122 protein-coding genes, 2 tRNA genes, 1 other RNA gene and 1 pseudogene (1 of these 126 running past the window's edge) are annotated in these 111,500 nt (G+C 61.8%); 69 read left to right on the forward strand and 57 right to left on the reverse strand.

Annotated features, from left to right (window positions below):
- Both lysS and pyrH read right to left on the reverse strand, forming a co-directional pair.
- Window positions 1-1,200: lysine--tRNA ligase (gene lysS / locus C453_RS17945; protein ID WP_008326796.1), on the reverse strand; the 1,200-nt coding region annotated here is incomplete at its 3' end.
- A 1-nt stretch (window position 1,201) separates the two neighbouring features.
- Complete coding sequence (pyrH, locus tag C453_RS17950) at window positions 1,202-1,915, reverse strand: UMP kinase (RefSeq protein WP_008326797.1); 714 nt, start codon at window positions 1,913-1,915, stop codon at window positions 1,202-1,204.
- 93 nt (window positions 1,916-2,008) lie between these two features.
- Between pyrH and C453_RS17955 the strand changes: the two genes are divergently transcribed.
- The 4 genes from C453_RS17955 (at window position 2,009) to C453_RS17970 (ending at window position 5,173) form a co-directional block, all read left to right on the forward strand.
- Window positions 2,009-2,359 carry a hypothetical protein gene (locus tag C453_RS17955; protein WP_008326798.1) on the forward strand — a complete coding sequence of 117 codons (351 nt, stop codon included), beginning with the start codon at window positions 2,009-2,011 and terminating at the stop codon, window positions 2,357-2,359.
- A 25-nt stretch (window positions 2,360-2,384) separates the two neighbouring features.
- Window positions 2,385-3,170: a molybdopterin synthase gene (locus tag C453_RS17960; protein ID WP_008326799.1), complete on the forward strand. Its 786-nt coding sequence runs from the start codon at window positions 2,385-2,387 to the stop codon at window positions 3,168-3,170.
- Between the two features lie 306 nt (window positions 3,171-3,476).
- Complete coding sequence (locus C453_RS17965) at window positions 3,477-3,722, forward strand: DUF7123 family protein (protein WP_007541556.1); 246 nt, start codon at window positions 3,477-3,479, stop codon at window positions 3,720-3,722.
- A 311-nt stretch (window positions 3,723-4,033) separates the two neighbouring features.
- On the forward strand, window positions 4,034-5,173 hold the full coding sequence (locus C453_RS17970) for a site-2 protease family protein (RefSeq protein ID WP_008326800.1): 1,140 nt from the start codon (window positions 4,034-4,036) through the stop codon (window positions 5,171-5,173).
- A 49-nt stretch (window positions 5,174-5,222) separates the two neighbouring features.
- Here C453_RS17970 and thiL read toward each other — a convergent pair whose 3' ends face one another.
- Window positions 5,223-6,104, reverse strand: coding sequence for a thiamine-phosphate kinase (thiL, locus tag C453_RS17975; RefSeq protein ID WP_008326801.1), 882 nt, complete (start codon window positions 6,102-6,104; stop codon window positions 5,223-5,225).
- Window positions 6,105-6,239: 135 nt separating this feature from the next.
- On the opposite strand from thiL, the gene C453_RS17980 reads away from it, so the two are divergent.
- From C453_RS17980 to C453_RS18030, 11 genes are all read left to right on the forward strand, one after another.
- Window positions 6,240-7,268, forward strand: a complete 1,029-nt coding sequence (locus C453_RS17980) for a lysylphosphatidylglycerol synthase transmembrane domain-containing protein (RefSeq protein ID WP_008326802.1) — start codon at window positions 6,240-6,242, stop codon at window positions 7,266-7,268.
- A 139-nt stretch (window positions 7,269-7,407) separates the two neighbouring features.
- On the forward strand, window positions 7,408-7,863 hold the full coding sequence (locus C453_RS17985; RefSeq protein WP_008326803.1) for a 30S ribosomal protein S19e: 456 nt from the start codon (window positions 7,408-7,410) through the stop codon (window positions 7,861-7,863).
- A gap of 109 nt (window positions 7,864-7,972) precedes the next feature.
- Entirely contained in the window at window positions 7,973-8,332 is a 360-nt protein-coding gene (locus C453_RS17990) for a DNA-binding protein (RefSeq protein WP_007541546.1), read from the forward strand.
- Between the two features lie 4 nt (window positions 8,333-8,336).
- On the forward strand, window positions 8,337-8,927 hold the full coding sequence (locus C453_RS17995) for a DUF7411 family protein (RefSeq protein ID WP_008326804.1): 591 nt from the start codon (window positions 8,337-8,339) through the stop codon (window positions 8,925-8,927).
- 87 nt (window positions 8,928-9,014) lie between these two features.
- Window positions 9,015-9,920, forward strand: a complete 906-nt coding sequence (locus C453_RS18000; protein ID WP_008326805.1) for an EamA family transporter — start codon at window positions 9,015-9,017, stop codon at window positions 9,918-9,920.
- Window positions 9,921-9,992: 72 nt separating this feature from the next.
- Entirely contained in the window at window positions 9,993-11,288 is a 1,296-nt protein-coding gene (gene hisS, locus C453_RS18005) for a histidine--tRNA ligase (protein WP_008326806.1), read from the forward strand.
- Between the two features lie 91 nt (window positions 11,289-11,379).
- Window positions 11,380-11,826 (forward strand): universal stress protein, encoded by a 447-nt coding sequence (locus C453_RS18010; protein ID WP_049907886.1) that lies wholly within the window; start codon window positions 11,380-11,382, stop codon window positions 11,824-11,826.
- 66 nt (window positions 11,827-11,892) lie between these two features.
- Window positions 11,893-12,705, forward strand: a complete 813-nt coding sequence (gene truA, locus C453_RS18015; RefSeq protein ID WP_008326808.1) for a tRNA pseudouridine(38-40) synthase TruA — start codon at window positions 11,893-11,895, stop codon at window positions 12,703-12,705.
- 87 nt (window positions 12,706-12,792) lie between these two features.
- The gene (locus C453_RS18020) at window positions 12,793-13,440 is read left to right on the forward strand and encodes an HAD family hydrolase (RefSeq protein WP_008326809.1); all 648 of its coding nucleotides are present in this window, start codon (window positions 12,793-12,795) and stop codon (window positions 13,438-13,440) included.
- Window positions 13,441-13,533: 93 nt separating this feature from the next.
- Window positions 13,534-13,830 carry an amphi-Trp domain-containing protein gene (locus C453_RS18025; RefSeq protein WP_008326810.1) on the forward strand — a complete coding sequence of 99 codons (297 nt, stop codon included), beginning with the start codon at window positions 13,534-13,536 and terminating at the stop codon, window positions 13,828-13,830.
- Between the two features lie 60 nt (window positions 13,831-13,890).
- Entirely contained in the window at window positions 13,891-14,208 is a 318-nt protein-coding gene (locus tag C453_RS18030; RefSeq protein ID WP_008326811.1) for a hypothetical protein, read from the forward strand.
- On the opposite strand, the gene C453_RS18035 is transcribed toward C453_RS18030, so the two are convergent.
- The gene (locus C453_RS18035; RefSeq protein WP_008326813.1) at window positions 14,205-15,542 is read right to left on the reverse strand and encodes a M28 family metallopeptidase; all 1,338 of its coding nucleotides are present in this window, start codon (window positions 15,540-15,542) and stop codon (window positions 14,205-14,207) included. The genes C453_RS18030 and C453_RS18035 overlap by 4 nt on opposite strands.
- 110 nt (window positions 15,543-15,652) lie before the next feature.
- On the opposite strand from C453_RS18035, the gene C453_RS21150 reads away from it, so the two are divergent.
- On the forward strand, window positions 15,653-15,808 hold the full coding sequence (locus C453_RS21150; RefSeq protein ID WP_425499537.1) for a DUF7563 family protein: 156 nt from the start codon (window positions 15,653-15,655) through the stop codon (window positions 15,806-15,808).
- A gap of 78 nt (window positions 15,809-15,886) precedes the next feature.
- Window positions 15,887-17,686 (forward strand): oligoendopeptidase F, encoded by a 1,800-nt coding sequence (gene pepF, locus C453_RS18040; RefSeq protein WP_008326824.1) that lies wholly within the window; start codon window positions 15,887-15,889, stop codon window positions 17,684-17,686.
- 6 nt (window positions 17,687-17,692) lie between these two features.
- Here the strand turns inward: pepF and C453_RS18045 are convergent, their stop codons facing one another.
- Entirely contained in the window at window positions 17,693-18,304 is a 612-nt protein-coding gene (locus C453_RS18045) for a universal stress protein (RefSeq protein WP_008326833.1), read from the reverse strand.
- A 386-nt stretch (window positions 18,305-18,690) separates the two neighbouring features.
- On the opposite strand from C453_RS18045, the gene C453_RS20265 reads away from it, so the two are divergent.
- The gene (locus C453_RS20265) at window positions 18,691-18,843 is read left to right on the forward strand and encodes a hypothetical protein (protein ID WP_160163415.1); all 153 of its coding nucleotides are present in this window, start codon (window positions 18,691-18,693) and stop codon (window positions 18,841-18,843) included.
- Between the two features lie 16 nt (window positions 18,844-18,859).
- On the opposite strand, the gene C453_RS18050 is transcribed toward C453_RS20265, so the two are convergent.
- Window positions 18,860-19,345 carry a protein-tyrosine phosphatase family protein gene (locus C453_RS18050; RefSeq protein WP_008326834.1) on the reverse strand — a complete coding sequence of 162 codons (486 nt, stop codon included), beginning with the start codon at window positions 19,343-19,345 and terminating at the stop codon, window positions 18,860-18,862.
- A gap of 173 nt (window positions 19,346-19,518) precedes the next feature.
- Window positions 19,519-19,592, reverse strand: a tRNA-Lys gene (locus tag C453_RS18055).
- Between the two features lie 83 nt (window positions 19,593-19,675).
- Between C453_RS18055 and C453_RS18060 the strand changes: the two genes are divergently transcribed.
- Entirely contained in the window at window positions 19,676-20,920 is a 1,245-nt protein-coding gene (locus C453_RS18060; protein WP_008326835.1) for a M20/M25/M40 family metallo-hydrolase, read from the forward strand.
- Here C453_RS18060 and C453_RS18065 read toward each other — a convergent pair.
- Together C453_RS18065 and C453_RS20505 are read right to left on the reverse strand one after the other, a co-directional pair.
- Window positions 20,908-21,579, reverse strand: a complete 672-nt coding sequence (locus C453_RS18065; RefSeq protein WP_008326836.1) for a DUF7119 family protein — start codon at window positions 21,577-21,579, stop codon at window positions 20,908-20,910. The genes C453_RS18060 and C453_RS18065 overlap by 13 nt on opposite strands.
- 67 nt (window positions 21,580-21,646) lie before the next feature.
- Window positions 21,647-21,814 carry a hypothetical protein gene (locus C453_RS20505; protein WP_008326837.1) on the reverse strand — a complete coding sequence of 56 codons (168 nt, stop codon included), beginning with the start codon at window positions 21,812-21,814 and terminating at the stop codon, window positions 21,647-21,649.
- A gap of 301 nt (window positions 21,815-22,115) precedes the next feature.
- Here C453_RS20505 and C453_RS18070 point away from each other — a divergent pair, with 301 nt between their 5' ends.
- The 4 genes from C453_RS18070 (at window position 22,116) to C453_RS18085 (ending at window position 25,952) form a co-directional block, all read left to right on the forward strand.
- Complete coding sequence (locus tag C453_RS18070; RefSeq protein ID WP_008326845.1) at window positions 22,116-22,436, forward strand: hypothetical protein; 321 nt, start codon at window positions 22,116-22,118, stop codon at window positions 22,434-22,436.
- Between the two features lie 91 nt (window positions 22,437-22,527).
- Window positions 22,528-24,300, forward strand: coding sequence for a nitrite/sulfite reductase (locus C453_RS18075; RefSeq protein WP_008326846.1), 1,773 nt, complete (start codon window positions 22,528-22,530; stop codon window positions 24,298-24,300).
- Between the two features lie 75 nt (window positions 24,301-24,375).
- A complete protein-coding gene (locus C453_RS18080) occupies window positions 24,376-24,660 on the forward strand; it encodes a DUF6360 family protein (RefSeq protein WP_008326847.1) in 285 nt (94 codons plus the stop codon).
- Window positions 24,661-25,025: 365 nt separating this feature from the next.
- Window positions 25,026-25,952: a DMT family transporter gene (locus tag C453_RS18085; protein WP_008326848.1), complete on the forward strand. Its 927-nt coding sequence runs from the start codon at window positions 25,026-25,028 to the stop codon at window positions 25,950-25,952.
- A 4-nt stretch (window positions 25,953-25,956) separates the two neighbouring features.
- Here the strand turns inward: C453_RS18085 and C453_RS18090 are convergent, their stop codons facing one another.
- Genes C453_RS18090 through C453_RS18100 form a run of 3 tightly spaced genes read right to left on the reverse strand, consistent with a single transcriptional unit; the run spans window position 25,957 to window position 28,944 of the window.
- Window positions 25,957-26,139 carry a hypothetical protein gene (locus tag C453_RS18090; RefSeq protein ID WP_008326849.1) on the reverse strand — a complete coding sequence of 61 codons (183 nt, stop codon included), beginning with the start codon at window positions 26,137-26,139 and terminating at the stop codon, window positions 25,957-25,959.
- Window positions 26,132-27,958, reverse strand: a complete 1,827-nt coding sequence (locus C453_RS18095; RefSeq protein ID WP_008326850.1) for a sugar-transfer associated ATP-grasp domain-containing protein — start codon at window positions 27,956-27,958, stop codon at window positions 26,132-26,134. Before C453_RS18095 ends, C453_RS18090 begins: the two co-directional genes overlap by 8 nt.
- 47 nt (window positions 27,959-28,005) lie before the next feature.
- Window positions 28,006-28,944 (reverse strand): DMT family transporter, encoded by a 939-nt coding sequence (locus C453_RS18100; protein ID WP_049907914.1) that lies wholly within the window; start codon window positions 28,942-28,944, stop codon window positions 28,006-28,008.
- A 203-nt stretch (window positions 28,945-29,147) separates the two neighbouring features.
- On the opposite strand from C453_RS18100, the gene C453_RS18105 reads away from it, so the two are divergent.
- The gene (locus C453_RS18105) at window positions 29,148-29,636 is read left to right on the forward strand and encodes an Lrp/AsnC family transcriptional regulator (protein WP_007541496.1); all 489 of its coding nucleotides are present in this window, start codon (window positions 29,148-29,150) and stop codon (window positions 29,634-29,636) included.
- Window positions 29,637-29,711: 75 nt separating this feature from the next.
- On the opposite strand, the gene C453_RS18110 is transcribed toward C453_RS18105, so the two are convergent.
- Complete coding sequence (locus C453_RS18110) at window positions 29,712-31,814, reverse strand: PAS domain S-box protein (RefSeq protein WP_008326853.1); 2,103 nt, start codon at window positions 31,812-31,814, stop codon at window positions 29,712-29,714.
- A gap of 248 nt (window positions 31,815-32,062) precedes the next feature.
- Here C453_RS18110 and C453_RS18115 point away from each other — a divergent pair, with 248 nt between their 5' ends.
- Window positions 32,063-32,458: an SHOCT domain-containing protein gene (locus tag C453_RS18115; protein ID WP_008326865.1), complete on the forward strand. Its 396-nt coding sequence runs from the start codon at window positions 32,063-32,065 to the stop codon at window positions 32,456-32,458.
- 40 nt (window positions 32,459-32,498) lie between these two features.
- Here the strand turns inward: C453_RS18115 and C453_RS18120 are convergent, their stop codons facing one another.
- On the reverse strand, window positions 32,499-33,815 hold the full coding sequence (locus C453_RS18120; protein WP_008326866.1) for a hypothetical protein: 1,317 nt from the start codon (window positions 33,813-33,815) through the stop codon (window positions 32,499-32,501).
- Window positions 33,816-34,176: 361 nt separating this feature from the next.
- Here C453_RS18120 and C453_RS20875 point away from each other — a divergent pair, with 361 nt between their 5' ends.
- Complete coding sequence (locus tag C453_RS20875; RefSeq protein WP_008326867.1) at window positions 34,177-34,308, forward strand: hypothetical protein; 132 nt, start codon at window positions 34,177-34,179, stop codon at window positions 34,306-34,308.
- An 81-nt stretch (window positions 34,309-34,389) separates the two neighbouring features.
- On the opposite strand, the gene C453_RS18125 is transcribed toward C453_RS20875, so the two are convergent.
- Window positions 34,390-35,622 carry an MBL fold metallo-hydrolase gene (locus tag C453_RS18125; RefSeq protein WP_008326868.1) on the reverse strand — a complete coding sequence of 411 codons (1,233 nt, stop codon included), beginning with the start codon at window positions 35,620-35,622 and terminating at the stop codon, window positions 34,390-34,392.
- A 93-nt stretch (window positions 35,623-35,715) separates the two neighbouring features.
- Between C453_RS18125 and C453_RS18130 the strand changes: the two genes are divergently transcribed.
- Window positions 35,716-36,012 carry a hypothetical protein gene (locus tag C453_RS18130; RefSeq protein ID WP_008326869.1) on the forward strand — a complete coding sequence of 99 codons (297 nt, stop codon included), beginning with the start codon at window positions 35,716-35,718 and terminating at the stop codon, window positions 36,010-36,012.
- Window positions 36,013-36,043: 31 nt separating this feature from the next.
- On the opposite strand, the gene C453_RS18135 is transcribed toward C453_RS18130, so the two are convergent.
- The 5 genes from C453_RS18135 to rnpB form a co-directional block, all read right to left on the reverse strand.
- Window positions 36,044-37,276, reverse strand: a complete 1,233-nt coding sequence (locus C453_RS18135; protein WP_008326870.1) for a digeranylgeranylglycerophospholipid reductase — start codon at window positions 37,274-37,276, stop codon at window positions 36,044-36,046.
- 324 nt (window positions 37,277-37,600) lie between these two features.
- Window positions 37,601-37,912: a hypothetical protein gene (locus C453_RS18140; protein ID WP_008326871.1), complete on the reverse strand. Its 312-nt coding sequence runs from the start codon at window positions 37,910-37,912 to the stop codon at window positions 37,601-37,603.
- A gap of 68 nt (window positions 37,913-37,980) precedes the next feature.
- Window positions 37,981-38,853 carry a hypothetical protein gene (locus C453_RS18145; protein WP_152418099.1) on the reverse strand — a complete coding sequence of 291 codons (873 nt, stop codon included), beginning with the start codon at window positions 38,851-38,853 and terminating at the stop codon, window positions 37,981-37,983.
- Window positions 38,854-38,974: 121 nt separating this feature from the next.
- Window positions 38,975-40,051, reverse strand: coding sequence for a matrixin family metalloprotease (locus C453_RS18150; protein ID WP_008326873.1), 1,077 nt, complete (start codon window positions 40,049-40,051; stop codon window positions 38,975-38,977).
- Between the two features lie 76 nt (window positions 40,052-40,127).
- Window positions 40,128-40,490: RNase P RNA component (gene rnpB, locus C453_RS18955), an RNA gene on the reverse strand.
- Between the two features lie 150 nt (window positions 40,491-40,640).
- On the opposite strand from rnpB, the gene C453_RS18155 reads away from it, so the two are divergent.
- Window positions 40,641-41,243, forward strand: a complete 603-nt coding sequence (locus C453_RS18155) for a TIGR00296 family protein (protein WP_007541475.1) — start codon at window positions 40,641-40,643, stop codon at window positions 41,241-41,243.
- A 176-nt stretch (window positions 41,244-41,419) separates the two neighbouring features.
- On the opposite strand, the gene C453_RS18160 is transcribed toward C453_RS18155, so the two are convergent.
- From C453_RS18160 to C453_RS18180, 5 genes are all read right to left on the reverse strand, one after another.
- Window positions 41,420-42,571: a nicotinate phosphoribosyltransferase gene (locus C453_RS18160; protein WP_008326875.1), complete on the reverse strand. Its 1,152-nt coding sequence runs from the start codon at window positions 42,569-42,571 to the stop codon at window positions 41,420-41,422.
- 93 nt (window positions 42,572-42,664) lie between these two features.
- On the reverse strand, window positions 42,665-42,982 hold the full coding sequence (locus C453_RS18165; protein WP_008326877.1) for a hypothetical protein: 318 nt from the start codon (window positions 42,980-42,982) through the stop codon (window positions 42,665-42,667).
- A 37-nt stretch (window positions 42,983-43,019) separates the two neighbouring features.
- Window positions 43,020-44,450: an Hvo_1808 family surface protein gene (locus C453_RS18170; RefSeq protein WP_008326878.1), complete on the reverse strand. Its 1,431-nt coding sequence runs from the start codon at window positions 44,448-44,450 to the stop codon at window positions 43,020-43,022.
- 42 nt (window positions 44,451-44,492) lie between these two features.
- Complete coding sequence (locus tag C453_RS18175; RefSeq protein WP_008326880.1) at window positions 44,493-44,879, reverse strand: hypothetical protein; 387 nt, start codon at window positions 44,877-44,879, stop codon at window positions 44,493-44,495.
- 60 nt (window positions 44,880-44,939) lie between these two features.
- Window positions 44,940-46,406, reverse strand: a complete 1,467-nt coding sequence (locus C453_RS18180; protein WP_008326881.1) for an Hvo_1808 family surface protein — start codon at window positions 46,404-46,406, stop codon at window positions 44,940-44,942.
- A 144-nt stretch (window positions 46,407-46,550) separates the two neighbouring features.
- Here C453_RS18180 and C453_RS18185 point away from each other — a divergent pair, with 144 nt between their 5' ends.
- On the forward strand, window positions 46,551-47,123 hold the full coding sequence (locus C453_RS18185; protein ID WP_008326882.1) for a cysteine hydrolase family protein: 573 nt from the start codon (window positions 46,551-46,553) through the stop codon (window positions 47,121-47,123).
- Between the two features lie 23 nt (window positions 47,124-47,146).
- Here C453_RS18185 and C453_RS18190 read toward each other — a convergent pair whose 3' ends face one another.
- Complete coding sequence (locus tag C453_RS18190; protein WP_008326887.1) at window positions 47,147-47,629, reverse strand: PaaI family thioesterase; 483 nt, start codon at window positions 47,627-47,629, stop codon at window positions 47,147-47,149.
- Window positions 47,630-47,770: 141 nt separating this feature from the next.
- Between C453_RS18190 and C453_RS18195 the strand changes: the two genes are divergently transcribed.
- A complete protein-coding gene (locus tag C453_RS18195) occupies window positions 47,771-50,362 on the forward strand; it encodes a sensor histidine kinase (protein ID WP_008326888.1) in 2,592 nt (863 codons plus the stop codon).
- Window positions 50,363-50,442: 80 nt separating this feature from the next.
- Window positions 50,443-51,570 carry a hypothetical protein gene (locus C453_RS18200; protein WP_008326889.1) on the forward strand — a complete coding sequence of 376 codons (1,128 nt, stop codon included), beginning with the start codon at window positions 50,443-50,445 and terminating at the stop codon, window positions 51,568-51,570.
- 205 nt (window positions 51,571-51,775) lie between these two features.
- On the opposite strand, the gene C453_RS18205 is transcribed toward C453_RS18200, so the two are convergent.
- Together C453_RS18205 and C453_RS18210 are read right to left on the reverse strand one after the other, a co-directional pair.
- Window positions 51,776-52,465 carry a helix-turn-helix domain-containing protein gene (locus C453_RS18205; protein WP_008326890.1) on the reverse strand — a complete coding sequence of 230 codons (690 nt, stop codon included), beginning with the start codon at window positions 52,463-52,465 and terminating at the stop codon, window positions 51,776-51,778.
- 164 nt (window positions 52,466-52,629) lie between these two features.
- A complete protein-coding gene (locus tag C453_RS18210; protein ID WP_008326891.1) occupies window positions 52,630-53,538 on the reverse strand; it encodes a hypothetical protein in 909 nt (302 codons plus the stop codon).
- A 54-nt stretch (window positions 53,539-53,592) separates the two neighbouring features.
- On the opposite strand from C453_RS18210, the gene C453_RS18215 reads away from it, so the two are divergent.
- Together C453_RS18215 and C453_RS18220 are read left to right on the forward strand one after the other, a co-directional pair.
- A complete protein-coding gene (locus tag C453_RS18215) occupies window positions 53,593-54,303 on the forward strand; it encodes a lipoate--protein ligase family protein (protein WP_008326893.1) in 711 nt (236 codons plus the stop codon).
- Between the two features lie 69 nt (window positions 54,304-54,372).
- A complete protein-coding gene (locus C453_RS18220) occupies window positions 54,373-55,662 on the forward strand; it encodes a dihydroorotase (RefSeq protein WP_008326895.1) in 1,290 nt (429 codons plus the stop codon).
- An 18-nt stretch (window positions 55,663-55,680) separates the two neighbouring features.
- Here the strand turns inward: C453_RS18220 and C453_RS18225 are convergent, their stop codons facing one another.
- Window positions 55,681-56,139: a hypothetical protein gene (locus C453_RS18225; RefSeq protein ID WP_008326897.1), complete on the reverse strand. Its 459-nt coding sequence runs from the start codon at window positions 56,137-56,139 to the stop codon at window positions 55,681-55,683.
- Between the two features lie 99 nt (window positions 56,140-56,238).
- Between C453_RS18225 and C453_RS18230 the strand changes: the two genes are divergently transcribed.
- The gene (locus C453_RS18230) at window positions 56,239-56,760 is read left to right on the forward strand and encodes a DUF7529 family protein (RefSeq protein WP_008326898.1); all 522 of its coding nucleotides are present in this window, start codon (window positions 56,239-56,241) and stop codon (window positions 56,758-56,760) included.
- A 16-nt stretch (window positions 56,761-56,776) separates the two neighbouring features.
- Here C453_RS18230 and C453_RS18235 read toward each other — a convergent pair whose 3' ends face one another.
- Window positions 56,777-57,580, reverse strand: coding sequence for a DUF5806 family protein (locus C453_RS18235; protein ID WP_008326901.1), 804 nt, complete (start codon window positions 57,578-57,580; stop codon window positions 56,777-56,779).
- Between the two features lie 117 nt (window positions 57,581-57,697).
- Here C453_RS18235 and C453_RS18240 point away from each other — a divergent pair, with 117 nt between their 5' ends.
- Complete coding sequence (locus tag C453_RS18240) at window positions 57,698-58,066, forward strand: universal stress protein (protein ID WP_008326903.1); 369 nt, start codon at window positions 57,698-57,700, stop codon at window positions 58,064-58,066.
- Entirely contained in the window at window positions 58,063-58,605 is a 543-nt protein-coding gene (locus C453_RS18245) for a GNAT family N-acetyltransferase (protein ID WP_008326904.1), read from the forward strand. Before C453_RS18240 ends, C453_RS18245 begins: the two co-directional genes overlap by 4 nt.
- A gap of 11 nt (window positions 58,606-58,616) precedes the next feature.
- Here C453_RS18245 and C453_RS18250 read toward each other — a convergent pair whose 3' ends face one another.
- Complete coding sequence (locus tag C453_RS18250) at window positions 58,617-59,072, reverse strand: universal stress protein (protein WP_008326907.1); 456 nt, start codon at window positions 59,070-59,072, stop codon at window positions 58,617-58,619.
- Window positions 59,073-59,192: 120 nt separating this feature from the next.
- On the opposite strand from C453_RS18250, the gene C453_RS18255 reads away from it, so the two are divergent.
- Both C453_RS18255 and C453_RS18260 read left to right on the forward strand, forming a co-directional pair.
- Window positions 59,193-59,705, forward strand: a complete 513-nt coding sequence (locus C453_RS18255; RefSeq protein ID WP_008326909.1) for a universal stress protein — start codon at window positions 59,193-59,195, stop codon at window positions 59,703-59,705.
- A 54-nt stretch (window positions 59,706-59,759) separates the two neighbouring features.
- Window positions 59,760-61,043 (forward strand): DHH family phosphoesterase, encoded by a 1,284-nt coding sequence (locus C453_RS18260; RefSeq protein WP_008326911.1) that lies wholly within the window; start codon window positions 59,760-59,762, stop codon window positions 61,041-61,043.
- 23 nt (window positions 61,044-61,066) lie between these two features.
- On the opposite strand, the gene C453_RS18265 is transcribed toward C453_RS18260, so the two are convergent.
- The 7 genes from C453_RS18265 to C453_RS18295 form a co-directional block, all read right to left on the reverse strand.
- Complete coding sequence (locus C453_RS18265; protein ID WP_007540894.1) at window positions 61,067-61,495, reverse strand: DUF5807 family protein; 429 nt, start codon at window positions 61,493-61,495, stop codon at window positions 61,067-61,069.
- Between the two features lie 83 nt (window positions 61,496-61,578).
- Complete coding sequence (gene phnE, locus C453_RS18270) at window positions 61,579-62,397, reverse strand: phosphonate ABC transporter, permease protein PhnE (RefSeq protein WP_008326913.1); 819 nt, start codon at window positions 62,395-62,397, stop codon at window positions 61,579-61,581.
- Window positions 62,398-63,210 (reverse strand): phosphonate ABC transporter, permease protein PhnE, encoded by an 813-nt coding sequence (phnE, locus tag C453_RS18275; RefSeq protein ID WP_008326916.1) that lies wholly within the window; start codon window positions 63,208-63,210, stop codon window positions 62,398-62,400.
- Window positions 63,211-63,213: 3 nt separating this feature from the next.
- Window positions 63,214-64,008: a phosphonate ABC transporter ATP-binding protein gene (gene phnC, locus C453_RS18280; RefSeq protein ID WP_008326918.1), complete on the reverse strand. Its 795-nt coding sequence runs from the start codon at window positions 64,006-64,008 to the stop codon at window positions 63,214-63,216.
- Window positions 64,009-64,026: 18 nt separating this feature from the next.
- Window positions 64,027-65,115, reverse strand: coding sequence for a phosphate/phosphite/phosphonate ABC transporter substrate-binding protein (phnD, locus tag C453_RS18285; RefSeq protein ID WP_008326920.1), 1,089 nt, complete (start codon window positions 65,113-65,115; stop codon window positions 64,027-64,029).
- Between the two features lie 249 nt (window positions 65,116-65,364).
- Window positions 65,365-65,802: a DUF7112 family protein gene (locus C453_RS18290; protein WP_008326921.1), complete on the reverse strand. Its 438-nt coding sequence runs from the start codon at window positions 65,800-65,802 to the stop codon at window positions 65,365-65,367.
- A 24-nt stretch (window positions 65,803-65,826) separates the two neighbouring features.
- Window positions 65,827-66,228 (reverse strand): 30S ribosomal protein S6e, encoded by a 402-nt coding sequence (locus tag C453_RS18295; RefSeq protein ID WP_008326923.1) that lies wholly within the window; start codon window positions 66,226-66,228, stop codon window positions 65,827-65,829.
- 156 nt (window positions 66,229-66,384) lie between these two features.
- On the opposite strand from C453_RS18295, the gene C453_RS18300 reads away from it, so the two are divergent.
- Entirely contained in the window at window positions 66,385-66,708 is a 324-nt protein-coding gene (locus C453_RS18300) for a rubrerythrin-like domain-containing protein (RefSeq protein ID WP_008326925.1), read from the forward strand.
- Here C453_RS18300 and C453_RS18305 read toward each other — a convergent pair whose 3' ends face one another.
- Both C453_RS18305 and C453_RS18310 read right to left on the reverse strand, forming a co-directional pair.
- Window positions 66,709-67,245: a high-potential iron-sulfur protein gene (locus C453_RS18305; RefSeq protein ID WP_008326927.1), complete on the reverse strand. Its 537-nt coding sequence runs from the start codon at window positions 67,243-67,245 to the stop codon at window positions 66,709-66,711.
- A 130-nt stretch (window positions 67,246-67,375) separates the two neighbouring features.
- Window positions 67,376-68,476, reverse strand: coding sequence for an aminopeptidase (locus C453_RS18310; protein WP_008326928.1), 1,101 nt, complete (start codon window positions 68,474-68,476; stop codon window positions 67,376-67,378).
- A gap of 87 nt (window positions 68,477-68,563) precedes the next feature.
- Here C453_RS18310 and C453_RS18315 point away from each other — a divergent pair, with 87 nt between their 5' ends.
- The 9 genes from C453_RS18315 (at window position 68,564) to C453_RS18355 (ending at window position 75,622) form a co-directional block, all read left to right on the forward strand.
- Window positions 68,564-69,433, forward strand: coding sequence for an ATP-grasp domain-containing protein (locus tag C453_RS18315; RefSeq protein ID WP_008326929.1), 870 nt, complete (start codon window positions 68,564-68,566; stop codon window positions 69,431-69,433).
- Window positions 69,434-69,496: 63 nt separating this feature from the next.
- Window positions 69,497-70,396 (forward strand): phosphogluconate dehydrogenase (NAD(+)-dependent, decarboxylating), encoded by a 900-nt coding sequence (gnd, locus tag C453_RS18320; protein WP_008326930.1) that lies wholly within the window; start codon window positions 69,497-69,499, stop codon window positions 70,394-70,396.
- 145 nt (window positions 70,397-70,541) lie between these two features.
- Window positions 70,542-71,126: a 2Fe-2S iron-sulfur cluster-binding protein gene (locus C453_RS18325; RefSeq protein WP_008326931.1), complete on the forward strand. Its 585-nt coding sequence runs from the start codon at window positions 70,542-70,544 to the stop codon at window positions 71,124-71,126.
- Between the two features lie 173 nt (window positions 71,127-71,299).
- The gene (locus C453_RS18330) at window positions 71,300-72,766 is read left to right on the forward strand and encodes an MATE family efflux transporter (RefSeq protein ID WP_338035955.1); all 1,467 of its coding nucleotides are present in this window, start codon (window positions 71,300-71,302) and stop codon (window positions 72,764-72,766) included.
- 62 nt (window positions 72,767-72,828) lie between these two features.
- A tRNA-Arg gene (locus C453_RS18335) sits at window positions 72,829-72,901 on the forward strand.
- A gap of 143 nt (window positions 72,902-73,044) precedes the next feature.
- Window positions 73,045-73,734, forward strand: a complete 690-nt coding sequence (locus C453_RS18340; protein ID WP_008326933.1) for a nucleotidyltransferase domain-containing protein — start codon at window positions 73,045-73,047, stop codon at window positions 73,732-73,734.
- On the forward strand, window positions 73,727-74,212 hold the full coding sequence (locus tag C453_RS18345; RefSeq protein WP_049907915.1) for a hypothetical protein: 486 nt from the start codon (window positions 73,727-73,729) through the stop codon (window positions 74,210-74,212). Before C453_RS18340 ends, C453_RS18345 begins: the two co-directional genes overlap by 8 nt.
- A gap of 284 nt (window positions 74,213-74,496) precedes the next feature.
- Window positions 74,497-75,111: a DUF7437 domain-containing protein gene (locus C453_RS18350; protein WP_008326935.1), complete on the forward strand. Its 615-nt coding sequence runs from the start codon at window positions 74,497-74,499 to the stop codon at window positions 75,109-75,111.
- The gene (locus C453_RS18355; protein ID WP_008326937.1) at window positions 75,101-75,622 is read left to right on the forward strand and encodes a hypothetical protein; all 522 of its coding nucleotides are present in this window, start codon (window positions 75,101-75,103) and stop codon (window positions 75,620-75,622) included. The genes C453_RS18350 and C453_RS18355 overlap by 11 nt, the downstream gene beginning before the upstream one ends.
- A gap of 176 nt (window positions 75,623-75,798) precedes the next feature.
- Here the strand turns inward: C453_RS18355 and C453_RS18360 are convergent, their stop codons facing one another.
- Window positions 75,799-76,944 carry a Fic family protein gene (locus tag C453_RS18360; RefSeq protein ID WP_008326939.1) on the reverse strand — a complete coding sequence of 382 codons (1,146 nt, stop codon included), beginning with the start codon at window positions 76,942-76,944 and terminating at the stop codon, window positions 75,799-75,801.
- Window positions 76,945-77,541: 597 nt separating this feature from the next.
- Window positions 77,542-77,691: pseudogene (locus C453_RS21155) on the reverse strand (DUF7342 family protein); the annotation flags it as partial.
- Here C453_RS21155 and C453_RS20540 point away from each other — a divergent pair.
- The gene (locus C453_RS20540; RefSeq protein ID WP_193788087.1) at window positions 77,623-77,772 is read left to right on the forward strand and encodes a hypothetical protein; all 150 of its coding nucleotides are present in this window, start codon (window positions 77,623-77,625) and stop codon (window positions 77,770-77,772) included. The pseudogene C453_RS21155 and the gene C453_RS20540 sit on opposite strands and share 69 nt — an antisense overlap.
- A gap of 322 nt (window positions 77,773-78,094) precedes the next feature.
- On the forward strand, window positions 78,095-78,253 hold the full coding sequence (locus C453_RS20510; RefSeq protein ID WP_169316556.1) for a hypothetical protein: 159 nt from the start codon (window positions 78,095-78,097) through the stop codon (window positions 78,251-78,253).
- A gap of 74 nt (window positions 78,254-78,327) precedes the next feature.
- Here the strand turns inward: C453_RS20510 and C453_RS18370 are convergent, their stop codons facing one another.
- Window positions 78,328-79,128, reverse strand: coding sequence for a TrmB family transcriptional regulator (locus C453_RS18370; protein ID WP_008326943.1), 801 nt, complete (start codon window positions 79,126-79,128; stop codon window positions 78,328-78,330).
- Window positions 79,129-79,520: 392 nt separating this feature from the next.
- Here C453_RS18370 and C453_RS18375 point away from each other — a divergent pair, with 392 nt between their 5' ends.
- From C453_RS18375 to C453_RS18390, 4 genes are all read left to right on the forward strand, one after another.
- Window positions 79,521-80,321, forward strand: a complete 801-nt coding sequence (locus C453_RS18375) for a TrmB family transcriptional regulator (protein ID WP_008326944.1) — start codon at window positions 79,521-79,523, stop codon at window positions 80,319-80,321.
- Between the two features lie 7 nt (window positions 80,322-80,328).
- Window positions 80,329-80,637: a HalOD1 output domain-containing protein gene (locus tag C453_RS21035; protein ID WP_008326945.1), complete on the forward strand. Its 309-nt coding sequence runs from the start codon at window positions 80,329-80,331 to the stop codon at window positions 80,635-80,637.
- A gap of 490 nt (window positions 80,638-81,127) precedes the next feature.
- A complete protein-coding gene (locus C453_RS18385; RefSeq protein ID WP_008326946.1) occupies window positions 81,128-81,922 on the forward strand; it encodes a xylanase/chitin deacetylase in 795 nt (264 codons plus the stop codon).
- A gap of 106 nt (window positions 81,923-82,028) precedes the next feature.
- A complete protein-coding gene (locus tag C453_RS18390) occupies window positions 82,029-82,691 on the forward strand; it encodes a TVP38/TMEM64 family protein (RefSeq protein WP_241430793.1) in 663 nt (220 codons plus the stop codon).
- A gap of 48 nt (window positions 82,692-82,739) precedes the next feature.
- Here the strand turns inward: C453_RS18390 and C453_RS18395 are convergent, their stop codons facing one another.
- Entirely contained in the window at window positions 82,740-84,548 is a 1,809-nt protein-coding gene (locus tag C453_RS18395) for an SLC13 family permease (RefSeq protein ID WP_008326948.1), read from the reverse strand.
- A 344-nt stretch (window positions 84,549-84,892) separates the two neighbouring features.
- On the opposite strand from C453_RS18395, the gene C453_RS18400 reads away from it, so the two are divergent.
- Window positions 84,893-85,087 carry a cold-shock protein gene (locus C453_RS18400; RefSeq protein WP_007540843.1) on the forward strand — a complete coding sequence of 65 codons (195 nt, stop codon included), beginning with the start codon at window positions 84,893-84,895 and terminating at the stop codon, window positions 85,085-85,087.
- Window positions 85,088-85,269: 182 nt separating this feature from the next.
- Here C453_RS18400 and C453_RS18405 read toward each other — a convergent pair whose 3' ends face one another.
- The 3 genes from C453_RS18405 to C453_RS18415 all read right to left on the reverse strand — a co-directional run bounded on the left by C453_RS18405 (window position 85,270) and on the right by C453_RS18415 (window position 89,655).
- A complete protein-coding gene (locus C453_RS18405) occupies window positions 85,270-85,524 on the reverse strand; it encodes a hypothetical protein (RefSeq protein WP_008326949.1) in 255 nt (84 codons plus the stop codon).
- 196 nt (window positions 85,525-85,720) lie between these two features.
- Entirely contained in the window at window positions 85,721-87,865 is a 2,145-nt protein-coding gene (gene katG / locus C453_RS18410; RefSeq protein WP_008326950.1) for a catalase/peroxidase HPI, read from the reverse strand.
- A 1,019-nt stretch (window positions 87,866-88,884) separates the two neighbouring features.
- Window positions 88,885-89,655, reverse strand: coding sequence for an IclR family transcriptional regulator (locus tag C453_RS18415; protein ID WP_049907888.1), 771 nt, complete (start codon window positions 89,653-89,655; stop codon window positions 88,885-88,887).
- Window positions 89,656-89,891: 236 nt separating this feature from the next.
- Here C453_RS18415 and C453_RS18420 point away from each other — a divergent pair, with 236 nt between their 5' ends.
- Complete coding sequence (locus tag C453_RS18420) at window positions 89,892-90,647, forward strand: ABC transporter ATP-binding protein (RefSeq protein ID WP_008326954.1); 756 nt, start codon at window positions 89,892-89,894, stop codon at window positions 90,645-90,647.
- 146 nt (window positions 90,648-90,793) lie between these two features.
- Here the strand turns inward: C453_RS18420 and C453_RS18425 are convergent, their stop codons facing one another.
- Window positions 90,794-91,375 carry a VOC family protein gene (locus C453_RS18425; RefSeq protein ID WP_008326956.1) on the reverse strand — a complete coding sequence of 194 codons (582 nt, stop codon included), beginning with the start codon at window positions 91,373-91,375 and terminating at the stop codon, window positions 90,794-90,796.
- 360 nt (window positions 91,376-91,735) lie between these two features.
- On the opposite strand from C453_RS18425, the gene C453_RS18430 reads away from it, so the two are divergent.
- Entirely contained in the window at window positions 91,736-92,704 is a 969-nt protein-coding gene (locus C453_RS18430) for a M29 family metallopeptidase (RefSeq protein ID WP_206536616.1), read from the forward strand.
- A gap of 443 nt (window positions 92,705-93,147) precedes the next feature.
- Here C453_RS18430 and C453_RS18435 read toward each other — a convergent pair whose 3' ends face one another.
- Complete coding sequence (locus tag C453_RS18435) at window positions 93,148-93,975, reverse strand: ABC transporter permease (protein WP_008326959.1); 828 nt, start codon at window positions 93,973-93,975, stop codon at window positions 93,148-93,150.
- Window positions 93,972-94,784 carry an ABC transporter permease gene (locus C453_RS18440; protein WP_008326961.1) on the reverse strand — a complete coding sequence of 271 codons (813 nt, stop codon included), beginning with the start codon at window positions 94,782-94,784 and terminating at the stop codon, window positions 93,972-93,974. Before C453_RS18440 ends, C453_RS18435 begins: the two co-directional genes overlap by 4 nt.
- Window positions 94,785-94,972: 188 nt before the next feature.
- Between C453_RS18440 and C453_RS18445 the strand changes: the two genes are divergently transcribed.
- Window positions 94,973-96,634, forward strand: a complete 1,662-nt coding sequence (locus C453_RS18445) for a thiamine pyrophosphate-binding protein (RefSeq protein WP_083881634.1) — start codon at window positions 94,973-94,975, stop codon at window positions 96,632-96,634.
- Window positions 96,635-96,703: 69 nt separating this feature from the next.
- Entirely contained in the window at window positions 96,704-97,573 is an 870-nt protein-coding gene (locus C453_RS18450; protein WP_008326971.1) for an alpha/beta hydrolase family protein, read from the forward strand.
- A gap of 45 nt (window positions 97,574-97,618) precedes the next feature.
- Here the strand turns inward: C453_RS18450 and C453_RS19690 are convergent, their stop codons facing one another.
- From C453_RS19690 to C453_RS18465, 3 genes are read right to left on the reverse strand one after another with little or no spacing between them, the layout of a single operon-like run.
- Window positions 97,619-98,077: a hypothetical protein gene (locus tag C453_RS19690; protein ID WP_008326973.1), complete on the reverse strand. Its 459-nt coding sequence runs from the start codon at window positions 98,075-98,077 to the stop codon at window positions 97,619-97,621.
- Window positions 98,074-98,586 (reverse strand): aromatic-ring-hydroxylating dioxygenase subunit beta, encoded by a 513-nt coding sequence (locus C453_RS18460; RefSeq protein WP_008326978.1) that lies wholly within the window; start codon window positions 98,584-98,586, stop codon window positions 98,074-98,076. The genes C453_RS19690 and C453_RS18460 overlap by 4 nt, the downstream gene beginning before the upstream one ends.
- Window positions 98,587-99,963 carry an aromatic ring-hydroxylating oxygenase subunit alpha gene (locus tag C453_RS18465; protein WP_008326983.1) on the reverse strand — a complete coding sequence of 459 codons (1,377 nt, stop codon included), beginning with the start codon at window positions 99,961-99,963 and terminating at the stop codon, window positions 98,587-98,589.
- Window positions 99,964-100,100: 137 nt separating this feature from the next.
- Here C453_RS18465 and C453_RS18470 point away from each other — a divergent pair, with 137 nt between their 5' ends.
- From C453_RS18470 to C453_RS18505, 9 genes are all read left to right on the forward strand, one after another.
- The gene (locus C453_RS18470; RefSeq protein ID WP_049907893.1) at window positions 100,101-100,529 is read left to right on the forward strand and encodes a VOC family protein; all 429 of its coding nucleotides are present in this window, start codon (window positions 100,101-100,103) and stop codon (window positions 100,527-100,529) included.
- A 134-nt stretch (window positions 100,530-100,663) separates the two neighbouring features.
- Entirely contained in the window at window positions 100,664-101,674 is a 1,011-nt protein-coding gene (locus C453_RS18475; protein WP_083881635.1) for an ABC transporter substrate-binding protein, read from the forward strand.
- Between the two features lie 144 nt (window positions 101,675-101,818).
- Window positions 101,819-102,637, forward strand: a complete 819-nt coding sequence (hcaB, locus tag C453_RS18480) for a 3-(cis-5,6-dihydroxycyclohexa-1,3-dien-1-yl)propanoate dehydrogenase (protein WP_008326988.1) — start codon at window positions 101,819-101,821, stop codon at window positions 102,635-102,637.
- 131 nt (window positions 102,638-102,768) lie between these two features.
- Window positions 102,769-103,596, forward strand: a complete 828-nt coding sequence (locus C453_RS18485; protein ID WP_049907894.1) for an aspartate dehydrogenase — start codon at window positions 102,769-102,771, stop codon at window positions 103,594-103,596.
- 6 nt (window positions 103,597-103,602) lie between these two features.
- Entirely contained in the window at window positions 103,603-104,475 is an 873-nt protein-coding gene (locus C453_RS18490; RefSeq protein WP_008326990.1) for an EamA family transporter, read from the forward strand.
- 90 nt (window positions 104,476-104,565) lie between these two features.
- Entirely contained in the window at window positions 104,566-104,991 is a 426-nt protein-coding gene (locus tag C453_RS18495) for a universal stress protein (RefSeq protein ID WP_008326991.1), read from the forward strand.
- A gap of 113 nt (window positions 104,992-105,104) precedes the next feature.
- A complete protein-coding gene (locus C453_RS20065; protein ID WP_152418101.1) occupies window positions 105,105-105,311 on the forward strand; it encodes a hypothetical protein in 207 nt (68 codons plus the stop codon).
- 103 nt (window positions 105,312-105,414) lie between these two features.
- On the forward strand, window positions 105,415-105,699 hold the full coding sequence (locus tag C453_RS18500) for a helix-turn-helix domain-containing protein (RefSeq protein ID WP_049907919.1): 285 nt from the start codon (window positions 105,415-105,417) through the stop codon (window positions 105,697-105,699).
- A 1,184-nt stretch (window positions 105,700-106,883) separates the two neighbouring features.
- Window positions 106,884-108,245, forward strand: a complete 1,362-nt coding sequence (locus C453_RS18505; RefSeq protein ID WP_008326993.1) for an NAD-dependent succinate-semialdehyde dehydrogenase — start codon at window positions 106,884-106,886, stop codon at window positions 108,243-108,245.
- Window positions 108,246-108,278: 33 nt separating this feature from the next.
- Here the strand turns inward: C453_RS18505 and C453_RS18510 are convergent, their stop codons facing one another.
- The 4 genes from C453_RS18510 to C453_RS18525 all read right to left on the reverse strand — a co-directional run bounded on the left by C453_RS18510 (window position 108,279) and on the right by C453_RS18525 (window position 110,898).
- Window positions 108,279-109,289, reverse strand: coding sequence for a hypothetical protein (locus C453_RS18510; protein WP_008326995.1), 1,011 nt, complete (start codon window positions 109,287-109,289; stop codon window positions 108,279-108,281).
- Window positions 109,290-109,397: 108 nt separating this feature from the next.
- Window positions 109,398-109,805: a (2Fe-2S) ferredoxin domain-containing protein gene (locus C453_RS18515; RefSeq protein ID WP_008327002.1), complete on the reverse strand. Its 408-nt coding sequence runs from the start codon at window positions 109,803-109,805 to the stop codon at window positions 109,398-109,400.
- On the reverse strand, window positions 109,805-110,707 hold the full coding sequence (locus tag C453_RS18520) for a CbtA family protein (RefSeq protein ID WP_008327003.1): 903 nt from the start codon (window positions 110,705-110,707) through the stop codon (window positions 109,805-109,807). Before C453_RS18520 ends, C453_RS18515 begins: the two co-directional genes overlap by 1 nt.
- A gap of 2 nt (window positions 110,708-110,709) precedes the next feature.
- Entirely contained in the window at window positions 110,710-110,898 is a 189-nt protein-coding gene (locus C453_RS18525) for a CbtB domain-containing protein (protein ID WP_008327005.1), read from the reverse strand.
- 173 nt (window positions 110,899-111,071) lie between these two features.
- Between C453_RS18525 and cbiT the strand changes: the two genes are divergently transcribed.
- On the forward strand, window positions 111,072-111,500 hold the 5' portion of the coding sequence (gene cbiT / locus C453_RS18530; RefSeq protein ID WP_008327007.1) for a precorrin-6Y C5,15-methyltransferase (decarboxylating) subunit CbiT. Its footprint extends 129 nt past the window's final position; only the first 429 of its 558 coding nucleotides appear in the window; its start codon is at window positions 111,072-111,074; its stop codon lies beyond the right edge, outside the window.

Below are 111,500 nucleotides of genomic sequence, written 5' to 3' on the forward strand. Positions count from 1 at the left end.
GTAGGGAAGACGAATCCGGTCTTCGCGCACGTCGTCGACGACGAACGGGTACGCGCGCTTGGCGAAGCGCGTCAGGTTCTCGTCGTCGACCTCGCCGTGGTATGCGCGCTCGAAGCGGTCGAAGTCGTCTACGAGCTGGTCGAGACGCGTGAGGTCGAGGTCGCGGGCCTTCCGCGGGTTGAGCGCGAAGAAGTACCGAAGCACCTCGGGTTCGAGCAGTTCGAGCATCTCCGGGACGGTGACGATGTTCCCGGCCGACGAGGACAGCGCCTCGCCGTTGAGGGTGAACCACTCGTAGACCATCGGTACCGGCGGTTCGATTTCGAGGACGTTCTCGGCGATGTCCTTGCCGGAGGGCCACGACCCTTCGGCGTGGTCCTTACCGAACGGTTCGTGGTCGACGCCGAGGACCTGCCACTGCCCAGGCCACTCGAAGCGCCACGGCAACTTGCCCTCGCGGAACGTCGCCGTGCCTTCGTGGCCACAGCCGTCGATGGTGTTGTCGCCGACGGTCATGTCGGTACAGGCGTACTCGACGGTGCCCGCGTCGAGGTCGATGTCGGTGACCGTCTCGGTAATCTTCCCGCACTCGGCACAGACCGGGTTGAACGGGACGTAGTCGTCGTCGACCTTCGACTGGTACTCCGAGAGGACGTCGCGCGCCGTCTCGATGTTTTCGAGGACGTGCTCGACGACGGGGTCGAAGTCACCGTTTTCGTACATCTCGGTGTTCGACAGCATCTCGACGGGGACGCCGAGGCGGTCGGCGTCGGCCTTCAGCAGCGCCGCGAAGTGGGCGGCGTAGGAGTCGGTCTCACCGAACGGGTCCGGGATAGCGGTGTATGGCTTGCCGAGGTTGCGTCCGAGCGCGCCCGCATCGACTTCGCCGAGACCGACGATGTTCCCGTCTTCGTCGGCGAGCTTGCGCGGCAGCTTTCGGAGCGGGTCCTTGTCGTCACTGGTGAAGACCTGCCGAACCTCGTGGCCGCGTTCGCGGAGCACTTCGGCGACGAAGTACCCGCGCATGATTTCGTTGAAGTTGCCGAGGTGGGCGACACCGGACGGTGAGACGCCGCCTTTGATGACGATAGGCTCGTCGGGGCCGCGGGCCTCGATTTCGTCGGCGACGTCGTCGGCCCAGAAGTCGTGGAAGCCGTCGTCCTGTGCGTCCGTCTCGTCAGAAGGGTCCTCTGCGCTCATCTCACTGTGCCCAGTAGGTCGGTTCGTCGCCGCCCTCGGGGATGATATCGGTCCCGGTGTGCTCGCCACGGAGGACGGCCGGTTCGATTCGCTCGGGGTCCGTCCCGTCGAGGACGATGGTACGCATCTTCGCGCGCTCGATGAGTTTCGCTGCGAGGAGGTCCACAGGTGCCGACGAACCGGCGTTCATCTCGATGTCACCGATGACGTCGACGAGTTCGCTTGCCGTCATCTCCTCGAACTTCGTCGCGTCGTCGTCTTCGTTCGGGTCGGCGCTGAACACGCCGTCGACGCTGGTCGCGTAGACGAGCAGGTCGGCGTCGACGTACTCGGCGAGCGCGGCCGCGACGGCGTCGGTGGTCTGGCCGGGCATGACGCCGCCCATCACCGAGATGTCGCCACGACGGATGGCGTCGCCCGCGTCCTCGTAATCGTGGGGGACCTTGGGGTCGACCTGCGACCCGAGCGCCGCGATGAGGAGACGCGCGTTGATTCGCGTTACGTCGATTCCGATTTGGTCGAGTTGGACCTCGTTCGCGCCGAGGTCACGGGCGGCACCGATGTAGTCGCGGGCGACACCGCCGCCGCCGACGACCGCACCGATTTCGCACCCCTCTCGTGCTAGTGTTTCGACGACGGAGGCGTGCCCCTCGACGCGCCGGGCATCCAGGTTCGGCGCGAGTACGCTACCGCCGATGGAGATGACGACTCTCATTGCACACGGGTATCCGGGAGCGCATCTTAAGGGTTATCAAGTGCGAGACACCCGTGTCGAGGACTTTAAACCCTTCTCGCGGCCACTACCGGTATGCGACTCGTCACCGTGGAGACGATTACCCTCCTCGTCGTCGGGTGGATACTCGCGCTCGGGGCCCTCTTCGTCCGCCATCGACGCGGGGAGTTCGACCGCCGGAGCGGACTCAACTGGGCGCTCGTGGCGTGTTTCTCCGTCGGGTGGGCGCTCTGGCAGTACGACACACTCCCGGCGACGGCCGACACCACCCTCGGAGCAGTTGCGCCGTGGGTTGCGACTGCGTGTGGATTCGCTGGGTTCGGCATCGCCGTGTACCTCTACCGGACGCGACCGACCGGTCGCGACGAAACACCAGAAAGCGACGCGACGTCCGACACCGAGCCCGCACCCTCGGAGCACTCTTAAACCAGTTCGGACCGTCTCACCGGGTATGCAGGTACTCGGTGTCGTCGGGACAGGGGCAACGACGCTCTGTGAGCGACTCGCTTCGCGGCTCGACGGGCGCGTAGCAACCATTGAATCACTCCCAAGCGGTGAGGCCGACGAGAATCCCCCAGACGCGGTCGACGGGGCGTACGGGCTCACACCAGGTGGAAACTGGGTCGGTACCGGGTCGAAACGAACCCTCGACGAACTGCTCGACGAGGTGGCTTCGGAATACGACTACGCCCTCGTCTCTGGATTCCCGGAGACGACACTTCCGACGGTCGCACTCGGCGGCGTGGACGCCGAAAGCGTCGTGGCTGAAGCAGAGACGTTCAGCGACCTCGACCTCGACGAACTGGCCCACGAAATCGACGGGTTCGAACAGCGAATCACGCTCGACTCACTCGTCGAGCAGGTGAAACGAGACCCACGGGCCGATTACGCGGGCGCAATCGCCACCTTCACCGGCCGGGTTCGAGCAAAAGACAGCGAGGACGACCCACGGACGACCAGCCTCGAATTCGAGAAGTACGACGGCGTCGCCGAGTCGAAGATGGCGACGATTTCGGAGGAACTCGAAGGCAGAGACGGCGTCGAACGGGTTCTCATGCACCACCGAGTAGGTGTCATCGAAGACGGCGAAGACATCGTGTTCGTCGTCGTCCTCGCAGGGCACCGCGAAGAGGCGTTTCAGACCGTCGAAGACGGCATCAACCGGCTGAAAGACGAGGTTCCGATTTTCAAGAAAGAGACGACCGTCGAAGACCAGTTCTGGCGTCACGAACGCTGACCCTCTGTCTTCCCGACTGGTTGTCGGCCGGCGACGCGTCCGTCAGACATCGACCAACTACCAGATATTGTTGCCGCAAAACGCCCCCGAAATCGGGAGATTCAGGGGCATTTCACCCAGTATAGTATCGAGACGACTTTAGTCGAATAAATCACCAATAGGAGTTTCTAAAGAGTCTAAACGTCTCTAAAAGATTCGTAAAATGTACCGTTTTCGTCTATTCAGGCTGAAAGCGACCGAACTAATTCCAACGGTCCTTCCTTTATAACACCCCCAACAGGTATAGAGGTGAGTGAGGTGTATCAGATGAGCGCGACAGCAACTCCCTCCACAGACGGTAGCTCCAAAGAAGACCGACTCAAGCAGTATCTGGCCGACCGCGCGAAGGACGGCGAGATGTACTTCAAGAGCAAGTTCATCGCGGACGACGTCGGTCTCTCCCCCAAGGAAATCGGCGCGCTGATGGTCAAGCTTCGGGACTCCGCCACCGACCTGACCATCGAGAAGTGGTCGTACACGAGTGCGACGACATGGCGCGTCGAGACGGCCTAAGTGAGCTCGAAGCCCCCCCACAGGCTCGAACGCCCCCAGAGACACCACGTGTCCCCGCACAGACACTGTGTCCCCGCATAGCAACCGCGTGACCCCACTCACGCCCTGACTCCCAACATCACCATCTCACGCTCCGGCCCCGAATCCCCCACGGGGCCAGACTTCCCCAACCCCGTCGAGATGCCCCGTGATGCCCTCGACAGTTCGTTTTTCCAGCTGACCGAATACTGAGACCCGAGTGCCAGCAGTGCAGACCGCTCACGACAGTGTCGTCACGGGATTTATGCACGCTCCACCCGTAGCTCGCTTCAATGGAACAGTTCGAGTCGGCGGATAGCCCGCCGGTCGAAGTCCTCCAAACAGTCTTCGACGTTCACGAAACACGGACCGACGGCGACCGAATCATCTACTACGGTCAGTCGCTCGTCCCCGAGCAGATGCTCGTTCGCGAAGTCTGGGCCGACTTCCGCCATGCAGGCTACGAAGTGCAGGTCCAGACGTCTTCGATGGGCCGCGGTGACGTGGTTGTCGTCGAGCCAATCTCACCGGGTATTGACGGCGTCCCGTGGAAGAACGTGGTCCTCTTCTTCGCGACGATTCTCTCGACGCTGTTCGTCGGTGCGTACGCGTGGTACTACGTTCCGATGTCGGACCTCACCGCCAATCCGCTTCTCGCACTGCAGGCGTGGCCCTTTACCGCGGCCATTCTCGGCGTGCTCTCGGTTCACGAACTCGGCCACTACCTCGTGGGCAGGTACCACGGTGTCGACGTGTCGTTGCCGTACCTCATCCCCTTCATCTTCCCGTTCGGCACGTTAGGGGCGATTATCAGAATGCGCGGCCAGATGCCCGACCGAAAGGCGCTCTTCGACATCGGCGTCGCCGGGCCGCTCGCCGGACTCGCAGCCACAATCGTCGTCACTGCCATCGGACTCTCTCTCGAACCGATGACCGTCCCGCAGTGGGCGCTGTCAGGGTCTAGTGACGTCATCATATTCAACAACCCGCCGCTTTTGGACGCAATCGCGGCCGCACTCAACCAACCGACCGAGTACCCGGACCCGGGGACCACCGTCCACCCCGTCGTTATCGGCGGATGGGTTGGGATGTTCTTCACCGTCCTCAACTTGCTCCCGGTCGGCCAACTCGACGGCGGACACATGCTGCGGGCGATGCTCGGCGAACGACAGGAGTCGGTCGCAGCCGCGGTTCCGCTTTTCCTGTTCGGTATCGCCGGATACCTCCACTACGTGCGCAACATGGGTATCAACGATTCCGTCGGGCTCTGGTTCTTCTGGGGCCTCCTCTCGACGTTCATCGCGTACAACGGCCCGGCGAATCCAGTCGACGAGACGCCGCTCGGGCCGAAGCGCATCGCGGTCGGGGTCTTTACGTTCGCCCTCGGGGCGGCGTGTTTCCTCTTGGTCCCGATTCAGTTCATCCCCGCGTAGAACAGTTCTTGCTGCGGATTCTGGCTCAGGACCAGGTCCCGTGTTCCCGTCAGTCGCCGCCGTGAGTGTAGCCTCGGTCTGGAACCGAATCGCCATCGGCGACGACATCTGAACCGTCAGTGGCGCGTCCGACCACGGTGAGCGGCAGGTCGACCGCGTCACGGGCGGCGTCGAGTTCGGCTTCGGGAACCGTGAACACGAGTTCGAAGTCCTCGCCGAAGTACGTCGAGAGTTCTCTGCGGTCGGCGTCGTCGGTCGCGACCCCTCGGACAGCGTCGTGGACGGGGAGCGCGTCCCAGTCGAGGTCGAAACCACAGTTGCTCGCTTCTGCGAGTTGGTGGACCGAACGGGCGAGGCCGTCGCTCGAATCCATCATCGACGTGGCGAACTCGCGGAGTTCGACACCAGCGTGGACACGTGGAGTAAACTGGAAGAGGTCGTTCGCCCGTTCGGTGTCGCCCGATTCGAACAGTCTGACGGCGGCCGCCGACCGGCCGAGTTCGCCCGTCACACAGAGCAGGTCGCCCGGTCGCGCACCGGACCGAAGGACCGGGTCGTCGGTGCGGCCGATGGCGGTCGTCGCAGTCGTGAACTCCTGGTGGGTGTCCAAGTCGCCGCCGACGTATTCGGCGGAGACCGCGTCGCACACGTCCTGTGCCCCGTCGAGGAAGTCGGCGAGGTCGGTCTCGTCGAGTTCCGGGGCAGCGTAGACGGCGACGGCGCAGGTCGCCGTCGCGCCCATCGCCGCAACGTCCGAGAGTGAGGCACCGACCGCTCGCCAGCCCGCAGTGTAGCGGGTCGTCCCAGTCGGGAAGTCGGTCACTTCGTGGAGCATGTCGGTCGTGACCACTAACCCGTCGACGACGGCGGCGTCGTCGCCCGCGTCGGGGAGGTCCGCGGCGAGCATTCGCAAGGCGGTGCGCTCGTCCATACTCCCGAGGTGTAGCCGGGTGCGGAAATGTCCATCTATCCGGGGCGGTCGCTGCGACCGAAACCCGCCTCCGGGAGTCGAAACGCCGCCCCTAATCCGGTGGCTTAATGCCCGTCGTAGACGCACACCCGGCAGATGGCCCGCGAAAATATCCGCGCAACCCTCCTCGGCTTCGTCGGCGCATTCGTCGTCTTCGCCGTGTTGTTCTACTTCGCGGGCGTGGACGAACTCGTCGACCGGTTGACGATGGCCGAACCCGTCTTTCTCGCTGGTATCCTCGCGATTACGCTCGTGTGGCTGGCCTCGTGGGGAACGTCGCTGAAGACGGTACTCGGCGTGCTCGGTATCAGCATCTCCGTGCCCCGGTCGTTCCTCGTCTTCGCGGGCGCGATGTTCTCCAACAACATCACGCCGTTCGGGCAGGCTGGCGGCGAACCAGTCACTGCACTCCTCATCTCTCGGAGTACCGACACCGAGTACGAGACGGGACTGGCGGCAATCGCGAGTGTCGACACGCTCAACTTCGTGCCGTCTATCACTATCGCGCTCATCGGTGCCGGATACTACGCGACCGAAGTCACACTCGGACGCAACCTCGAAATCGCGCTCGTCGCGGTCATCGCGCTCGCTATCGGCGTGCCGGCGGCCGTGTACACAGCGTGGCAACGCCGGTACGAACTCGAACACCGCGTCATTCGAGCGCTCACGCCGGTTATCCGCACGATTGCCCGGTATATCCCCCGACTCACAGTGCCGACCGCAGACGGTATCGAACGCCGCATCAACGGGTTCTTCCGGTCTATCGAGCGCGTGGGCCGAAACCCCCGTGGGCTGGCAATCGCCCTCGGCCTCTCCGGGTTCGGCTGGTTCTGCCAGATGCTCGCCCTCTGGCTCGCGTTTCACGCCATCGGCGCGCCAATCGCGTTCTCTATCGCCCTGTTCGTCGTCCCGATTGGGGCGATTGCAGGCGTGACGCCGCTCCCGGGTGGCGCAGGTGGCATCGAGTGGACGCTGGCAATCCTCGTCGCGGCCGCGAGTTCGGCCGTCTCCTTCGACGTTGCGACTGCGGGCGTCGTCCTCTTCCGTGGCTTCATCTACTGGGTACCGACCCTCCTCGGCGGACTGGTGATGGGCGTCGAAAGTGCCCGCGGTCGACGGACCTGAAGCCGAGGCGTCGCCGAACCCGAACGCGCGAAATCGGGGGTGAGTCAGCCACACACGCCCGTCGGGCCGCACGAGCCTCCAACCGCCCGTATCGGGCGAATACGATGCCTTTAAACGCCGCGATTATGAACGAATAGCCATGGTAACCATCTATGACGTCCCGGCGGACGCCCTCATCGAAGAGGTCGCCGGACGACTCGAGGACCGTATCGAGCAACCCGACTGGATGGCCTTCGCAAAGACCGGCCAGACCCGAGAACTGCCCCCACAGCAGGACAACTTCTGGTTCATCCGCGGCGCGAGTCTGCTCCGCAAGGTCGCCATGAACGGCCCAGTCGGCGTCGACCGTCTCTCGACCGAGTACGGCGGCCGCAAGCGCGGTTCCAACCGCTACCGCGTCTCCGGCACGCACAGCGACTCCTCCGGGAAGAAGATCATCCGCACGCTCCTCCAGCAGCTCGAAGAGGAAGGCCTCATCGAGACCGCCAAGGGCGAGGGTCGCCGTATCACGGCCGAGGGGACGAGCTTCCTCGACAACGCCGCTTCTGACGTTCTCACGGACCTCGACCGTCCGGAACTCGAGCGCTACGCGTAGACGACGCCGATTCCTTCACCGAGTGTTCTTCTTCGCTGCGTATCACCGCCGAGAGCCGTCTGTGCACGGGTCCGTAATGGTTTTCAGATGTCAGACCGTGGCCTAGAGTATGAGTGGCAGCCCAGACGATGAGCGACTGGAGGAGCTTCGAAAAAAGAAGATGCAGGAGCTCCAAGAGCAGGCAGGTCAGCAGGGCTCGGCCGAACAACAGCAGGCCGAAGAAGCGGCCCAACAGCGCGCCGAGCAGCAGAAACAGGCGCTCCTGAAGCAGTATCTCACCGACGAAGCCCGCCAGCGACTCAACGCGGTCCAGATGTCCAAGCCGGACTTCGCCGAGAAGGTCGAACGGCAAATCGTCGCGCTCGCCCAGAGCGGTCGAATTCAGGGCCGCATCGACGACGACAAGATGAAGGCCCTGCTGAAGGAGCTCAAGCCCGAGTCCAAGAGCTTCAACATCCGACGCCGATAACGACGTGGACCTCGCGCTCCTCTACAGCGGCGGGAAAGACTCTTCTCTCGCCGCGCTGCTCCTCGATTCGTTCTACGACGTCACGCTCGTGACGGCGCACTTCGGCGTCACCGACGACTGGAAACACGCTAAAGATGCGGCCCTCGAACTCGGCTACGAGTTCGAGACGCTGGAACTCGACTCGGATGTCGCCGACGCGGCAGCCGAGCAGATGGTCGCCGACGGCTACCCCCGAAACGGGATTCAAGAAGTCCACGAACACGCGCTGGAATCGGTGTGCGGCCTCGACTTCGACGCCGTCGCCGACGGGACGCGCCGTGACGACAGAGTCCCGTCTATCTCGCGGGCGCAGGCACAGAGTCTCGAAGACCGACACGGCGTCGACTATCTCTCACCGCTTTCGGGGTTCGGCCGCAACGCGGTCGACCGCCTCGTCGAGACGCACCTCGACGTCGAAACCGGCCCCTCAGAGCAGATTCCGAAAGCCGACTACGAGGGCGAACTGCGTCGGCTCATCGCCGCCGAACACGGCCAAGAAGCCGTCGAAGAAGTGTTCCCGGACCACGTCCAGAGCTACGTTCACGGCCGACGGTAGACGGTCAAATCGACTCCGTCCGCTGCCGGAAGTCGCGTCGAGGCCCGTATCGCGTCGCTTTTCACCGCGTCTCTCTGGAGGTGAACCATGGACCCGGGAATCTTCTACTCCATTCTCGCGGCGTTCGTCTGGGGCGTCTACATCTTCGTGCTGAAGCGCTACTTCCCAGGGTACCCGGGTGCGGTCATTACCGTCGTCGTCAACGTCTTCGCCGTCGCGTGGTACCTGCCCGTGTCAGCGGTGACACTCGACCCCGCAACTGTGCCGTCGCTCGCAACAATCGGCGCGTCGGGCATCGCCATCGTGGCCGGAACCGCGGCACTCGTTGGAGTCGCGTTCATTCTGTTCGTCGACGCACTCGAATCTGGGGACGTGTCCTACGTCGCGCCGATAAACAAGCTCGTTCCGGTGTTCGTCCTTCCGATCGAGATTCTCTTCTTGAATCAGTTCCTCACGGGCCTGCAGGTCGCGGGCGTCGCGGTCGCGACCGCGGCCGTCTACGTGGCGAACTACGAAGGCGGGGCGCTCCTCGACCCCCTCCGACGAGCAGTTCGCTCCCGGCCTGCACAACTCGCACTGGCGAGTGCGGCCTGTTACGCCGCCAGCGACGTGGGAAAACGCGTTGCCCTGCAGGAACTCGCCATCCCGACGAGCGTGTTCGTCCCGGTGCTCTTCGCCGGAGCCGGTCTCGCAGTGCTTCCCGTCGCGCTCCGCAACTGGACCAGCGTTCGGGGCGACCTGCCGAAGTTCGCTGCAGCGGGCGCACTCGTCGCCCTCGGCGAGCACGTCACTTCGACGGCCTTCGGACTGGTGCCCGCGAGCATCGCGTCGCCCATCGTCAACACGCAAGCGGTCATTGCCGTCATCCTCGGCGGCGTCCTCCTCCGCGAAGCGCAGTTCGGCACGCGCCTCGCCGCCGCGTTCCTCGCCGTCGCGGGCGTCTCGCTCATCGCGATTGGTGACGTGAGCGGGTTGCTCGCGCTCTTCGGCTGACGTTCTGGCCGTCGCCGGTCACGACTGCCCGGAACAACAGGTTTCAAGCGGAGCCTTCGCCAACGAATGGGCATGTACGACCGACTCAAGGGCTTTCGTGATTTCTACCCCGAAGAGATGTCGGCTCGACGCGAGGTCACAGACACCGTCGAGACGACGGCCGCCCGCTATGGCTTCCGCGAGATTGGGACACCACACCTCGAACGGACCCAGATGTACGTCGATAAGTCCGGCGAGGAAATCGTCGAGGAGCTATACGCCTTCGAGGACAAAGGCGGCCGCGACATCTCGCTGACGCCCGAGCTAACGCCGACCGTCGCCCGAATGGTCGTCGCCAAGCAGCAGGCACTGTCGAAGCCCATCAAGTGGGTTTCGACCCGTCCGTTCTGGCGCTACGAGCAGGTCCAACAGGGACGCTTCCGCGAGTTCTACCAGACGAACGCCGACATCTTCGGCTCGACCGAACCCGAAGCCGACGCCGAGATTCTGGCCTTCGCGGCGGAGGCGCTGACCGACCTCGGACTCACCGCCGACGACTTCGAGTTCCGCGTCTCTCACCGCGACATTCTCGGTGGACTGCTGCGCTCGTTCGACGCCGACGTGGACGTGCGAGACGCCATCCGCGCCGTCGACAAATCCGAGAAGGTCGAACGCGAGGAGTACCTTGGGCTTCTGTCCGATGCGGGCCTCTCGTACGACCAGGCAGCCGAGTTCGCCGACCTGCTGGACCGCGGCGACCTCGACGAAATCGCCGACTTTGGCGGCGACGACGTCGCTTCGGCGGTCGAGAACCTCCAAAATGTCCTCGCGGCGGCCGAGGACTTCGGTGCTGGCGACTACTGCGAAGTGTCGCTGACGACCGCCCGCGGCCTCGATTACTACACGGGCGTCGTCTTCGAGTGCTTCGACTCGACAGGAGAGGTCTCGCGTGCCACCTTCGGTGGCGGACGCTACGACGACCTCATCGAGTCCTTCGGCGGGCAACCGACGCCTGCGGTCGGTGTCGCACTCGGCGACGCGACCCTCCAGCTTCTCTGCCAGCGCGCCGGTGTCTGGCCCGAGGAAGCGCTCTCGACGGATTACTACGTCCTGACCGTCGGCGACACCCGCGACGTTGCATCGCGTATCGCCCGCGACCTCCGCGCGTCGGGGAACGTCGTCGAGACGGACGTCGCCGGACGGAGTTTCGGTGCACAGATGTCCTACGCCGACTCCATCAACGCCGAGTCCGTCGTTATCGTCGGCGAGCGAGACCTCGAAAACGGCGAAGTGACTATCAAGGACATGGAGAGTGGCGACCAGACGACCGCGCCCGTCGACGACTTCCCCGGCGAGAGCGACGCGCCGACCTACGAAGACTACGAGTAGGCCCCGTCGCTGCGGCTCGAACGCCCCAAATTCTCGCCCACCGGGAGCCGCGAAGGGTCTTTTGTGCCACCCTCCCGTAGACACGCTCGAGATGTACGACACGATATTGGTCCCCATGGACGGGAGCGCCCCGAGCGACGTGGCACTGGAACGAGCCATCGACCTCGCAGACCGGATGGACGCGACGGTCCACGCGCTTTACGTCGTCGACGAGCGCGTCCTTCACGCGACGCAGTTGGACGCCGGTGGACTCATCCGAGCCTACGAGGACGAAGGCGAGCGAATCGTCTCCAAAGCAGTGGAGAAAGCGGAGGCAGCAGGCGTCGACGTCGTGACTGAGGTCCAACACGGAACGCCACACCGAACGATTCTCTCGTACGCCGAGGAATCCGGCGTCGACCTCATCGTGATGGGAACCCACGGTCGCCGCGGGCTGGAGCGCTATCTCATCGGGAGCGTCACAGAGCGCGTGCTCCGCCTGTCCGACGCGCCGGTGTTCACCGTCCGCGCCGAGGACTCGCCGGTCGAATCGGAGTAATCGTCGGTCGAAGTAGTGTCGCCGCCGGTCGAAGCAGAGTAATAGTCCGGCGAAGAACCCAGCCATATGCGTGCCTTCCGCGTCGCATACGATGGCCGCCCGTATCACGGGTTCCAGCGACAGCCTGACGTTCCAACCGTGGAAGACACTCTTCTCGACGCCTGCCGCACCCTCGGAATCTGCGATGCCGACGAGGTTCCAGTCGGCTACGCCGCCTCGGGCCGGACCGACGCGGGCGTCTCGGCGCTGGCTCAGACGGTCGCCTTCGAGTGCCCCGAGTGGTGTACGCCGCGGGCGCTGAACGCCGAACTCCCCGGAACGATTCGGGCGTGGGCGTCGGCCGATGTTCCCGACGACTTCCACGCCAGACACCATCCCTCCCGCCGGGAGTACGTCTACGACCTGCACGCCCCGAGCGAAGCCGTCGACGACGACCTCGCAGCAACCGTGTTCGACGAACTCTGCGGCGAGCACGACTTTCACAACCTCACGCCCGACGAGGTTGGAACCGTGCGGACACTCGACGGCGAGGTGTGGCGCGACGGCGACTTCCTCCTGTTCCGTATCGAAGCCGGTGGGTTCGCCCGCGAACTCGTCCGGCGCGTCGTCTCGCTCGTTCGAGCCATCGCGACGGGTGCCGCACCGAGAGAAAAGCTCGACCGCGTGTTCAGTTCCGAGCACCTACAGGGACCAGACGGCGTCCCGCCAGCACCGCCGACACCCCTCGTCCTCACGGCCGTCGACTACCCCGGCGTCGAGTTCGCGGTCGACACCGACGCGGCCGAGAGCGCAGTACAGGCGTTCGGCGAACGGGCGCTTGCCGACCGCATCGGGTGGCGCGTCGGAACGCGAATTCGTGACGGAATTTCGGAGCAATAGGCAGTTTGTAGCCCGGTCAATAGCACTCCCGAGTGGTTCGTGGACCTCATAGCAAGGCTATCTTCACTCCGGGGCGAGTGTCTCCACATGTGCTACGACGCTGTCATCTTTGACAACGACGGCGTACTGACCCGCCCGACCTTGCTGGAGGTCGAGCGCGAAGCGGTCCGACGGGCGTTCTCGGAGTTCGACGTCGACCCGACGACCGAAGCCGTCGATGGCGTCATCCACGGCGGACTCACGCGCTTGCGCCGCATCTGTCGCATCCACGACGTTCCCACCGACGAGTTTTGGACCAGCCACGAAGCCCACGCCGCGGCGGTGCAGCGCGACTGTCTGGAGAACGGCACGAAACCACTGTACAGTGACGTGCAGGCGCTCGACGACCTCGACCATCCACTCGCGGTCGTGAGCAACAACCAACACGAGACTATCGAACACATCCTCGACGTGTTCGACCTCACAGACCGATTCGAGGTGGCCTTCGGCCGTGAACCGACCGTCGAAGGAGCACGCGTGAAGAAGCCAGACCCCCACTACATCCAGCGCGCAATGGCCGAGTTAGGCGTCGAAAGCGCGCTCTACGTCGGCGACAGCAACGTGGACGTTGTCGCCGCCACCCGCGCCGGTATCGACTCGGCGTTCATCCGCCGCCCGCACCGTGACGGCTACAAACTCGCCGCCGACCCGACCTACGAACTCGACTCGCTGGACGAGTTGCCAGCGGTCTGTTGACCCGAATCGCCCCGCGGTTCCAACCGAACGCCGAGTAGTGTAAACGTAGCACTCGAGTGTCATTTTATGGGTGTTCCCGTCGTATCGTCGCGCATGGGAGAACTGGAGACTGAGGAGTTGATGAGTCGCGCAGAGATTGCAAACTACCTTCGGGAGTTCGCCGACCAACTCGACGGTGACGGGGACGTGTCGCTCGAACTCGACGGCCGAGGCGTGACGATGTCACCAGCCGAGCCGATTACGTTCAAGCTCGAAGGCGAATCGGACTGGTCGCAGGGCGACACCGAGGCCAAACAGAGCATCGAGTTCGAACTCGTGTGGTGGCGGGCGGCGACGACCGCCGAAGAAGGAGCGCTGAACGTCAAGAACGAGAGCGAGAGCGAAGAGTAGACCGGAAGTCACACGGTGTGATTCCGGAAGAGACAAGCCCAAATGGAATGACATTTTTTCATGGACGAGTCGACAGCGTGGAACGCAACTCTCCACATCGTGTTCGGGATTTTTCTGCTCAGTTTCGGAGGAGTCATCGGGTACGTTCTCAGCATTGGGGAAGGACTCTATGGCGTCGTGTTCGCCCTTTTCGTATTGGTGCCAGCGCTCGTCTTCGGTATTCACCGAATCGTCGTCGGTGTCGGGATTGTCATCGCAGCGTCGACGGCAAATGCGCTCGAACACGCAACCCCGACAGGCGTTGCCGGGTCGGAGCAAGATACCGGCAGTGGCGGGCCCAGCGCCGCCGACGATTGGTCACGCCCCACTGAGGATTAGTCCCAGCCAGTCGGCCAGATACCCGCCGCTTTCATCCCGACCTCGAAGTCTGCTTGCCGGAAGGCTGCGGCGAGGTCGTCGTCGTCGAGACGCGAGACAGCGCCAGCGGCGGCGTCGGACGCGAGTTCTCGGACGACCAGCGCGGTGAGCATCGCGTGCTCGCGGATGTTTCTCTCATCGACCTTGTCGCGGGTGTCGGCGTGGGTGTGGCCCCATCCCCGCCCGCGTTCGCCGCTGTCGCTGTGGAGTTGAACCGATGGGACGCCAGCCCGGACGAAGGGCCACTGGTCGCTGAACGGGTGTGGTTCCTCCTCGACGCGAATCGGGTGATTCGACTCGTCGGCGACGCGGGACACCACGGTTGCTGTCGATTCGGAGGCGTGAGTCATCGCCACAAGGTCACGGAATCGGCCCGCGCCGTCGACGTTGACGACCGCAGCGACGCTATCGAGGTCGAGGCGGTCGACGAGGTGTTCTGCGCCGGTCAATCCGAGTTCCTCCGCGCCGACGCCGACGACGCGAACGCCGAGCGGGAGGTCCATCGCCGCGAGGATTCTGGCGGCGGTGACGACAGTTGCGATGCCACAGCCATTGTCGAGCGCGCCCTCGGCGATATCGTGGGCGTCGTAATGGGCGCAGACGACGAGTTCGCGGTCGGTGTCGGGGCCGACGCGACCCTCGACGTTTCGGCTCTCGCCGGGCGTCGTCTCCGCGTCGATTGTGAGGCGGGCTTCACCGCCGCGTTCAGCGTAGTCGCGCAGCCAGTCACCGGTTTCCTTGCTCACCCCCGCAGCAGGGGCTGGTGCTTCCTCGTCGTACCGGAGCGCGCCGGTCGGCGGGAGTTGTCCGGGAACGTGGTTGACGAAGAGAAAGCCGACGGCACCGGCGTCGAGCGCGTAGCCGAACTTCTCCATCCGGTGGACGAATCGGCCGCCTGCGGGCGTCGTCGTGCTCGCCACGGCGAGTGCGCCATCGACGTCTTTCTCGTCAATTTCGTCCGGCGTCCCGTAGCCAACGTTCACGAGTGGTCCCGACACGTCTGCGGATGGCGCGTACGGGAGAGCAACAGCCTCGAACGAGCGGGAATCGGGGGCGGCCACAGTGAGTGTCGTCTTCCCGCGCGTCCAACACGCCATCTCGAAGGGGTCGTACTCCACGTCGCGGACACCGGCGTCTTCGAACGCCTCGGCGACGAGTTCGCCAGCGCGTCTGTCGCCGTCGGTCCCGGCCATTCGGTCGCCGAGCGCAGTCAGTCGCGAGAGAAACTCCCACGGTCGGTCGTCGGTCCACGTGCGAGCGAACACGTCGCGGGCCGCAGGGGAGATATCGTCCATGGACCATCCACTCGGCGTCGTCTCAAGTGACTTGCGCCGGTGCGTCTGAAACTCCAATAAAAGTGTTGCCCACAACCAATAACTAATTTGACGTGGTATCGGCGATTGCCATGCCAAAGTGTCAAAACTGCGAATCTTTTGTGACAGAAGGCTATGTCCGGGTGTTCGCACCCGCCGGCATGGAGAATCCACGAGTCTGCCCGCACTGCGAGGATATGGTACGCGACGGGGCACAGGTACGACAGGCGCGCGCGACGCGTCACTGAGGTCGATACCGCTCCCGGTTTCTCTCCGCCGCCGGCCGATTGACAAGGCTTACCAGCCGAGGGTGCGACCGACCCGATATGAGTTCGGTTCCCGAGCGGAGCGACATCGACGAGGAGTACAAGTGGGACCTCGACAGCATCTACACCACCGACGAGGAGTGGGAAGCAGCCTACGAGGAGGTCGCCGAGCGCATTCCCGAATTGGCGGCGTACGAAGGACAGGTTACCGACGACCCCGAGACGCTACTCGACCTCCTCGAGACGATGGAGTCGGTGCTCCGCGAGGTGTCGATGGTCGTCTCCTACGCGAACCTCCGCAGCAGTGAGGACACCCGAAATCAGGAGTATCAGGCGCAGTCAGCCCGCGCGCAGGCACTCGCGTCGAAGGCGCGAAGCGCCGTCAGCTACCTCGACCCCGAACTGCAGGAACTCGACTGGGACGACATCGAGGCGTTCATGGCCGAGGAACCGGCGCTGGAAGCCTACGAGCACTACTTCCACGACGTGCTGCGGGCGAAAGAACACACTCGCTCCGCCGAGGTCGAGGAAGTGCTCGCCGACCTCTCGGAAGTCACCGGCTCGCCGAGCGACATCTACTCGATGCTCGCCAACGCCGACATGGAGTTCCCGACGGTCGAAAAGCCGGACGGCGAATCTGTCGAAATCACGCAGGGCAACTTCACGAAACTCCAAAAGCACCCGAACCGCGAGTTCCGCAAAACCGTCCACGAGGATTTCTACGACCGCTGGGCGGACGTTCGAAATTCGGTCGGGGCGTCGCTCAAAAACAGCGTCAAGAAGGACGTGAAGACGGCGCGTATCCGCAACTACGAGACCGCTCGTGAGGCCGCACTCGACGGCCCCAACGTCCCGGTCGAAGTGTACGACAACCTCCTCGAAACCGTCCGCGACAACCTCGACCACCTGCAGCGCCACGCCGACCTAAAGCGGCAGGCCATCGGTGCCGACCAGTTGCAGATGTGGGACCTCTACGTCTCGTTGACCGGCGACCACGGCCCCGAGATTCCGTACGAGCAGGCGAAAGAGTACATCATCGAGGCTGTCGAACCGCTCGGCGAGGAGTATCAGTCGCGGATGGCCGAAGGCCTCGAAGACCGCTGGGTCGACGTGTACGAAAACCGCGGTAAGCGCGCCGGGGCGTTCTCCGCCGGCACCTACGACACCCAGCCGTTCATCATGATGAACTACCAGGACGACGCGGCGTCGATGTTCACGCTCGCGCACGAACTGGGTCACTCGATGCACTCGGAACTCGCACAGGAGGCCCAGCCGTGGCACGACGCCGACTACGAAATCTTCGTCGCAGAAGTCGCCTCCACGGTCAACGAGACGCTGCTGACCGAGTATCTCTTGGAGAACGTCGACGACGACGAACTTCGGATGCACGTCCTCGACGAATACCTCGAACGCTTCCGTTCGACGCTGTTCCGCCAGACGATGTTCGCGGACTTCGAACTTCAGATTCACGAGATTGCTGAAGAAGACGGCGCGCTCACGCCCGACCGATTCGACGAACTCTACGGCGAGGTCAAATCGACGTACTACGCCAACGCCGAGACGGACGACCACATCGCCCGCGAGTGGATGCGGATTCCGCACTTCTACTACAACTACTACGTCTACCAGTACGCGACTGGTATCTCTGCGGCCGCCGCAATCGTCGAACGAATCCGCGAAGAAGGAGAGTCCGCCGCGGCCGACTACCGCGACGCGCTCGCACTCGGCGGCAGCGAGTACCCCATCGACGTGCTGCAGACCGCCGGCGTCGATATGACCTCGCCCGAACCCATCGAAGACGCGATGGGCGTCTACGAGTCGTTCCTCGACGAAGCGGCGACGCTTCTGGACTTCGAGTAACGCCTCTCAGCCGAGGTGGACGACGTTCGCACGACCAGATGCGCTGTCGATGTGGACGTTGTACTCGCCGTCGTCGTCGCTCGCGGGGACGACCCACGTCGTCGACTGCTGAGACGGTGCGTCGACAACTGCGCCGTCGTGGCCGGTGAGTTCGAGTTTTTCCCGCGCGATTCGCTGTGCTTCGAGCGGTGAGTTCACCGACTGTTCGCCGTGCCCGAGTCGGAGCGTCATCACCGGGACAGACACCTTCCGACCGACGCGCTCTGCGACGCTTCCGTTGAGAAGCCGGTTGACACCTTCACGACCGTGTGTGCCCATCACGACGAGGTCAGCGCGCAGCGTGTCGGTGTACTCAGCGATAGTCTCGGCTGGGTCACCTTCCGCGACGGTCGTCTCGACCGGGATTCCGTGTTCGTCGGCGCGTTCGCGCGCCTCGTCGAGTGCGTGTCGCCCTCGGTCAGTGCCGACATCCTCTTCGTCGCCCGCTTTCTCAGCGGTGTTTTCGACGTAGAGTGCGTGAATCTCTGCGTCGGCTAACTTGGCGAGGCTGAGTGCGTGACTCACCGCACGGGCCGCTACTGAACTGCCATCGACTGGGACGAGAATGCGAGTGTACATTGTTGTCCTCCAGTCGAGATGTACGTCGAGTGGTCCGTAATAGCCGACTTCCGTTCCTATCTTTCGAGAATGGGAGTGCTGCCTAGCCACCGTGTGAACTGACGGCGACGAGAACGACAGAGACCATCACTACCAGAACTGTCGGAGTTCGGGAGGTGTCGAAGTTGCTACCCAGACGACACCGTCGAGTGGACTATCAGAAAGTGGGGAGTGGTGTCATATTCAAACAAAGACACCCACGACAGAATGAGCCAATTGGCAGACATTTTTGATTCACAACGCATCTATCCCAAATATTGAGGGCAGCAATATTGTGCTAAATACACACATCTAGCCAGAATGCTTGTGTATCAGAACGTTCTATCAGTAGACAGTTGGGGGAGACCATGAGCACCGAAATCAAGCCGAACGACCTTCAGTTGCTATTGGATGAAGACACAGACGTAGATGAGGTGGTCCTCGGGTTCAAGAAGAATGGGACGTTCCACGAACTCGTCACCATCGAACCGCCCCTCGACGTGTGCATCCGCCAGCACTGACGACGTCAATTCGCCATCACGGATTCGCCGCGAGGTACGTCACCGCGAGTTCGTGTAGCGCCGGGTGAGGAATCGCGTGCGGACGTGCTTGTTGCACGCGTGCGAGTGCATCGCTGAACCGAGTGTCTGATTCTGCCGCGAGTGCCGTCGCGAGGAGCGTACTGCTCCGCGAGATACCCGCCGTACAGTGAACTAACACACTCCCCGATTCGCGTCGGAGTCGACGAACAGTCTCGACGGCGCTCTCGAAGTCCTGCCAGTCGTTACCCGGCCCATCGACGAGCGGTCGGTGGTGCGTCGTCGCCGAATACGAGTTCTCCGTGGCCGACACCACGAAGTCGAAAGCGTGGTCGTGTGCCTCGGGGTCTGCGGCGTGTTTGTTGCCGAGAAAGAGGGCTTCGTCGCCGATGCGGCGGACGACGGGGTGTGGTTCGACGTAGCCGAACGGGCGGACGTGGAGGTCGCTTTCGGAGCTACCACCACTCGGGGGATTGGTCGGCATCGTGGACACTACCAGATTGGTGGCATCGGTATTACGTTTTAGATGTGGCTCGGTGTCAGTCGTGGGTGGAAACCCGGGCTGGGAGGGACTTGAACCTCACTCGCTCGCTTCGCTCGCTCCCTGGTTCAAGTCCCTCAGAGCCGTTTCACTCCTCACGTTGTTCGTCGTAGAAGCGGGCTGGGAGGGACTTGAACCCCCGACCGTCTGGTTAAAAGCCAGACGCTCTGCCTAACTGAGCTACCAGCCCTCGAACGCTCCTTAAGTGGGGATGCTGATAAGCGTTTATTTTCGTACCCAATCTGCTTTGTACCCCGTTGCCGTGTATCGACCATGGACCTTCGGGACTTTGTCGACACGCTCCTTCGGTTCGAAAGCGTCGAACGAGCCGAGGAGCCTGCACAGACGTGGGTCAAAAACCGTCTCGGCGAATTCGGGTTCGACACCTACGAGTGGACTGCCGACCCGCAGCAACTCGCCGAGCACCCGTCGTTTCCCGACGACCCGGTCGATATCGCCACGCGCGGTCGCCCGAGCGTCGCCGGTGTGTTCGAATTCGGCGACCCCGAGGCCGGACCGACACTCGTCCTGAACGGCCACGTCGACGTCGTCCCGGCGGACGCCGAGTTGTGGACGCACGACCCCTTCTTACCCCGGTGGGACGACGACGCCGGGACAGTCACCGCCCGTGGGGCGGCCGACATGAAGTCCGGTCTCGCCACGTGTGTCTTCGCGGCGCTCGACGTTCGCGACGCAGTCGAATCTGGCGACCTCGACCTCGACGGTCGACTCGTCGTCGAAAGCGTCGTCGGCGAAGAAGAAGGTGGTATCGGCGCGGCGGCGGCCGCGCTGGACAATCCCTATCCGTTCGAGCGGGATGCGGCGCTCGTCGCGGAGCCGACGCGACTGCAACCCATTCTCGCCACCGAGGGGTCGGTGATGAAGCGCCTGCGACTCACCGGCCGGAGCGCCCACGCGGCGTCGCGATGGCGCGGTGTGGACGTGCTGCCGAAGTTCGAGGCGATTCGACAGACGTTCTTCGAACTCGAATCGGAGCGATGTGAGACGGTGACGCATCCGCTGTACGACCATCCGATTCCGTGGCCCGTCTGCGTCGGGCGCGTCGAAGCCGGGTCGTGGGCATCGACCGTCGCCGGGACGCTGACCGCCGAGTGGCGGCTGGGGGTTGCACCCGGCGAGAGCGTCGCCGAAGTCGAACAACTGTTCGAAGAACGATTGGCCGAGGTCGTCGCGGACGACGAGTGGCTGTCCGAACACCCGCCGACGTTCGAGCGGTTTTCTATCCAGTTCGAAGCCGCCGAAGTGAGTCCGGACGAACCCGTCGTCGAAGCGGTCCAAAGCGCGCTTCGGGCGGTCGACCTCGACGACGACCCGGCTGGCGCGACCTATGGCGCGGACTCACGGCACTACGTCCACGCAGGAATTCCGACGGTGCTGTTCGGGCCGGGCGATATCGACCAGGCCCACTTCCCGGACGAGACGATTGCGTGGGACGAAGTCGAGACTGCTCGTGGCGTGATTGGAGACGCTGCGCGGCGCTTCCTTCAGTCGAAGTAGTCGTCGAGCGCGTCGGTGACGATAGTTCCGGGGTCAACGTCGTCCAGTGAGGCTTGGCGGCGAAGTTCGAGGTACACCGCCGGCGGGAGCGATACCTCGAGCGTCCCGAGGTCGACACCGTGGGCCTCCAGCACCTCCGTCGCCGACTGGCCGTTGTTGATTTCACTGGCGAGTCGTCGGACCTCTCGGACGGTCAATCCCGCGTCGAGCGTCGCCCACGCGAGGTGGAGTCGCGCGTCGCCCGAGACGCGGGCGATGTGCTTCGCGGCGGTCGGTGCAATCCGGCCGCGCGCGACGTGGCGACGGACCGACTGCGGCAGGTCGTGGACGCGCGCCCACTTTCGGATGAACGAGACCGAAACGTCACCACCGGCGCGTTCTGCGGCGCGTTTGTACGAGCCGACACCGCGAACGAGGGCGGCACAGGCGGCCGCCCCGCGAAGCATCAACACGTGGTCGTCGCCCGCCGAAGACTCGGCAAACGACCGAACCGTTCGAGCGGCCTCTGCGACGCTCTCGGGGTCGTCAGGGTCGAAGCCAACCGCCTCGGAGGCCCGTTCGCCCGTCACGGCGGGGTCGCCACGGACGACGGGGGCACCGACCGGTTCGGCACGGTCAGCCCGGACTCGGTGCGTCCCGCGGCGTTCGTCGTTCGTCATCTACAAACAGGTTTTGCGCTCTCGGATAAAAACATCACCCCGACTGGCGAGATTCGCGCGAGAGCGGCTATTCGTCTCTGGATTCCGAAAGATGCGACCAGATTTCCGTACATCCAGCGCCGTCTTCGAGGTCTTTGAGGTGGGCGGCCGGGTCGATGTCTTCGTCTTCGTCGTGAAGTTCCTGTTCCGCGTCGACGTCTGAGTCTGTTTCTGGTTCTAATTCGGCGTTTGTCATTCGTCGTCCTCCGTTGGTTCGAACAGTTCGGGGGCCGCGTCGGCGGAGGCGTGTTGTCGGGCAGCGCTGGGGCGGTCACTCATCATCCCTCCGTAACGAGGGCACACCCATAAGCCAATCCGCACCTGTAACGTGTACCCGTACTCCCGGGTACCGGAACCGCTTGCCACTATCTCATACGGCCGAAATCAGGCAAAACCACCCGACACCGACGGAGAACCGACAGCTATCGTCGTCGTGTTCCGAAGCGTGGATTGCGGCCGTCGTCTGGCATAGGTACCTGCGTTCCCAAAGCTGGTGTATGAGTGTTTCTCTGCGCGTGCTCGACGATGGCGCGTGGGTCTCGGTAAACGACAGTCGGCAAGTGAGTGTGAGCGAACTCTGGCGTCTCGACGCCCCGGAGTTCTGCTCGTGTACGGTTCCCGACTTCGTCGTCGAGAACTTCCAGTCAGTCGGCGTCGACGGCCGAACCATCACGGCCAACGTCTACGGCCAGTGCATCCAGTGCGGCGAGACCGGCGTCCCCGGCTGGATTCCAGTTGGCCGACTCAAGAACGGCGAATACGTCGATTTAGACCGCGAGAACGTCGTTCTCCCGGCTCACGACGGCCACGAGAACTAGGCTGCAATTGTTGCCGCTTTTAGGCAGCACCGGGAAGGGTTGACGGTACGCTCGGGGCCTTACGTGGGGGAACACATGGGTACTCGTACGAATGCCCACGGACGTCGAGCGCTGGAAATCAGAGGTTTACGGTAACGAGATACGAGAGCATCTGTTCGAGTTCGCAGAAGAAGGCTGGGACTCCATCCCGGAAGACGAACGGGATGCGTGGTTCGAGCGCTTCAAATGGTGGGGACTGTACCACCAGCGGAGCGGTCAGGAGTCGTACTTCATGCTCCGCATCGGGACGCCGAACGGCCGTCTCGACCCCGGCCAACTCCGCGTCGTCGGCGAAGTCGCAAAGGAGTACGCGACCGGCCCGGGGACGAACCCCATCTTCGGTGACGCCTACGCCGACATCACGACCCGACAGGCCATCCAGCTGCACTGGATAAAACTCGAAGACGTCCCGGACCTCTTCGAGAAACTCGAAGCGAACGGGCTGACCGCCCAGCAGGCGTGTGGTGACTCCTGGCGGAACATCGTCGGCAACCCGATGGCTGGCAACGACGCCGAAGAGATAATCGACGCGTGGCCCGTCATCAAGGAACTCAACGAGACGTTCAAAGGAGACGACGACCACTCGAACCTCCCGCGGAAGTGGAAGGTCTCTGTGGCGGGGTCGGCCGACGGCTCCGGTCAGGGAGACATCAACGACCTCGCTCTCGAACCGGCGTACAAGGAAATCGATGGCGAGCGCACGGTCGGCTTCAACGTCCGCGTCGGCGGCGGCCTCGCCCGCAACGAGCCGCGACACGCCCGCGACATCGACGTGTGGGTCGCACCCGAAGACGCCGCGGCGGTCTCTGGCGGTCTGTCGGCGCTCTTCCGCGACCACGGCGACCGCGAGAATCGGTACAACGCCCGCATCAAGTTCCTCGTCGACGAGTGGGGAACCGAGAAGGTCCGCGAAGTCCTCCAAGAGGACTACGTGGACTTCGAACTGGAGACCGCGGGCGAAGACGTGCGCGACCAGTACACCTACAACGCCGGTGGCGACGGTCGCAACGACCTCGTCGGCATCCACAAGCAGAAAGACGGGAAGAACTTCGTCGGCCTGAACGTCCTCGTCGGCCGCATGGGCGCAGACGACGTGCTCGAACTCGCCGACCTTGCCGAGAAGTACGGCTCCGGCGCGGCCCGTCTAACCCAGCGTCAGAACATCATCATCCCGGACGTGCCGGACGAGGAGCTCGACGAGTTCCTCTCCGAGGACCTGCTGGACCACTACTCGCCGGACCCCTCGCCGTTCATGCGCGGCTCTGTCGCCTGTACGGGCACCGAGTTCTGTTCGCTCTCCATCGTGGAGACGAAGAACCGCCAGGTTCGCTTCGCGCGCTGGCTGAAGGAGAACGTCGAACTCCCGGAGGGTATCGACCAGTTCCACATCCACCTCTCGGGCTGCACGGCCTCGTGCGCCCAGCCCCAGATTGCGGATGTCAGTCTCCGCGGTATGAAGACCCGCAAAAACGGGGACCCGGTCGAAGCGCTCGACATCGGTCTCGGCGGCGGCCTCGGCGAAGAACCGCAGTTCGCCCGCTGGGTCACCCAGCGCGTCCCCGTGGACGAGGTTCCCGGCGCAATCAAGAACCTCCTCGCGTCCTTCGAGGAACTCCGCGAGGGCGACGAGACGTTCCGTGACTTCATCCAGCGTCACGACGACGACGAACTCGCGGACCTCGTCGAACCCGAAGAGACCAGCTACGAGGACCCGATGATGCACAACACGAAGCGCACGTGGTACCCGTACGCCGAAGAAGACAGCCTCGACGCCGGCCCTGCGCCGACCCACGCCGACGGCACGCCAATCACGAGCGACGACTGACGACGGCTCCGGGGCGTTCGTTTCGCTCGTTTCTGTACCCTGCCAGCTATCTACGACCACACCGAACTTCCATCCATGCCAGACCGAATCTTGAAGGTCAACGCCTACACGACCCTCGACCTCGTCGACGGGACGGCGAAGGGCCACGACTTCGAAGAGTCGGCGTTCGCGGTCCTCAACGTCACCTCACCGCGGAAGAACCCCGACGAAATCACGCTCGAACTCGAACTCGACGGAACACAACTGGAGTCGCTTCCCACGCACGCCGACCGCGTCACGCTCTCTCCCGAAGACGCCCGGAAAGTCGCTGCCGACCTCGAAAAACACGCCGACCGCGTCGAAGCGACGCAAGACGACTGACCGCGGCGGCCGGGTTTCGGCCGTAGGCTTCTCTAGGCGAGCCACGAGCCGAGAGCGTCTGCCACGCGAGCGCGAACCCCAACGAGGTGGCGGCGAGGGAAGAAGGTGAGATAACTCGGCCCACGGTAAACAAAACCATGGTACTCAGTAGACTGATTTCGCGCCATATTACACCAATCTGCCCACGAAGTAGTTGTTCGTACATCCACAGACGTAATCGGTAGACATATGGGTAACAGGCGAACAGTAATGAACGTGTTAGCGATGACGCCTCAACGCCGTCCACGCATCGCGCGTCGACCGCACACGACCTCCCGCGCTCACCCGGCAAATCGAACGCCGGTCACAGCGCGGGGGGTGGTGGCGTGAGCAGTCGTCGAACCTTCGTCCTCTTCGTCGCCGCGGCGGTGCTGTTCGGCACCTCGTTCGTCGGTATCAAGGCTGCACTCGGCCCGGTGCCGCCGGTGCTCTTCGCGGCCTTCCGCGTCGATGTCGCCGCCGTATCTCTCCTCGCGCTCGTCGCCGCCCGTGGCGGCTACTGGATACCACGGAACCGCGCCGACGTGCTCGGTATCGTCGCCAGCGCCGCGTTCGTCCTCGGCGCGAACAACGTGCTTCTCTTCCTCGGCCAGCAGCACGCGACGACCGGCGCGGCCGCGGTTATGTACAGTTTCGTCCCAGTCGCCTCCCCGGTGTTCGCCGTCTTACTCCTCGACGACGAGCGCGTAACTGCGTTCGACAGCGCCGGTATCGTGCTCGGACTGCTCGGTGTCGTCGTCATCGTCGGCCCCGGAAGCGTCCTCAGTGGCGGGGCGGGAAGCATCGGACAGGCGCTCGTCTTCGGCGCGGCGGTCTCGGTCGCGCTCGGGACGGTCCTCATGAAACGTGTCGGCCCGACTATCGGGACGATTCCGCTGACTGCGTGGGCGATGGCGCTCGCCGCAGTCGGCATCCACGCGGTGAGCCTCGGACTGGGCGAGTCGCCCGCGCAGGTTCCGTGGTCACCGACCATCGTCGCGGCCATCCTCTACGTCGGGATGCCCGCGACCGCCGCGGCCTATCCAGTGTATTTCGCGCTGCTTTCAGAAGCCGGTCCGGTCCGCGGCAACCTCGTCGCCTATGCGGTCCCGGTCGTCGCGACCCTCGCGGGATGGGCGTTCCTCGGTGAAACCATCTCGGCAGCGACGATACTCGGCTTCGGCGTGATTCTCACCGGCTTCCTCGTCGTCCAGCGCGAGTCGGTGTTGCGACTCGTCGGCTGGGAGACGGGGTCCGTCGTGGACGCCGAGTAGGGACTCACCCCTGTCCCGCGTAGTATCGCACGATTTGGTAGCCGAGGAAACAACAGAAGACGACGGGTATCCCGACGAACAACACCAGTGGTCCCGAGAACCCGCCGACGTTCGGAAGCGACAGGAAGAACAACACGCCGGGAACGAACACGAGCAGGAGAGCAAACGCAGTCGTAACCCTACGCATCCACGTTCACCTCCGCTTCACGGGCGACGCCCGCAACCTCGTCGACCGTCACGACAGATTCGAGGTCGGCGGGCCACCCCGCCCGGTCCCACGTTCGTGCGAGCGCGACGGCCCGCCGCACGTCGAGGAAGTCGTAAGACGACGGAAGCTGTTCGAGGGCGCGAAGGCGGCCCTTCAACCCCGACTGGGTCGCGTTTTGGATGCCAAGCCCGGGGCGGACGTTCACCTCGAAGACGACGGGCTCACCCGACTCGTCGAGCGTGATATCGACGCCGCAGTAGCCGAGGTTCGACACTGTCGCGGCCTCGGCGGCGGTGACGAGAACGGCGTTCCAGTTCGGAATCGTCACGTCCGAGATGTCAGCACCCGTATCGGGATGTGCATCGAGCGCGCGGTTTCGACTCTGCTGGAAGGCGTGGATGCTCCGCCCGTCAGCTATCGAGAGGCCGACACCGACAGCGCCTTTGTGTAGGTTGGCAGCACCGTCGGACTCACGAGTCGGCAATCGGGTCATCGACATGACCGGGATGCCGCGGAAGACGATTACCCGAACGTCGGGAACGCCGCCGCCGCAGAGCGTCTCGAAGAACGGTGCAGGAACGATTCGCTCTTCGAGAATCGCACTGTCACGAAGCTCTAACCCGGTGTACTGCCCCTGCACGATGCGGTGGGCGTGAGCGCTGAGGTCAGACTGTGACAGAGCCCCCATCGAGGTATCGAACGTGCCGTCGTCGTTCCGCCCCGAGACGACGACGATTCCTTCCCCACCCGATGCATCGCCCGGTTTGAGTACGAACTCGTCGCGTGCGTCCATTTCCTCGGAGAGTGCTTGGAGGTCACTCACGCGCGCTGCGACGGCGTAGGTCTCGGGTGCAGGGATTCCGAGACGGTGGAGTCGTTGCTTTATCGTCGCCTTTTCGACCTGCCCAGCGACGGCGGGCGGGTTGTACCGCGCGATGTATCGGTTTCGCTCGTTCATCGAGAGAACCTCGTCGACGCCGTGATACTCGACAGGGCGCTCATCTCCAAGTACCCGGTCTTTGAGGGTCGTTCCCCGAGCAATCAGCCCCGCGAGTGCGCCGCCGAAGTGGTCGCCGAACCGGACGTACTCCGTGAGTCGAAACCGGGAGTAGTACCCGACGAGGATGTTGACCCCGACGAGGACGCTCCACGCGGTTGGCGTCGTCATCAGATACGAGACGAGAGCCTCCGAGGACATCACCAGATACGCGAGGAAAATTGCACCGAGCGTCCAGGCGAGGCGCAGTGACGGGATAGGCCATCCCCGTTCGTCGACGTCGCGAGCGAAGCGGTCTGCGAACCAGACGGTAATTATCGTGGGGAAGAACACCGACGTCGCCGAAAAGTAGGGGTTCAACTCTGGAAGAGCACTGAGGACGCGAAAGAGCGCGAGCGAAAAGCCGATGACGACGAGTTGGGTCGCGAGTCGGGGTGCCGAGCCAAGGCGGAGTGGAGAGACGACGAACGCCGTGGCCAGAGAGATGATAAAGACGTTCAGAAAGACGAGCACGCCCCAGGACGGCCCCGCGAGAACTAAGACGAACGCGATACTCGCAGGGGCGAACAACCCGTACGACCGCGCACCGATAGTGTTTCGAAAGAAGGCGACAGCGAGACCGGCGATAGCTATCTGAAAGAAGAGGCGGTACGGCTCGAACGCCGCCGCGAGGTTAGGGACCTGTCGCTGCACGAGCGCGCCGGCAAGAAAGAGTGCGAGAATCAAACCAACGATAGGATAGACGACGAGAAATCGCTCGAGTACGTCGTCAAGCGCGGCAGCGAGTCGCGAATCGGTCACAATGTAAGATAGTAGCGAAACGCGTAATGTTTTTTCCCTAACTAGTTTCAGGCCACGACACGTCGCCGGACCGTCGCCACGACACCGAGGAGTACCTGCTTTTTCAGCAGTGCGAAGCCGGCGAAGATAGAGACGAAGCCGACGAGTGCGGTCGCGTCGATAGCGTGGCCGAGGAGCACCCAACTCATGACCGCGGCGACGACGGGTTCGAGGTAGCCGATGAGGTTGAGTTCCGTCGGGCCGACGCGGTCGAGGAGTTCGAAGTAGATGAGGAACGCGACCGCGCCGGAGACCAGTGTCAGATAGAGGAACGAGGCGATTCCGACAGGTGCCCACTCGATTGCCGCGAGCGACTCGCCGCGGACGAGACCGGCGACGTGGAGGATAACGCCGCCGACGAACATCGTCCACGCCTGCATCGACTGAACCGGGAGGTCGGTACGGAGTGGCCGAGTCAACACTGCCCCGAGAGAGAAGGCGACTGCACCGAGGAAGACGAGGAGAATACCGTAGCTCTGTGCGGAGTCGAAGCCACCTGCACCGGGGTCGGCGACGAGGACGACACCGACGAATCCGGCGACGAGACCGAGCATTCCGGTCTTTCCGAGTGACTCAGTCGAGAGGATACTGCTCGCGAAGACCGCAGTCAGAATCGGCGAGAGACTGATGATAATCGCGGCGATTGCGCCCGGGATGTAGTGTTCACCGAGGTAGAGCAGGCCGTGATACGCGGCGATGATGAACACCGCGCCGATGGCGGTCGCGAGGAGTTCGTCCCGCGTCTTCGGCCGCCAGCGGTCGGTCGAGTAGACGGCGTACGCCAGCATCACGAGTCCGGCCAGTTCGTAGCGGATGGCCGCGAAGGTCAGCGTCGGGAAGTAATCGAGGCCAACCTCGATAGCGACGAACGACGTCCCCCACATCACCGCGAGCGCGGCGAACAGCACGGGCGTCGATGGTATGTTTCTCCAAGTAGTTCGCGTCATAGTCGAATCTGCCTCAATGATTTTCCCCACTCTTGTTAAACTCTTCTACAAAGAAAACGTTATAGATTGTATTTTTCATTCAGAATATCTTCTGAGTTCGTTGTAGATATGAGAATGTAGCCCATGGTCGAATTGTATCAGAGTTCAGGCGAATCGAGAGGACAGCGTAAGGACTTACATCGCCGCACGACACGCTTTTACGCATGGACGAACGCGACGTGCGCCTGCTCAAGGCCATCGCGGACCTCGGAACGGGAAGCCCGGAACGACTCCACGAGGAGACGGGCATCCCGGTGTCGACCATCCACTATCGACTGAACAACCTGAAAGACGACGGCGTCATCGAGAACGACCTCTACGACATCAATCTCGAAGCGTTCGGCCTCGGCGTCACCGTCGTCATCGAAGTGTTGGCCGACTACACGGGCCCGTACGAAGAAGTGGGGAATCAACTACTGGACATCGAAGGCGTCACACAACTGTACTTCACGATGGGCGAGACGGACTTCATCGTCGTCGCCCACCTCGCGAACTCCGACCGAGTGGAACGCCTCATCAGCGACTTCGAGGCCATTCCAGAGGTCGAACAGACGAACTCGACGTTCGTCATCGCGACGATGCGCGACAGTCACCGAGCGCTCCAGAGCTACTCGCTCGACACGCTGCTCGACGAGTTGGGCATCGAAGACTGAAGTCCAGTTCAGCGACGACCACCGTCTCGATTGCCGGCCCGTGGCGAAACCGAGGTGCGGGGACCCGTGGGAGACTCACTCGGGAGTCGCAACCGGGAGTTCGATGATGACGACGGTTCCAGTCGGGTCGTTGTCCTCGATGTGAATCTCCCCGCCGTACGAGTCGACCAGTTTGTAGACGAGATAGAGTCCCAGTCCGGTTCCCGAACTGTCCAGTCCCTTCTCGCCCTTTCCGAAGACGATATCCTTTCTGTTATCCGGGATTCCCGGCCCGTTATCGGCGATTTCGATGGTTGCCACGTCGTCGTCGGCCGTCGCTGAGACCGTGACAATCGTTTCTTCGCCCGTGTGCTGGACGGCGTTGTTGAGGACGTTTCCGAACGCCGATGCGAGAAGCGGGTTCGCCCGAGCGGCGACCTCGGGAATCTCTCCGTCAACTTCGAAGGTCGCCTGCGGGAACGCGTGGCGAATCGACGCGAGTTCGCGGTCGAGCGTCTCGGCCAGTCTCACGGGGTGTGTCTCCACGACGCCACCGCTCATCGTCTCGATGAGGTCGCGTGCAACCTCGGTGATTTCTATCGTGTGCCGACCGGTCGAGAGAATACGCTGGAGAATGTCGTTTCCAGATTCGTCGACGTGGTCGGAGAGCAACTCAGCCCACCCCACGATGACGGTCATGTCGTTTCGGATGTCGTGGCGGACGATTCGGTTCAACGCCTCCAACTCCGCGTTCGTCTGCTCTAACTCCTGTTCTCGATTCCGTCGAGTCGTGACGTCCTGAATCGTCCCACGGAGGGCGGCGACGCGACCATTACGGATTACCGGTTCGCCACGCGTTCGGACCCATATCTCGGACCCCTTGGCCGTGACCATCTGGAACTCCTCTTCCCACGGGACGCCGTCGTCACGGCACTGTTCGACGGCGGTTCGGACGCGCTCTCTGTCGTCGGGGGTGTAGAATTCGAGTGCGGATTCCAGCGACGGGTCGTAGTCGAGCGGCACCTCGTGGATGCGTTTCGTCTGCTCGGTCCACGCCAACGTGTTCGTTTCGAGGTCGAGTTCCCACCCACCGACTTTCGAGATTCGCTGTGTTCGTTCGAGGAAGTCCCGACTGCGTTCGAGTTCTCGCTCCCGTTTTTTCTGTTCGGTCAGGTCTTGGAAGACGACGACGTAGCGTTCGTCCGGGAGGGCTGTGATGGACAGCCGAACTGGAATCGTATCGCCCGGAAGCTGTTTGAGTTGCACCTCACCTTGCCACTTCCCCGTCTCGTCGAGTTCTGGCTGGACCAACTCACGAATGCGAGTCACCTCCCAATCGTCGTACAGTTCTGTCCACGAAAGGCCGACGAGCGTCTCGGCATCTGGGTAGCCAAAGATACGCGCAGCGGCCTCGTTGGCGTATTTGTGGACGCTGTCTTCGGTAATCGTGACACCGGCATCGACCGAATCGACCGCGTGCTTGAGCGATTCGAGTTCGCGCTCGCGCCGTTGTTCTTCGGTCACGTCTTCGACCGTCGAGATGAGACGGCGACGCCCCGAAAGCTCCGCCACAGTGAGACTCACCCGAATCCAGGTGACTTCCCCGCCAGCACTCTCGATAGGCCACAGGAAGACGTTATTCCCCGTCTGGATGGCTCGGTTGACCTCGTCTCGCGCTCGCTCGGCCGTGTAGTCGGGGATGTCGGCGGTGATGTCTATCGGGAACGTGTTGAGAAGCGATTCGGGGTCGGCCCCGAGGAGGTCGGCGTACTGTTGGTTGATATCGACTAATTCGAGGGTTTCGAGGTCACGAACCGCAAGCCCAACGTTGACGGCCTCGAACAGCGCCCGATGGTTCAGTGAGCCGACGCTGTTTCGGGCGGCGTCGTAGACGACCCGACCGAGGTTTTCGATGTCGTTATCGGACGGGTCCCGCCGCTCGTACGAGACGACAGGAACGCCCTCGACTTGGACCGCCGACGAGAGTGAGTCACCGTTCCCGTTCGTCATCCGAGTCGAGACGACGACACAGTCGACGCGCGACGTTTCGAGGGCATCCCACACCGACTCGGTGTCGCCAGCTTCGGAGGTGTTGACTGCAACGTCCTCGTCCCCCACCACCCTGGGTAGTGCCTCCGCGAGACGCTCGCGAAGTGACTCGTCCTCATCCGCAACGAGAACGTTCAGTCGTTCAGTCATACATGAATATCGACGTGTAGGCTAAAGTATGAACCGGCGTCTGTCACTCCGTGAAACCGGCGAGAGCAGACACAGCGGGCGATAGCTAGCCACCGAATACTTCGGCATCGAAACTGTCCGTTGGCCCCAGCCTTGGATTCAAAATACAACCCCGGTATCGACCCGCACACACTGAACGAAAATCGACGTAAGGTGAGAGAGCGTATTAGGCAGTAGACGTCGGCGCGAAACCGGCGCAGGAGCTACACATGACAACAACACGAACGAGCACAACACGACTCGTCGGTATCGTCCCCCTCGCACTCGCTGCGCTGTTTGTCCTCCCCGCGCTTCTCGGCCTAACCGGTCTGTTCGGCCGAGGGCCGATGGGTTGGGGCGGCGCGTGGATGCACGATACGTGGATGCACGGTAGTGGTAGCATGGCGACTCCGTGGTGGATGTGGGGCATGGGCCTCGTCGGCCAGGTACTCGTCCTCGCGCTCCTCGTCGGCGGGGGCGTACTCGTCTATCGTGCCATCCAGAGCGACGATGACGGCGACGACGCCCTCAACGAACTCCGTCGAGCCTACGCCCGCGGCGACATCGACGACGAGGAGTTCGACCGCCGCCGGGAGCGACTCGAAGCGAGTGACCGTCGGTCCTAAGTGGACGCAAACGCCTACCGTCTGGGCAGACCCGGCGGAATCACGCGAGCGTCAGCGAGCGTGACGACGTCGAGGAGTGAGCGAAGCGGACGGACCCGACGGGAGCGCGCACACGTGAGGACACAGGCGACTCGACTTCGCCCGAATGCGACTCGAAACCGCTGGTGTCTATCCATCGCGTAAACCGGTTTCTGATGTCCTCCCAGTCGTCGTTCGACTTCGGCGATTCGTCGCCTGTCGCCATCCGTACCGTGTGGTTGGAATTGAGATACGTGTACGACATGATACTCGGGTACTCCTCGATAGACGTCTCGTAGGTGTCTACGCCCGGGCCGTCGTGGCCGTGGACGCCCAGCAAGTGTCCAATCTCGTGGACGTAGAGGCGGTCGGACTGTTCTCGTCCGTCCATGGCGATGCGACCGTAGTTGGCAGAGGCGCGGACGCGACGTTCACCGATGGAGACCGATTCTGTGAGGAAGATGTACAGATAGCCGCGATTCTGGCGGTCGAAGTCGGCGATGACGGTCTCGTGGTTGTGGACGTTCGCCGCCGAAAGCGTCGTGAGGTTCGTCTCGTCGACGACGAAGTGGACCTCGAACCCGGTCGTTCCATCAGGGTTCTCGACCGGAGCGCTCGCGAAGAACTCGGCAGTCCGAGTAAGCGCTGTTCGATTGACGGTGACGGTGTGGTAGGCATCGACCTCGAAGTAGAGGTCCTTCCGAAGTGGGTCTGCCCCGGGGAGGATTCGGGGCGAGGCGTACACCTCGACGCCGTCGCTGAAGCTATCGCCGTCGGTATCTTTGACCAGCGGGTCGGTCCCGATTCGGCGTTCGAGTTCGTCGGCCAGACCGTCGCCGTCAGAATCAGCGCTGAACGAACGCCCGTCTTCGTCAGGTGAAGCGAGGGGGTCGGGGTCGGTCGGATCGAGTCCAAGTCGGCGTTCCGTTCCGTCGGCGATGCGGTCGCCGTCTGTATCCGCGATTGCCGGGTCGGTCTCGTATCGAACGACCTCGTCCCAGTCGTCGAGGCCATCGCCGTCGGTGTCAGGGTCGGTCGCGTTCGTCCCGAGCGACAACTCCAAGCGGTCGTCGAGTCCGTCGCTGTCAGTATCGGACCACGAGGGGTTTGCAGGTGCTCCGGCAGTATCGGTGTCTTCGTCGGCAGAGCGAGGCGATTCAGGAAGGCCCTCTCTCGGCGACGATTCGAGGACAGACGCCGAACCGAAGACCGACAAGAGGCGGTCGACGTCGGGACCGAGTGGGTCGGCGACCGTCGCCGACGAGACCGAATACCCAGCACTGGCCGTCACTGGAAGACCGAGGAGCGAGATGACGACGATGAGGCGAATGGGTATCATCTGTGGATGGGCGTGTCGAGTGTGGCTGGCGCAGGCTAGACTGGGAGGGGCACAGCGAGAGGGAGAGCCGAGAGCGTTCAGACGAGGAAATCAAGAAGTTCGAGGGATGGCCCCGAAGAACGGAGGGAGGCACGCCACCGTGGCTTCGAGGTCCATGTCACTAGACAGCACGTTCGACATTAGTTATTACACGCATGACACGATTAGCAGTCTCCTAGACGAGGTGTTAGTAGTGACAGTTCGGCACGACGACCGGTCAGAAATCGGCTCAAAAGTGGTCGAACCCAGTGTTCGAGCGTCACGTCACTCCAACACAGGACCCGACCGAAACGCCTATCATTCTTTAGGCCAACCTAAAAACATGGCATCGGACTCGTCCAACGAGAGTCGCTTTTCGGTACTCAAACGGCTCCGTCCGAAACGAACCCGACTTCGCGTCTCGGCGTGTGTCGCTGCAAGCCGGTCGATAGAAATCTCAGACGACGACGCGTAAGCGAGGCTTAACCCGACAGCAAGAAGCAACGGCTGACCCCGAAACTACCCTCACGACCGATTTTCTGCTGCGTCCCGCGGGTCAGACATCGACGACTGCACCGACCGCAGGAGCCGATGCGTCGTACCCATCGGCGCGGAGTTCGTCCGCGAACGCCGCACAGCGGTCGCCGTGGTTGACGAAGACCGGCGCATCCTCGTAGTCGGTGAGGAACGCGCGGAGTCCATGTTTGTCCGCGTGGGCCGAAAAGTCGTACATCTCTGCGCGGGCGGCGACCGGGACGACCCCACCGTTGAGTTCGCAGCGGCCGCGTTCGACGAGTTCGCGTCCGGGCGTCCCCTCGACCTGATAGCCGGTGAGACAGATTTTGTTCGTCGGGTCCTGCCGAATCTCGGGGATGTACGTCATCGCTGGGCCGCCGGAGAGCATCCCGCTCGTCGTAACGATAACCGAGTTCTGCCGAGCGATGCGGCGGCGTTGGCCGTCGCGACCCGAGACGATTCGCGCGTTGGACTTCGCCCGCTTGAGCGCCGCTGCGTCCCGAACGTAGTCGGGGTAGTTACGGAGCATCTTCAGGACGCGCGTGCCCATGCCGTCGACGTAGCAGTCGATATCGTGGGCGTCGAGCACCATGAGAATCTCCTGGGTGCGCCCGATGGCGAACGCCGGGACGACGACGGTGCCGCCTTCCCAGATGGTCGTCCGCACCGACTCGACGAATCGCTCTTCGACCGTCGCCCGGTCGTCGTGTTCCACGTCGGAGTACGTCGATTCGCAGATGACTACGTCGGCGTCGGGGCGGTCGGTCGTCCCGGCGACCAACCGCTGGTCGTCGGTGTGGAAGTCGGCCGTGTAGAGCAGTCGCGTCTCGCCGTCGTCGACGAGAACGTGGGCGCTCCCGGGGATGTGACCGGCGTTGTAGAACGTGACTTCGTGGTCCGCGGCCTCGAACGTCTCGCCGTAGGCGTGCGGTTCCGACTGCTGGGTCATCCGGCGGATGTGCGTCTCGGTGAACGGGCAGTCGTACGTGCCGCCGTGTAATTTCAGCGTGTCGCGTGCGAGTGTGAGGGCGAGTTCGTAGGTCGGCGGCGTCCAGTGGACTGCCGGCCAGTCGTCGCCGGAGAGGAGCGCGGGGACCGTCCCGACGTGGTCGAGGTGGCCGTGAGAGACGACGACCGCATCGGGGTCGACAGAGCCGACGGGAAACTGCGGGGGGTTCCCGGTCAGCATCCCGTAGTCGAGAAGCAGCGAGTCGTTGACGAGAATCGCGCTCCGGCCGACTTCCTCGGCCCCGCCGAGGAACTGGAGTTGCATTGGAGAGACGTATCGACTGGAGGGGCTTTTGTTCGTCGGTCCACCACCCGCCGCGTCGCTGCCGTTTTTTCCGTCGGACGCGACCCTTGTGGCATGACCGATGCAACTCTCGACCGTCTCGTCTCTGACCTCCACGACCACCTCGCAGCGACAGCAACCCGTCCAGTTCGCGAAGACGCGAGCAGATGGTTGGGCGAAGCAGAGGCCGTCGCTGGCGACCTCGCAGGCGGTCCTCTCCCGGACGACGAAGTCGTTCGAGCTCGTCTCGGCCACGTCGAACACCTCCTCTCGAACGTCGAAACGACCGAAGATGACGAGGCAGACGACCACGTTGCAGCCGCGCGCGACGCCCTCGACGAGGCGCTCGCGGTGCTCGACGACGAAGCGTAGGAGAGAAGAACGGAGACAGATAGTGAAGCAGTTAGTTAGCGAACCAGTGTTTCGCCGTCGAAAGCAGCGTAGAGATGTCTTCGAATTTCAGCAGTCCGAGCATGGCGAGCGGATTACCCTTGTTCGCGGCGTTCAGGCGCTTCTCGGGGATGCTGTGGAGGTCCTCCATGAAGGCGTCGTAGCGCTCGTTGGACGCACGGTAGAGCATCTCCGTCATGAACAGCCGGTTTTTCGCCTTCGGTGCGACACGGTCGTGCCACAGCTTGTCATAGATGGCGAGTTCTGACGCGGACGTGTCACGCTCGGAATGGGTCAGCACTCGGTCGGCGGTCGCCGCTGCCATCCGGCCCGAGCGCATGCACTTGTCGATGCCTTCGCCCCAGAGCGGGTCGACGGTCGGGACCGTGTCGCCGATGGCCATGAAGTTGTCCGTGCTCATGCGGCTTGGGAGCTGGATGTGGGCAGAGCCACGGTGCTGGATGCCTTCGATTCGTTTCGCGTTCTCGAATCGCGGGTCGGTGTCGGTCCAGTACTGGAGGTAGTCGTCGATGGTGAATCCGGTCTGGGCGTTCTTGCGGTGGCCTTCGTTCTGGAGGTAACAGACGCCGACCTTGGCGGTGTCTTCGCCCGTGTGGAAAATCCACGAGTAGCCGCCGGGAGCGATGTCGTGGTCGAGGCGAAGCATCATCGTGTCTCTGAGGTCGGCGTAGCCGTCGGGATTCATGTCCATCCCTTCGAACTCGAACTCGATGCCGATGGCCTGCTTCTCACGCTTGAGTTCGCAGACGCCGAGTTCCTTCGCGAGCGGCGCGCTCGGGCCGGTCGCATCGATGATAATCTCGGCGCGGACTTCCTCGCCGCCGTTGTACTGGACGCCGACGATTTCGCCGCCTTCCATCACCGGTTTGGAGACGCGAGCATCGAATCGGTACTCGGCTCCGTCGGCTCTGGACTCGTCGACGAGCCAGTTCTTGAAGTCGGCGAATTCGAGGACTGCACCGGGTTGGTGCCGCCGGAAGTGGTGGTTCGGCGACTCCAAGACCACGTCGTCGGTGAAGTTCATCACGACCTCGTCAGGGATGTTGAACGAGGCCATCGTCGATGGGAACGTCCCCGCGGTCGACTTGTTACTCCGGCTTGGGAACTCGTCTTCTGACTCCGTCTCGAGTACACAAACGTCGTATCCGCGAGATGCGAGGTCTCGCGCCGCTTGTCCACCCGCGGGGCCCGCACCAGCGATAATCACGTCGTATATATCTGTCATTGTAGAGTAGGCGTTGTCGGGAGGGTTGGTTTAGTCGCGCTACACGTCTTTTCAGAAACAAGCGTGTAATCTGCTTTGGTTTGGAACGGAGGCGAAACGTCTCTCTTCCACCGACTGTGACCCTGCAGAGGCAACAAAATTCACAACAGCGGACGAATTTTGTCGATGAAGCGTTGCCGGAAAGTGGCGTGACGGAACGCGGTCGCTACACAGTCTGTGGGTATGACGGAGCGCAGTCGCTACACAGTCAGTGGCGTGGTCGCTGGGCGGGGAGCGTCCGTGATGGAGGAGGGCAGACAGGTCGAGTACGCCGACAGCGGAGTGTCAGGCTTTCGGGATGCGCCGGACCTGAAACTCGTGGTAGCCACCGTAGGCGGCTTCGAGCGCGCCGAGCCACCAGTTCCAGCGGGTCGCAGGTGTTCCTCTCGGTGCGTCGCGCAGATTGCGCACGATTTCGTCGACGGTGAGCGAAGCACCACGGTCGTCTGCGGCCTGTCCCGAATCTACGAGGTCCCGGGCTTGTCGTGCGACGACTCGACGCTCCGCGTCTGTGCCGCCGAACTCGGCGAGTGCGTCGCGGAACGCGTTCTCGTCGAACGTACTACGGGTATCGTCGTACCCGTCAGTGGGGGTCACACCCACACTACGTTGTCAGCGCCAATGAAGCCCCCGGCCGTTTCAATTGTGGAGCACGTCTCTGCCCGTCATCGCTGCGAACGGACGGCGACAAAGAGGAACAGGACGCCGAAGAACGCGAGAACGGCCACCATATAGCCGAGCGCGACGCGGCCGGAATCGGAAGCCGTCTGAAAGACGACAAACAGCCCTACCGCGAGAGCGAGCGTGCCGACGCCGAACAGGCCGAGAACCGACGCAGCAGCGGGCGAAACGTTCGACGACTCTGTCTCACGACCGGTGAGTTGCGTCAGCCCGGCGTGCACCTCGCCCGCGCGGTCTGCCGGGACCACGAGCCACGACGGCCCCGTCAGACTCCGCGACCCGTCGAACCGAAATCTGAACACGACGTGCTCACCGAGTCGGTGTGTCGTCACTGACTGAAGTCCGTCGAGGTCGTATACGCGCTCGCTATCCTTCATTTTCGGTACGCTGAGAGTCGCATCGGCGACGTCGAGTGTGCCTGCCGTCTGGCGAAACGAGATGAAAACCGCGAGGCCGACGAAACCGACGAGGTAGCCGTAAAACAACGGCGGGAAGAAGCCTGCGAGGACGAACGCGACAGCCCCCACGACGCTGGCGACGAGCAGCGGTTTGAGGCGGTACGCGTCGATAACTGGGAATAGTTCGTCGAGCGAGTCCTCCGAGGCGGCGACGCTGATTGTGACGAGCGAGAACGGCCCACCGAAGAGGAGAGCGAGGAACGGAAACAGCAGGTGACCGATGTCACCGTCCAAGACGGCACTGGGGGTAACGACGAGCAACAGCAGAACCCCGAGGAGGAGAAGGCCACCGAAGAATCCAGCGAAGGAATAGTTGAAGACCGTCTCCCAGCGGTCAGTGTCGTCTCGGGACCACGAGACGACCGACAGCGGCGGTGTACGTCCGTCTGGAGGAGACACGGTCGTCGGTTTGTGTCGGTGGTATTTCAACTCACCGTCACTCCGCAGTCACGGACCGACGCTCCTCTAAGACTCCGTCACCACGCGCCTACTCTCCTTCATCACCCATCCCACCACAAACCTACTCCCACCACTCGTCCCGGCGGTCGTAGTAGGAGGCGTTCTGGAACGGGTCAGGCTTGTCGGCGTTGTCTTCGGCACCAAAGTAGTGTGCCATCCAATAGCCGGTGTGCCACCCGACAGCCTCGGTGTCGAGGTCGACGAGGACCACGCGGAAGTGGTCGTACGTTTCGAGGGCACCGTCGCCGTCAGGGTCGAAGCCACTGACTGCGGCACAGGACGCCGCACCCTTGGCGCAGGGCGAGGTGTCCGAAAACGAGACGCGAATCTCGGCATCTTCGGGGTCGTCGACGAAGGTGAACGAGATGTCATTCGGCATTCCCGGTGCGCCCGCCTCGTAGTAATCGAGGGCGTGTTGCACCTGCTCGCGGGCTTTTTCGGGGTCTTTCGCTTCGGAGTCGTCGATGTGGACCGTGAAGTCGGGGTCGTCCCACGGGAACGACTTCTCAGTGGCGTTCGTCAGTGGGAGCGTGTAGAGGATACCAGAGGCGTTCATCAGTTCCTGCGGTTCGTCGCCGTGGACGAGGCCGAGCGAGTGACCGAACTCGTGGGCGACGATTTCGACGGTCGAGTCGTCGCTGAACCCGGTCTTGACGTAAATCGTCTCCGGGCGGTCTATCTGCTGACTGTCGGTGATGTACGGCGCGCACCCGACGGCGTCAGCCTGCCCACCACAGTCGGGAATCGTCCCCGAAAACTGGACGATGATATCGGGGGTCTCCGCGTCAGCGACCACCTCGAAGTCGACCTCGTAGCCGAGGTACTTCGCGTCGTTCGTCTCCCAGTACGCTGCTGCCTCTCGGACGAACGAGGCGTAGTCGCGGTCGTCGTTCGGCCCCTCGACGGCGACGACCACCGGTTCTGACCCCCACGGTCCGTACCCGGCAGCAGGTGTGACGGCTGCGGTGGTCGTCGAAGCGGGGGCCTCCGTCGTCGCGTCCTGCGGCGGCGAGGATTCGACCGTTGTCGTGTCGGTCGGGCTGGCTGGTTGCGTCGTCACGTCGTCTGCAGGGAGTATAGGTGCCGTACACCCAGAGAGGACGACGAGGAAGACAGCAACGAGCGAAAGACGGCGCATACATACAGTGGCGCGGCGAGTCGGCAAGAAAGTTCTTGACGGCCGTAGACGGCGCTGTCGCTCTGCGGTCGAAAGCGGCTGAGAGGAGTAAGCCCCCTTCTGTTCATCCCAGCATTCGGCTCAGCGTCCGCGTCCTCCCCAGGCCGAAGCCTGAGGGCACGTCGGGCGAACCCGAGCGTGCCGTCCGGACTACCTTCGCGGCGCGGACTTGCACCAGTGAGGATTCACCGTTCCATCCATTCTCGACCGTCGGCCCTCTGCGGGTTATCTTCCTTCCCTCTCGGGTCGGTTCGCACGCATCATCGGTCAGGTCGAGGGGTCTCGTTTCTGTTCCAGAGCCAGCCGTCTCCGACTCCGGGCTTGCGCCCGGTCACCTATCCGGACGGTGGGGGGACTTTCCTCATGCCCGAACGGGCACGGGAGCCGGGCTCTCTCTGCCGGTCTACTCTAGTTTCGTCCCTCGGATAAGCGGTTCGATTGGGGGTTCAATATCGTGTGATAACGAGCCATTATGCCCCCATTAACCGACGTAACAGCACGTTAACACTCGAGGGAAGCGTTGAAGTCGCCGGAACCCTTGAGTGGTACTATGTCCGAGGCGCAGACCGTGCACCTCACCTACGAGGATGGGGCACGGGCGGTCGAATTGGCGCGGGAGTCGGTCGAATCGTACGTTCTTCATGGGCAACGGGAACAACCGGGCAGCATGCGGGATGCATTCTACGCACGAACCGGGGCATTCGTACGCATCAAATCAACACGCGGACGTGGGCGACTCCGCGGTTGTGCTGGTGCCTACCGCGGAAGTGACCAACTGGGTCACGCCATCGTCGATGCCGCGATTCAGGCGGCCTCCGGCGACTCGTGTCAAACCGAAATCGAATCACCCGAACTGCCGAATCTGAACATCTCTGTCTGCATCGTCAACAGTTACACGCTGACGAACGACCCAGTCGCAGACATGGAACTCGGGAAACACGGCGTCGCCATCGACGCCGGCGGGACCCACGGATGGATGTACCCGACGCTTCCCATCGAACTCGGTTGGTCGAAAGAGGAGTTCCTCACCAACGCCTGCCGAAAGGCGGGACTGTCGCCGCTCGCGTGGCAGGACGACGATACGATGGTCACGCTCTTCGAGGGGCAGGTCTTCCGCGAGCGTGACGACGGGGGCAGCGTCGAAGCCCTCTAAGCGGGACTCGACCCGTCTCACTCACTTCCCCTCGCACAGCGACCGCTGTTTCTTCAGTGGGTGCCACCTGAGAGACGTGAGTCCGACGAGCGGCCGCGCTGTTCGGAGCGTCAAGAGAGAGTGTGATTCTACTCGCCGAGAGAAGACACTGCTCGAATCGCAACGAGCGAACGGGCTTATTCGTCGCCGAAGCCGACGCGCTCGGCGTCTTCGCGCGCACGGAGCGCTGCCCCGTCGATGTCGAAGTCGCGGACGAGTTCGCCATCGCGGATGAGCGGTTCGAGCAGCGATTCGCCGTCGGTCGGCCCGGGACGACCACGGAGGCCGACGTGGTGGCCGCCGTCGGCAGTGCGGTAGACTTCTTTCGTCCCGGAGAGTTTCCCGCGCTTGGCTGCGGGTTCGCCGTCGACTTCGACGATGTCGAGTGCGAAGTCAACCGGGTTGGCGTTGGAGATGTAGCCGCCGACGCCGAAGCCTTCGACCTCGTCGCGGAGGTGCCGAAGTTCGGCCGGGCCGAGACCGCCGCTCACGAAGATACCGACGTCGTCGTGACCGCGTTCGTCGAGTTCCCAGCGAACCTCGCGGACGATGTGTCGGAAGTCGCCGCGTCGGGACGAAGTCGTGTCGAGGCGGACGCTTTCGAGACGGTCGCCGAGCGTGTCGACCGCGCGGAGAACCTCCTCGGTTTCGTCGCCGTAGGTGTCACAGAGCGCCACGCGCGGCACGTCCTCTGGAACCGCCTCGTCGAAGGCGCGGAACGCCTCGGCTTGGTTCCCGCGGCCGAAGGCAATCATGAGCGCGTGGGGCATCGTCCCCGACGCCTCCTTGCCGAGAATCTCGCCCGCCGCGACGTGCGAGAAGCCATCGAGTCCGGCGACGAGCGCGCTTCGCTCGACCATCGCGGCGATGGAGGGGTGGACGTGCCGAGCACCGAACGAGAACACCGTCGAATCGGGCGCAGCGACGCGGGTTTCGAGGGCGGCCGTCGCACAGCCAGAGGCGTGCGAGAGGAAGCCGAGAAGCGACGTTTCGAGACGGGCGAATTCGAGGTAGTTGCCCTCGATTCGCATCACCGGTCCGCCGTCGAACAGGCGGCCCTCGTGCATGGCGTCGACGTCGACGTCGTAGCCTTCGAGAAGCGCGGCGGCGTCTTTGACGCCCGCGAGCAGTTCGAACTCCCCATCGGGGAACTGGTCCGCCGTCACCTCGGCGACGACGCGGGGATTCTTGCCCGCGTGTCGAAGCGCGGCCTCGGTCCGCTGGAAGTAGGCGTCGGTCGCGACGCCCTCGCGGATGGCCTCGGGACCGACGATATCGAAGTCACTCATTAGCTGAGATTCCGCCCCGCCGATGAAAAAGGTGTATACTCGGGTACAGCGGCCGAAGCGGGATATTCTGCGCCGCGATGGGCGACGAGCCGGTCAGCAAACCAGCATGCCCGTAGAATAGGTCGTATTGTCTTTTTCGACGTATCCGTTTCCGACACTCCACGAGCGACCGTCGTATGCTGCATGTGAGTTAGCAAGCGCATCGTCGAACAGTGCTTGCTCCTCGGGAGAAAGCGAGTCGTACGGGACGACAACAGCGTCCTCGGAGACGTTGTCCGCTGAAGTGACCATCAGCGACTGGTCGCAACTGTTCGCCCAGGGGACGAACACCCCGGTAGCGAAGAGGAAGACGGCGACGAAGAAGACAAGCGAGATGGAGACGGTAGCGAACAAACCGACGCGGCGGGACATGGGGAATTTTTGTCAATTCAATGCCAAGTGCTTTCCCCTATCGTTGTCCGTGAATCTCGTCCAGTTTCTCGACCGTCGGCGCGTTCACGACTGTAATCGTGTCCCCTTGTCGCGTCACCCGATAGGCGTCGGCGAAGGGTCCCTCCTCGATGACGTAGGTGTTCGGAGCGACACGCTTCGCGCCGAGTCGGAGCTTGAGCGTCGTCGTCACGTACGCCTTCTCGAACTGCTCGGCGTCTTTCTCGGTGTCCCAGACGGTCTTCCAGACGTAGCCGCGGTCGTTCGGGTTCGCCTCGGCCACCTCGTCCGACACGGGGCGGTACGGAACGACGAGGTCGCCACCCCAACCTGCGGACGGGCCGCTCGTGTAGTTGTACGCCGAGTACGGACCGGGGTTGCGCTGGAGGTCCGTCTTGTCGATAGCCCCGTGTTTCCAGAACATGGCGAAGATGGACGCCTCGCCAACGGTGTCACCAACGGGGTCGGTGTCGTACTGCACCCAGTCGGCTGACGACCGGTCCTCGATTGTCACCTCGACCGGGCGCTCGTCGGGATACCGCTCGGGGTGGAGCACCTGTTCGGTCGAGACTGGCCGGTTCTCGTAGGCGTCGTTGACGGCCGCCCAGCCGCCGCGTTCGTGGAGTTCGGTGACGAACGTCGGCCCCTCGCTGTACGGCGTGTAGATGGTCAAGAAGACCGGGAAGTCCAGCGACCCGCCACCCGAACTCCGCTCGGGGCGGGGGACACACTCCCACTCGCCCGCATCACAGCGGTCTTCGTACAGGCGGTCGACGTACCGGGCGTCGCCTTCGACGAGACCGTTCTCGGCGAGTTGGGCATCCTGCGTTGCTGGCGACCCGTTGATGCCGAAGTGCTGGTCCTGCAAGGCGTGATGGAGTTCGTGTGCGAGCGTCCGGCGGTCGATAGCTGGCGTGTCGCTGTCGCTGACGATGACGATTCGGTCCTCCGAGGGCGAGTAGTAGCCGAGGACGGCACCCCCGTAAATCTCGTCGAACACCTGTTCGATGGTACGGTCCTCGCCGACGAGGAGAAGTGACTCCCAGACTTGGTCGTTCCAGTCGGCGTGGACGGGGTCAGACTCGTCGTCGGACTGATTGCGGTACTCGGCGCGCGAGATGACTTCGACCGGGACCGGGTCGGTGAACTCCAAATCGCGCACGACTTCGACGCGCGCCATCGTCCGCGCGACGAATGCCTCGCGTTCGGTCGCGTTCAGGCCGTCAGATTGGTTCACGTCGATGCTCTCGTTGTGCCAGTAGCCAGCTTCCCAGCCGAGTCGGTCGGTCGGCGGGTCATCGGGCCACGACCACGCTGCGGAATCAGCGGTGGTAGTCGCGTCGGAATCGGCTGTCGCAGGCGTCGACCCCGGCGTCGAGGCGGGTGCGGAACACCCAGCGACGACGAGGAAAAACACAGAGAGGAGGGCGGCGAGTTGGGACCGATGCATGCGAGAGGACAGGGTCGGCGGAGGAAAAAGCTTCTCGGCGCGTCAGCAGGCGGCGACAATCGCAGAGAACGTCTCGTCGTCCTGCCTGACGTAGCGAGTGCCGAACCAGAAGTCGGCCGCGTCGCTCTCACCTGGGAGCGTCACGTACCCCTCACGGGCCTGTTCAAACTCGGATTGGCGGTTCTGCGGGAGGTCTTCGAAGGCGACGACGGTCGCGTTCTCTGGAACCGCTGTCGTGGGTTCGATGTGCAGCGACGAGTTGCAGTTCATGTACGTCGGAGACTGCGTCGCAGTCGATGTCGTCGGCGACTGGGTCGTAGTCGATAGCGTCGGCGACGCTGCCGTGTCGGCGTCGTCCGCAACGGGAGCACCAACGCAGCCAGCGAGGGCGACAACCACGACGAGAAGAATGGACCGTAGAAGGGGCATACTGTGTCTCTCACTCGGGAGGAAGTAAGTATCTTCCCGCGGTTGGAGCCGTGTCGTGCGCTACGCCGCCAATCCGGGTCTGATTTCGTCCACGTCGGCGGGGGTCGGCCCGTTGACGATGACGACCCGGTCGCCGGACCGAACGACGCGGAAAGCGTCAGCGAACTGCCCCTCTTGGATGACGTAGACGCCGTCGTTCTGCTGGACGACACCCTGCGATTTGAGGATGTTCAGGTACGCTCGCTCGAACTCGCGGGCGTCTTTCTCGGTGTCCCACTCGGTCACCCAGACGTAGCCGTACTCAGTCTCAGAGCCAGCTTCGTTCCGGTACGGGAACAGTCGGTCGTTAGCCCAGCCAGCCGAGGGTTTGGCGTCGTAATTGTACGTGTCGTACGCGGAGCGAGTGTCGAGTAGCGAGCGCACGTTCACGGTGTCGGCACCGCCCGTCCGGGCCTGATACCAGAACATCGCGTAGATGGACGCCTCACCGAGCGTGTCGGAGCCATCGACTCCTTGGTCGGGGAAGGTGGCCCAGCCGTTCGTCCCGGCGTCTTCGAACTCGATTGGCCGCGGTTCCTCGTCAGTTCGGTGGATGACCTGCTCGGAGGAGGCAGGCGGGTTACGCATGGCGTCGTTGACGGCCGCCCACCCACCCGATTCGTACAGTTCATTCACGTAGACCGGGCCGTCGGAGTACGGTTGGAAGATAGTGAGGAGGACGCCGAGGTTGGGGCCGGAGCCACCAGAGCCACCGCCGGAGCCACCTGCTTTGGGCGTCTTTACGCAGTCCCACGTGCCAGCCTCACAGCGGTCGGCGTACATGAGTTCGACGAGTTTCGCGTCGCCCTCGACGACGCCGTCGATAGCGAGGTCACCGTCTTGGGTCTGGCCGCGGTAGCGCTCGTCGGTCAGGTCGAAGTGCTGGTCTTGCAGCGCGTGGTGGAGTTCGTGAATCAGCGTCGCGTTGTCGATTGTCGGCGCACCGGTGGAGTCGGTGACAATCTTGATTTCGTCGTCAGAAGGCGAGTAGAAGCCGAGGACGGAGCTTCCGGTCGTGTTGCTAATCGCCGAGGCGCTGCCTTCTGATTCGCCGGTGACGAACATCGCTTCCCACACCTGGTCGTTCCAGCGGTTGAACTCGGAGTCGGCCGGTCCCGAGCGGCCTGCGTTGTCACGTTGGTACTGCGTGCGACTGATGACGCTCACGGGAACCGTCGAGTCGAATTCGAGTTCTCGAATGTGTTCGACGCGGGCCATCCCGCGTGCGACGTAGGCTTCGAGTTCGGAGTCGTTCAGGCCGTCGGACTGGTCGACGTCGATGGGTTCGTCGAACCAGTAGCCGTTTTCCCACCCGAGGACGTCACTGTCCGGGTCGGCAAAGCCCTCTCTGTCGGGAGCGGGCGTGTCAGCAGTCGACGAATCGTCGGTCGCACCGGTGTCGGCCCCTGGCGTCGCCGTCGGGGCGGCACAGCCAGCGAGGACCAACAGGGCTGCGACGAAGATGACGCGGAGACCGGTGGTTCGCATACACCCAACTTAGTCCCGGGAGGGAAGTACCTTGTCCGATTCGCTCGGCGAAACTAAATCGGAGTTTTCGTTCCCCGACGAAGTCTCCCGTTTTGCACCTCACCGGAGCGTAGCGTTTTGCGTCTGCCGCCACTAGGCTCACGTATGCCACTCGACCCGACACGAACCGCGGTTATCGTCGTCGACATGCAGAACGGCTTTTGCCATCCTGACGGGAGCCTGTTCGCCCCGGCGAGCGAGAGCGCGCTCGACCACGTGAATGCGGTTGTTTCGCGCGCCCGCGAGGCCGGTGCTCGCGTCGTCTACACCCGCGACGTACACCCGCCGGAGCAGTTCGAAGACGCTCACTACTACGACGAGTTCGAACGCTGGGGCGAACACGTCGTCGAGGGGACGTGGGACGCCGAATTGGTCGACGAACTCGACGTTCGCGACGACGACTTGGTCGTCGAGAAACACACCTACGACGCGTTCTACCAGACGGAACTCGAAGGCTGGCTGGAGTCACACGGCATCGACGACCTGCTTATCTGCGGGACGCTCGCAAACGTCTGCGTCCTCCACACTGCCGGCAGCGCCGGGCTTCGGGACTACCGACCGATGCTCGTCACAGACGCACTGGGCTCCCTCGACCCGGACCACAAGGAGTACGCCGTCGAGCACGCAGACTGGCTGTTCGGCGAGACGACGACCATCGAGGAGATACAGTTCGAGTAAGACAGACGACCGCAGAGTCGCGGCTACTCCCGGAACAGCCGATACGCGCCCTGTCCCGTCGCGACGGCGTCGTCCCACTCGGTCGATGGTGACTGCCGACGCGCGACGTCTTCGTCTTCTTTGGGGTCCGTGCTGACGACGGTGATGGTGCTGACGCCGACGCTCCCGCCGGCACGGACGACTTCGGCGACGGCAGTCAGGTCGCCCGAGGCGCGACGGAGGTAGTTGACGTTGAGGTTAATCGTCGCGACGCCGCCGGAGAGTGGGTCGTCGAGCATGGTTCGGAGGGCGATGCCACCGGCAGTATCGATGAGCGTCGCCGCGATACCGCCGTGAATCGTCGGCGGCGACACCGTGTTCGTGAGCTTCTCGTCGTACGGAATCGTCATCACGAGACGGCCGCGCTCGATGGCGTCGACGCGGGTGTTGAGCCACGAGAGATAGCCGTGTTCGTCTTCGATGTGCCGCTGGACGACCGCAGCGGCGTCGGCGGGAAAGTCGTCCATGTCATGAACGTCTCTTTGGGATTACCATGTAACCGACGGTCGAGGCAGCCTAACCGGGAGACGGCACAGTCACCGGCCGTCTGAAGAGAGTGTCGGCGAGTGACGTGAGATATATACACTCGCCAAAAAATGCTAGGTGGTATGAGCGAGTCCCGTGTCCTGCTCGTCGACGAAGGCGGCGAGTGTCGTCTCACGCCCGCCATCGAAGGACGCGGACTCACAGTCGACGTCTTCTCGGAGCGGTCGTCGGTGGTCGATGCACTCGACGGCGCGGTCGCTAGTGTCGTCGTCCGGGGGGAACCCGACACCGACTTCGTCTCCGAGATTCGTGACCGCGCAGGAGATATTCCCGTGTTCTTTCTCGCCGGTGAGTCTGACAGTACCGCCACGGTGACGGCACAGAGTAGCGCGCTCGTCACCGAGGACCCAGTGACAGACGGTGGTGCCGACGCGCTCGCGGCCCGCATCGAGCGCGTCTCTGAGTTCTCGCAGTGGGCAGGCGAGTCCGACGAACGCGAATCACTCTACCGTACCATCGTCGAGCAGAGCCACGACGCGATCTTCATCGCCCAAGACGATGGCTACAAGTTTTGGAACCAACGGTTCACAGAACTGGTCGGACTCGACGACGCCGAAATCGCCGACGCTAGCCTGCTGGATGTCATCCACCCCGACGACCGCAGCCGAATTGCCGACATATACGAACAACGCCGACAGGGCGAAGACGCCCCCAACAACTACGACGTGCGCATCGTCGACGATGACGGCCAGATACACGCGTGCTCGGCTAACGCGCAGGATATCGAATACCGAGATGAGTACGGCGTCCTCGTCACGGTGCGCGACGAGAGCGAACAACACGAGACGGAAGCACGGTTTCAGGCGCTCGTCGAACACGTTCGAGACATCATCACCGTCATCAGCTCGGACGGCACCATTCGCTACGAGAGCCCAGCCGTCGAGCGCATTCTCGGGTACGGCCAAGAAGATCTGGTCGGCGAACGCGTCGTCGACAAGGTCCACCCCGACGACAGAGACGAAATCAAGGAGATAATCGCGGAGTCACTCCGCACTGGCGACGACACGAAAGAGCCGATTCGGTACCGGTTCGAGGACGCCGACGGGTCGTGGCGATGGTTGGAGTCGGTCGCGAGCAACCAGACCGACACGTCCGTCGACGGCTTCGTGGTCACGACTCGCGATATCGACGACCAGCGAAAGCGCGAACAGCGCCTCGAACGCTACGAGACGATAATCGAGAGCATCCAGCAAGGAGCCTACGTCGTCGACGAAGACGGCGTGCTCCAGTACGTCAACGACATCGCCCTCTCGCGAACTGGTCTGCCGAACGGGTCGCTCGTCGGCAATCACTTTTCTGTCGCCTGCGACGTTGGGTTGCTCGACGACGACCAGTACGAACTGCTGGCGGACGCGTTCGACGCAATTCTCCGCGGAGAAAGCACAATCGAGCGGTTCGAGCTCCAGCTCAATCTGCCCACGGACAACTACGTCGTCGACTTCGCTGTCTCACCGATTACCGCCAGCGACGGGTCGGTGACGGGCGCAGTGGGCATCTCGACTGATATCACCGCGCGCAAGCGATACGAAGAGCGACTCAACGCGCTTCACGCATCGACGCGACAACTGACGAGCGCGACGAGCCGCGAAGCGGTGGGCGAAGCCGTGTGTGACGCCGCACGGGAAGTCCTCGATTACGAGGTCAGCGGCGTCATGCTGTACGACGAGGACAGTGACGCACTCGTCCCCGTGGCGTTCACCGAACCAGCGAAGGAACTCTTCGGGGAGATACCCCCGCTCCCGCGCGGAACTGGCCTCTCGTGGGAAGTGTTCGAGTCGGACGAACTCCGGTACTACGAGGAGGTCGATTCGAACCCACAACGGTTCGACCCGGATACGGATATCACCGAAGAACTCCTCGTTCCGATACCGGACCACGGCGTCCTCTTCGTCGGTGCAGTCGACGAAGGGCGATTGTCAGACCAACGAATCCCATTAGCGCGGGTGTTGGCGGCGAACGCGCGGGCGGCACTCGACCGAGTCGAACGCGAGCAACTCTTGCGACGGCGCGAGCGTGAACTCGCGCGGCAAAACGAGCACCTGGAGTCGTTCGCGTCGGTCGTCTCCCACGACCTCCAGAACCCGCTCAGCGTCGCGAACGGCTACCTCGAACTCGCACAGGAGAACTTCGACGGCGACGAACTCGACCGCGTCGAGAACGCACTCGACCGAATCGAGGACATCGTCCAGGACGTACTGGCACTGGCGCGAAACGGCCAGACGGTCGACGAGGTCGAACACCTCTCGCTTCGCTGCGTCGCGTCCGACGCGTGGAATATCGCCGCGGCGGACGCGCCGGAGGCGACACTCGAGTTCGAGACGGACATGCACCTGCGGGCACACGAAGGTCGTCTCCGCCAACTGTTCGAGAACCTGCTCGCGAACGCGATTCGACATGGCGGTGACGACGTGACGGTTCGAATCGGCGAACTCGACGACAGAGAGGGCTTTTACGTCGCAGACGACGGCCCCGGCATCCCGGACGGAGACCGGGCGCGCGTCTTCGAAGCGGGCTACACCACGAACCCCGACGGAACCGGATTTGGCCTCAATATCGTCCAGAGCATCGTCAACGCCCACGGGTGGAGCGTCTGGTTCTTCGACAGCGAAGAGGGCGGCGCTCGGTTCGAAATTACCACCGAAGACGGCAGGTAAGGCGGCGTCGAAAGCCCGCGCCGTCGCCAGCGTTGCCGCCGAGGTAAACACCTAATCTACGCGCTTTCGAAGGCGGTGGTATGACTCGACCAGACGAAGCGACGAGGCAGGCGGTCGACTCCTGCCGAGACGAACTGCCGGAGACGGTCGACGGCGGGCGCGTCGTCTTTGGATTCGACGGCTATATCGACCGCGTTCGAGAGTTCGTCTCCGAGCGACAGTCGGCGACAGCGTACGAACGACTACCGACCCTGAGTGCCTTCGCCGAGCGCGTGAACGACTCGGTCGAAGCCGAGAGTTCGCTCACGTTCGAGTGGATACAAGACGGCGTCAGAACCGGCGGCCACACAAGCCACCTCACCCGCGCATTCGGTGAGTTCGGGTACGACCCGGCCATCGTCGGCTGTCTCGGCGACCCGCCGGAAGACCCGTTCGTCGACGAGTTCGGCGAGTTCCCGCTGGAGACCCTCGGCGACCCGGGATACACCGACGCCGTCGAGTTCGATGACGGGAAGCTGATGCTCAGCGAGATTGGAGGGTCGATGACACTCGACTGGGCAGACATCGAAACGAAGGTCGGCCGCGACAGACTCGCCGAACTGGTCGACGGGACCGAACTCCTCGGCATCGGGTACTGGTCGGAGATGCCCGAACTGCCCGACGTGGTACGCGGACTACGGGAAGACCTGTGGCCGACACTCTCGTCCCCACCGGAGACGCTGCTTTTAGACCCCGGTGACCTCCGAAAGCGAGAACCGGCTGTCGTCGCCGCCGGTATCGACCGCGTGTCGTCTCTCGACGACGCGGTCGATGTCGTGGTCTCCGCGAACCGGTACGAGACGCGCTATCTCGCGCAACTCGCCGGAGTCGAAGAAACGGATTTCGAGACGGAAGCCCGCGCCGCGTTCGACCACCTCGGCGTCTCTCGGTTCGTTGGCCACGGAATCGACGCTGCCCACCTCGTCGACGAGAAAGAAGCCGTCTCCGTGCAGGTGCCGCGAACCGACGACCCGGTGCTCACGACCAGTTCCGGTGACCACTTCAACGCGGGACTCGCCCTCGGGCACGTCCTCGGCCTGAGCAAAGCGTCGACGCTCGTCGTCGGAAACGCCGTCGCTGGCCACTTCGTTCGGAACGGAACGCCGCCGACGTACGACGAGATTCGGTCGTTCGTTTCGGAGTATCTCGAGCTATTCGATGGTTTATAAATAGTACTTGACCAGACAAGAGGCAGAAGTAAGTGATTAATACCTCATTGTTACCATGTCGGAGGCACCCAACGGGCGCGTCGCTCGTTCTCCCCACAACCCACCACCACCACACGGGCGACATTGGCTGTCCTCGGCATGGCGGTCGCGCAACGGCCGCTGTCCTCTCCTTCAAGAATCCCGGTAGTACTCGGACGTAACTGTGCTAGTTCGACTCAGTCTCCTCGGTCGTCTCGGTCGCGAGAAGTGACTCGACGATGTGTCGTGTCGCACGACGCAGACGTTGTGAGAGTGCCTGTTCAGAGATTCCGAGTTCGGCAGCAACCTCTGAGAGTGATGTCTCCTTCGGCGACTCGAAGTACCCCTGTTCGAACGCCAGTTTGAGCGCGTCGAGTTGCTTTTTCGAGAGCGTCCGTCGGTGTAAGCGGCGCCTATCGACGTGACTCGGTTCGACCCGCCGGATGTCGATTTCGAGGCCGCGTTCGAGACACGCGTCGTGGAATTCGGCAGTCCTCTGGTTGGTCGGAAAGAAGATAGACAGCGTCCAGCCGTCTTTGGTTCCCTCCATCCGACGGACGATGCCGTCGAAATCTCGAATTGCCGAGATGATGCCTTCTTCTTGGGACCGCCACCAGCAGCGATAGAGACGCTCGTCTGAACCGGCGGTGATTAACTCGAACCGGTCGACACCGGGGTGCGTATCGAGACACTCGTCGACGAGTGGAGCGTCGTTTCCGAACGCGACGAAGTACGGCACTGGCTCGCTCGCTGTCGGGATTCCACCGACGAACTGAATGAAGAGGTCGTCACTCTCGGCGAGTATCGAACCGAGATGCGTCTCTTCGAGAGAGAACCCAAGTTCCACTTCGTATCCGGTTCCTGCGCCCGCACCCATTACCGACCCGACCCCGATTCGAGTTCAGCCATCCCTAGAGGTATCGCTTCCCACCGCATTGATATCGGTTTTTAGCGACTAATATACCATATCATTACCGGTAAGAAACCACTAGCACGTTTGGCAATCGAGTTGGCCGGGTTCTCGTCGAGCCGACTGGATTCTCAGTCGAGTCGAATCGGATTCTCACTCGGCCGAATCGTCACGGTCACGTCGTCACCGAGTTCGAACTCGTGGGCGGGGCAGACGACCTTCGCGCCGAACTCGACTTGCGAGGCGAAAAGCGACAGACCCGTGACGCGGTCGCCGTTGGCGAGCACGTCGAACGAACCCCACGGAACGTCGCGTCCACGTGTCCGGCCGACTTCGGTTCCGAGAAGCGACAGCGGCGTCTCGTCGGCGACCGGCGAGAGCGTCCCGCCCAGTCCGTAGTGGGCGACACCGCCGTCGAGGACCACGCCTTCGTCACTGGCGAGACAGACGAATTCACCCGCGTCGTGCTCGCCGTTTCGGGCCGGTTTGTCCAGTCTCACGAACGTCTCGCCAACCTCAACGACCGTCCCGCGTCCGTCCCATGGGAGGGCCGACACGTCCACGTCCGCGACGACCGGAAGCGACCCCTGTGCGCGATGTGGATTCGCGTCGCCCGGTCGAAAGCCGAGGTGGATGTGGTTCGAAACCCACGGGGCGAAGAAGCCAGAGCGTACGAGTCGGCCGAGTGAGTCGCCGACGGCGAGTTCGTCGCCCGCCTGTACCTCGGGAGCCACGTGGAGGATGCGTGCAACGAGGTCGTTTCGCGGGTCGGCGTCGGGCGAACCAGCCCATCCGAGTCCCGTGGCTTCAGCGTCGACATCGACGAGGATGAGGTACTCCTCGTCGTGCGCGTAGGGTTTGTCGGGGGCGCGAACGGTTCGCGTCTCGCGGACGACGCCTGCGACTGGTGACGGGGTTCCCGACCCAGCCTCCGGGCCGTAGAGGTCGATGGCACAACCGCTGTCGTGGGCAGGATACGGCGAGTTGTACAGCGAAAATCGCTCGTAGCGGGTGAGCATCGACCGCGGCAGGCGCAGCATGGTCGTCGGAACGGGACGGGTGTCCTTAGGTACGTCGGGGTGTTTCGAACAGGTATGCGCGTCATCCGCGGCCGGGGGACGACCCCCGACACCGACCGGGCGGTCACCGCCGCCATGCTCGACCAGACGGGAGCGACCGGTGAACCGGCCTTCCGCGCGTGGACGCCCCACCGACAGATTGCGTTCGGCCGTCGCGACGCCCGCGCTGACCGCTACGACGAGGCAGTCGCGGCCGCCGAGTCCCACGGGTTCCCCGCCATCGAGCGGTCGGTCGGCGGCCGCGCCGTCGCCTACACCGGGGCGACAGTCGCCTTTGCCTACGCAGTTCCCCTCGACGACGCCCGCACCGGCCTCGACGACCGATACGAGGCGGCGACGACGGCGGTGGTCCGAGCACTTCGGTCGCTCGGCGTCCACGCCCGGCGCGGCGAGCCACCCGAATCGTACTGTCCGGGCGAGCACTCGGTACAGGCTGGTGGCAAACTCAGCGGCATCGCACAGCGCGTCCGCAAGTCGGCCGCCCTCGTCTCCGGCGTGGTCGTCGTCACCGACCGCGACGAAATCGCCGCCGTGCTCGACCCCATCTACGACGCTCTCGACATCCCGTTCGACCCTGATTCAGTCGGCAGTGTGGACGACGCTGGCGGCCCCGCAGACCCAGACGCGGTGTGTCGGGCGCTCGAAGACGCCTTCGTCGGTGACGCCGAACGAGACATCGAAGCGGCCGAAGACCTCGACGTCGAGGGTGCTGGCGACCGAACCTAAGCAAAGGAATCCATCCGCATCGTCGCCCGAACCGCCGGACTTAGGGCGTCGCACGTGGCAGCCCCATCTATGCGAATCTCGAACGCGACTCTGGCCGACGGGCGCGTGGTCGACGTGCGCGTCGAAGACGGCGAAATCGTCGCCGTGGGCGACCTCGACCCCGTCGATGGCGAATGGACCATCGACGCCGACGAGAACCTCTTGCTTCCGGGCGCTATCGACGTTCACGTCCACTTCCGCGAACCCGGCTTCGAACACAAAGAGACGTGGGAGACTGGCTCTCGAAGCGCCGCCGCGGGCGGCGTGACGACCGTCGCCGACCAGCCAAACACCGACCCGACGACGACGACCGGCGAGGGCTTCGACGCAAAAGCTGAACGCGCAGAAAGCGCCTGCATCGATTACGGCATCAACGGGGGCGTCACGGACGGTTGGGACCCCGACAGCCTCTTCGACCGCCCGCTTTTCGCGCTCGGTGAAGTGTTCCTCGCCGACTCGACCGGCGACATGGGCATCGGCGCAGACCTGTTTTCGACTGCGGCAGAGCGCGCTGCCGAGGTCGGCGTGCCGGTGACTGTCCACGCCGAAGACGCGACCCTGTTCGACGAATCGGCTATCGAGGGCGACCTCGGCGGCGCGGGGCGAGACGCCGACTCCGACGCGTGGAGCGCCTACCGCCGCGCTGAGGCAGAGGCCGCCGCCGTCGAACGCGCCGTCCGCGTCGGCAACGAATCGGGCGCGCAGATTCACATCGCTCACACGAGCACGCCCGAAGGCGTCGACGCCGCCCGCGAGGGTGGCGCGACCTGCGAGGTGACGCCGCACCATCTGTTCCTCTCGCGTGACGACTGCGACGAACTGGGAACCTACGGCCGGATGAACCCGCCACTTCGCTCCGAGGAACGCCGCGAAGCCATGTTCGAGCGCCTCGCCGACGGTCACATCGACGTGGTCGCGACCGACCACGCACCACACACGACCGACGAGAAAGACCAGTCACTGCTCGACGCGCCGAGTGGCGTTCCCGGCGTCGAAACGATGGTCCCGCTCCTCCTCGGTGCCGCCGTCGAGGGCGACCTGTCGCTGGAGCGCGTTCGGGACGTCGTCGCCGCCAACCCGGCCGACATCTTCGACCTGCCGCAGAAGGGCCGCATCGAAGAAGGTGCGGACGCCGACCTCGCACTCTACGACCTCGACGCTGCCCGCGAGATTCGCGGCGACGACCTCCACTCGAAGTGCGGTTGGACGCCCTTCGAAGGCTTCACTGGCGTCTTCCCCGAGTGGACCATGGTCCGCGGCGAGACAGTCTGGGACGGTGAGGAGTTCGGCGACGTGGCGGGCGAGAACGTTCGGGCGTAGGCCGACGACGCAGTCCCGTCACGCCCGGTATCGCGTCACTGCGACAGTGACGGTTTTCCACCCGAGGCCGAGGAGTATCGCCAGCGGTGCGCTCGCGATGACGAGAAACGACAAGGTGAACGCCCACTCGATAACGCCGCCAGCGCCGAATCCGACGACGATGGGGGCGAGAAACGCGATGCCACCCGCGACGGGAGCGACCAGCGCGTAGACGAACAGCAACCGCGGTCCCCGAGTGAAGTTGATTCCATATCCCGGACCGGGTGGGACGAGCAACCCCACGGCAGCGAGGACGAACCCCGACAGAGTGATAATGAGGAAGAAGAACCCGGCGAGCCCTTGCACGAAGCCGTCGCTCTCGGGCGGTGGCGGCGGGAGCGTGTAGACGTTCCACAGCGAGAACGCGACGAGGGCGGCACCGATGCCAGCGATGGGGAGTTGGAGCGAACCGAGAGCGACGCGGAGAGGCCGTCGCATATGTCACTTCATCTGCAGGCCGGTGCATAGGCTTTCCGTTGGCTTCCGGTTCGACAAGCGAATCCTTTTCCCGCCCGACCCACCGAGACAAACACACACATGACCGACGAGCAGACGCCCCCGCGGACGCCCGGACCCGGTGCGGGCGAGCAACACGTACTGACCGGACTCGTCGAAAACTGGGAGGAGACCGTCGAAGATGCCGAAGTCTTCGCCGAGGAGTACGAAGACGACGGCTGGGAGACGCTGGTGTTGCATCCGGGTGACGTGACGCCACTCCCACCGGTGAACCTCCCCGAGTCGACCGACCGCGTCGGCTTCGACGTGCTCGTCCCCGGCAGCGAGTTCGAATCACTCTCCGAGTGGGTCAAGTCCGCCAAGTTCGACCGCTACGAGGTCTATCGTGCGGCCGAAGGCGGTGTCGTCTTCGCCGTCTCTGTCGTGCAGGACGACGACGCGGAGAAAGCTGTCTTCGTCCCGCTGTACTACGGCGTCCAGAAGGTGACCGAATTGGCCGAACGGGCGACCGAACAGGGCGAACTCCGGCTGTACGTCCGGCCCGTCGAGTCCGACACGCATGTCGAACTCGTCCAGTCCGAGCCGGACGCGCTGTTTACCTAATCGACTCCGCCACGACTCAGTCGTCGGAGAGTTCGTCTTTTCGCAGTTCCGTGCTCGCTTCGCGCACTTCGCGCATCACGCTCGAAATCCGCTCTTCGGCTTCGAGTTCTTCTTCGACCGAGAGGTCGACGCCCTCGACTTCGAGGAGGAACTTCGCAATCTCGGTGACTTCGTACATCATCTCGTCGAGTTCTTCGGCGGTGAAGAAGCCGGACATCGCGCCGTAGAGGAACGTCGCACCCGATTTTCGAACCTTATCGCGGAACGCCGACCGGGCTTGGTTGACCGCCTGCGGCGTGTACGTGTCGGTCATGAAGGGGACGAGTTCGGGGAGGTTCTCGCCGATTTTCGTCATCTCGACGCCGGTCTCGGTTCGGAAGTCGGCACAGAGACGCGCGATAGCCCACTCGCGGGCGGTCACGTAGGTTCGCTCGCGGAGGAAGTCGTTGACGCGGTCGTACTGCGCGCCGTCGACCTTCTTGAACCGGGCGTACTTCTGTACGTCCTTCGGGATGTCTGGTTCGAAGTCAGGGTCTGTCTCGGTGTCTGAGTCAGTTTCCGCGTCGGACTCAGTCTCCCCGCCGGACTCAGCCTCCGTGTCTGGGTCAGTCTCCCTGTCGGACTCAGCCTCCATGTCTGGCTCGGCCTCTGCGCCAGTGCTCGAACCCGCCTCCGTGTCTGCGCCCGAACTTGTCTCTGCCGGGGCGTCCGTTTCGCCGTCAGTCTGTCCTGCGGTCGCTGTCTCCCCGTCGTGCGACTCGAAGGAGTCAGCGTCGGCGTCGGCGTCCACGCCGTCAGCGTCGGCGACGTCGTCTGTCATACCGCGGGCTACCGCGTCATGGCCGAAAAGCGTTCCGCGACGGCCGGTCGAGCTGTCGGCGTCGAAGGACCCGTCGGCGGGGAAGGGTTTTCAAACACCGCCGCGAGTGTAGGAGGCATGAAAGTACTGCTCGGTATCGGTGGCAGCGACGACTCCATCCGAGCGCTGGAGAAGACGGCGGAACGGGCGGCCAACACCGGCGACGACCTGACGGTCGCTATCGTCGAAAACCCGTCCGTCGAGCACTCGCGCGAGGACATCGAACAGAAAGTCACGACAGTCCTCGGCGAGTTCAATCTCGACGCGCCGATTCAGCACCTCGAAGGCGACCCCGGAAGCGCACTGGTCGACAAGGCCGAAAACGAAGGCTTCGACCAGCTCGTCCTCGGCGGCGGCCAGACGAGTCCGATGGGGAAGATACAGGTCGGGAGCATCGCGGAGTTCGTCCTCCTCAACTCCCACGTAACCGTCACGCTGGTACGATGAACACGCGAACCTACTCTGACGCCGTGGCAGACCCCTACGAGGCACCGCCGCTCTCGTTTACCGACCGCGAGGAGCGAACTATCAAGGTTCGACCGTACGAGGGCGACGACGCGGAGTTCGAAGCGCTCGTCGAGATGTACGACTCGTTCGACCCGTCAGACCGAGCGCAAGGTATCCCGCCCGGTCGGGAAGACCGCATCCGCGACTGGCTCGACAACATCCTCGACGACGAGTGTCTGAACGTCATCGCGTGGCATGGCGACGAAGTTGCAGGGCACGCGACGCTCGTCCCCGACGGAGACGCGTACGAACTCGCAATCTTCGTGCATCAGACGTACCAGCGCGCCGGAATCGGCACGCGACTCATCAAGGCGCTGCTCGGCTACGGCCGGGAGTCTGGCGTCGAAAAAGTGTGGCTCACGGTCGAGCGCTGGAACCGCGCGGCGGTGGGACTGTACAAGACGGTCGGCTTCGAGACGAGCGATGCCGAGAGCTTCGAGTTGGAGATGACGATTCGGCTCAACGACTCGGACGAGTAGGCTGGCGACCTTCAGACCGAAAGCACAGGCTGGCTGGCGTACAAGAGGACGTATTCGGCGGCCTTCGCCAACACCTCACCGGGGTCTCCCGAGACGGGTTCGCGGGGGACGACGATGAAGTCCGCATCGAGTTCTTCGGCAGTGTCGAGGACGACGCTCCCGGGGTGGAGGAGCTTGCTCGTCGTCGAGAAGCCGTAGGCGACTGACGTCGAGACGGAGACGTCGGCGTCGGCCGCGATTCCAGAGACGGTGTCGGTGACGGCTCTGCTCTCTTCGAAAACGGCGTCCTCGTCGACGGCCCCGCGCTCGATAGCGCGGACAACATCTTCGCCGAGGACGTGGACTGCGTGGACCGCGGCGTCGTACTCGGCCGCGATTGCGACGGCGTACTCGGCCGCGCGCGTCGCCTCCTCGCTTTGGTCGACCGGAACGAGGACGAGGTCGATAGAGAGCGGGCGCGATGGCATGTGAGCACGTCCGTCGGGGGATGACAAAAAACCACCCCACCGTGCCGGACGACGGCGCCGGGACGTGCGACTGTGTGCACCTCACCCGAACAGCTGTGCCCACTCACCCGGACTGGTTTTATGCCGCCCCACGAAGAACCCGTGAGCATGTTCGACACGATGGTCATCGCGACGGATGGCTCGGCGAGCGTCCGGCGGTCGGTCCGGGTCGCGCTCAACCTCGCAGAGCGATTCGACGCGTCGGTCCACGCGCTGTACGTCATCGACGCGGGGGACGTGGAGACGGCACCGGAGCGCCTCCGAGACGAGATGCGCGATGCGCTGACCGAGCGGGGAGAAGAAGCACTCGCCGAGGTGAAAGCAGAGACCGAGCGAGACGTGACGGTCGCGGTTCGTGAGGGACGGCCAGCAGGCGAGATTTCGAACTACGCTCGCGAGGTCGACGCCGACGCCGTCGCGATGGGCACGCGCGGGCGACACGGTGAAAACCGGTTCCTCATCGGGAGCGTCGCCGAGCGCGTCGTCCGAAGCTGTCCGGTTCCCGTCCTCACGGTGCGCCAACTGGAGACCGACAAGACAGACCCACTGCTCGACGGCGACGAAGAAGCGGTCGATGTTGACGAGGCGGCCTGACGGGACACCACGAGAATCGGCAGGAGTTTTCCCCGTCGGGGGCGAGGCGCAGATATGGAAGAAGAGCTTATCGACAGTTCTCGACTCTCACTCCCCCGGAAGTCAGTTCTCCCGGGAACCGGATTCTTCTACCCCGACGACCTCGACGAAGAGCGGGCCGAAGAGCGTGCGAAAGAAGAACTCGAAGACGCCGAAGTGGCGGTCGTCACCGACACCGACGCTGACGGTCTCGGCTGTGTCGCACTCCTCCGCGAAGTCTACGACGCCGCGCTCGACGTGGCTGACTTCGAGGAACGTATCGAAGAGCGCCTCGCGGAAGCGCGCGGCGAGGTCGACGAAGCCGAAGAAGACGAGGAAGCGGAAGAAGACCGCCCCGAATCGCCGGTCGCACTCATGGGGTCGAGCCCTTACTCGCTGGAAGACGACCTGCTTCGCGTCGCCGAGTACGCGCCCGAGGGCATCGACGTGTTCGTCTGTGACCTCTGTCCCGACCGCTACGAGTACGTCGAAGAAGAACTCGAAGCACTCGCCGAGGTCGCCGGGTCGATTCGCTGGTTCGACCACCACCAGTGGAAGCCCGAGGTCGCCGAACAGGTCCGTGCGGCGGGTGTAGACCTCGTCGTCGGCGAATCCGACGAGGAGTGTTCGACCGACGTGGCGCTCCGCGAACTCGACTACGAGTTCGACGACCGATTCGTCGAACTGGCGGCGGTCACCCGCGACCACGACCTCTGGCTGAACGAAGACGAGCGCAGTCAGGACCTCGCGGACTACGCCTACTGGACGGGCAAAGAGGAGTACGTCGCCATCGTCGGCGCGTACGGCGCAGACCTCCCCGAAGTCGTCGAGGAGTACATCGCTCACCGGCGGGTCGAAAAGGAGAACCTCATCGAAACGGCCGTCTCGCGGGCGGAGTTCAAGTCGGTCGGCGACTGGACCGTCGGCATCACCTACGGCCGCTGTTCGCAGAACGAAGTCGCAGACGCGCTCCGTGAGGAGGGTGCCGACGCCGCCGTCATCGTCAAGCCCGCAGGCAGCGCGAGTATTCGCGGGTCTGAGGACTTCGAACGCGCTCACGAGGTCGCCGGTCTCGTCAACGGCGGTGGCCACCCCAAGGCTGCCGGGTGTAAGCCAGACATCTACGACGACATGCTCGACTACGCCCACCACTGGACGACGCAGGGCGCGACGACGAAGCGCGTCATCCTCAACGCGTTCGAGCGCGTCGCCGAGACACCTGCCGAGGGTGAGGACAAAGCAGAAGAAACCGCCGATGCTGGCGCCGACGCCGATGCCGACGCCGAAACTGACGCTGACGACGCCGAGACTTCGGAGTAGAATCAGTCGGAAAGACCGGTCCCTTACGCGTCGTCGACGACCCAGCGGTCCGAGTAGGCCGTTCCGCACTCGCATTTCGCGTAGGCGTGGATGACGTCGCCCTCCTCGTAGAGGCCGCCGACTTCCTCGTTTTGCGCCTCGGCGAACGAGAAGATGAACTTCGGTTCGTGGTTCTCGTCTGTGGCGGTATCCGGGCAGACGCCGCCGCTCAGGTCGCCGTCGATGTCGCCATCAGTGCCCATCGCGGTCTGGGCAAATTCCATCGCGTCCATGCCGGTTCCGGCCGCGAAGGCGCGGCGGCCGTTGTCGCCGGGGACGACGAGGACGTAGCCGTTTTCGACTTCTTCGCCCATGTTCGGTATCTTGCCTTGGCTGTCGAGATACTCGTGGGTGAGATAGAGCGCCACGTCGTCGAGACGCTCGCCTGCGAGGAACTCGTCCAACTTGCTCATACCCGGTGTGGGGAGTCAGGCGGTAAAAGCGGCGTGTCTCCGGGCGAGACAGAACGCGGAGGGGCGTTCGTCCCCGGTGTGACTTAGCTCACCTTGCCGCGGAGATACGCAGAGATGCCCTCGCTCACGAGGACGATGCCGAGAATCGCGATGAGGATGGTGAGCACCGCGTCCCATTTGAAGTAGTTAATATTCGTCTGGAGAGCGACGCCGATGCCGCCCGCACCGACGAACCCGATGATGGTCGACGCTCGAACGTTGATGTCCCAACGGAAAGTTGCGACACTGATGAACGCCGGCTTAATCTGCGGGATGATGCCGTAGATGAACATCTGGAACGTCGAGGCACCGGTTGCGGAGATTGCTTCGACCGGGCCGCGGTCGATTTCTTCGATTGCTTCGCCGAGGAGTTTCGCGGTGAAGCCCACCGAGCGAACGGCAATCGCCAACACGCCCGCGAGCGCACCCGGACCGAACAGTACGACGAAGATGAGCGCCCAGATGATGACGTTGACAGACCGGGTAAACGAGACGATGAACTTGCCGAACAGGTACGTCCAGCGGTTCGGTGTCGTGTTGCTCGCGCTGAGGAACGCCACGGGAAGCGCCATCACGATTGCGAGCGCCGTCCCGAGAATCGAGATGTTGATGGTTTCGAGAAGCGGCCCCACGATTTCGCTGGTGTAGATGACGTTCGGCGGGTACATCCGCGTCAAGAGGTCCATCACCTCGTTCGGCGCGGACGCGACGTAGCCGTAGTTGATGTCCATCGACCGCCACGCGGCGGCGAGAATCACGAGGACGCCCAGCGTGAGGAAGTAGCGAATCAGTCGCTGTCGCGTGTCGAATCGCTCCCACTCGGCACCACTGTCGGCCCCACTGAACTCGGATTTACTCGCCATCTATTGGACCCTCCGGCGGGCGTAGGCGCTCGCGGCCTCGCCTATCATGACGATGCCGACGATGACGAGGATAATCAGCGAACTGTACTGGTAGTCGTACTTCTGGAAGGAGTTGAGGAGCGTAATCCCGATTCCGCCTGCGCCGACGATACCGACGACGGTACTGTGGCGGAGGTTGATGTCCAGTCGGTAGATGGACAAGCCGATGATTCGCGGGATAATCTGCGGGAGGACGCTGTAGAGGTACACCTGCATGCGACTCCCTCCGACGGCCTCGATAGCGTCCATCTGGCCGGTGTCGATGTCTTCTATCTCTTCGGAAAGAAGCTTCGCGAAGAATCCTACCGTCTTGAACGCCAGTGCCAGTACGCCCGCGAGCGGGCCGAATCCGACCGCCTTCACCATGACGATGGCGACGATGAGTTCGTGGAACGACCGCGTGACGGCGATGATGCTCCGTCCGACGAGATAGATTGGTCGAGGTGCGAGGTTGTTAGCCGCCATGAACGCCACGGGCGCGCTGACGACGATTCCGAGCGTCGTGGCGATAATCGACATGAGAATACTCTCGACGATTCCCTGCACCATCAGGTCGAACTGCATCGGCGTCGCCGCCGGTGGGAGCATGTTCGAGACGAGCGTCACCCCGCCTCCGAGACCCCGGAGGAATCGGTCGGGAGAGACCCGGATGTTCCAGAAGCTATAGAGGACAAAGCCCGTGATGAGGGCGTAGACGACGTACTTTGTCGTCCGGTTGTAGAACGCAGTCGGGCGCTCCCAATTGCCGTCCACCGAACCGGGTTGCGTTGCCATCGCTTACTCCCCCGCGTGTTGCGTACGCTCCGCTTTGGCCGCATCGCGTTCGGCACGCGATTCGCCGCCGCGGTAGATGATATCCTGTGCACGCTCGTCGAGTTCGTCCGCAGCACCCTCGAAGACGAGTTCGCCGTCGCTCAGTCCGACGACACGGTCGGCGTACTCCGTCGCCAAATCGACCTCGTGGATGTTGATGAGGACGGGGATGTCGTCCTCACGAGCGATTTCGGTGAGCAGGTCCATCACTTCGACCGACGTCTCGGGGTCGAGCGCACTCGTCGGTTCGTCCACGAGGAGAATCTTCGGCCGCTGGATGACCGCACGGGCGATGCCGACGCGCTGGCGCTGTCCGCCAGAAAGCTCGTCTGCGCGGTCGTTCTCGACGCCTTCGAGGCCGACACGCCGAAGAACCTCACGTGCGGTCGCGATGTCTTCGCTGTCGAAGTTGCGACGGAAGGCATCCCACGTACTCATGTAGCCGAGTCGCCCCGAGAGAACGTTCTCCATCACCGTCAGGCGCTCGACGAGGTTGAACTCCTGGTGAATCATCCCCATGTCGCGGCGCGTCTCGCGGAGTTGCGACCCCGACAGTCCGGTTATCTCGGTGTCGTCGAGCCAAATCTCACCGGCTGTCGGCTCGGTGAGCCTGTTGATACAGCGGATGAGAGTACTCTTTCCGGCCCCGCTCGGTCCGATGATGGAGACGATTTCGTTTCCACTCACATCCATCGACAACCCCTTCAGTGCGCGGTCACCGGAGTCGTACACCTTCTCTACGTCTTTGACATGTAACATGGAAATCGTGTAGTGGCGTTATTCGCCGAGGTTGCCCGTCTTGTATTCGACGCCGTTGTTCTCCTGAATCTGGAGGATGATGTCGTAGGCGGTCGCGTAGTCGATTTCCGTGAACTTGCCGCGGCCCTCGAACGTCTCTGCAATCTTGGTGTCCGAGTAGTCGTAGTCGATGAACGCAGCGCGGATACCCTCCTGAATCTCCGGCGTGAGGTTGTACCGATACGTGAAGCTCGTCGTCGGGAACGGGTTGCTCGCCCAGACGACCTTGATTTTCGAAGGGTCGAGGTTGCCGGAGTTCGCGACGCGGGTCACACACGTACTGCAGACGGGGGCGGCGTCGTAGTCACCGTTCGCCACGCCGAGGATACTTTGCTCGTGCCCGCCGGAGTACGCGACTTCGTAGTCGTCGCCGGGGACGACACCCTGATTTGCGAAGAGTGCGCGGGGTGCCTGGTTACCGGAGTTAGACGACGGCTCGGAGTGGGCGACGCGCTTGCCCTCAAGGTCTTCGAGTGCGTCGATGTCGTCGTTGTCGGCTTGTGTCGCCAGCCAGAGACGGTAGCCGAAGTCACCTTCGTCAGAGACCTGCAGCGAGAACGGAACCGCGCCCGCGAGATTCACCGCAAAGGGCGTCGGACCGGTAGAGAAGCCGGCGACGTGGAGGCGTTCGGAGCGCATCGCTTCGACCTGCGAGGCGTACGACTGGAGTGGGAAGTATTCGACGTCCTTGCCCGTCTCCTTGGCGATGTTGTCCATCAGCGGTTGCATGGTCGTCCGGTAGGCCGCCGGGTCCTCCGTCGGCGTCATCGCGAACGCGAGTTTGTCGGGGTCGAGAAGCTCGCTCTCAGAGGACGGAGTCTCTTTGACGGAGTCTCCGTAGCGAGGCTCTTCGCGCGTCTCCATGTTTTTCAGGTCCGAAAGCGAACCAGTCTCGAAGCCCGATTGAATCAGCGCCGCCATCGGCTGTGGGAACTCCGGGTTCGACGGGTCGAAGTCGTAGGACTTCGACGGTGTGCTGTCGCCGTCAGATTCGCCACCTTCACCATCAGAACCGCCACTGGAGGTCTGCTTGTCACCTGTGATACACCCCGAGAGACCGAAGGTCATCGTGGCTGCGGTACTCGAAAGAAGGGTACGACGAGTTGGTTAAAATTCAGGCATTACTATAAATTCACGTGAGCGACAGGACGGAGATAAGTGTTGTGAATAATTATCTGGTAAAAAGTATGTTAGCGAGTGTCACATATTTCAAGATACAGGACAGGGAACAACGAACGATTCACCGTCCGACACGCCACCGCCACGCGAGAAGCGGACGTCAGATTGGGTGTGGCCCTCGCTGGGCGACCGCAAACGCTACTCGTCCGACCGGCCGAACTTCTTGGCGATGTTCGAAAGCGAGTCGTTGGGGCGCTCGACGACGCGATAGACGGTCCGCACGCCGGGGACCCGAACACCGTACTGATAGCCTGCGTCGAGTTCGTCGAATTCGACTGCCTCGCCGGGGTCGCGGTCGTTCTCGCGGCACCACTCGACGAGACGGTTTTCACCATCGCCGGGCATGCGCGCGAGGCGCTTGTTGTCGTACGCGCCGCGAATCACGAGCCCCGAGGCGTCCGACGAGACGCGAGCGTGGTACGAAGTCCCGTCGAGGTGGAGTCTGACGAAGTCGCCGTCTTCGACCGCGGCGTCGTCTGGAACGCGGAGACATGGGCGGCGAGTGCCGCCGCTCCGCGCGAGATTCGAACGGAACGTCTGGACCGACGGATGGTCGGAGGGTAGTTGCGATGGCACGTGAGACAGAAGGGAAAAACTGCGTTACTCTTCGTCTGCTTCGTCGTCGCCCTCGCCGAAGGCGGCGGCGACGTCGCCGTCACCGGAGACGACCTTCACGTTGATCTGGACGGTCTCTTCGTTGATTTCGCGACCGCGGACCGTGATGCGCTTGCGCTCGCCCTCGCGGGACGGGTTGAAGCCGATACCGTCCTCGGCGAGGACCTCTTTGAGGTTGCCGCCGGGGACGTCGGGGTGCATCGGGCGGCCAGCCTTGTCGGAGCCACCGGTCAGTTCGAGCGTGAAGCCGTCGAGGCCGACGGCATCGCCGTCGACCTCGTCGCCGAGGTCACGGCCGAGGAATCGGTTTGCGTCCTGTCCTTCGACGTCGACCTGGTAGGTCTCGCCGGAATCGGGGTCGGCGACGACGACCATGAATTCTGCCATGCGCGGATGAAAACGGTCGCGGATAAAAAGTACGTCGAAAGCGCGTCTCGGTCGCCTCACCCGTGAATCGGCTCGTCGCGGTCGAATTTGGGGTATTGAGGCCGAAACCATACTGTGGTAACAGTTAACTTTGAACATACTGTATCCACCACCGTGATGGAGGATACCAACACCCAGGAGTCACCGGATTTGGTCGAAGCGAAGACGAGAGCACTGGTCGAACAGCGGCCGAGAGCGTTGGTCGAGGCTCGTTCGCGTGAACTCGTCGAAGCCGAACCGCGGTCTCTCGTCGAGGCCCGTCCACGAGACCTCGTCGAAGCAGCGCCGATGGAACTCGCAAAGACGGAGACGACTGCGCTCGTCGAACGAACGTGGTACGAGTGTCCCTCGTGTGGCTACCGCTCGGGCCACAGCGTCCACGAACAGTTGTGTCCGCACTGCGGCGAGCGACTAACGCATATTGGTGTCGCCGAAGAGTGACTACAGGACGTACTCGGCTTCTCCACCCCCGCCTCCATCTTCGCCTTCTTCCTGCTCGGCCTCCGCTTCCTCGATTGACTCCCAGAGCGAGCACCAGTCCTCGGGGTCGATGTATCCCTCGACGCGGGCGCAGGCACCGAATCCGTCGCCGTTCTTGTCCGGGATGTACTCCGCACAGTTCCCGCAGTTTTGACCCTCTTGGGCCAGTCCCGCTTCGACCGCGTCGGTCGCCTCCTGAAACTGCGTCGCCTCCTTGGTGAACAGTTCGTCGGGATTCCGCCTCTCGTTCGCTTGCGAGAGCGCAGTCCGGTACTCCTCTGGGACCGGCCCACTCACGAACTCCTCCTCGGAGACGCCCTCCGGGAGTTCCTCTTCGTGCTCGTCTCCCTCTTCTTCTGCTTCGGTCGTCGTCTCCGTCGCCGTGGTAGTCGTCTCCGCTTGCTCGCCATCGCCACCGAGACAGCCAGCGAGACCCACGACAGTGCCACTGCCAGCGAGGTGGAGAAATCGGCGTCGCGTTTCGTCAGAAAGTGACATATGTGGAACTAGCCACCGAATCGGTTTTAGTAGGGACTGTGTTACCAAATGTCATTTACTCGGCGTAGCTCACAAACGCTATCCTAACCGAGAAATACGAGACAGATGATGTATCGGCGAGTGGTTTGGGCTACCCGTCGAACCCGTCTTCCCAGCGGAACGTGCCGTTTCGCTGGACGACTTCGCCGTCGACTTCGATGAACGAGTCTTCGCTCATGTCCGTAATCATGTCCACGTGGACCGCAGACTGGTTTCCGTCCTCGCCCTCGGGGAGACACGACCCGTAGGCGCGACCCACCGCGAGGTGGATGGTGTCGCCCATCTTCTCGTCGAAGAGGATACTGTCGGTAAAGCGGTCGATGCCGCGGTTCATCCCGATACCGAGTTCGCCGAGGCGACGTGCGCCCTCGTCGGTGTCGAGGATACCGGCGAGCGCCTCTTCGCCCGCGCCCGCGGAGAAGTCAACGACTTCGCCACCTTCGAACGTGAGGTGGACGTTCTCGACGCGCTGGCCTTCGAGCGTCATCGGCACGTCGAAGAACACCTCGCCCTCGACGGCGTCTTCGACGGGTGCGGTGAATACCTCGCCCGACGGGAGGTTGTGCGAATCGTAGGCGACGGAGGCAGCGGAGTTGACCGCGGTCCGGCCCTCGATAGACATCGTGAGGTCGGTGTCTTCCTTGACGATGCGGACCTCGGAGCCGTCGTCGAGAATCTCCTTCATGTTCGCCATCTCGTCGGCGAGTTCCTCCCAGTCGCGGAGGACCGCGTCGTAGACGAAGTCGGCGTACTCCTCGTAGGACATCCCGGCCTGCTGAGCCATCGCGCGGGTCGGATGGACCGTCGAGACCCAGTCGGTGTCCATGCGCGCCTCGCGCACCTCGCTGGCGGCGCGGTTGTAGTCCTGTCGCGTCGCTGTCGGCACGTCTGCCGTCGCTGCCGTGTTTCGCGTGCCGCCGAGGAAGAGTACCGAGTCGGCGGCCTCGTAGAGGGCGAGTTCGTGTTCAGGGAGTTCGAAGTCGCCGTCGTGCGCGCGGAGGTACGCCCGCTGAACCTCTTCCGACGAGTACGTCGTCACGACGTTCGCGCCGCGCTCGCCGAGGGCTTCAGCGACAGCGACCGCAAGGTCGTGGGCACCTTCGCCGACCGACACGACCACGTCGTCGCCGGCCTCGATTCGTGCGCTCCAATCGACGAGCACCGCGGCGTGCTCGTGGATGCGTTCGTCCATACCGGCCCCTCGCGCGGGCCGGTAAAAACCTCGGCGTCTGCCGTTGCTGACGGAACGCTTATCGCTAGTCACACGTCACCAACTGTCGTGACCACTATCGCCCTCGCCACCTGTGCAGACCTTCCTTCACTCGTCGACGACGACGCCTCGTTCCTCACGGCGCTTTGCGACCGAGGGGCGACAGCCGACCCGGTCGTCTGGTCTGACGACTCGGTCGAGTGGAACGACTTCGACGCCGTCGTCGTTCGGTCGATTTGGGACTACTACAGGCAGCCAGCGGCGTTCGACGACTGGGTCGACACCCTTGCCGACGCCGACTGCGACGTGTGGAACCACCCGGACATGCTGCGGTGGAACAGTCACAAATTCTACCTGCGCGATTTGGAAGGGCGAGGCGTCTCGACACTGCCGACCGAGTACGTCGAATCCGGTGGCGACGTGGACCTCGGGACCATCTTCGACGAGCGCGGTTGGGACGAACTCATCGTCAAGCCCGCGGTGAGCGCCGGAGCGTTCGAGACGAAGCGCATCCCCCGCGACGCTGCCGACGACGAACAGTCGTGGGTGGACGAACTCGTCGCGCGGAAAGACGTGCTCGTCCAAGCGTTCGCCCCCGACATCACCGATGGCGAGTGGTCGCTCGTGTTCTTCGGCGGTGAGTACAGCCACGCCGTGGTCAAGCGCCCCGAAGCCGGTGATTACCGGGTGCAGGAGAAACACGGTGGGAGCGTCCACGTCGAGACACCCGACGAGGGACTGCTCGAACAGGCCGGAGACGTGGTTGACGCGGTCGCCGAAGAGGTCGGCGAAGAGCCGCTGTATGCGCGGGTCGATGGCGTCGAGCGCGACGGCGACTTCCACCTTCTCGAAGTCGAACTCATCGAACCGGAGTTGTTCTTCAGGGTCGACTCGGGGGCGGGCGATAGATTCGCCGAGACGATTCTCGAACGGGTTTGACGACGCGCTTTCACGGGCGGGGAAACCACAACCACTACCTCCCCCCGAATCGGAGTCCGTCGCATGCAACTAGGCGTCATCGGCCTCGGCCGGATGGGGCGCATCGTCGTCGACAGAGTGCTCGATGCCGGGCACGACGTCGTCGCGTTCGACCTCTCCGAAGAGGCAGTCGCGGCGGCCGCCGACGCGGGTGCAGAGCCCGCCGACAGCGTCGCCGACCTCGCAGACCGACTCGGCGACGACAAACGAATCTGGCTCATGGTCCCCGCGGGCGACGCGGTGGACGCGACCCTCGACGACCTCGACCCACACCTCGACGAAGACGACGTGGTCGTCGACGGCGGCAACTCCCACTTCGAAAAGTCGGTCCGCCGCGCAGAAGCCTGCTCTGCGGCGTACCTCGACTGCGGCACCTCCGGCGGCCCCGCCGGTGCCGAACTCGGCTTCTCGCTCATGATTGGCGGCCCGCAGTGGGCCTACGACGAGATGACGCCCGTCTTCGACGCCGTCGCGACCGGTCCTGACGGCCACGACCGAATGGGCGAATCCGGCTCCGGCCACTACGTGAAGATGGTCCACAACGGCGTCGAGTACGTCCTCATGCAGGCCTACGGCGAGGGCTTCGAACTGCTCGCCGAGGGGCGCTACGACCTCGACCTCGAATCCGTCTCGCGCACGTGGAACAACGGCGCGGTCATCCGCTCGTGGCTCCTCGAACTCTGCGAAGAGGCGTTCCGCGAGGAAGGAACCGACCTCGGCGACGTGGACGACCACATCGCCGGTGGTTCGACGGGCACGTGGACGGTTCAGGAAGCGCTCGAACAGGAAGTTCCCGTCCCGCTCATCTACCAGTCGCTGGCCGAGCGATTCGGCTCCCGCGCCGACGACCGCTTCTCGCGCCGTCTCGCGAACCGTCTCCGCTACGGGTTCGGTCGCCACGAAGTCGCCCGAAAAGACGAGTAACGCGTTCACTCGCGGGCGGCCACGTGGACTCGCCCACTATATTTTGGGAATTTACCGGAGAGCGCCCGCAGCGTCGCAAAAATCCCCGTTGGAGGCCGCCGACATAATCACAATTTCCTTAACCCCTCACTCCATATCCGCCCTCATGGCAGTCATCAGTCTGGTGGGTGTCGGGGCCGGATTGGTCCTGGTACTCCTCACCGTCGCCCTGCACTTCTCGAAGGGGACCGGTTGGGAGCCGACCGCCGACATCACACAGGAGGTCCTCGAGCGCCGTGCGGCGACCGTTCCAGAGACTGACTTCCCCGAGCCGATGAACCGGTCTATCGGCGGCGGCGGAGTCGCTGGCGCAGTCGCTGGTGGCGAGGAAGGTGGCGAACTCGAAGGCGACGAGGCCGCCGAAGAAGAACAGAGCCCCGCCGACATGCCCGAAGACGAAGTCGAATACTTCGAAGTCGAGTTCGTCAAACAGGGCGAAACCATCGAACTCGCGAGCAACGAGACAGTGCTCGACCAGGGTGAAGACGCCGGGATGGACCTCCCGTACGCGTGTCGCCAGGGTCAGTGTGTCTCTTGCGCCGGGAAGATTACCGACGGTCCGGCCGACGAGTACGTCACCCACTTCAAACAGGAGACGCTCTCTGGCGACGAGATGGACAACGGGTACACCCTGACCTGCGTCGCCTACCCGAAGGCCGACTTCTCCATCGAAACCGGCGAAGCGCCGTAACGTCTCGAACCCACCACTCGCTTTTCTCGCTGCCTCCTGCCGAGCCGTGACTCGCGTCTGCGCGCTCATCTGTGTGCCGCCGGTCACCGGCGCGTCACTGGGTTCGCGTCGAACCGGCAGCCCGTACCACCTACCGACGCTTTGAAACGCACACCCCGTGTTTCAGAGTATCTGTGTCTGTCCCCGAAGGAGGTTCCCTCACCGAAGGTGACCTCAAACGTCCGATGTTCGCCCTCGCGTGGCCGATAATCGTCACCGAACTCCTTCAGGTGGCGTACAACCTCGCCGACACGGTGTGGCTCGGCCGCCTCTCGACTGACGCCGTCGCCGCTATCAGTCTCGCGTTCCCGCTTATCTTCCTTCTTATCTCTGTCGGCGGCGGGTTCACTGTCGCCGGAAGCACGCTCGTCGCGCAGTACACCGGCGCAAAGAGCGAAGGCTCCGCCGGAACCGTCGCCGGACAGACGCTCTCGTTTATCACCGTCATCGCAATCACCGTCGGCATCATCGGCTTTTTCGCCACCGACGCGATGCTCGGCATCCTCCCGAGTTCGCCCGCCACCGCCGGGCAGGTCATCCCACTCGCCGGCGACTACATGCGGGTGTTCTTCCTCGGCTTGCCGTTCCTCTTCGGCTTTTTCGTCTTCTCGGCGCTCATGCGCGGCTACGGCAACACCCGTGCCCCGATGGTCGTGATGTTCATCAGCGTCGTCATCAACGTCCTCATCGACCCCATCTTCATCTTCGGCTTCGAGTCGAACCCGCTGTTCGGGATGTTCGGCCTCCGAGGTCTCGAATCGACGCTCTTTGCGGCGACCGAGTTCGAGGGCTACAAAGTCGCCGGGGCGGCCTACGCGACCGTCCTCTCCCGCGCTGTCGCCACCATCATCGGCATCTACATCATCTTCGGTACCTCCGCCGGTCCCGACGTCCAGCTCTCGGACTTCCGCCCGCAACTGAAGTACATCAAGAAAATCGTCAATATCGGCGTCCCGAGCGCTATCGAGCAGTCGGCGACCGCTCTCGGATTCATCACCCTCACCGCGATGGTGGTCACCTTCGCCCCCGAAGTCGTCGCCGCCTTCGGTCTCGGCAACCGACTCACGTCGCTCGTGTTCCTCCCCGCACTCGGGCTTGGCCGTGCGACGAACACCATCGTCGGCCAAAACCTTGGTGCGCAGAAACCCGAACGCGCAGAGAGTGCTGTCTGGCTGGCGGCGAAAGTCGGCGCGAGCGTCATGGTCGTCACCGGCGTTCTCGCGTACATCTTCGCGGAGCCAGTGGTCGCGTTCTTCATCTCGACCGGGACCGAGTCCGCGACTCAGACCATCAACCTCGGCGTCGAGTACGTCCGTATCCGTGCCTTCGAGTTCGGCTTTATCGGCGTCCTGCAGGTCGTTCTCGGTGCGTACCGCGGGGCCGGAAACACGAAGACTGCGCTCACGTTCTCGCTGCTCGCGCTCTGGCTCGGCCGCATCCCCACCGTGTATCTGCTGTCGTTCCAGTTCGGCTTCGCCGAAACCGGTATCTGGCTGGGGATGGCTGTCGGGCAGATTATCGGGGCGATTGCGGCGACCGCGTGGTTCACCCGCGGCACGTGGAAAGAAAGCGTCGTCGACGCCGACCCGACTCCTGCGTAATCGACCGGCGGCGTGGGTTCCACAACCGTTTTACGTTGGTATCGTGTACCACTCTTCGCTGAGGGCCTGTAGCTCAGTGGACAGAGTGCTTGGTTCCGGACCAAGATGTCGCGGGTTCAAATCCCGTCGGGTCCGTTCCTCTTCTAATCGATAGACAGCAGCGACTTGAGTTACCCCTATGACGAACTCGCGTAGATTTCGTTCACCTAAGTATACGTCACCAGAGAGTACAGCAAACGGGCTAACGCTTATTATACCTCGTTGCACAAAATCAGACAGTGTCCGACGAAGCGAAACAACATATAAATATCTGCCTTCCCGTCATCCCTGGTGACGATTCGAAGATATTCAGGCTCCACGCAGCCGACGACGTGCTTCGACTACTCGTCGACGCCCACCAGTCGGAGTTCACACTGAAAGATCTCTCCGAAATGACCGACCGGAGCCGGTCGACAGTCTGGCGAGCGGTCGAGTTCCTCGACGGACTCGGCGTCGTCCAAGTACGAGAGACGACACAGCGAAAGTACGTCTCCATTGACCCTGCGCGGCTCCAGAAAGACGACCCGGTACTCGGTATCGAACAGACCGAGTATCACGCTCCAGTTCGTGCGTTCGTAGAGAACGTCGAGACGGCGGTCGAGAACTCGGACGGAGTCGAACAATTACTCGGTGTTCTCGTATTCGGGAGCGTCGCTCGCGGTGAGGCCGACCGGAAGAGCGATGTCGACGTGTTCGTCCTCGTCGACGGCGACCGAACGACCGCCCGCCGCGTGGTCTCGAACGTGGCCAGTGAACTCGGCGAAGAACGATTCGACGGCGATCGGTACACGTTCGAACCGTTCGTCGAGAGCGAGGAGAGTGCGCTCCGAGCAGGCGAAAAGCTCCGAGAGATATTCCGGGAGGGAGTCACCGTCTACGGCGGTGACGAGTTCCAACGAATCCGGACCGGGGTGATGAGTGGTGAGTAGTTCCCGAATCGAGACGTTGGTCGATGAGGTGCAAGTCGCCTTCGACTATCGACCCGAGGATATCGAGGACGGCCTGGAGACGAACGAGGCGGACGTCCTCCAACTCCGAAAGTCGTGCCGACTACTCGCGGGCGCAGAGACGCTGTTAGAGCGAGGATTCTATACGTTGGTTATCGAGGCGTCGTTCGTCGCTATCGAGCGCGTCGTCGAGTTCAAACTTCTCGAAGGCGGCGTCGAACCACGGGACCTACCCGGAACGCATCCCGGCGTGTACACGGAAGCGGCGAGGCGTGGAATCCTGTCGGGGTACATCGCCGACAACCTTCAGGACCTGTGGCGGAATCATCGTGCCAAGACGTACTATCAAGACGGGCTCGCCGCGAGAGAGCGTGCAGAGAAACTGTTCGAACTCGCGTCGGAGACCCACGAATACGTTGTCAACCAGTCGACGAAGAGACACGAGTGTATCTGCGAATGAAGTCGCGCAGTAGGTGACTGGACTGTTCCAATCTTGCGTAGTACCGATTACCCGATAATCGCCAGACTACGACCCGATTAACACGATTCTGTCACACGCGATGACGCATTCCCGTCGGGTCCGTACAGTTCTGGAACGGTGTAGAACCAAAGAGCGAGTGCTGTGCCCGTCGAATCCCATATTTTTCCACCGAGAGGTTTCGTCACGCAGCGTGACGAACTCGCATTCCGGTGGGCTGGTATCGCCAGCACAAATCTAAAATACATAGATTTCGTACTTAGAGTATGCCCACCCTCTCTGACCGTGGTGATGCCCACCCAATTGACGACGGCGCACCCCAGTCGTTCGACGATTTCGACGGGCTGTTGGCCGCCACGACGTTGCTGCAGAACCCACGTCTCGCCCGTGAGTACGTCTATCTCTGTTACTACGGGCCAGCAAACATCCAGGACCTCATCGACGAACTGGACCTCGCTCGTGCAACGGCCTACGACGACGTCGAACAACTCGAACGACTCGGCGTCATCGACCGCGACGAGAGCACACGCCCCCACCAACTCACCGCAGAACCGTTCGCGTTCGTCGACGGCCGCGAAGTTGCAATCACCCCGACGCTGATCCACGCAGTCGCTCTCACAGAGTTCGACGACGACGCCGAGTACTTCCACAATCGGTACGGCATCGGGCGACTCGTAAGAGCAGTCCGAGCAGCAGCAGAGTACTACGCTGGAAAACTCACCCAACGAATGGCGGCCGAGGAGATGGACGTCAAACCAGTCGAAGGGATGGCCATCATCTATGCAGTCCGACCCGTGCTTGAGGCTGGTCGGGAGAACGATCCATACTTCGAACAACTCATCTCGTCTGACCCTGACGAACTGGAGTTCGATGGGGAGTAGTGACCTCCACTCGGACGACTTCGTCCTCGCGGATACGAACCTCTTCGTCGCTGTGGGTGGCCCGGAAAATCCAAAGTTCCAGAAACTTCGGAAGTTCGCTGCACGGCATCAGATAACCTTGCAAGTGCCCCAGCGTGTTGTCGAGGAACTGAGCACGATGCACATCGCGGACCGAGTAGAGACAGCCATCGAGGAAGGGTGGGCTACGAAGATTAATCCACCGTCACCGACTGATTCCGATGCAGTCGTCGCGATGGACTACGTTCGAAGAGAGATTGCGCGAAGGTCTGGCAAGAACGAACACGAAGTCGAGAAAGCAGATACCGTATTCGCCGGGTTAGCAATCGAATTGCTACGAAGTGGTCATCCACGAGTCGTCGTTCTCACTGACGACAAGATTGCGGCGGCAGCCATAGAAGGTGCAGTTGAACAGCAAGGATACGATGAGTCGATTCTCGTGGTGCGTCGAAGCGACATCATGGACGACGGTGGCGACGTCCGAGTGATTTGAACAGGACTTGAATCAAATCGGCCGACAGCGAACCGATTAACACGATTCTGTCACACGCGATGGCGCATTCCCGTCGGGTCCGTTCGCTTCTAATCGCCAGACAACGGCGACTTGAGATGCCCGTGTGACGAACTCGCGTAGATTTCGCTCGATACGTGAAATATGGATCTCGCCGTTCACTCGAACACGTCAAACACTTCGACCGCCTTGTATTCTTGACCCCACTCAGCCCCAGTCACTTCTTCGATGAGGCCGGTGTCTTCGAGGTTCTCGATGACGTTGTACGCTGTCCCGCGGGAGACATCGAGTTCCCGGACGATGTCGTTCGCCGTGAAGTACGGAACTTCGAGTAATTTGCGGGCGAACCTATCTGTCGACGTGCTCCCAGCGTAGTCTCTCTCGTACTTCGACTGCAGTTCTTTGAGCGCCCACGTCCGGTCGTACGACTCTGCGGCCTGCGAGCGGAGCGCTTCGAGGAAGAAGTCGATCCACTCGACCCACTCGCCCTGTTCGCTCACGGCGCGCATCTTCTCGACGTACTCGACCTTGTGCCGGTTGAAGTAGGCACTCGGGTAGATGTACGGGCTCTCGATGTAGCCCTGATCGACCAGATAGAGGATGATAACGAGTCGGCCAAGACGGCCGTTCCCGTCCGAAAACGGATGAACCGTCTCGAAGAAGTAGTGGATAATAGCGGCATCGACGAGTGGGTGGTACTCGCCGTCTGCCTCGACGTACTCGACGAGCGACGACATGAGACGGTCGAGCGACGACGCTGATGGGGGAATAAACGGGTCTTTGGCTGGATTCGGACTGTTGAGCCGAACCATGTGGTCACGGAACTCTCCGACGATGTCGCCCTCGTTACGGACGCCGTCGAGGAGCATTTCGTGGAGGTGTTTGAGCAAGTCGAGCGTGATTTTACCACCGCCTTCGACGTGCTCGATACCATACAGAAGAGCATCCTCATAGTTCAGGGCCTCCCGCAAGTCCTTGCTTTGCGGCTCGGCCTCGGCACTATCTTCGTGTTTCGTGTGGAACGCGGCGACGTCCTGATAATCGACCACTGCACCCTCGATTCGAGCAGACTCGACCGCCTCGATTCGGATGAGCGTCGTGTAGAGGACAGCCGCGAAATCAACTGTCGAACTGATACCATCGACGCGACCAATCTGGTACGCTGCGTCGGCGACGAGGTCGTGTGTCTCGTCGGAGAGTTCTATTTTTGGATCCGGAGGAAGCGAATCTGGTGAGTAATACGGACGTGGATGATACTCGACGTACTTCCCCGGTGCCTCCTTTGGGAGCTTTTTCGTCCGCATTTCTAAGCAGTACATGGGGAGATAATGTATAACTACTCATATACTGGTTGAACAAGTGCAGGAGTGAAACGCAGTATGTACAGAACAAGCCGTAGAATTTGAAATTGTATTCACTGGGACTAGGGCTTGTGAAACATGTATTTGAATGGATAAACAAAGTGTGCTGCGTGAGTCTCTATCGTCTAGTAGAGAGGAAGAGATTCGACAACGAGAGCTTCGCCACGTGAAAGAGTTGAGTCAAAGCGGAATTTGTAGACAGAATCGTCGAGCGTGCCGAAAGCGTCCTCAGGTAGCTCTGAGACTCAGTTCTCTGTTTCGCTAATCGCCAGACAGCGCACCGATTAAACCATTTCTGTCACACGAGATGACGCATTCCCGCCGGGTCCGTTCGCTTCGCTCACTCCCCCGGCGTACTCACACTCGCTTCCGCTCGCGTGAGTCCCGTCGGGTCCGTCCCGCTTCTAATCGACAGGCTACGTCGGCCTGAGCTGCCTGTATGACGAACTCGCGTCAGAGACCCACGAGCACGTCGTCAGCCAGTCGGCGAACAGACACGAGTGTATCTGCAAATGAGCGTCACACGAGAGGCACAACTAGTCAAACGGAGATAGGGTCTCGTCTAGTCGCCCAATCGTACTCGTTGAGCGCTGCTCGAACGACGGGGACGCAGTCAACGAGGTGCTCCCACTCGCTGGCGACTTCTCGCCGCGTCTCAACTTCGTCGGCGTCGCCGAGGTCGGCGATACTCGCTCGAAGTTCACCGGGCGTCTCAACGTCGTAGGACTGCTCCCAGTCCGTACTCTTGGTCCTATCACTGCTCCAAACTGAGCCATCAACGACTTAGTCAATGTTTTCCAGATATCACACTTGTCCGTTGAGTAGACCACATATCGAGGTGCCGTTCGTTCACCCAGTTCCTCAAAAAAAGAACCATGATGAAATAATGAGGGATTGAGGTGGACTGGCAACGAAGTATTCGTCGAAGATGGACAGTGTAGCTAGTGGACTTTCGTTCGACTTACAACTCAGCGCAATACACCACATCGAGCGGCGTCAACTGCTTCTCGCTCTTCTCAAAGGGGTGGCAACCGACGAGACCCCACTCGACGTCACTCAGTTACCACCACGTACCGACGAGCAACAACTGCGAATGCACCACGTACACCTTCCAAAACTGAGACAGATGGGCATCATCGAATCGAGCGGAGAACAATCCCACGTCAGCAGAGGACCCCACTTCGACGACATCGTGCCGCTCCTCCGGATTATCGACACCTATCGAGACGAGTTGCCGACCGACGTGTTGTAGCGTCGACGAACGAATCGAGTTGCTGGTGAGTCACACTAGAATGGAGCCTGAGTGGAGTATTCCCGAAGCGTGGGTTAATTCGGGTCCTTGCTAGCTAACAATCCCTGAGAGAGTAATCGACGCGAGATTACGATGAGGCCGTTCTGGAACCCACCACCGAAGATTGCGTTTTCTTCCCCACTCTCGGGAATGAGGGTACTGACGAGAATCGTCGAGCGGTCAACGAGCAAGAGGCGGCCAATCGCGAGCGAATCCGAGGGCGCACTCTCGTCGCGTAGCCATTCGAGACCCGAGACGAACGTCGTTGCGTCCGGGATTAACTCTCGAATCTTTGTTTGCAACGGAGACGTTGCCGCTCCGATGAGTACGTCAACGTCGTCGGTGCGAGCGTTCAGCCTGGCGACGAGTTTGTCGGTCAACAGGGAATCGTCTCCGAGGACGAGCACGATTTCACTATCTGCGTCATCGAGAAGATTGAATGTCCGATTTTCGATGGCCTTCTTTCCGGACATCGCCCAGACCTCTTGGACCGAGCCCTTGTCGTCTGACTCGATTTTCTCGGCTTGCTCCAGGGCGTTCGTGAGTCGCTCGATACGGTTTTCGTACTGGCTGCGAAGTGTCTCAGTCGCTTCTGCGAGTGGGACGGCGCGGAATTGCTGTGGGCTGGTGTGTTGAATCTCGACGAGCCCTTGTGCCTCCAACACGCGAATCGCATCGTAGATACGAGTTCGCGGTACATCGGTGATTTCACTGAGTTGCTTCGCGGTCCCCGTCGAAACGCGCGCGAGGCCGACAAAACACTTGGCCTCGTATTCTTTTAACCCGAGTTGCTGAAGTACGTCGATAGCGTCTTCTTGTGGATGCTCCGTGCTCATGTGTCCCAATACGCACCCCGAGTCGTCTCGGTGTCTTTCAGGAACTAGCAGTGGAAGGCAGATAACAGTTGTTACTGAGAGTGGTGAAAACATAGTATCTCTAAAATTGAAAACACGCTTTCCGCACTGTCAGGACGCATATATAGCAGATACTACAATATATTGTTGTGATTCTAATAGTGACAGAGAGTGAATTCTCGAATCACAAGGTGTGAATGATGTTTTTCACCATCCTCACTAATTCACTCAGTTAATCACAAAAACCTATTAGCGAGGAGAACCCTAGTAGAGTCGCGGCACACAGAGAAAATCTGTGTCCCAACCACAGCTGTCACGTGCCGCTTCAGTCACACACTGTGACTGAATTTACGGGACAAAAGAGGCACCCCAAAATGAGTATTGACCCGGTCGATGACCCCCGTTCTGTCGCAATCGAGCAACTGGAACAGTTTGGGCTCAGCGCGTACGCTGCCCGGACGTTCGTGGCGCTCACCAGCCTTGGCATTGGCACGGCCAAAGACGTCAGCAACATCTCTGACGTTCCTCGTACTCGGGTGTACGATGCAGTCGATGAGTTACACGAGCGGGGACTCGTCGACATTCAACAGTCGTCTCCCAAGCAGTTCTGGGTGGTGTCCGCAGACACCACGTGTCGGAAGTTCGAACAGGAAGTACAACGGCGGACAGACATCCTGACGACGGCACTGCGAGAACTTGGTCCGGCGGAGCCAAAACAAGAACAGCGAGGCGTCTGGACGGTAGACGGTCAACCAGCGGTCACAGACCGCGTACTGGAATTCATTCGCACCGCAGACGAAGAAGTCGTCTACATGACTGTTGAGGAACTTCTCACAGAAGATATCATCGACGAACTAACCGACGCCGAAGACCGAGGCGTTTCGATTCGGCTCGCTGGCATCTCTCCGGAGGTCCAGGACTTGATTCGAGACAGAATCCCACAGGCGGAGCTGTTCGACACCCTGTGGCTGTGGTCAGACACCCCAGCGGGGAGAGTCATGATGGCCGACGAGAGTGAAACGCTCGTGAGCGTGCTCGTCAACGGAAAAGACGCATCCCCGTCGGACCCCCGGTCGGAGACCGCAATCTGGGGCTCGGGTGAGACGAACAGTCTGGTCGCTGTCCTCCGTGCAATCTTCACGTGGCGACTGGAAGACGGCAAACTAGCCGACTGAGGCGTGAATGGTTTCAAATTCTACCGGTTCGTGCGGTGAGGACGGAACAATCCGAGCATGGTTCGACTGGGAAACCGAGACCCCATCGGCGGCGCTCGTTGAGGTTCTCGCCATCGCAACCGATAGCGACCCGACCAAACTCGGGCCGCTGAACTATGCTATCGACTTGGATGCATTGGACGCACTCGTTCAACCAATGGAACCGAGAACAGCCGAACACCGGACGACTGTCTCGTTCTCGGTTTCCGACCGGAGAGTCACGATTCACAATACCGGTGAAGTCGTCGTTCAAATGGAAGATTTGAGAGAGTCTTAGGCCAGATTGGCAGCCCATACATCAATTAAAACAACTCCGTCACGCGCGAGGGCGTATTTCCGTCGGGTCCGTTCGCTTCGCTCACCCCCCAACGTCCTCACACTCGCTTCCGCTCGCGTGAGTCCCGTCGGGTCCGTGTACTTCTAGAACGTTTTAGAACCAAGGGCTGAGTGCTGTGTCGTCGACTACGCATGCTATGAAACATACATTTCTCAAAATCAATTCAAAAACTAATTTCTGATATTATGTGTGAATTTTATGTCATTGTTTCGGTCATTGGGTGATAGACGACAACAAATATCTTAATGATAAATGATGTCGAATTCATATATGTCGAGCCAATTACGGAAACACCCAGAGGATAACCGGAGATAATGAGTCCACGCATCCCACAAACCGTTTTCGAAGGGAACAGCCACCGGGTCTGGAGCCACACTAACGGGGCATCACATCCGCCGTTGACCAAATTGTCTGAGGGGAGCGTAGGCTGATGGGTAACGCTCGTACAGTCGCCGTACTCGTCGTATTGGTCACGTTACTCGTCCCCGTCGGGGTCGTAGTCGCAGACGAGGCATCTATCAAATCGGTTAGCGTGGTCGACACAGTCGACAACGACGGCGATGGAGCAGTGTCGTCGTTTAACATCGAAATTGTCGCAGACACGAAGTGTTTTGGCTGCAATGATGAGTCTGACGACGACCCGGACATCGAACCCCGGTTTACCGTCACGCTCGTCGGAGAGGACGGTAACGACGTCAAGTTGGATACGACCGAAACACTGCCCAACGAAGACCCGTTCACGTACGTTTACCAGATACCCGATAGTTCTGTACAGAGCTTCGATGCGCAGTCACTCGAGGTTCGCGTCGTCTTTACCGACCACGACCCATGGGCCAGTGACAGAATAGACGAACAGACCATCCAGGTGAGCTACGAGCCACCGTCTATGGACCAAGCGACATCCACAGCCACGCCCACAGCAACACCCACTCCGACAGAAACACCGACCCCAACAGCAACACCCACTCCGACACCAACCCCCACAGCGACGCCTACTCCCACAGCAACACCTACCCCTACAACCGAGAGTGTGAACACCGAGGCGCAAGTTCGCGACAGTGACAACGACGGCGTTATCGATAGCCGAGACTACGCGCCGAACGACCCAGAGGTCCAGGAGAAAGCGGATGTCAGTAGTACGCCAGTACCGGGATTCGGCCCCATCGTCGCCCTCGCTGCACTCGGTGTCTTCGGGTCACTGTTACTCATCAAGCGGTGGAGATGAGATGAGGTACCTCGAAGAGGGCATGTACAGTACTGCAGGCGTCGCTTTTGCGATGTGAAACCCCGAGTCGAGAGACCATCGTAATATGCCACTTCTCAACCCCGATGTGAGTAAGTCACGCGTCGCAGTCCACCTCCTGATAGTCGTGACGGTCGGTGGGGTCGTACTCTACACCATCCACGACCAGGTTGGGCTCTTCACGAATATCTCCCGGCTAAAAGCGTTCATCCTCTCGTTTGGCGTGTTTGCTCCCGTAGTGTTCATCGCGTTGCAGGCGCTACAGGTGGTCGTCGCGCCGATTCCGGGACAGGTCATGGGCTTCGCCAGTGGCTACATCTTCGGGGGCTATTGGGGAACGCTCTACAGTATCATCGGGATTACACTCGGGAGCTTCGTTGCCTTCGTCATCGCGCGACGAGTCGGTCGTACCTACGTCGAACGAGTCGTCGACCCGGGTATCGTCGAGCGATTCGATTCGATGATAGACGAACGCGGCGTGGTGGCAGTGTTTATTCTCTTTCTCATTCCGGGGCTTCCAGACGACGCAATTTGTTTTATCGCTGGGCTCTCGCTCATCCGGATTCGTACACTCGTCGTACTCGCATTCGTCGGTCGGCTCCCCGCGTTCTTGATTGTGAACGTCGCAGGAGGAGAGTTAGCCGAGTCGAGAATCGAGTCGATGGTTGGACTGTTAGTACTGCTAGTCGCGCTCTCGGTGCTCGGCTACCGATACCAAGAGTGGATTCTCTCACTCGGCCGGAGTCGGTGAGCGTGTTGCGGGCCTCCGGTCACACCAACCTCACGCACCACGACAAACTCACACGCGCACCCCCCAGAAGAACGCGATGCCGAGGACGGTAACGACCGAGAGCAACAGCTGCAGTGGCGCGCCGACGCGGATGAAGTCGGAGAACTTGTAGCCACCGGGGCCGTAAACGAAGAGATTCGTCTGGTATCCGACCGGTGTCATGAACGCTGTCGAGGCGGCGAACGTCACGGCGAGGACGAACGCGAACGCGTTCGCGCCAATCGATTGGGCAGCGCTGGCAGCGACGGGAATCATCAACACCACGCTCGCATTGTTGCTGATGACGCTCGTCAACAGCCCAGTCGCGATGTAGAACACCCAGAGGACACCAATCGCTGGGAGGAACGTCGCCGTCGAGGCGACGGCGTCTCCAAGGAGTGCTGCCGCGCCCGTCTGCTGAAGTGCGGACCCGAGCGGGATGACACCCGCGAGGAGGAAGATGACGTTCCACTCGACCGACGAATAGAGTTCCGTCGGCTTGAGGACGCCAGAAAAGACCATCGCGACGACGCCCGCGAGCGCCGAGACGACGATTGGCAAGATGTTCAACGCGGGCAGCGCGACGACGCCAGCGATGATGGCGGCCGCAAACGGAATCTTCTCGCTCCGATAGGTCACCTCGTCGAACTCGTGGGCGACGATGAAGTCCTCGTTTTCGACGAGCCGGGTGAGGCTATCCGGCGGTGCCTGCACCAAGAGCGTGTCACCGACACGAATACGGATGTCTCCGAATCGGTCGCGGACGACGTCACCTCGGGTTCGAAAGGCGAGGACGTTCGCATCGTAGCGTTGCCGGAACGTCGAACTCGCGAGCGTTTCGCCGACGAGAAACGACCCCGATGGGATGACGACCTCGACGAGAACCGGTTCTTCTTCCCCGGGATGCAAGTCGCCTTCTGTCTGCGGGCCACCAGTGAGCCTGAGCCCCTCGGCGTCCATGATTTGTTCGAGCGTCTCCCGATTCGTTCTGAGTCGGAGTGTGTCGCTCTCGCGAATCTCTTTCCGAGCGAGCGGGTCCGAAAAACGCTCTCCGTATCGGATGAGTTGCAACACGTCGATGTCGAGTTCGTCGTCTCCCAACGCCTCCTCAACTGTCTGTCCGATCAGCGGCGAGTTCGCGGGAACGACGACGTCTGCGAGGTACTCTTGGAGGGCGTACTCTTCGACGAGGTCCTCGTCGGCAGGGATTCGTTCAGGGAGCAGTCGAACACCGACTGTCATCAGATAGATGGAACCCACCGCGAAGACGAGCACACCCAATTTGGTGAACTCGAACATTCCGAACGCATGCAAGCCGAGTTCGGGCGATTCCGCACCGATTTGCGCCGCGATATCGCTGGCGAGGATGTTCGTCGACGTGCCGATGAGCGTGAGTGTCCCTCCGAGCATCGACGCGAACGACAGTGGCATCAGCAGCTTCGACGGCGAGGTCTTGCCGTTGTGTGCGAGGTCGTTGATAACGGGGACGAGAATCGCGACGACCGGCGTGTTGTTGATGACACCCGAGACCGGGCCGGTGATACCGACCGTCGCAGCGAGTTGTTTGCGTCGGTCGGCGCCAGCGAACGCCGCCATCTTGCGGCCGATGAGTTGGACGATACCGGTTCGGTTGACGCCAGTACTCAGGATGAGCATGGCGAGAACGGTAATCGTCGCCGGGTTGGCGAACCCCGAGATTCCCTCCCGCGGAGAGATTTGTGTCCACGGTTCGAGAACCATCAAGAGCACCATCAGCAAGATAGCGGTGACGTCGATTGGGAACCACTCGGTCGCAAAGAGCACGAGCGCGAGGAGGATGAGCGCGAAAACGACGAGCATCTCGACAGTCAGGGGCGTAGAGACCAAAAACTGGCCCACCAGAGATGGTAAAGAAAAGGGCATACAGACTGGTGATGCTTGCAACCCAAAAGGGCTGGTATCCACGCCGACCACCTGGATGTGGACCGAACGTCACGAACGGCGAACTTCGTCCAGTTCGAACTACCGATTCATCGGAAGCACTGGTTCATTCTGCTGAATCAGATGCACCTGCCACCTAGAACCACCGAGGTAGACAAATATCCAGATATTAACCTCTTTTATTCGTTTTCGTTTTTCCAATTCAGATTTTAGAAAACAAATGCGGAAGTATTAACCGTGTGTTCGGTTTGTGTATAGTTGTAATGGCAAACGGTAAAGTTGATTTCTTCAACGACACTGGCGGCTACGGTTTCATCTCGACGGACGATTCGGACGACGACGTGTTCTTCCACATGGAAGACGTTGGCGGCGACGATCTTACGGAAGGGACGGAAATCGAATTCGATATCGAACAGGCCCCTAAGGGCCCTCGCGCGAAGAACGTCCTTCGGACGTAAGCACGTTTCACGTCGTCGCCTAACGGGCGACACTGTGTAACGACGTTTTCTCTTGTACCCAAACCTTCGAGAGCAACAGCTATTTTCAGAACGTGAGTCTCCGGCCGATAAGTGTTCAGAGTGGTGAGACAGCTAACAGTATATCCAGCACTGAGAGAAAAAACCGGTGGGACGACGCGGATTCAGTCGCGAGATTCCGACGAATCGAACTCCTCGTCGAAACTGCGGTAGGTGATAGTCAACCGACCCGGAGATTGAGACTGCACCGCATCTCGGAGTGCCTCGAACGAATTGAGGAGTTCAGTTGCGTCTTCCGTCCCGTCTCGGACAGTGCGCGATTCCTCTCGAATCGTGTCGTAGGCGTGCGCCAAGATACGACGAGTCGCAGTCGCGTCCGTCGGAGATTCGATTTCGAAAGCAGCCTCGTGGTTCGACATGCTTGTCATTGGGTCCATACCGGGTTAACACCCCGTATCAGCCAGAATCTAGACACGAGAGAAGACAGAGTCGACACCGGGAATAGCGAAAACAGCGGAGATAGCGAAACAACAGAGACCGCGAAACAGCGGAGACAACAAAAAATAGCAAAAACGCCGCGACAGCGCCGAAGGCGTCGAACGGAGTGCTCGACGCTTATTCGAGGTCGAAGCGGTCGAGGGTCATGACCTTGTGCCACGCGTCGACGAAGTCGTGGACGAACTGCTCTTCTGCGTCGTCAGCGCCGTAGACCTCGGCGATAGCGCGAAGTCGGGCGTTCGACCCGAAGACGAGGTCGACACGGGACGCCTCGTACTCGACGTCGCCGGTCTCGCGGTCGCGAATCTCGAAGACCTCCTCGTCTTCCGAGGCGGGTTCCCACTCGTAGCGCATGTCGAGCAGGACGTCGAAGAAGTCGTTGGTCAGCGTCTCTGGCTGGTCGGTGAAGACACCGAGGTCGGAGTCCTGGTAGTTGGCGTCCAGCACGCGCATGCCGCCGACCAAGACGGTCATCTCGTCGGCCGACAGCGTCAGGAGGTCAGCCTTGTCGACGAGCAGTTCTTCCGCCGAGCGGTCCTGCTCGTCACCGTCGGTGAGGTAGTTGCGGAACCCGTCGGCGTCCGGTTCGAGCCACTCGAAGGACTCGACGTCGGTCTGTGCCTGCGTTGCGTCGGTGCGACCGGGTTCGAACGGAACTTCGACATCGTAGCCAGCGTCCGCTGCCGCCTGTTCGACGGCCGCACACCCACCGAGGACGATGAGGTCGGCGAGCGAGACCCGAACGTCGTCGGACCGGCTGCCGTTGAAGTCTTCCTGAATGCCTTCGAGCGTCGAAAGCACTGTCTCCAGTTGTTCCGGCTCGTTCACGTCCCAACTGCGCTGCGGTTCGAGACGGATACGAGCCCCGTTCGCGCCACCGCGCTTGTCGCTGTCGCGGTACGTCGACGCCGACGCCCACGCGGTCTTGACGAGTTCCGAGACCGAGAGGTCCGAGGCCAGAACCTCCTCTTTGAGCTCGGCGATTTCTTCGTCGCCAATCAGGTCGTAGTCAGCATCGGGGAGAGGGTCCTGCCAAATCAGTTCCTCGTCCGGGACCTCTGGACCGTGGAAGCGCTCCGGTGGGCCCATGTCGCGGTGGGTCAGTTTGTACCACGCCTTCGCGAAGGCTTCCTGGAACTCGTCGGGGTTCTCGTGGAAGCGCTTGGCAATCTCCCGGTAGTCCGGGTCCTCCTTGAGGGCGAGGTCCGTCGTCAGCATCATCGGAGTCTGCTTCTTCGACGGGTCGTGCGCGTCCGGCGCGGTGTTCTGTGCCTCTTCGTCAATCGGCGTCCACTGCCACGCACCGGCGGGGCTCTTGGTGAGTTCGTACTCGTACTCGAACAGGTTGTCGAGGAAGCCGCTGTCCCACACGGTCGGCGCGTCGGTCCACGGACCTTCGAGGCCGCTCGTAATCGTGTCGGGACCTTTGCCGGAGACGAAGTCGCTCTCCCAGCCGAGGCCCTGCTGTTCGATGGGTGCCGCTTCCGGGTCCTCACCGAGGTGGTCGTCGGGCGCAGCGCCGTGGACCTTCCCGAAGGTGTGGCCGCCGGCGATGAGCGCGACGGTCTCTTCGTCGTTCATCGCCATGCGCTTGAACGACTGCCGGATGTATTCTGCCGCCTTCTCCGGGTCAGGGTCGCCGCCGGGGCCCTCCGGGTTCACGTAGATGAGACCCATGTGGTCCGCGGCGAGGTCGCCTTCGAGGTTGCCCGCTTCGTCGTGGCGCTCGTCACCGAGCCACTCTTCTTCGGGACCCCAGTCGACGCCCTTGTCGGGCTCGAAGGCGTCTTCGCGTCCGCCGGCGAAGCCGTACGTCTCGAATCCCATCGACTCCAGGGAGACGTTTCCGGCCAGGACCAGCAGGTCAGCCCACGAGAGTTTCTGGCCGTACTTCTGCTTGACCGGCCAGAGCACGCGACGTGCCTTGTCGAGGTTGACGTTGTCGGGCCAACTGTTGAGCGGGGCGAAGCGCTGTCGCCCACCGGATGCACCGCCGCGACCGTCACTGGTGCGGTAGGTACCGGCGCTGTGCCACGCCATCCGAATCATGAGCGGCCCGTAGTGCCCGTAGTCCGCCGGCCACCAATCCTGGGACGTCGTCAACACCTCCTCGATATCCGACTTCACTTCTTCGAGGTCGAGTTTCTCGAACTCCTCGGCGTAGTCGAAGTCGTCGCCCACCGGACTGACGTCGCGGGCGTTCTGGTCGAGAATATCCAAGTTCAACTGATTCGGCCACCAGTCTTGGTTAGACCCATTCATAGACGAACGATTGTTGCTTTTGGGTGATAAGATTGTCTAATTCGAAAACGAAGTCTTCGTCACAGCCCAAGCAATCTTTTGTATTTGTGAATATCGGTCGTGCGAGTACGGCCAACAAGGATTCGTATGACTCGGCGGTCCCAGCCCGACTAAGGAGTCCAATACCGGAGGATTGACCGCGGTCGAATCCGTATACGGAAGCCCGATGTAGCCGGCGGCTCGCCATCGTCGGTGTCAAGCCACCACTGCAAGCAGAGTAGAATCTTCCAGTGGTGCTGGTGGTTTGTTGATGGTTAGTGGTGGAGAAGCTCGCTGGGTTGATTATTGGTAGCAACCAACACATAAACGACGTAGTAAACCATTATTTAGAAATCATAAAATGAATAAATTACCTTAAATATCTGTTCAACCTCTATTCAATATTGTTCTAACTAAGCAACACCATAATGCTGTGTCAGCTTCAATGTATGCTAAAAATCGGCTTGTCGAATATTAGGTTGTGAAACAAATAGTCCGATATTCTCGGGTACTGGCCACTCAAGACAAGGATACACATTTGCCATAGTGTTTTAGAGCTAGTTTGTGAGCAGACATACACAGACGGGGTGTCTAGACCACCCAACTTTTCAAAATACTATTGTTATTTTCATGCAAGAGCAGAGTCCGCCAGGATAAGTGTGTCCGCAGATATTTTCTATGTAAAATTCCATATATTATGTCCATTTCGAATCAAGTCGCCGCCCGCCTGGCAGGTGTATGAAAAAGCCCGACAGACATTACAAGAGTACGAATGTAACGTCCAAAACAAACCAGCGATAAGTGTAACTTCCAGTGGTGTTTTTCAATACCGAACACCCCGAACTATGCGATTACTTGTCATCTAGGTGTATTAGTCATGCATCAAGATGTATTTTGTATCCAGAGCAGATCCTCCGTGTAGAATCGTCATGTTTCCTACTCCGGAGACTTGTCCGGAGTTCCGGCTGCGTTCGGTATCGGAAAACAGTGGCCGACCACGACTACACTGACGAGTGCTTGAGCGTGAGTTCGATTTCGTTCGCTTTCTCCAAGAGCACTTGCGCAATCTCCTCGGCCCGCTGCTCGTGGTTGATTCGATTGGCGGGGCCAGCGACACTCATCGCACCGATGGGCTGTCCGTCGTCGAGTCGAACGGGGACACCGATAGCGTACAGCCCCCTCAGGTGCTCGTCCCGGTCGATGGCGTACCGACGCTCGCGAATCGCTTCGAGTTCGGCTTGGAGGCTTTCGACCGAGGTGATGGTGTGCTCGGTTTTTCCAGGCAGACCGTGTTGGTCGATAACGTCCGCAACGTGGTCCTCGGGCAGGTACGCGAGGAGGGCCTTTCCAGCGGTCACGTGGTTGAGATACACGCGATTTCCGATTCGCGTACTCGTCTCGACCGCGTGGTCACCCGACTCCCGAACGATGAACACGCCGAGCCCGTGCTCCTCGACGAGATACTGGCATAGCTCACCCGTTTCGTCGGCTACTTCTCGGACCTTCTGTCGGATTAACTGGTATCCGGGCTGCCGCTGTCGAGCGTACTCCCCGTGGTCGAGCAGGCCGAGTCCGACGTAGTAGACGTCGTCTTCTTGAACGACGTATCCGTACTCTTCGAGTGATTTCAGGTGGTTGTACGCAGTACTCTTGGAAACGTCGAGTTCCCGGGCTAGCTCGGACACACCAGCCCCATCGAGTAGTTGAAGCGTCCGAAGTAACTCCGCCATCCGCGCGATGGACTTGACCGGAACATCCGCGTGCGTGCTCATAGTTAACATTCAAATCCGTGCTACTTCACCGTTTCGCATTGCCGAACGAAGAATGGTACACAATAACATAGACCATGGACGCCCCATACTGAGTTGCTTCAGTCGGCGGCAAGCCGCCGGAGGTGCAAGGCAAGGTTTCGTTATGGAAAACAGTGAGACACCGGACTCAGCGTGCGAAAGTCGCCGAATTCTCCATGAGGATTAAATACTAGTACCACCTCATCCGCAGCAGAGGCATGATAGAGATTGACTCGGTTCGAAAGGTGTACAACGAAGACGTCGTTGCAGTCGGCGACGTGTCGCTCACGATAGAAGAAGGAGACTTCGTGAGCGTCCTCGGCCCATCTGGCTGTGGGAAAAGTACACTGCTGTTCATGCTCGGCGGGTTCATCGAACCTACATCCGGGACGATTACGGTAAACGGGGAACAGGTAACGTCCCCTGACCCGTCCCGTGGGATGGTGTTCCAAGAGAGCGTGCTGTTCCCGTGGATGACCATCAAAGAGAACATCACGTGGGGCATGAAGGTGCTCGGCGTCGGAGAAGAAGAGCGCGAACGAGAGGCAGAAGAGTACATCGAGATGATTGGACTGTCGGGGTTCGAAGACGCCTATCCGAACTCCCTGTCCGGCGGCATGAAACAGCGGGCCGCGATGGCGCGTGTCCTCGCCGTCAACCCCTCTGTCCTCCTGATGGACGAGCCGTTCGGTGCCCTCGACGCGCAGACGAGAGAGATGATGCAGCACGAACTGCTCGATATCTGGAGTCAGACCGGACAGACCTGTATGTTCGTCACCCACAGTATCGACGAGGCGCTGTACCTCTCAGACAAAATCGTCGTGCTGAGTTCCCGACCGAGCAGCGTGGAGTCAATCATCGACGTGAGCGAGCACTTCGAACGTCCGCGGGAAAGCGACATCCGAGAGACGGAGACGTTCACCGAACTCCGGCAACAGCTCTGGGGAATGATTCAAGAAGAAGTGACGGTGTGAACAGCGGTCAGACTTCGGCAAGCGCCATCGTGTGAGAGACGCTCGAATTCGAGACGCGTAACTGTGTGAAAGGAGCCAGCAGCGGTCGAGTACTGCGAAGAAAAACGTCGATACCCGTCGATTCCGACGAGACGGTGGCTGTGCCGCTATTCCTCTTTCAGCTCTTCAGAGCCAGTCCACACGTTCCACGTGTGTTCGTTCTTCGGCCACCGGCGAGCGGGTTTGCCACCTTCCTCGGGTGCGTCCTCCATGTTCGCAGTCAGTTCGATTGGGTAGCCGTCGGGGTCCGGGAAGTAGAGGAAGAAGTTGTCACCGGGACCGTGCCGACCGGGACCGCGATAAATCGGGTGGTCGATTTCGCGAAGCCCCTCTTCAGCGGCCTTGAGCGCCTTGAAGTTGGGAACCTCGAACGCGATGTGGTAAATCGGCCCAGTCGTCGGCAGCATCGGCGGGCCGTCCTCGGGGAGTTCCTCCTCGAAGTCGTGCAGGTCGATGTCGAGTTCGCCGCGCTCTTCGAGCACGTCGAGTTCGGCGTCGGACATCTGTGTAATGTTCATTTCGTGGTGCTGTGCCTGTGCTGCGACGCTCGGCGTGCGAAGGAATGCAACGCTGTCTCCGATGCGGTCTGAAACCTCCATGTTGAGGACGTTTCGGTAGAACGCAACGGACTCGTCGATGTCGCGTACTTTGATGGCTATATGGTCTAAGCCCATGTTCTCGACAACCATACGAATCTGAGGATTACGCCCATTGCTAACTAGCTTACGGTTCTGGCAGAGACACACTAGCATGACAAGAGGACGCCTGTAGCACTTGCCACCCAAGCCACCACCCTTTCGGCAAACTGGGAGACACCGACTAGATACTCGGCGTAGACAGAGCCTCCACAGTCGTTTCGACCAGACATCGTTCGCCTGAAACTCTACGCCGAAATGTAAGTTATCAAGTAACATCCGCAACAGTTTTTATCGTTCTCTCAGTCTGTAACGGTGCGTATGGAGAAAGCAGGCCTACTAGTGCCTCTGTTCCGGAGGCAGATGGAGCATTGTCAGGTAAACGACTCAGAGACCGTTGCATTGGTCACAGACGTGAAGAGTCCCAGGGAGTACGTCGGAGCGGGATTTGCGGCCGCTCAAGACCTCGGCGCCGACGTTTTCGAGGTACAAGTTCCCGAGTACGGACGCAACTCCGTTGGTCCGGAAATCTCGACTGGACAGGGTGGCACGCTCCGCCTGCCGGAAGGTCCCGTCGAGGCGTGCAAGAACGCGGATATGGTGTTCGACTTCACGCTCGAAGGATTCATCCACGTACCGGAGCGGACGGAGATTCGCGATTCCGGAACCCGAATCCTCCGGGTCGGTGCTCGCGAACCGTTCTACCTCCGTCGTCTCATGCCGTGGACCGAAGACGAAGCACAGGCGGTCAAGGAGAAGGTGCAAAAACACAGCCAACTCCTCGCCGAGACCGACGAGATGCGTATCACGTCCGACCACGGCACGGACGTGACGATGCAAGTCGAGTCGGACACCGCGTTCGACTCCTACGGCTTCGTCGACACGCCGGGCAAGTGGGACGTCTGGGGGCAGAACATGGTGTCGAACTACCCGACGAACGTCGAGGGAACCATCGTCATCGCGCCCGGCGACTACAATGTCGTTCCGTTCGCGGACTACGTGAACTCGGCTATCGAGTGCGTCATCGAAGACAACTACATCGTCGAAATCAACGGCGAGGGCGGCGACGCCGAACTGATGCGCGGCCACATGGAGAGCTACGACGACCGCGACGTCTTCGCGACGAGTCACTTCGGCTGGGGGCTGAACCCCCACGGGAAGTTCTACGACATGGCACTTCACGACCGGAAGCCCGACGAGACGGGCGTCAGCGCGAGTGAGGGTCGCGTCTGGTCCGGGAACATGCTCTGGAGCACGGGGCCGAACACGCACATCGACCGGTACGCGCCGTGCCATTACGACATCGCACAGAAGGGATGTACCGTCTACCTCGACGGGACGCCCGTCGTCGAAGATGGCACCGTCGTCGAAGACATCGTCTAATCGCAACCGTAGAGCCGCCAGCGCCGCACCGCCGACGAAGTAGTCACGGGTAGCACGAACACCGGTTCGTCTGAAGACGCGACACACTATTTTCACCGCCGACGGCGGCTTTAGCCACGAATTCCGTACTGTTGGGTTTGAGCCTCGACACGTGCTGTTTCCGGTCGGGTTGGCACGTGCCGTTGCCGTGTAGCCTCAGCACTGAGTGTACGCGCAGTTCGTGTCCTCCGCGCTGAGTGTGCGCGCACTTCGTGTGGGGCAGACCCGAAGTGAACGCATACACGCTGAGACAGCACCACACGGTCACGACTGGGGCGCTGGAACACGAGACGAGGGAATGGTCGGCTGCTCGGAGAAACCGACAGTACGGCCTCTCAGGAGGGAGAGGCGAGTCCACGCGAAACAGACGGAAAACGGAGAAAAAAGAGGGCCGCGCAGCGAGGTTACATGTCGATACTGACGTCGCCCGCCCAGAAGAGCAGGCGTCCGCGGAGGCGTGCGAGGATTTGGTCGAAGACAATCCCGAGAATCGAGATGAGCACGACGCCCGCGAACACGGTCTCGTACTCGAACGACCCCTGTGCTCTGATGATGAGATAGCCGATTCCCTGGCTGGACGCGACGAGTTCCGTCACGACAGTCACGATGAGCGCGATAGGCATCGCCATCCGAATCCCCGAGAAGATGTAGGGGAGACTCGCGGGGAGGACGATGTCGCGGAAGATTTGGGTGCGAGAGGCACCGAAGTTCTTGCCGGACCAGATGTGGAGTTTGCTCACGCTCTGGACCCCGTAGTACGAGCCGAGCAGGATGGGGATGAGCGACTCGATGAAGATGATGACCAGCTTCGGCGCGTGTCCGAGGCCGAGGATGGCGAGGAGCAAGGGGTAAAACGCGATGCGTGGAATCGGGTAGAGCGTGCTGATGAGGGGGTCGAGAACGAACTCTACGCGGTCGTCAGAGCCCATCCACAGCCCGATTGGAATCCCGACGACGATGGCGGCGGTGAAGCCGACGAACACCCGGAAGAGAGTCGCAAAGATGTCCGAGTACGCGGTGCCCTCGGTGACGAGCATGGTGTATAGCTGGACTGCGACGACCTCGACGCGGGGGATGAGCGGCGGGCCGAACGACGACGTGACGAGGAGCGCGCCGAGTTCCCAGAGGACGAGCAACCCGAGGATAGAGAGGTATCCAATCGGGAACGTCGTCTGTTCCGCCCAGTCGTTCAGGCGACTGAACCACGCTTCACCGCGAGATTGGACGCTCATCGCTCGTCACCCTCCTGGTAGTAGAGGAGTCGGCGACGAATCAAAAGCAGCAGGCGGTCGTGGAAGACCCCGAACAACGCAATCACGGAGATTGAGCTGAACATGAGTTCGTAGTTGTTGAACTGTCTGGCCTGCAGTGCAAGCTGTCCGAGACCGAGGTCGGACTGAATCAGTTCGGCCGAGAAGACGACGATGAACGCGAGCGCGAGCCCGACGCGCAGCCCCGAGAGAATCTGCGGGAGGCTGTCGGGGATGACGACCTCCGTGAGAATCTGGAACCGCGACGCGTCGAAGTTCTGCGCCGACCAAACGTGAAGCTCCGGGACGCCTCGAACCCCGTCGAACGTGTGAATGTACACGGGGTAGAACGCGGCGAGGAACACGACAATCGCCTTCGACATGAACCCGATACCGAACCAAATCACGAAGATGGGGAACAACGCAATCTTGGGAATCGGATAGGTCATCGAGACGAGTGGGTCGAACAATCGCCCGAAAAGGGTAATTCGACCCGTGAGGACGCCGAGGACGATCCCGAGTGCAGCGCCCCCAAAGAACCCTACGTAGACGAGTTGAAGCGTCGCCCACGCGTTCTTGATGAGCGTCCCCTCCGCGAACATCACAAACAGGTGGTTCACGATAGTCGTCGGCGCGGGAACGTACACCGGCAGCGCCCCGACGAATCCGAGTGCTTGCCAGAGGAACAAGAGAGCGAGGACCGGTGAGCTTCGAGTGAGCACCCCGACAGCCGCTTTGACACCCTCTGGAACGGACCCGAACTCGCTCCTGTTTGTCGATTCAGTTTTCATAGTCTCTCTCCCTCGACGATACCGCACTGTTCTGCTCGCTCGAACCCATGCATCATGCGTGCTATCAATAGTGACGACAAGTGCAAAAAGTGTATCTGTCGGTTCCGGCAGAAGCTGAAGGGTTCGTATCAACTGATTCAAACGACTGGGAGCAAGTTTTATCGTGGCACCTGTTCGAATGGTGAACGATGACAAAGGGAGGAGACTCCGTAGCACGCGTGCTCGCGGAGAACGACGTTTCTGAGACCTACGTACTGCTCGGCAATCAGACGGTAGACATCGCCGATGGACTCTTCGAACGCGACATCGACGTGGTCACGGCACGCCACGAGTACAACGCGGCCGTTATGGCGGACACCTACGGACGGCTGACCGGGAGTCCCGGTGTCGCAATCACTGTTGCTGGACCCGGTGCGACGAACGCGCTGACGGGTGTCGCACAGGCGTACACCGCTGCGTCACCGATGGTGCTCGTGAGCGCAGTGTTGCCGGAAGACGCGCCAACCGAGTCGCTGCACGGCGTCGACGACCCCTACTTCGTCCAGAAGGCGTTCGAGCCAGCGACCAAGTGGAGCACGCAGGTCCACGACCCCGAGCGTGTTCCCGCCGCACTCAACCGGGCGTTCGACGTGGCGACGACCGGTCGCCCCGGACCGGTGTTCGTCGGCATCGACGAAGAAATCCTCATGGAGACGGTGGACATCCCCGAATCGGCGTTCGAGTGGACACACATCACCGAGACGCCGCCGTCGGCCGAGGCAGTCGTCGACGCGCTCGAACCTATCGAACGTGCCGAGAAGCGAGTGCTCTACCCCGGAAAAGGCGTTCTCCGGGCGTTCGCGACCGACGAACTCGTCGCAGTCGCCGACGCGCTCGACTGTCCGGTCGTCTGTCCGCGGCACTATCCCGACTCGTTCCCGAACGACCACGAGGCGTTTGCGGGGACGGTCGGGATGTCCGACCATCCGGCCGCGGTTGCCGCCCTGTCCGAGGCTGAGGCGGTTCTCTCCGTCGGCGTTCGGCCGAGTTCCCACGAGGCCGCCGTGCTCGACGACCGCACGCCCGACGGCGTGGACATCGTCTACTTCGACTCCGGTGCGGTCGAGTTCCCGCAGTCGGACGCGGCGGCATTCGTCAACGGCGACCTCTCGACAGTGCTCGGTGCGGCGGCAGACGTGCTGTCCGAGACCGCAGGGACGACCGACCCCGACTACCGAGCCACTGTCCGCGCAGAGGTCGAGCGCGTTACCGAGGAGGTGGACGCGTACCTCGAAGCAGTCCGTGACCAGACGCCGATTCACCCGCTCGTCATCATGGCCGAGCTTCGTGACGTGGCCGACGACGACGTGATTATCACGGGGGACGCGGGGGCGGCCGGCGGCGCGTGGCCGAACGACGCCTTCGAATACCGGGCGACGAACTCCTTCCAGCACTCCCGGCTGTACGATTCCATGGGGTTCCCCGTTCCGGCCGGGAACGCCGCAAAGCTCGTCGACCCCGACCGACAGGTGGTCAACCTCATCGGCGACGGTGGGTTCCTGATGTGCAACATGGAGCTGGCGACGGCCGTCGCAACCGAGACCGACGCCGTCACCGTCGTGATGAACGACGCAAAATACGGGATGATTTGGAACTACCAGCGCTCCGACGGGCACGCCGAGATTGCGACCGATATCCCACCGACCGACATCGCGGCGATGGCGGAGTCGTTCGGCGTGCGGGGCGTCGCCGTCGAGCACCCAGACGAGGTTCGTCCGGCGCTCGAATCGGCGCTCGAAGCGGACGAACACGTCGTCCTCGACGTACACATCGACCCGACGGCCGAGTACGTCTCCCGGAAGGTCTGGTAGAAAACGGCGTGGGTTGCACAAGAATCATGGTGTCCGCCCACAATCGAACCATGTGTTACCATGCCAGTAATGGAGCCAACGCCGGAGGATATCGACCTCCGCGCGATGAACTACGAGGCCGACGACGGAATGGAACTCGACGGATTCGAGATTACGAGCGAATCCGAGACGTTTCACGGTGAACACACCTGCGTCATTTTCCTGCACGGACTCCGCGGATTCGCACTCGGTGCGGGCATCTCTCCGGTCGCCTACCCACTCGCTCGGGAGGGGATTCGGTGTGTCTCCATCAACAAGCGAAACAGCGGGAAGGGCTACGAGACGTCAGACTTCGCCGAGCTCGACCGCGACATCGCGGGTGCAGTCGACTGGGCGACGGACAACGGCGCGACGGAAGTCGTCATCTGGGGCCGGAGTCTCGGCGCGACCGAGGCGGCGTACTTCCAAGGGAAGCGAAACGACCCGGACGTGGACGCGGTCGTCCTCGCGGCACCCTTCGCCGACATCCGAGAACGGTCGACGAGGGGCTACTTCGAAGCGGTCTCGGACGACGCCGACGCGGCGTACGAGAACTTCGTCAGCAACGCCCGCGACCTCGTCGATGCCGGTCGCGGAAACGAAATCGTCGCGCTGCCCCGGCCGGTCGGCGGCGACATCGAATACATCCCGATGACTGCTGAGTCGTTTCTCTCGTACCGGTCGCCGGAGAGCAAGTGTGCGACCATCGACTGGACGCCCGACATCGAGGTTCCGATACTCCTCCTCCCGCACTCGTCGGACCGAAACGTCACCCCGGCCGAGGCGGAGGAAATCGCCGAGACGGCGACCGCAAGTCGGCTCGTGGAAGTCGAGCCAATCGCGGCCGACCACTTCTTTACCGGAAGCGAACGACAGGTCGCAGACCTCACCGCGTCGTTCATCGAACGCGCTCGCGAGTAGGGGTAAGCGCCTGCGTCGAATCTGCAGCGAAAACGTGCGTCGAAGCTAGTGGAACAACGGGTCGTCGTCGTGGTCATCGACGGGACCCATCGGCGTGTGGAGAAGGTCTGAAAACAGCGACATGTCTTTTCGACTCAGTGCAACCAGTTCCGCGACGCCCAGCCGGCACGAGTAGCCGAGCTTTGGCGAATCGATTTCGAGTCGCGGCCCGTCGTCGGTGTCGAACACGGTGAGTTGGACGACGGTGTACTCGTTTCCAATCTGTAGGGTTTCGTCGGTCGAAACCGGGTTCTCTCCCGGGGCGTATTCGACGCCAGTCAGTTCGGTGAAGAACTCGTCTTCCTGCCACGTGAGGCTCTCCAGTGCGAGTGCGTCGAGGCGTATCGAGTCGTCGTCCGTCTCGAGGCGGAGCCGCTCTCCCGCGGGGGTCAGTTCCCGGGTGAGCGAAACCGTTCGGTCGTCGCCCCGGAGCGTTACGGTCGGGTTGTCGGTCGTGTCGGTCATAGGATTATCGAGAGCGTGTTCGTCGGGATTATCGTGTGGTCGAGCAGGACGCGCCGCTCGGCGATTTTGAATCCCTCGTCTGTTCGCCGGAGCGTGTCGTGGCGCTCCATCGAGAGGATGTCGGGGTCGGTCTCGTCGCCCTGCTGTCGGAAGATGAGGAGGTTGTTCTTGAGCGTGACCTCCTCGCCGTCGTCGTCGACGATGCGGACGTTGCTCACGTGACGACGCGTTCGCGACGGCGGGTCTTCCGACCACGCGAAGTCGCTTTGCATCCGCTCGGTCCGCACCTCTAACGTCCCCCAGTCTTCCTTCATGTGGAACGAAGTGTCGCTGAACTCCGTGGTGTTGGACCGTTCGCGGGTCGTGCGGATGGGGACGCGGTAGTCGATGTCCTCGGTCACGAGGTCGTGCCACTCGGTGAGCTTGCGGTCGTCGAGTAGTTCGGCCGCGTGATAGAGGAACTCCTCGCATTCGGCCCGGAGCGTCGGGTTCGAAACGGATTCGCTCATCTACATCCCCCCGTCAGAGGTCATCGCCTCGTGCCAAGTCCGATAGAAGTCGAGTTGGTTCTCGTCGGTCATGCCGCCTTCGAGGTACGCGGTTCCGGGGCCGACCCACTCGTCGTAGACGGTCGCCGCCGGGTTCTCGCCGCGACCCATCGTAAACAGCGTGTTCACGTCGTCGTTCTGGCGGGCGAAGACGCTGCCGGCGGCCTCGTCGATACCGTACCAGATGCCGACGTCGTCGACCTCGAAGTTCCCCGAGGGGCTGAAGTTCGACATCCCAACCTCGTAGACGCGCTCTTTGTACTCGTCGGAGGCGTCCTTCGGGGCGAGTATCCAGTTTACGACCTCCATCTTTCCGGCTCCCCGCGGCTCCCACTTTCGGAGCAGGAAGGTGCCGACAGAGTCTTTCTCGGGGTCGTCGCGGCCGCCGAGGAAGATAAACGAGAGGTTCGGGAAAATCGTTCCCAGCGTCACGCCGGACTTCCGCGCAACTTCGTGTTGGTCGTCGTCGAGCGCGTCGTGATTGAACGTCTCGACGACCTCCGGCGGGTGGCCCCAGTAGCTGTCTTCTTCGGACTCGATTTGGTAGAAGCTGAACCCGTGGCCGTCGCAGTCGGCGATACCGTACAGGTTACTCTCTTTTTCACCCGTCGCCGTGTCGCTGCCCACGCCCGCGTCGATGGCAGACTTGTGGCCCATCGGGATGTGGTAGTTGTCTCCGTAGAAGTTCTCTGTCGGCGTCTTCCAGTCGTTTTCGACCTCCCAGCGGTGGGGGTCGCCGATGACTTCCATGTCGATGAGGTCGAAGTACATGTCGAGGAACCACGTCGCACCGCCGAGGAACTCCTCCAGTGGCTCAACTTCCGGCGCGACACAGGCGAATACGAGACCGTTGTACTCCTCGACGTGTGGGGCCTCGTGGAGGCCTCGTTCCTCGGCGTCGAGATGGTCGAACCCGGCGGCCTTCTGCGGAACGCCCACGAGGTCGCCCGTGTTCTTGTACGTCCACCCGTGGTAGGGACACCGGAAGTGCGAGGTGTTGCCCTTCTCCGCCCGGCAGACGTTCGCCCCTCGGTGTCGGCAACTGTTGAACAGGACGCGGAAATCGCCGTCCTCGCCGCGGACGAAAATGAACGGGTCCTCGCCGATGGTCCGCTGTCGGTAGTCCCCCGGCTCTGGGACCTCGGACTCGTGGCCGACGTACACCCACGTCTGTCCGAAAATTCGTTCGAGCTCAAGTTGGTGGACGGCGTCGTCGTTCAGTATCTGCATCGGTACCTCGCCGTCTTCGAGGGTCTCGCCCATTCGTTCGAGAAGCGCCTTCACTCGACCGAACTCCGTCTGGCTAGTAGACTGTGATTCGTCAATACCGTGTGACATCGCGTGTCAAAGACCGCTTCGAGCCAGCATAAATTTTGCCCTTATCAAACACCTCGCACTCCGTGCCGTCCGTAATTTCGCCGTATTGACTGCGTCCAAACAGTTATCGTTGAGAAATCTGTGTATTCAGGTGGACAATGGTAGGTACTGCCACACACTACGGACTGAACGTCTCGGACATGGACGACGCGCTCGCGTTCTACAGCGACCTGCTCGGACTCGACGTCGACAGACAGTTTCCGGTCAGCGAGGTGCAAAGCGACATCGTCGGCGTCGACGGCGTCGAAGGAGACATCACGTTCCTCGACGCGGGCGGGTTCTTCATCGAACTCATCGCCTACGACGAGCCGCCGAACGAGAACGTCCACGAGACGGCATCGGGCCACGATGTCGGTGTCGCTCACCTCTGTCTCGAAGTCGACGACGTGTGGGCGCTCTACGAGGAGTTACGCGACGACGCCGAATTCATCCACGAACCGAAAACGGTCGGAAACGGGGCGCAGATAACCTACATGCGCGACCCCGACGGCAACTACGTGGAACTGATGGAACCGCCAGCCGAGTGAACCCAGTGGCGTCTCACGAGAGGGTTCTGACCAAATCCAGTATAAATAGCCCCGATATAACGGGATAAATCCACGAATGTAGCCGGAGATATTTTCCGGCAGAATTATATTCGGTTGTCGTTTTTGATTTTACGATGCCTGTGAGAGACACTCATGCAAACAGGCGAGACGTTTTGAAAGCGACCGGCACCGCAGTCGCCGCAGGCAGCCTCGCCGGCTGTCTGGGCAGTGTCACCGGCGGTGGGTCGTCGACAGTCTCGATCACGCTCGGACACGGAATCGCATCGGAAGAACCCCTGTGGCTGATGGATGCGATGCCCGATATCCTCGACCACTGGGGGAGCGCGTACGAAGCGGAATTCAAGGCGTTCCCCGCAAACAACCAACGCTTGCAAGCGTTCCAAGCGGGCGAATTACAGGCGGGGACTTCGGCGGCCGTCACCGCCATCTTCTCGACGAACAAGGGCCTCCCGCTCACTGTCGTCGCGAACATCACACAGGAGCGGGAAGACACGTTCCACGAGAAGTTCCTCGCCCGACCGGACTCGGGCATGAACGGGCTGAACAAGGAATCGCTCGAAGGGAAGAAAATCGGCATCTGTGCGTTCAAGTCCTGGTGTGACCTGTGGGCGCAGTCGGCGATTCGAGAGGTCGGCCTCGTACCGGACGAAGACGTCGAACTGGTGAAGGTCCCGTTCCCGTCGATGGGAGAAGCGGTGAGTAAAGGACAGGTCGACACCGCGATATTCCCGCCGGTGTTCGAGATGCTGGGGAAGCAGAAACACGGCCTAGAACCCATCTTCAGCGTCATCGACACGGTCGGCTGGGAACACGACCTGATGGAGCTGTGGTTCTCGACCCAGTTCATCGAACAGAACCCAGATGTCGTCGAGAAGTTCCTCCAGGACTACTCGACCGCCGTCGACTACTACAACCAAAACACCAAGGAATCGAAGCGGGCGATTCACGATGCTGGGTACGTCCAGACGCCGAAAGAGACCTACGTGTCGCTCCCCAACTACACCCACAGCGTTCAGCCGCTCACCGAGAGTCTGAAGAAAATCAACCAACTCGTCGCCGACATGGGGTGGATCGAAGAGCCGGTGGATATTGACAACCTCTACAACCTCGACTACCTCCCCTAAACCGACAACAACCATTTTCGGGCAGCCTTTGAAGCGCACACTGGCACGACGGACACCGAGCGCGGCACACGCCGCGTGCGGATTCTCCGGCGAACGTTCGTCCCCTGCACACACTTATGGTTCTGGTCTCCCTTCGTCGGTGTAATGACGTGGCTCGACAACCAAGTAGCATTGATTACGGGTGGTGCCTCAGGCCTCGGTCGCGCAGTGGTCGAACGCTTCCTCGACGAAGGAGCCAAAGTGGCCGTCCTCGACGTCGACCGCGACCGACTCGACGCACTCGAACACGAGTCTGACGACGTTCTCACCATCCACGGCGACGTGACTTCGTTCGACGACAACGAGCGGGCAGTCTCGGAGACAGTCGACCAGTTCGGCCGACTCGACGTGTTCGTCGGCAACGCTGGCGTCTTCGACGACAACGTCTCGCTTCCGGAACTCGACGCCGACGACATCGGCACGAGTTTCGCCGAACTGTTCGAAATCAACGTGCTCGGCTATCTACTGGGTGCCCGCGCCGCACTCCCCGAACTTGTCGAGACCGAAGGCCGAATCGTATTCACCGCCTCGCAGGCGAGTTTCAACTCCGACGGCGGGGGTATCCTGTACGTCCCCTCGAAACACGCAATCGCGGGCATCGTTCGACAACTCGCGTTCGAGCTCGCACCCACCGTCCGAGTCAATGCGGTCGCTCCGGGATACGTCCCGACGGAGCTTAGCGCGACCGACACGCTCGGCGGGGACCGAGCAATCGTGACGGCCGAGGAGTTCGACGCTTCCAACCACCCGCTCGATATCGTCCCGACACCCGAGGACTACACCGGTCCCTACGTGCTGTTGGCGTCCCGGGAGAACTCGCGGCCCATGACGGGGACGATTATCCGCGCCGACCTCGGTCGCTCGGTCCGGGGAATCACGTCCGTCGCCGGCCGTGCAGCCGAGTTCGTCACAGACGGGCTCTGACTGTCGGCGACGACAGCGGACGCTGATTACTGGGAGACTGGTGCCAGCTAGCACTGATTACTGAGAGCCCGGTGGCCGCAGAGTCCGCCGTTCCCGAATGACTTTTGCTACCGTATTACAACGAACGTACTATGCCGCTTAGAGTGAGCCTCTTCGGTTGCGGAACCATCGGTACAGAAGTCGCCCGTGCGTTCGCCGACGGGACAATCAACGCCGACCTCGTGCGTATCTACGACCGAAACGCGGAGAAGCGCCAGTCCGTCGTCGACGAATTTCGAGCGGGCGACGCCCCGGAGCCAGTCGACGATTTCACAGACCTGTTCGACGGCGTGGACCTCGTGGTCGAAGCCGCCGGGCAGTCCGCTGTCGACGAGGTGACCGTTCCGAGCCTCGAATCCGGATGCGACGTCCTGCTCTTGAGTGCCGGTGCGCTCGCCGCTTCCGAACTCCGCCAGCAGGTCGTTCGAACCGCCGAGCGGGAAGGACAGGTCGTTCACGTCCCCTCAGGAGCTATCGCAGGCCTCGACGCGGTGAAAGCCGCAGCCCTGACCGGCGATTTGGAGACAGTCTCGTTGACGACGACGAAGAACCCCGCCGGCCTCGAAGGGGCACCGTACCTCGTCGAGAACGACATCGACCTGTCGGCGCTCGACTCGGCGACGACCGTGTTCGAGGGCTCCGCGACGGAAGCGGCGCTCGCATTCCCGTCGAACATCAACGTCGCGATGGCACTGAGCCTCGCGGGTATCGGGCCGGGTGGGACGACGGTTCGAATCGTTGCCGACCCCGATGAGTCGAACAACGTCCACCACATCGAGGCGACGGGCGGAATGGGGTCTATCGAGACGACGGTGCGCAACGTCCCGTCACCGACGAATCCGAAGACGAGCTATCTCGCTGCCGTCTCGGCCATCGAGAAGCTTCGGACCATGGGTGCGACGGTCCGGGTTGGAACCTAGACACAGATGGAGGCGGTACTCCCCGTCCTGTTCGCGCTCGTGACGGCGTTCGCCTTCGCCGTCTCGACGGTTCTCGTCCGGGTGGGTGTGAGAGAATCGAGCCCGCTTGCCGCGCTCGTCGTCACGATGGCCGTGAACGTGGCTGTTCTGTGGGGGCTGAGTCTCGTCTGGTACGACGTGTCCGTCGACCTGTGGTCGTGGCGCTGGTTCATCCTCGCGGGCATCTTCGCGCCGGCACTGGGTCGGCTCGCCAACTACATCGGAATCCAGCGCGTCGGCGCGAACCTCGTCTCCCCGATTACCAACATGAACCCGCTCGTGTCGGTCGGACTGGCGATTGTGTTACTCGGCGAACGCCTGCCGATTCCCGGATACGTGGGAGTGGTGCTCGCCGTCGCAGGCGGCGTCGTCCTCGCGTCAGTTCGCGGCGACGGAATCAATCGCGTTCGCAGAACTGACCTCCTGTTTCCGCTGTTCGGTGCGCTCACGTACGGGACGGTTCAGATATTCCGAAAAATCGGGACCGACCTCGTCGCCGAACCGACAATCGGCGCGGCAGTGAACTTGACCACGTCGTTCGTTCTCGTTGCGGGCGGTATCGTCGCCACGGGGCGACTGGAGACACTCGTTGTTCCGCGCCGCGACGCGCTCACCTTCGTCGCCGCCGGCGTCGTCTCCAGCCTCGGCTTGGCGTCGCTGTACGCCGCGCTCAGTCTCGGGAAGGTGACCGTCGTCACGCCGATATTCAACGCCTCGCCGCTCTTCGTCCTCTTGTTGACGGGGCTGTTCGTCCGAGACGGCGAGCTATTTAGCAAGCGCGTCCTCGTCGGGACAGTGACCATCGTCGCCGGAGTGGCGGTGCTGACGATGTGGACGTGACGCGACTGGAACGAACTGGGAACGCACTCCCTAACATCCGCTATTCGACCGACGTTAACATTTATCTCGGATGTCCGCACTAATACAGATATGGCTGTACTCGCTGCAGTGAGCGGTAATAAGTCACCAGACGACGTCGTCACCGTTGCAAACAACCTCGCCAAAGCCCACGGTGAGGAGTTACTCGTACTCCACGCGATTTCCGAGGAGTCCTTCGAGCAACGGGCGGAATCGACGGACGACTACTTCCGTGACGATGCGGTCCACGACGCGAAACAGGTGGCACAGCGGATTGTCAAAGAGACCCTCGGCAACACCGACGGTGTCAGGCTATTGGGTCGAATCGGAACCCCCGCGTCGGCCATTCTGGATACGATCGAAGAACGGAATCCGACCTACATCGTAATCGGGTCGCGGAAGCGGACTCCAGTCGGAAAGGCGCTGCTCGGAAGCACGACCCAATCGGTGATGTTGCACACGGACGTCCCCGTCGTCGCCGTCCCGGAAGAAGAGTAGCTCGTTTTAGACCGCACCGGACGACCCGAAAAGCGACCTGACACCGGGTTCGACGCGTCGGCCTGGTGTCGGGTAGCAAAATGTTTATGCACGAGTGAGTGCGACAAATTACCATGCCAGACGGACGCATTAATTTCCCCGAGTGCTGTGGCTACTGTCCGCACCGACAGCGTTTCTCGGCCGCATGTAGCCACGACCTCAGACAGTCGCTCGTCTTCGAGTTAGCAGCAGCAGAAAAGCCCTGTCCGGTGTTCGACGACTGGCACGCGCGGGAGATGTCGCGGTTGGAGCGTGAGCTACCGACCGGCGCAGACCGGTGACACACAGAATTCGCATCGCAGTCAGTCGGACCAGTGAGCACGGCAGGGTAGACAGACAGGAGAGACAGACACGACAGAACAACACGACCGACACGACGAGATGATGCCCCGACACGAAGAACACCACAACTCGCCACCATCCAGTTCGGGAGGAGGCGACCTGCAGCCCCTCGACGAGATGCCACCGAGTGCAAACCGCGTCTACGGTGTTCTCGAACAGACGGACAGCCCGCTTTCGAGTACCGAAATTGCCAGTCGAACGCCGCTGGCCTCTCGAACGGTTCGAAACGCGCTCCACCAGCTTCGAGAAGCGGACCTCGTGGGTGTCCGGGCGAGTATTTTAGACCCGCGGAAACGCCAGTACGAGCTGAACGATACCGAACGCTGAACCCCCAACTGTCGTCCCACTCCTTGTGTAAGGGGGTCCGCCAGGCAATTTGGAAAACATGGCGACGTGACCGCGATGGAGTAGCAGATTCCGAGACGCGATACACTGCACAGTAGCAGCGAAAGCTGACCGCTGAAATCGGGAGGAAAGCGCCGTGACGGAGGGAGTCACACGAAGTGTGGGATGAGCAGAGATACCGAACGGCGGATTTCGGAGATAGACTGTTCAGCCCGTTGCTACTCTGCCGCTGACCGTCGCACTGGGCGTCTTACCGACCGATATCGGATGAAAAGTGAACAGAGACGCTCGCTCGACGACGTGACCACGTGTAGAATCAGGATAGTTCGTTTCCTAATGCCGAACAGATGTGGGTGAGAGTAGTATTTCGATAGGACCCTACAATTACAAACGTACTGTTGTAATGTTATGCCGGAAAAGAATGTTCATATTGCGTACGTTGAAACAGCATAATATCTGAATTCTCTGACCATATGCACATATAACCCTGTTTGTACCTCATTCTAAATGGTAAAATACTTTGTATATAGCAATCCCCTCCCTCGGTATCGGAGCGTTTTGCATTAGCGAACGGGAGAGAACTAATTGGTACCAATTAGCTATCAATCTAAGAAACCTCACGCAAGTCGTCGGAAAGGATAGAGAGACGTTCATTCCCCAGTCACCAACACAGCTCAAGAGACCAGTAATCTTGTGTATTTTATACAATATTGAGACAACCTCATAACAGACAGAATACGTTGTTTTTGTCGTGTGATAGGACTCTATGAGCCAAACAGTAGCCTTTCGAGCAATAGATAGTAAAAGTTTGAATAATAACCCCTACATAAATTGTTATTAGAGAACCCCAACCTTGAACAAAAATTTTTACTAGTAGATCGTAGCTACGCCATACATATGTTGTCTTCTTCTATTAACTAGTGTTGCTTATATATAGCAATACTATAAAGGAACGACGACGATATTCTCCGACAGGAAACAATCAGGCTGGGGAGCCAACAACGAACGGACGAAACGAAGCGTGACGTTCTCGTCCCCGACCAGAACAGCGACCGCGCGATGAGCCAGCCTCTTTGGATTCCCAGCGTCAAAGACGCTCTTCAGAGCACCACCATCATATTATAAACATAATCAACAGTCATGTGTATTCAGTGAGCAGTACCGATATGGAATCGAGAAACCCCGCGACGAACGAACAAATCGGCACCTACGAGAAGGACACCGACGAGGACGTCGAAGCGGCGCTCTCCCGCTCCATGGACGCGTTCGAGGAGTGGCGCGAGCGACCGATTCGCGAACGCGAGGAACTCCTCGCGAACGCTGCGGGCGTCCTGCGAGAGAACAAGCGCCGGTACGCTGAGTTGATGACGAAGGAGATGGGAAAGCCAATCTCGCAAGCCATCGGCGAAGTCGAGAAGTGCGCGTGGGCGTGCGACCATTACGCCGAGTACGCGAGCGCCTATCTCGGGGGCGAGCACCACCCCAGCCCACCGGGAACCGAAGTCGCGACCGTCCACGACCCGCTCGGTCCGGTACTGGCCGTGATGCCGTGGAACTTCCCATTCTGGCAGGTCATCCGCTTCGCCGCGCCGTATCTGACCGCCGGGAACGTCGGCCTGCTCAAACACGCCTCGAACGTGCCGGGGTGCGCACTCGCACTCGAAGAGGTGTTCCGAGAGGCCGGCTATCCAGACGGCGTCTTCCAGACCCTGCTTATCGGGTCGGGCAAGGTCGACGACGTGCTTTCTGACGACCGCGTGCGCGCAGCGACGCTCACCGGAAGCGGACCAGCCGGCCGGGCAGTCGCCGAAACAGCCGGGAAGCACCTGAAAAAGACTGTCTTGGAACTCGGCGGGTCGGACCCGTTCATCGTCCTCGACGACGCCGACCTCGACGCGGCAGTCGAGACGGGCGTCCAAGCCCGAACCCAAAACGGCGGCCAGTCCTGTATCGCCGCGAAGCGCTTCATCGTCCACGAGGCAGTCTACGACGAGTACGTCGAGCGGCTGGTCGAGGCGTTCGAAGCTCTCACTATCGGCGACCCGATGGACGAGGCGACAGATATCGGCCCACAGGCCGACCCCGAGCTGATGGCCGAACTCCACGACCAAGTCCAGCAGAGCGTCGACGCCGGGGCGACAGTGCTGACGGGTGGCGAACCACTCGACCACGAGGGCGCGTACTACCCGCCGACTGTCCTGACTGACGTTCCCGCCGGGTGCCCCGCCGACAACGAGGAGACGTTCGGTCCCGTCGCAGCCGTGTACAAAGTCGCCGACGAAGCGCAGGCCATCGAGAAAGCGAACGACACTCGGTTCGGACTCGGCGCGAGTCTCTGGACCGAAGACAGAAAGCGAGGCCAGCGTCTCGCGCGCGACATCGAAGCCGGATGTATCTACATCAACGAGATGGTGAAATCCGACCCGAGGGTCCCCTTCGGCGGTATCAAAGACGCCGGCTACGGCCGCGAACTCTCCGAAGCGGGCATCAAAGAGTTCGTCAACCGCAAGACGGTCTGGACGCAGTGACACAAGCGAGGGTGCCGGTGTCGCCCTCGCCGTTCAGAAGAACTTGTGCGCCTCGTAGCCGTAGGTTTCGGGGTCGACGTCGACGACGCTCTCGTCGTGTAACGAGGTGAAGTAGGTCGCGTCGCTCCAGTAGTACTCGTCGAACACCGACCGTGCAGTGATGTTCATCACCGGCGGCAGCGCGGGGTCGTCGCGCTCGATGAACATGGCGACGTTGAAGCTATTCAGGCCGACCGAGGCGTAGTACGAGAGCACGTTCACCAGGCCTTCTGCGAAGTCGTGTGCGACATCGCCGCGGGGGGCGGGAACGCCCGTGTGAATCTGTGCCGCGACGCCGACGAGGTGGCGGTGGTGCTTCGGCGCGAAGGGAGCAAGCCAATGGACGCCGCCCGTCTCGGCCACGTACCGGTCACCACCGCGCACTTGCATTGCGAGTTCCGACCAGTACGACTCGTCGTGTTCCTCGTAGAACTCGCGAGCAGCATCGGCGATGCGGCGCTGTTCGTTCGTCCCGCGGTCGTCGACGAGCGTCTGCATGTGCGGGTGGATGAGACTCGACCCGGCGGGGCGAAGGAAGTTCATGTTCACCGATGCGAACCGGGCGTCGTCGTCGTGGTCGAAGACGTCCCGGACGTACTGGAACGCCGCACAGAGTCCGTCAGCGAACTGCTCCGTCGTGAACTCGTCTATCGGGACGAAGTGCTCCTCGGTGAGCGCGATGACGTTCGAATACGACCCGTACGGATTCAGATTCGGGAACGAGGTCGCCTCGCCGCTTTTCCCGCGGTCGGTGCCGACCCACTCGGGGTACGTGGGCGTCGCTTCCTCGACCGTGCCCGGACAGAAGAAACAGCCCTCGCTGTCGAGGACTGAGTCGTCGATTTCGGGGTCCTTGGGGAGCAGGAAGTTGTCGGCGACGACTCGCGTGGTACGCCCGGTCAGCGGGTCGACCCGAATCTCGGTTTCGACTGTCGTCTGCTCGAACTCCTCGAGCGGACTGTGGAACGTCGCCTCCTGCGTGTCGAGTTCGAACTGTATTGACATAACCAGAGGTTCGACGGGCCGCGTGAAAAGCCTAGCTCCGAGATGTGAGACAGTCGAGTTCGTACATCTCGATGCGTCGTTTGCAGGGGCCGAGTTCGTAGTCTCGTGTCAGCCCTGATCGTTGGCATCGCCAGACTGGTCGGCCACGTCGGCCTCGCCATGCTGGTCGACCGCGCCAGCATCGACAGACTGACCGAGCGCGTCGGCCTCGTCTCCGAACTCGTTGCGCAGCAACTCTGGAACGTCCTCCGGTCGAACGTCGGAATACCAGCGATTTCGCGGGTGAATCGCAATCGCGGCACCGTCGGCGCTGCACAGCCCGAGGCAACTCGTCTCGGCGACGTAGACGTGCGACCAGAACACGCCGCGGTCACGGAGCCACGATTTCACCGCGTCGTACACGGCCGGGCCGTGAGCCTCTGCGCAGGCCGCGTACTCGGAGTCTCGACTGTTCGTACAGACCAGCACGTGGTCCGTGAAGCCGTGTTCTCTGACCTCGTCGGTTCGGTCCTTCATCAGTCGGCTGAGAGCGTTGCCCCACGGCTCGCAGCCGAGGGGTCAGTCTGGGAGGAATTCGACGACCGAAGCTGTGCGTGCGTCGTCGCGAGGAGCAGCCACACGAGGACCTGCCCGAATACGAACAGTCCAGTCATCCCGGTTCGAAGTTCGGGCGAGAGCGCACCCTGAATCGTGTTCGTCGGGGCCAACACGGCTGGAATCGCGAGGAGGCCGAAGGGGAGAATCCCGCCGACGATGGCGGCACCACGGCCGTTCGACGCCCGCAGTCGGTTGTACACGTACCCTGCCAACAGACAGGTGAGCGCCCCGGCGACCATCATCCCAGCGTAGAGCGGGATGCGAGTCGAGACTGGAAGCGACTGCTGCGCACCGGGTGACGCTGGCGGCAACACCAGCCACGGAGCACCCGAGACGGTGACGAATCCGGCAAGTCCCATCGCGTAGCTCTTGGCCGCGCCAGTCCCCGGAATCGCGGGTTCGAGGAAGTAGAATGCGATACCGAAGAACGCGCCACCGAGCAAGATGGCCCAGAGACCGCCGGAAATGACGCTCACCGCCTTGTTGACTGCCATCGAGACGGCGGTGTCGTGGTGGCCCTCGCCTCCGTCGGCGTGGCCCGTACCCTCACCCTCGTCGGTGTGGCCTCCTGCTTCGTGACTGTGTCCTGCTTCTTCGTGGTCGTGCCCACTACCTTCCTCGTGACCGTGGTCGCCTTCGTCTCCGTGGGCGTGAGCAGCCTCAGATTCGTGCTCGTGCCCGCCATCGACTTCCGCTGCAGCGTGGTTCATCTCGTCGGCGTAGACGACAAGCGGGTTGGCGACGACGGCCATGAACAGGCCGAAGACGATTCCGGCGACGAGCCCCGCTTTCACGCCTCGCGTCAGATACTCCGCGAGCATGGTCAGTGGCAGGCGATACCGGCCGCGTGACGGAAGTTGTGCATCGAATCGTGCACGAGCGGGTCCTGCATGAACAGCAGTGTATAGCCGAGTGCGGCGACGAAGAGCAGCCCCGCAGCCATCTGAATCGGTGTCAGTTCGACCCGCGCCTGTTCGACTCGCCCGTGAACGGTGTTGGCAGTGGATGCCATTCTAAATTCAGATTGAGTAACCGCAAACTAGATTGTAAAAGTTTCGAGAGAAGTCAACATAGGTTGTTCTAACGCAATTTTATTTTAATAACTCAGAGTCGTATTTTATGAAACTGTAGTTTCTGTAGTACAAGCACAATTGTTTTCAAACGGCGCTCAGATTGTTAGCGCAAATGTCACGCCTACAACTCCCGCACGACGCCAAGGCGGGTCCCACGAAACCCGAGGTGAGAGCGGTGACACTCGACAAACTCGGCTTGCGCCCGACAGACCACTTCGTCGACGTTGGGTCGTGTACCGGCTCTGTCACCATCGAGGCGGCACGGCGAGTTCGACGAGTGACGGCAGTCGAGCGAAAACCGAACCGACTGGACGTCACGAAGAAAAATCTCGCCGCGAACGAGTACGACGCCGACGTGACGCTTCGCGAGGCGGAAGCCCCCGAAGGCCTCCCCGAAGACGCCGACGCGATGTTCATCGGCGGAAGCCGGAACTTCGAGGCGGTGCTCGACCACGCCGTCGAGACCGACGTGGACCGCATCGTGATGAACGTCTCGCGGGTCGAACCGACGGGTGCGGCCATCGAGGCGTTCCGCGAGCGC

Source organism: Haloferax elongans ATCC BAA-1513, from assembly GCF_000336755.1.
Taxonomy (GTDB): Archaea; Halobacteriota; Halobacteria; order Halobacteriales; family Haloferacaceae; genus Haloferax; species Haloferax elongans.

Coding starts and splice junctions, on each gene's coding strand:
- C453_RS18485 (WP_049907894.1), top strand. CDS start 102,769: ATGCCGCTTAGAGTGAGCCTCTTCGGTTGCGGAACCATCGGTACAGAA.
- C453_RS18250 (WP_008326907.1), bottom strand. CDS start 59,072: ATGCCATCGCGCCCGCTCTCTATCGACCTCGTCCTCGTTCCGGTCGAC.
- C453_RS18405 (WP_008326949.1), bottom strand. CDS start 85,524: ATGTCGAACCACGAGGCTGCTTTCGAAATCGAATCTCCGACGGACGCG.
- hcaB (WP_008326988.1), top strand. CDS start 101,819: ATGACGTGGCTCGACAACCAAGTAGCATTGATTACGGGTGGTGCCTCA.
- C453_RS20265 (WP_160163415.1), top strand. CDS start 18,691: ATGAGCACCGAAATCAAGCCGAACGACCTTCAGTTGCTATTGGATGAA.
- C453_RS18435 (WP_008326959.1), bottom strand. CDS start 93,975: ATGAGCGTCCAATCTCGCGGTGAAGCGTGGTTCAGTCGCCTGAACGAC.
- C453_RS18475 (WP_083881635.1), top strand. CDS start 100,664: ATGCCTGTGAGAGACACTCATGCAAACAGGCGAGACGTTTTGAAAGCG.
- C453_RS18465 (WP_008326983.1), bottom strand. CDS start 99,963: ATGTCACACGGTATTGACGAATCACAGTCTACTAGCCAGACGGAGTTC.
- C453_RS18020 (WP_008326809.1), top strand. CDS start 12,793: ATGTGCTACGACGCTGTCATCTTTGACAACGACGGCGTACTGACCCGC.
- phnE (WP_008326916.1), bottom strand. CDS start 63,210: ATGGCAACGCAACCCGGTTCGGTGGACGGCAATTGGGAGCGCCCGACT.
- C453_RS18520 (WP_008327003.1), bottom strand. CDS start 110,707: ATGCTCGCGGAGTATCTGACGCGAGGCGTGAAAGCGGGGCTCGTCGCC.
- C453_RS18150 (WP_008326873.1), bottom strand. CDS start 40,051: ATGCGCCGTCTTTCGCTCGTTGCTGTCTTCCTCGTCGTCCTCTCTGGG.
- C453_RS18220 (WP_008326895.1), top strand. CDS start 54,373: ATGCGAATCTCGAACGCGACTCTGGCCGACGGGCGCGTGGTCGACGTG.
- C453_RS18135 (WP_008326870.1), bottom strand. CDS start 37,276: ATGACAGATATATACGACGTGATTATCGCTGGTGCGGGCCCCGCGGGT.
- C453_RS18425 (WP_008326956.1), bottom strand. CDS start 91,375: ATGGTTGTCGAGAACATGGGCTTAGACCATATAGCCATCAAAGTACGC.
- C453_RS18160 (WP_008326875.1), bottom strand. CDS start 42,571: ATGAGTGACTTCGATATCGTCGGTCCCGAGGCCATCCGCGAGGGCGTC.
- truA (WP_008326808.1), top strand. CDS start 11,893: ATGCGTGCCTTCCGCGTCGCATACGATGGCCGCCCGTATCACGGGTTC.
- C453_RS18060 (WP_008326835.1), top strand. CDS start 19,676: ATGGACCTTCGGGACTTTGTCGACACGCTCCTTCGGTTCGAAAGCGTC.
- phnD (WP_008326920.1), bottom strand. CDS start 65,115: ATGACCTTCGGTCTCTCGGGGTGTATCACAGGTGACAAGCAGACCTCC.
- C453_RS17970 (WP_008326800.1), top strand. CDS start 4,034: ATGGAACAGTTCGAGTCGGCGGATAGCCCGCCGGTCGAAGTCCTCCAA.
- C453_RS18490 (WP_008326990.1), top strand. CDS start 103,603: ATGGAGGCGGTACTCCCCGTCCTGTTCGCGCTCGTGACGGCGTTCGCC.
- C453_RS18065 (WP_008326836.1), bottom strand. CDS start 21,579: ATGACGAACGACGAACGCCGCGGGACGCACCGAGTCCGGGCTGACCGT.
- C453_RS17985 (WP_008326803.1), top strand. CDS start 7,408: ATGGTAACCATCTATGACGTCCCGGCGGACGCCCTCATCGAAGAGGTC.
- C453_RS18525 (WP_008327005.1), bottom strand. CDS start 110,898: ATGGCATCCACTGCCAACACCGTTCACGGGCGAGTCGAACAGGCGCGG.
- C453_RS21035 (WP_008326945.1), top strand. CDS start 80,329: ATGGTTTCAAATTCTACCGGTTCGTGCGGTGAGGACGGAACAATCCGA.
- C453_RS18175 (WP_008326880.1), bottom strand. CDS start 44,879: ATGCCCCTTCTACGGTCCATTCTTCTCGTCGTGGTTGTCGCCCTCGCT.
- C453_RS18470 (WP_049907893.1), top strand. CDS start 100,101: ATGGTAGGTACTGCCACACACTACGGACTGAACGTCTCGGACATGGAC.
- C453_RS18415 (WP_049907888.1), bottom strand. CDS start 89,655: ATGAGCACGCACGCGGATGTTCCGGTCAAGTCCATCGCGCGGATGGCG.
- C453_RS17960 (WP_008326799.1), top strand. CDS start 2,385: ATGCAGGTACTCGGTGTCGTCGGGACAGGGGCAACGACGCTCTGTGAG.
- C453_RS18100 (WP_049907914.1), bottom strand. CDS start 28,944: ATGACGCGAACTACTTGGAGAAACATACCATCGACGCCCGTGCTGTTC.
- C453_RS17965 (WP_007541556.1), top strand. CDS start 3,477: ATGAGCGCGACAGCAACTCCCTCCACAGACGGTAGCTCCAAAGAAGAC.
- C453_RS18070 (WP_008326845.1), top strand. CDS start 22,116: ATGAGTGTTTCTCTGCGCGTGCTCGACGATGGCGCGTGGGTCTCGGTA.
- C453_RS18115 (WP_008326865.1), top strand. CDS start 32,063: ATGACAACAACACGAACGAGCACAACACGACTCGTCGGTATCGTCCCC.
- C453_RS18325 (WP_008326931.1), top strand. CDS start 70,542: ATGGCAGTCATCAGTCTGGTGGGTGTCGGGGCCGGATTGGTCCTGGTA.
- C453_RS18370 (WP_008326943.1), bottom strand. CDS start 79,128: ATGAGCACGGAGCATCCACAAGAAGACGCTATCGACGTACTTCAGCAA.
- phnE (WP_008326913.1), bottom strand. CDS start 62,397: ATGGCGAGTAAATCCGAGTTCAGTGGGGCCGACAGTGGTGCCGAGTGG.
- C453_RS18505 (WP_008326993.1), top strand. CDS start 106,884: ATGGAATCGAGAAACCCCGCGACGAACGAACAAATCGGCACCTACGAG.
- thiL (WP_008326801.1), bottom strand. CDS start 6,104: ATGGACGAGCGCACCGCCTTGCGAATGCTCGCCGCGGACCTCCCCGAC.
- C453_RS18305 (WP_008326927.1), bottom strand. CDS start 67,245: ATGTCACTTTCTGACGAAACGCGACGCCGATTTCTCCACCTCGCTGGC.
- C453_RS18515 (WP_008327002.1), bottom strand. CDS start 109,805: ATGAAGGACCGAACCGACGAGGTCAGAGAACACGGCTTCACGGACCAC.
- C453_RS18460 (WP_008326978.1), bottom strand. CDS start 98,586: ATGAGCGAATCCGTTTCGAACCCGACGCTCCGGGCCGAATGCGAGGAG.
- hisS (WP_008326806.1), top strand. CDS start 9,993: ATGTACGACCGACTCAAGGGCTTTCGTGATTTCTACCCCGAAGAGATG.
- C453_RS18375 (WP_008326944.1), top strand. CDS start 79,521: ATGAGTATTGACCCGGTCGATGACCCCCGTTCTGTCGCAATCGAGCAA.
- C453_RS18125 (WP_008326868.1), bottom strand. CDS start 35,622: ATGCAACTCCAGTTCCTCGGCGGGGCCGAGGAAGTCGGCCGGAGCGCG.
- C453_RS18075 (WP_008326846.1), top strand. CDS start 22,528: ATGCCCACGGACGTCGAGCGCTGGAAATCAGAGGTTTACGGTAACGAG.
- C453_RS18445 (WP_083881634.1), top strand. CDS start 94,973: ATGACAAAGGGAGGAGACTCCGTAGCACGCGTGCTCGCGGAGAACGAC.
- C453_RS18495 (WP_008326991.1), top strand. CDS start 104,566: ATGGCTGTACTCGCTGCAGTGAGCGGTAATAAGTCACCAGACGACGTC.
- C453_RS18190 (WP_008326887.1), bottom strand. CDS start 47,629: ATGGACGACTTTCCCGCCGACGCCGCTGCGGTCGTCCAGCGGCACATC.
- C453_RS18240 (WP_008326903.1), top strand. CDS start 57,698: ATGAAAGTACTGCTCGGTATCGGTGGCAGCGACGACTCCATCCGAGCG.
- C453_RS18310 (WP_008326928.1), bottom strand. CDS start 68,476: ATGGACGAACGCATCCACGAGCACGCCGCGGTGCTCGTCGATTGGAGC.
- C453_RS18450 (WP_008326971.1), top strand. CDS start 96,704: ATGGAGCCAACGCCGGAGGATATCGACCTCCGCGCGATGAACTACGAG.
- C453_RS18210 (WP_008326891.1), bottom strand. CDS start 53,538: ATGCTGCGCCTGCCGCGGTCGATGCTCACCCGCTACGAGCGATTTTCG.
- C453_RS18155 (WP_007541475.1), top strand. CDS start 40,641: ATGTCCGAGGCGCAGACCGTGCACCTCACCTACGAGGATGGGGCACGG.
- C453_RS18265 (WP_007540894.1), bottom strand. CDS start 61,495: ATGAGCAAGTTGGACGAGTTCCTCGCAGGCGAGCGTCTCGACGACGTG.
- katG (WP_008326950.1), bottom strand. CDS start 87,865: ATGAATGGGTCTAACCAAGACTGGTGGCCGAATCAGTTGAACTTGGAT.
- gnd (WP_008326930.1), top strand. CDS start 69,497: ATGCAACTAGGCGTCATCGGCCTCGGCCGGATGGGGCGCATCGTCGTC.
- C453_RS18260 (WP_008326911.1), top strand. CDS start 59,760: ATGGAAGAAGAGCTTATCGACAGTTCTCGACTCTCACTCCCCCGGAAG.
- C453_RS20875 (WP_008326867.1), top strand. CDS start 34,177: ATGGCATCGGACTCGTCCAACGAGAGTCGCTTTTCGGTACTCAAACGG.
- C453_RS18395 (WP_008326948.1), bottom strand. CDS start 84,548: ATGCTCGTCGTTTTCGCGCTCATCCTCCTCGCGCTCGTGCTCTTTGCG.
- C453_RS18030 (WP_008326811.1), top strand. CDS start 13,891: ATGGACGAGTCGACAGCGTGGAACGCAACTCTCCACATCGTGTTCGGG.
- C453_RS18010 (WP_049907886.1), top strand. CDS start 11,380: ATGTACGACACGATATTGGTCCCCATGGACGGGAGCGCCCCGAGCGAC.
- pyrH (WP_008326797.1), bottom strand. CDS start 1,915: ATGAGAGTCGTCATCTCCATCGGCGGTAGCGTACTCGCGCCGAACCTG.
- C453_RS18050 (WP_008326834.1), bottom strand. CDS start 19,345: ATGCCGACCAATCCCCCGAGTGGTGGTAGCTCCGAAAGCGACCTCCAC.
- C453_RS17955 (WP_008326798.1), top strand. CDS start 2,009: ATGCGACTCGTCACCGTGGAGACGATTACCCTCCTCGTCGTCGGGTGG.
- C453_RS18225 (WP_008326897.1), bottom strand. CDS start 56,139: ATGCGACGGCCTCTCCGCGTCGCTCTCGGTTCGCTCCAACTCCCCATC.
- C453_RS18045 (WP_008326833.1), bottom strand. CDS start 18,304: ATGTACACTCGCATTCTCGTCCCAGTCGATGGCAGTTCAGTAGCGGCC.
- C453_RS18025 (WP_008326810.1), top strand. CDS start 13,534: ATGGGAGAACTGGAGACTGAGGAGTTGATGAGTCGCGCAGAGATTGCA.
- C453_RS18360 (WP_008326939.1), bottom strand. CDS start 76,944: ATGCGGACGAAAAAGCTCCCAAAGGAGGCACCGGGGAAGTACGTCGAG.
- C453_RS18180 (WP_008326881.1), bottom strand. CDS start 46,406: ATGCGAACCACCGGTCTCCGCGTCATCTTCGTCGCAGCCCTGTTGGTC.
- C453_RS18510 (WP_008326995.1), bottom strand. CDS start 109,289: ATGTCAATACAGTTCGAACTCGACACGCAGGAGGCGACGTTCCACAGT.
- C453_RS20510 (WP_169316556.1), top strand. CDS start 78,095: ATGCACCACGTACACCTTCCAAAACTGAGACAGATGGGCATCATCGAA.
- C453_RS18165 (WP_008326877.1), bottom strand. CDS start 42,982: ATGTCCCGCCGCGTCGGTTTGTTCGCTACCGTCTCCATCTCGCTTGTC.
- C453_RS18295 (WP_008326923.1), bottom strand. CDS start 66,228: ATGGCAGAATTCATGGTCGTCGTCGCCGACCCCGATTCCGGCGAGACC.
- C453_RS18215 (WP_008326893.1), top strand. CDS start 53,593: ATGCGCGTCATCCGCGGCCGGGGGACGACCCCCGACACCGACCGGGCG.
- C453_RS18205 (WP_008326890.1), bottom strand. CDS start 52,465: ATGGGTGCGGGCGCAGGAACCGGATACGAAGTGGAACTTGGGTTCTCT.
- C453_RS20505 (WP_008326837.1), bottom strand. CDS start 21,814: ATGACAAACGCCGAATTAGAACCAGAAACAGACTCAGACGTCGACGCG.
- C453_RS18385 (WP_008326946.1), top strand. CDS start 81,128: ATGGGTAACGCTCGTACAGTCGCCGTACTCGTCGTATTGGTCACGTTA.
- C453_RS18035 (WP_008326813.1), bottom strand. CDS start 15,542: ATGGACGATATCTCCCCTGCGGCCCGCGACGTGTTCGCTCGCACGTGG.
- C453_RS18105 (WP_007541496.1), top strand. CDS start 29,148: ATGGACGAACGCGACGTGCGCCTGCTCAAGGCCATCGCGGACCTCGGA.
- C453_RS18200 (WP_008326889.1), top strand. CDS start 50,443: ATGACTCGACCAGACGAAGCGACGAGGCAGGCGGTCGACTCCTGCCGA.
- C453_RS18440 (WP_008326961.1), bottom strand. CDS start 94,784: ATGAAAACTGAATCGACAAACAGGAGCGAGTTCGGGTCCGTTCCAGAG.
- C453_RS18355 (WP_008326937.1), top strand. CDS start 75,101: ATGGGGAGTAGTGACCTCCACTCGGACGACTTCGTCCTCGCGGATACG.
- C453_RS18350 (WP_008326935.1), top strand. CDS start 74,497: ATGCCCACCCTCTCTGACCGTGGTGATGCCCACCCAATTGACGACGGC.
- C453_RS20065 (WP_152418101.1), top strand. CDS start 105,105: ATGCCAGACGGACGCATTAATTTCCCCGAGTGCTGTGGCTACTGTCCG.
- C453_RS17980 (WP_008326802.1), top strand. CDS start 6,240: ATGGCCCGCGAAAATATCCGCGCAACCCTCCTCGGCTTCGTCGGCGCA.
- C453_RS18195 (WP_008326888.1), top strand. CDS start 47,771: ATGAGCGAGTCCCGTGTCCTGCTCGTCGACGAAGGCGGCGAGTGTCGT.
- C453_RS17990 (WP_007541546.1), top strand. CDS start 7,973: ATGAGTGGCAGCCCAGACGATGAGCGACTGGAGGAGCTTCGAAAAAAG.
- C453_RS18400 (WP_007540843.1), top strand. CDS start 84,893: ATGGCAAACGGTAAAGTTGATTTCTTCAACGACACTGGCGGCTACGGT.
- C453_RS19690 (WP_008326973.1), bottom strand. CDS start 98,077: ATGACCGACACGACCGACAACCCGACCGTAACGCTCCGGGGCGACGAC.
- C453_RS18500 (WP_049907919.1), top strand. CDS start 105,415: ATGCCCCGACACGAAGAACACCACAACTCGCCACCATCCAGTTCGGGA.
- C453_RS18255 (WP_008326909.1), top strand. CDS start 59,193: ATGCCGCCCCACGAAGAACCCGTGAGCATGTTCGACACGATGGTCATC.
- C453_RS18420 (WP_008326954.1), top strand. CDS start 89,892: ATGATAGAGATTGACTCGGTTCGAAAGGTGTACAACGAAGACGTCGTT.
- C453_RS18170 (WP_008326878.1), bottom strand. CDS start 44,450: ATGCATCGGTCCCAACTCGCCGCCCTCCTCTCTGTGTTTTTCCTCGTC.
- C453_RS18245 (WP_008326904.1), top strand. CDS start 58,063: ATGAACACGCGAACCTACTCTGACGCCGTGGCAGACCCCTACGAGGCA.
- C453_RS18230 (WP_008326898.1), top strand. CDS start 56,239: ATGACCGACGAGCAGACGCCCCCGCGGACGCCCGGACCCGGTGCGGGC.
- C453_RS18000 (WP_008326805.1), top strand. CDS start 9,015: ATGGACCCGGGAATCTTCTACTCCATTCTCGCGGCGTTCGTCTGGGGC.
- C453_RS18110 (WP_008326853.1), bottom strand. CDS start 31,814: ATGACTGAACGACTGAACGTTCTCGTTGCGGATGAGGACGAGTCACTT.
- C453_RS18090 (WP_008326849.1), bottom strand. CDS start 26,139: ATGCGTAGGGTTACGACTGCGTTTGCTCTCCTGCTCGTGTTCGTTCCC.
- C453_RS18120 (WP_008326866.1), bottom strand. CDS start 33,815: ATGATACCCATTCGCCTCATCGTCGTCATCTCGCTCCTCGGTCTTCCA.
- phnC (WP_008326918.1), bottom strand. CDS start 64,008: ATGTTACATGTCAAAGACGTAGAGAAGGTGTACGACTCCGGTGACCGC.
- C453_RS18080 (WP_008326847.1), top strand. CDS start 24,376: ATGCCAGACCGAATCTTGAAGGTCAACGCCTACACGACCCTCGACCTC.
- C453_RS18235 (WP_008326901.1), bottom strand. CDS start 57,580: ATGACAGACGACGTCGCCGACGCTGACGGCGTGGACGCCGACGCCGAC.
- C453_RS18185 (WP_008326882.1), top strand. CDS start 46,551: ATGCCACTCGACCCGACACGAACCGCGGTTATCGTCGTCGACATGCAG.
- C453_RS21150 (WP_425499537.1), top strand. CDS start 15,653: ATGCCAAAGTGTCAAAACTGCGAATCTTTTGTGACAGAAGGCTATGTC.
- pepF (WP_008326824.1), top strand. CDS start 15,887: ATGAGTTCGGTTCCCGAGCGGAGCGACATCGACGAGGAGTACAAGTGG.
- C453_RS18300 (WP_008326925.1), top strand. CDS start 66,385: ATGGAGGATACCAACACCCAGGAGTCACCGGATTTGGTCGAAGCGAAG.
- C453_RS18130 (WP_008326869.1), top strand. CDS start 35,716: ATGACCGATGCAACTCTCGACCGTCTCGTCTCTGACCTCCACGACCAC.